This window comes from Agromyces fucosus, assembly GCF_004134865.1.
Classification (GTDB): domain Bacteria; phylum Actinomycetota; class Actinomycetes; order Actinomycetales; family Microbacteriaceae; genus Agromyces; species Agromyces fucosus.
The window spans coordinates 625148-740490 of sequence record NZ_SDPO01000001.1 but is presented as its reverse complement, the minus strand read 5'-3'; the positions used below and the strand labels follow the sequence as shown (position 1 = coordinate 740490).

Annotated in this window: 106 protein-coding genes, 2 tRNA genes and 1 riboswitch (2 of these 109 running past the window's edge); of the genes, 68 read left to right on the top strand and 40 right to left on the bottom strand. The window is 70.5% G+C overall.

Annotation, left to right across the window (positions count from 1 at the left end):
• The 6 genes in view from ESP57_RS03485 to ESP57_RS03460 are tightly spaced (at most 52 nt apart) and all read left to right on the top strand, a layout consistent with a single transcriptional unit that may run on beyond the window.
• Positions 1–726, top strand: partial view of an NAD(P)/FAD-dependent oxidoreductase gene (locus ESP57_RS03485; RefSeq protein WP_243648385.1) — the 3' portion only. The gene continues 441 nt to the left of window position 1, outside the view; 726 of the gene's 1167 nt are visible here — the last part of the coding sequence; its start codon lies off the left edge, out of view; the stop codon is at positions 724–726.
• Positions 723–965 (top strand): (2Fe-2S)-binding protein, encoded by a 243-nt coding sequence (locus ESP57_RS03480; RefSeq protein ID WP_056009648.1) that lies wholly within the window; start codon positions 723–725, stop codon positions 963–965. Before ESP57_RS03485 ends, ESP57_RS03480 begins: the two co-directional genes overlap by 4 nt.
• Complete coding sequence (locus ESP57_RS03475; protein ID WP_129230549.1) at positions 962–2380, top strand: NAD(P)/FAD-dependent oxidoreductase; 1419 nt, start codon at positions 962–964, stop codon at positions 2378–2380. The genes ESP57_RS03480 and ESP57_RS03475 overlap by 4 nt, the downstream gene beginning before the upstream one ends.
• Positions 2381–2432: 52 nt before the next feature.
• Positions 2433–3362, top strand: a complete 930-nt coding sequence (locus ESP57_RS03470) for a dihydrodipicolinate synthase family protein (protein WP_129230548.1) — start codon at positions 2433–2435, stop codon at positions 3360–3362.
• A complete protein-coding gene (locus ESP57_RS03465) occupies positions 3362–4363 on the top strand; it encodes a proline racemase family protein (protein WP_056009639.1) in 1002 nt (333 codons plus the stop codon). The genes ESP57_RS03470 and ESP57_RS03465 overlap by 1 nt, the downstream gene beginning before the upstream one ends.
• 38 nt (positions 4364–4401) lie before the next feature.
• Positions 4402–5895, top strand: a complete 1494-nt coding sequence (locus ESP57_RS03460) for an aldehyde dehydrogenase (NADP(+)) (RefSeq protein WP_129230547.1) — start codon at positions 4402–4404, stop codon at positions 5893–5895.
• A gap of 48 nt (positions 5896–5943) precedes the next feature.
• Here ESP57_RS03460 and ESP57_RS03455 read toward each other — a convergent pair whose 3' ends face one another.
• From ESP57_RS03455 to ESP57_RS03445, 3 genes are read right to left on the bottom strand one after another with little or no spacing between them, the layout of a single operon-like run.
• Positions 5944–6483, bottom strand: coding sequence for a putative immunity protein (locus ESP57_RS03455; protein ID WP_129230546.1), 540 nt, complete (start codon positions 6481–6483; stop codon positions 5944–5946).
• Between the two features lie 33 nt (positions 6484–6516).
• Entirely contained in the window at positions 6517–7500 is a 984-nt protein-coding gene (locus ESP57_RS03450; protein WP_056009630.1) for a proline racemase family protein, read from the bottom strand.
• An 18-nt stretch (positions 7501–7518) separates the two neighbouring features.
• The gene (locus ESP57_RS03445) at positions 7519–8457 is read right to left on the bottom strand and encodes an ornithine cyclodeaminase family protein (RefSeq protein ID WP_129230545.1); all 939 of its coding nucleotides are present in this window, start codon (positions 8455–8457) and stop codon (positions 7519–7521) included.
• Positions 8458–8633: 176 nt separating this feature from the next.
• Between ESP57_RS03445 and ESP57_RS03440 the strand changes: the two genes are divergently transcribed.
• From ESP57_RS03440 to ESP57_RS03375, 14 genes are all read left to right on the top strand, one after another.
• On the top strand, positions 8634–10397 hold the full coding sequence (locus tag ESP57_RS03440) for an ABC transporter substrate-binding protein (protein WP_129230544.1): 1764 nt from the start codon (positions 8634–8636) through the stop codon (positions 10395–10397).
• A 75-nt stretch (positions 10398–10472) separates the two neighbouring features.
• The gene (locus ESP57_RS03435) at positions 10473–12353 is read left to right on the top strand and encodes an ABC transporter ATP-binding protein (protein ID WP_129230543.1); all 1881 of its coding nucleotides are present in this window, start codon (positions 10473–10475) and stop codon (positions 12351–12353) included.
• A complete protein-coding gene (locus ESP57_RS03430; protein ID WP_056009624.1) occupies positions 12350–13297 on the top strand; it encodes an ABC transporter permease in 948 nt (315 codons plus the stop codon). Before ESP57_RS03435 ends, ESP57_RS03430 begins: the two co-directional genes overlap by 4 nt.
• Positions 13294–14259 (top strand): ABC transporter permease, encoded by a 966-nt coding sequence (locus tag ESP57_RS03425; protein ID WP_129230542.1) that lies wholly within the window; start codon positions 13294–13296, stop codon positions 14257–14259. Before ESP57_RS03430 ends, ESP57_RS03425 begins: the two co-directional genes overlap by 4 nt.
• Positions 14256–15587, top strand: coding sequence for an alpha/beta fold hydrolase (locus tag ESP57_RS03420; RefSeq protein WP_129230541.1), 1332 nt, complete (start codon positions 14256–14258; stop codon positions 15585–15587). Before ESP57_RS03425 ends, ESP57_RS03420 begins: the two co-directional genes overlap by 4 nt.
• An 11-nt stretch (positions 15588–15598) precedes the next feature.
• Entirely contained in the window at positions 15599–17128 is a 1530-nt protein-coding gene (locus tag ESP57_RS03415; RefSeq protein WP_243648384.1) for an aminopeptidase P family protein, read from the top strand.
• Between the two features lie 208 nt (positions 17129–17336).
• Entirely contained in the window at positions 17337–17744 is a 408-nt protein-coding gene (gene rpsP / locus ESP57_RS03410) for a 30S ribosomal protein S16 (protein ID WP_056009615.1), read from the top strand.
• A 3-nt stretch (positions 17745–17747) separates the two neighbouring features.
• Positions 17748–17984, top strand: a complete 237-nt coding sequence (locus ESP57_RS03405; protein ID WP_022891825.1) for an RNA-binding protein — start codon at positions 17748–17750, stop codon at positions 17982–17984.
• Between the two features lies 1 nt (position 17985).
• Positions 17986–18621: a ribosome maturation factor RimM gene (gene rimM, locus ESP57_RS03400; RefSeq protein WP_129230540.1), complete on the top strand. Its 636-nt coding sequence runs from the start codon at positions 17986–17988 to the stop codon at positions 18619–18621.
• A gap of 7 nt (positions 18622–18628) precedes the next feature.
• Positions 18629–19318, top strand: coding sequence for a tRNA (guanosine(37)-N1)-methyltransferase TrmD (gene trmD, locus ESP57_RS03395; protein WP_129230539.1), 690 nt, complete (start codon positions 18629–18631; stop codon positions 19316–19318).
• A gap of 139 nt (positions 19319–19457) precedes the next feature.
• On the top strand, positions 19458–20237 hold the full coding sequence (locus ESP57_RS03390; RefSeq protein WP_056009604.1) for a sirohydrochlorin chelatase: 780 nt from the start codon (positions 19458–19460) through the stop codon (positions 20235–20237).
• The gene (gene mobA / locus ESP57_RS03385) at positions 20234–20911 is read left to right on the top strand and encodes a molybdenum cofactor guanylyltransferase (protein ID WP_129230538.1); all 678 of its coding nucleotides are present in this window, start codon (positions 20234–20236) and stop codon (positions 20909–20911) included. Before ESP57_RS03390 ends, mobA begins: the two co-directional genes overlap by 4 nt.
• Positions 20895–21131, top strand: coding sequence for a DUF6457 domain-containing protein (locus ESP57_RS18560; protein ID WP_056009598.1), 237 nt, complete (start codon positions 20895–20897; stop codon positions 21129–21131). Before mobA ends, ESP57_RS18560 begins: the two co-directional genes overlap by 17 nt.
• Positions 21128–22288 (top strand): molybdopterin molybdotransferase MoeA, encoded by a 1161-nt coding sequence (locus tag ESP57_RS03375; RefSeq protein ID WP_129230537.1) that lies wholly within the window; start codon positions 21128–21130, stop codon positions 22286–22288. The genes ESP57_RS18560 and ESP57_RS03375 overlap by 4 nt, the downstream gene beginning before the upstream one ends.
• Positions 22289–22311: 23 nt before the next feature.
• Here ESP57_RS03375 and ESP57_RS03370 read toward each other — a convergent pair whose 3' ends face one another.
• The 6 genes from ESP57_RS03370 to nirB all read right to left on the bottom strand — a co-directional run bounded on the left by ESP57_RS03370 (position 22312) and on the right by nirB (position 32104).
• Positions 22312–23922 carry an FAD-dependent oxidoreductase gene (locus ESP57_RS03370; protein ID WP_129230536.1) on the bottom strand — a complete coding sequence of 537 codons (1611 nt, stop codon included), beginning with the start codon at positions 23920–23922 and terminating at the stop codon, positions 22312–22314.
• Positions 23919–26045 carry a molybdopterin oxidoreductase family protein gene (locus ESP57_RS03365; protein ID WP_129230535.1) on the bottom strand — a complete coding sequence of 709 codons (2127 nt, stop codon included), beginning with the start codon at positions 26043–26045 and terminating at the stop codon, positions 23919–23921. The genes ESP57_RS03370 and ESP57_RS03365 overlap by 4 nt, the downstream gene beginning before the upstream one ends.
• A 12-nt stretch (positions 26046–26057) precedes the next feature.
• Positions 26058–27458 carry an MFS transporter gene (locus ESP57_RS03360; RefSeq protein WP_129230534.1) on the bottom strand — a complete coding sequence of 467 codons (1401 nt, stop codon included), beginning with the start codon at positions 27456–27458 and terminating at the stop codon, positions 26058–26060.
• 136 nt (positions 27459–27594) lie between these two features.
• On the bottom strand, positions 27595–28725 hold the full coding sequence (locus ESP57_RS03355) for a uroporphyrinogen-III synthase (protein WP_129230533.1): 1131 nt from the start codon (positions 28723–28725) through the stop codon (positions 27595–27597).
• Entirely contained in the window at positions 28722–29534 is an 813-nt protein-coding gene (gene cobA / locus ESP57_RS03350; RefSeq protein ID WP_424219342.1) for a uroporphyrinogen-III C-methyltransferase, read from the bottom strand. Before cobA ends, ESP57_RS03355 begins: the two co-directional genes overlap by 4 nt.
• Positions 29495–32104 carry a nitrite reductase large subunit NirB gene (gene nirB, locus ESP57_RS03345; RefSeq protein ID WP_129230532.1) on the bottom strand — a complete coding sequence of 870 codons (2610 nt, stop codon included), beginning with the start codon at positions 32102–32104 and terminating at the stop codon, positions 29495–29497. The genes cobA and nirB overlap by 40 nt, the downstream gene beginning before the upstream one ends.
• Before the next feature lie 232 nt (positions 32105–32336).
• On the opposite strand from nirB, the gene nirD reads away from it, so the two are divergent.
• Positions 32337–32687 (top strand): nitrite reductase small subunit NirD, encoded by a 351-nt coding sequence (gene nirD / locus ESP57_RS03340; RefSeq protein ID WP_056009576.1) that lies wholly within the window; start codon positions 32337–32339, stop codon positions 32685–32687.
• 40 nt (positions 32688–32727) lie between these two features.
• On the opposite strand, the gene map is transcribed toward nirD, so the two are convergent.
• A complete protein-coding gene (gene map / locus ESP57_RS03335) occupies positions 32728–33495 on the bottom strand; it encodes a type I methionyl aminopeptidase (protein WP_056009573.1) in 768 nt (255 codons plus the stop codon).
• 73 nt (positions 33496–33568) lie between these two features.
• Here map and ESP57_RS03330 point away from each other — a divergent pair, with 73 nt between their 5' ends.
• The 9 genes from ESP57_RS03330 to ESP57_RS03290 all read left to right on the top strand — a co-directional run bounded on the left by ESP57_RS03330 (position 33569) and on the right by ESP57_RS03290 (position 40530).
• A complete protein-coding gene (locus tag ESP57_RS03330; RefSeq protein ID WP_129230531.1) occupies positions 33569–34108 on the top strand; it encodes a hypothetical protein in 540 nt (179 codons plus the stop codon).
• A gap of 204 nt (positions 34109–34312) precedes the next feature.
• Positions 34313–34660: a 50S ribosomal protein L19 gene (gene rplS / locus ESP57_RS03325; RefSeq protein ID WP_056009567.1), complete on the top strand. Its 348-nt coding sequence runs from the start codon at positions 34313–34315 to the stop codon at positions 34658–34660.
• A gap of 81 nt (positions 34661–34741) precedes the next feature.
• Positions 34742–35488 carry a signal peptidase I gene (gene lepB, locus ESP57_RS03320; RefSeq protein ID WP_056009565.1) on the top strand — a complete coding sequence of 249 codons (747 nt, stop codon included), beginning with the start codon at positions 34742–34744 and terminating at the stop codon, positions 35486–35488.
• A 1-nt stretch (position 35489) separates the two neighbouring features.
• Positions 35490–36170: a ribonuclease HII gene (locus ESP57_RS03315; RefSeq protein ID WP_056009563.1), complete on the top strand. Its 681-nt coding sequence runs from the start codon at positions 35490–35492 to the stop codon at positions 36168–36170.
• Between the two features lie 5 nt (positions 36171–36175).
• Complete coding sequence (locus ESP57_RS03310) at positions 36176–36499, top strand: DUF2469 family protein (protein WP_022891843.1); 324 nt, start codon at positions 36176–36178, stop codon at positions 36497–36499.
• 311 nt (positions 36500–36810) lie between these two features.
• Positions 36811–37167, top strand: a complete 357-nt coding sequence (locus ESP57_RS03305) for a YraN family protein (RefSeq protein WP_056009559.1) — start codon at positions 36811–36813, stop codon at positions 37165–37167.
• Positions 37167–38717 carry a YifB family Mg chelatase-like AAA ATPase gene (locus tag ESP57_RS03300; RefSeq protein ID WP_129230530.1) on the top strand — a complete coding sequence of 517 codons (1551 nt, stop codon included), beginning with the start codon at positions 37167–37169 and terminating at the stop codon, positions 38715–38717. The genes ESP57_RS03305 and ESP57_RS03300 overlap by 1 nt, the downstream gene beginning before the upstream one ends.
• Complete coding sequence (gene dprA / locus ESP57_RS03295) at positions 38714–39997, top strand: DNA-processing protein DprA (protein WP_243648383.1); 1284 nt, start codon at positions 38714–38716, stop codon at positions 39995–39997. Before ESP57_RS03300 ends, dprA begins: the two co-directional genes overlap by 4 nt.
• An 80-nt stretch (positions 39998–40077) precedes the next feature.
• On the top strand, positions 40078–40530 hold the full coding sequence (locus ESP57_RS03290) for a winged helix-turn-helix transcriptional regulator (protein WP_129230529.1): 453 nt from the start codon (positions 40078–40080) through the stop codon (positions 40528–40530).
• Between the two features lie 52 nt (positions 40531–40582).
• Here the strand turns inward: ESP57_RS03290 and ESP57_RS03285 are convergent, their stop codons facing one another.
• Positions 40583–41092 carry an SRPBCC family protein gene (locus ESP57_RS03285; protein ID WP_129230528.1) on the bottom strand — a complete coding sequence of 170 codons (510 nt, stop codon included), beginning with the start codon at positions 41090–41092 and terminating at the stop codon, positions 40583–40585.
• A 171-nt stretch (positions 41093–41263) separates the two neighbouring features.
• Here ESP57_RS03285 and ESP57_RS03280 point away from each other — a divergent pair, with 171 nt between their 5' ends.
• Positions 41264–42172 (top strand): metallophosphoesterase, encoded by a 909-nt coding sequence (locus ESP57_RS03280; RefSeq protein ID WP_056009549.1) that lies wholly within the window; start codon positions 41264–41266, stop codon positions 42170–42172.
• A 58-nt stretch (positions 42173–42230) separates the two neighbouring features.
• Positions 42231–43178, top strand: coding sequence for a tyrosine recombinase XerC (locus ESP57_RS03275; RefSeq protein WP_243648382.1), 948 nt, complete (start codon positions 42231–42233; stop codon positions 43176–43178).
• 1 nt (position 43179) lies between these two features.
• On the opposite strand, the gene ESP57_RS03270 is transcribed toward ESP57_RS03275, so the two are convergent.
• On the bottom strand, positions 43180–43590 hold the full coding sequence (locus ESP57_RS03270) for a peptidoglycan DD-metalloendopeptidase family protein (RefSeq protein ID WP_243648381.1): 411 nt from the start codon (positions 43588–43590) through the stop codon (positions 43180–43182).
• 457 nt (positions 43591–44047) lie between these two features.
• Between ESP57_RS03270 and rpsB the strand changes: the two genes are divergently transcribed.
• From rpsB to ESP57_RS03225, 9 genes are all read left to right on the top strand, one after another.
• Entirely contained in the window at positions 44048–44989 is a 942-nt protein-coding gene (rpsB, locus tag ESP57_RS03265; RefSeq protein WP_129230525.1) for a 30S ribosomal protein S2, read from the top strand.
• A gap of 28 nt (positions 44990–45017) precedes the next feature.
• Positions 45018–45848 carry a translation elongation factor Ts gene (gene tsf / locus ESP57_RS03260; protein ID WP_056009539.1) on the top strand — a complete coding sequence of 277 codons (831 nt, stop codon included), beginning with the start codon at positions 45018–45020 and terminating at the stop codon, positions 45846–45848.
• Positions 45849–46014: 166 nt separating this feature from the next.
• Positions 46015–46746: a UMP kinase gene (gene pyrH, locus ESP57_RS03255; protein WP_056009537.1), complete on the top strand. Its 732-nt coding sequence runs from the start codon at positions 46015–46017 to the stop codon at positions 46744–46746.
• Positions 46747–46779: 33 nt separating this feature from the next.
• The gene (gene frr / locus ESP57_RS03250) at positions 46780–47334 is read left to right on the top strand and encodes a ribosome recycling factor (RefSeq protein WP_056009535.1); all 555 of its coding nucleotides are present in this window, start codon (positions 46780–46782) and stop codon (positions 47332–47334) included.
• A gap of 86 nt (positions 47335–47420) precedes the next feature.
• A complete protein-coding gene (locus ESP57_RS03245) occupies positions 47421–48326 on the top strand; it encodes a phosphatidate cytidylyltransferase (RefSeq protein ID WP_243648380.1) in 906 nt (301 codons plus the stop codon).
• A 35-nt stretch (positions 48327–48361) separates the two neighbouring features.
• Positions 48362–48916: a DivIVA domain-containing protein gene (locus ESP57_RS03240; RefSeq protein WP_056009533.1), complete on the top strand. Its 555-nt coding sequence runs from the start codon at positions 48362–48364 to the stop codon at positions 48914–48916.
• Positions 48917–49125: 209 nt separating this feature from the next.
• Complete coding sequence (locus ESP57_RS03235; RefSeq protein ID WP_243648379.1) at positions 49126–49704, top strand: aggregation-promoting factor C-terminal-like domain-containing protein; 579 nt, start codon at positions 49126–49128, stop codon at positions 49702–49704.
• Between the two features lie 60 nt (positions 49705–49764).
• The gene (locus ESP57_RS03230; protein WP_056009531.1) at positions 49765–50073 is read left to right on the top strand and encodes a hypothetical protein; all 309 of its coding nucleotides are present in this window, start codon (positions 49765–49767) and stop codon (positions 50071–50073) included.
• The gene (locus ESP57_RS03225; RefSeq protein WP_115957650.1) at positions 50070–50804 is read left to right on the top strand and encodes an alpha/beta hydrolase; all 735 of its coding nucleotides are present in this window, start codon (positions 50070–50072) and stop codon (positions 50802–50804) included. Before ESP57_RS03230 ends, ESP57_RS03225 begins: the two co-directional genes overlap by 4 nt.
• A gap of 62 nt (positions 50805–50866) precedes the next feature.
• On the opposite strand, the gene ESP57_RS03220 is transcribed toward ESP57_RS03225, so the two are convergent.
• Both ESP57_RS03220 and ESP57_RS03215 read right to left on the bottom strand, forming a co-directional pair.
• Positions 50867–51931, bottom strand: coding sequence for an AI-2E family transporter (locus ESP57_RS03220; RefSeq protein WP_056009527.1), 1065 nt, complete (start codon positions 51929–51931; stop codon positions 50867–50869).
• Between the two features lie 26 nt (positions 51932–51957).
• Positions 51958–53571 carry a DivIVA domain-containing protein gene (locus ESP57_RS03215; protein WP_056009525.1) on the bottom strand — a complete coding sequence of 538 codons (1614 nt, stop codon included), beginning with the start codon at positions 53569–53571 and terminating at the stop codon, positions 51958–51960.
• Between the two features lie 188 nt (positions 53572–53759).
• Between ESP57_RS03215 and ESP57_RS03210 the strand changes: the two genes are divergently transcribed.
• Entirely contained in the window at positions 53760–55619 is a 1860-nt protein-coding gene (locus ESP57_RS03210; RefSeq protein ID WP_129230523.1) for a DUF8094 domain-containing protein, read from the top strand.
• Positions 55616–56575: a tetratricopeptide repeat protein gene (locus tag ESP57_RS03205; protein WP_056009520.1), complete on the top strand. Its 960-nt coding sequence runs from the start codon at positions 55616–55618 to the stop codon at positions 56573–56575. Before ESP57_RS03210 ends, ESP57_RS03205 begins: the two co-directional genes overlap by 4 nt.
• A 13-nt stretch (positions 56576–56588) precedes the next feature.
• Here the strand turns inward: ESP57_RS03205 and glgB are convergent, their stop codons facing one another.
• Both glgB and ESP57_RS03195 read right to left on the bottom strand, forming a co-directional pair.
• Positions 56589–58796 carry a 1,4-alpha-glucan branching protein GlgB gene (gene glgB / locus ESP57_RS03200; protein ID WP_129230522.1) on the bottom strand — a complete coding sequence of 736 codons (2208 nt, stop codon included), beginning with the start codon at positions 58794–58796 and terminating at the stop codon, positions 56589–56591.
• Positions 58789–60822, bottom strand: a complete 2034-nt coding sequence (locus ESP57_RS03195; protein ID WP_207904469.1) for an alpha-1,4-glucan--maltose-1-phosphate maltosyltransferase — start codon at positions 60820–60822, stop codon at positions 58789–58791. Before ESP57_RS03195 ends, glgB begins: the two co-directional genes overlap by 8 nt.
• 129 nt (positions 60823–60951) lie before the next feature.
• On the opposite strand from ESP57_RS03195, the gene ESP57_RS03190 reads away from it, so the two are divergent.
• Together ESP57_RS03190 and glgP are read left to right on the top strand one after the other, a co-directional pair.
• Positions 60952–62586 carry an FAD-dependent oxidoreductase gene (locus tag ESP57_RS03190; RefSeq protein WP_129230521.1) on the top strand — a complete coding sequence of 545 codons (1635 nt, stop codon included), beginning with the start codon at positions 60952–60954 and terminating at the stop codon, positions 62584–62586.
• 44 nt (positions 62587–62630) lie between these two features.
• Positions 62631–65195 (top strand): alpha-glucan family phosphorylase, encoded by a 2565-nt coding sequence (glgP, locus tag ESP57_RS03185; protein WP_129230520.1) that lies wholly within the window; start codon positions 62631–62633, stop codon positions 65193–65195.
• A gap of 3 nt (positions 65196–65198) precedes the next feature.
• Here the strand turns inward: glgP and ybaK are convergent, their stop codons facing one another.
• Positions 65199–65696, bottom strand: a complete 498-nt coding sequence (gene ybaK / locus ESP57_RS03180; protein ID WP_129230519.1) for a Cys-tRNA(Pro) deacylase — start codon at positions 65694–65696, stop codon at positions 65199–65201.
• Positions 65696–67774: a glycogen debranching protein GlgX gene (gene glgX, locus ESP57_RS03175; protein WP_129230518.1), complete on the bottom strand. Its 2079-nt coding sequence runs from the start codon at positions 67772–67774 to the stop codon at positions 65696–65698. Before glgX ends, ybaK begins: the two co-directional genes overlap by 1 nt.
• 89 nt (positions 67775–67863) lie before the next feature.
• Between glgX and ESP57_RS03170 the strand changes: the two genes are divergently transcribed.
• The 17 genes from ESP57_RS03170 (at position 67864) to ESP57_RS03090 (ending at position 87619) form a co-directional block, all read left to right on the top strand.
• Positions 67864–69126: a cysteine desulfurase family protein gene (locus ESP57_RS03170; RefSeq protein ID WP_129230517.1), complete on the top strand. Its 1263-nt coding sequence runs from the start codon at positions 67864–67866 to the stop codon at positions 69124–69126.
• A gap of 85 nt (positions 69127–69211) precedes the next feature.
• Positions 69212–70300: a tRNA 2-thiouridine(34) synthase MnmA gene (gene mnmA, locus ESP57_RS03165; protein WP_129230858.1), complete on the top strand. Its 1089-nt coding sequence runs from the start codon at positions 69212–69214 to the stop codon at positions 70298–70300.
• An 87-nt stretch (positions 70301–70387) separates the two neighbouring features.
• Complete coding sequence (locus ESP57_RS03160; RefSeq protein ID WP_129230516.1) at positions 70388–71098, top strand: hypothetical protein; 711 nt, start codon at positions 70388–70390, stop codon at positions 71096–71098.
• A gap of 66 nt (positions 71099–71164) precedes the next feature.
• The gene (gene ligA / locus ESP57_RS03155) at positions 71165–73525 is read left to right on the top strand and encodes an NAD-dependent DNA ligase LigA (protein ID WP_129230857.1); all 2361 of its coding nucleotides are present in this window, start codon (positions 71165–71167) and stop codon (positions 73523–73525) included.
• Positions 73526–73566: 41 nt separating this feature from the next.
• Complete coding sequence (locus tag ESP57_RS03150) at positions 73567–75339, top strand: alkaline phosphatase family protein (RefSeq protein ID WP_129230515.1); 1773 nt, start codon at positions 73567–73569, stop codon at positions 75337–75339.
• 36 nt (positions 75340–75375) lie between these two features.
• Positions 75376–75678 (top strand): Asp-tRNA(Asn)/Glu-tRNA(Gln) amidotransferase subunit GatC, encoded by a 303-nt coding sequence (gene gatC, locus ESP57_RS03145; RefSeq protein ID WP_056009497.1) that lies wholly within the window; start codon positions 75376–75378, stop codon positions 75676–75678.
• Positions 75675–77210 carry an Asp-tRNA(Asn)/Glu-tRNA(Gln) amidotransferase subunit GatA gene (gatA, locus tag ESP57_RS03140; RefSeq protein ID WP_129230514.1) on the top strand — a complete coding sequence of 512 codons (1536 nt, stop codon included), beginning with the start codon at positions 75675–75677 and terminating at the stop codon, positions 77208–77210. Before gatC ends, gatA begins: the two co-directional genes overlap by 4 nt.
• Entirely contained in the window at positions 77210–78730 is a 1521-nt protein-coding gene (gene gatB / locus ESP57_RS03135; RefSeq protein WP_129230513.1) for an Asp-tRNA(Asn)/Glu-tRNA(Gln) amidotransferase subunit GatB, read from the top strand. Before gatA ends, gatB begins: the two co-directional genes overlap by 1 nt.
• A gap of 107 nt (positions 78731–78837) precedes the next feature.
• The gene (locus tag ESP57_RS03130) at positions 78838–79461 is read left to right on the top strand and encodes a hypothetical protein (RefSeq protein ID WP_129230512.1); all 624 of its coding nucleotides are present in this window, start codon (positions 78838–78840) and stop codon (positions 79459–79461) included.
• 249 nt (positions 79462–79710) lie between these two features.
• The gene (locus tag ESP57_RS03125) at positions 79711–81807 is read left to right on the top strand and encodes an alpha-L-fucosidase (protein WP_207904468.1); all 2097 of its coding nucleotides are present in this window, start codon (positions 79711–79713) and stop codon (positions 81805–81807) included.
• A gap of 131 nt (positions 81808–81938) precedes the next feature.
• Complete coding sequence (locus tag ESP57_RS03120) at positions 81939–83204, top strand: DNA polymerase IV (RefSeq protein ID WP_129230510.1); 1266 nt, start codon at positions 81939–81941, stop codon at positions 83202–83204.
• Between the two features lie 63 nt (positions 83205–83267).
• Positions 83268–83600: a hypothetical protein gene (locus ESP57_RS03115; RefSeq protein WP_056009487.1), complete on the top strand. Its 333-nt coding sequence runs from the start codon at positions 83268–83270 to the stop codon at positions 83598–83600.
• A 62-nt stretch (positions 83601–83662) separates the two neighbouring features.
• Positions 83663–83772: riboswitch (TPP riboswitch) on the top strand.
• Between the two features lie 39 nt (positions 83773–83811).
• Positions 83812–84447, top strand: a complete 636-nt coding sequence (locus ESP57_RS03110; protein ID WP_056009485.1) for an ECF transporter S component — start codon at positions 83812–83814, stop codon at positions 84445–84447.
• 1 nt (position 84448) lies between these two features.
• On the top strand, positions 84449–85939 hold the full coding sequence (locus tag ESP57_RS03105) for an ABC transporter ATP-binding protein (protein ID WP_129230509.1): 1491 nt from the start codon (positions 84449–84451) through the stop codon (positions 85937–85939).
• Positions 85936–86709 carry an energy-coupling factor transporter transmembrane component T family protein gene (locus ESP57_RS03100; RefSeq protein ID WP_207904467.1) on the top strand — a complete coding sequence of 258 codons (774 nt, stop codon included), beginning with the start codon at positions 85936–85938 and terminating at the stop codon, positions 86707–86709. Before ESP57_RS03105 ends, ESP57_RS03100 begins: the two co-directional genes overlap by 4 nt.
• Positions 86706–87287: a nucleoside/nucleotide kinase family protein gene (locus ESP57_RS03095; RefSeq protein ID WP_243648378.1), complete on the top strand. Its 582-nt coding sequence runs from the start codon at positions 86706–86708 to the stop codon at positions 87285–87287. Before ESP57_RS03100 ends, ESP57_RS03095 begins: the two co-directional genes overlap by 4 nt.
• Before the next feature lie 77 nt (positions 87288–87364).
• Entirely contained in the window at positions 87365–87619 is a 255-nt protein-coding gene (locus tag ESP57_RS03090) for a hypothetical protein (protein WP_056009479.1), read from the top strand.
• Between the two features lie 20 nt (positions 87620–87639).
• Here ESP57_RS03090 and ESP57_RS03085 read toward each other — a convergent pair whose 3' ends face one another.
• The 6 genes from ESP57_RS03085 to ESP57_RS03060 form a co-directional block, all read right to left on the bottom strand.
• Positions 87640–88899 (bottom strand): serine hydrolase family protein, encoded by a 1260-nt coding sequence (locus ESP57_RS03085; RefSeq protein WP_129230508.1) that lies wholly within the window; start codon positions 88897–88899, stop codon positions 87640–87642.
• A 24-nt stretch (positions 88900–88923) separates the two neighbouring features.
• Positions 88924–89271 (bottom strand): metallopeptidase family protein, encoded by a 348-nt coding sequence (locus ESP57_RS03080; RefSeq protein ID WP_129230507.1) that lies wholly within the window; start codon positions 89269–89271, stop codon positions 88924–88926.
• A gap of 33 nt (positions 89272–89304) precedes the next feature.
• Positions 89305–89380 (bottom strand) — tRNA-His (locus tag ESP57_RS03075).
• Positions 89381–89423: 43 nt separating this feature from the next.
• Positions 89424–90044: an oligoribonuclease gene (gene orn / locus ESP57_RS03070; protein ID WP_056009473.1), complete on the bottom strand. Its 621-nt coding sequence runs from the start codon at positions 90042–90044 to the stop codon at positions 89424–89426.
• 578 nt (positions 90045–90622) lie between these two features.
• A tRNA-Arg gene (locus ESP57_RS03065) sits at positions 90623–90695 on the bottom strand.
• Between the two features lie 86 nt (positions 90696–90781).
• Complete coding sequence (locus ESP57_RS03060) at positions 90782–92002, bottom strand: cation:proton antiporter (protein WP_129230506.1); 1221 nt, start codon at positions 92000–92002, stop codon at positions 90782–90784.
• Positions 92003–92131: 129 nt separating this feature from the next.
• On the opposite strand from ESP57_RS03060, the gene nadE reads away from it, so the two are divergent.
• Positions 92132–92953 (top strand): ammonia-dependent NAD(+) synthetase, encoded by an 822-nt coding sequence (nadE, locus tag ESP57_RS03055; RefSeq protein ID WP_129230505.1) that lies wholly within the window; start codon positions 92132–92134, stop codon positions 92951–92953.
• A 100-nt stretch (positions 92954–93053) separates the two neighbouring features.
• Here the strand turns inward: nadE and ESP57_RS03050 are convergent, their stop codons facing one another.
• The 3 genes from ESP57_RS03050 to ESP57_RS03040 form a co-directional block, all read right to left on the bottom strand.
• Positions 93054–93713, bottom strand: coding sequence for a hypothetical protein (locus ESP57_RS03050; protein WP_129230504.1), 660 nt, complete (start codon positions 93711–93713; stop codon positions 93054–93056).
• 74 nt (positions 93714–93787) lie between these two features.
• On the bottom strand, positions 93788–94051 hold the full coding sequence (locus ESP57_RS03045; protein WP_129230503.1) for a hypothetical protein: 264 nt from the start codon (positions 94049–94051) through the stop codon (positions 93788–93790).
• A 168-nt stretch (positions 94052–94219) separates the two neighbouring features.
• Positions 94220–95227, bottom strand: a complete 1008-nt coding sequence (locus ESP57_RS03040) for an aldo/keto reductase (RefSeq protein ID WP_056009463.1) — start codon at positions 95225–95227, stop codon at positions 94220–94222.
• A 204-nt stretch (positions 95228–95431) separates the two neighbouring features.
• Here ESP57_RS03040 and ssb point away from each other — a divergent pair, with 204 nt between their 5' ends.
• The 4 genes from ssb to ESP57_RS03020 all read left to right on the top strand — a co-directional run bounded on the left by ssb (position 95432) and on the right by ESP57_RS03020 (position 98793).
• Positions 95432–96040 (top strand): single-stranded DNA-binding protein, encoded by a 609-nt coding sequence (ssb, locus tag ESP57_RS03035; RefSeq protein ID WP_129230502.1) that lies wholly within the window; start codon positions 95432–95434, stop codon positions 96038–96040.
• A 98-nt stretch (positions 96041–96138) separates the two neighbouring features.
• Positions 96139–96627: a DUF6993 domain-containing protein gene (locus ESP57_RS03030; protein WP_056009461.1), complete on the top strand. Its 489-nt coding sequence runs from the start codon at positions 96139–96141 to the stop codon at positions 96625–96627.
• A gap of 5 nt (positions 96628–96632) precedes the next feature.
• Positions 96633–98315, top strand: a complete 1683-nt coding sequence (gene ettA, locus ESP57_RS03025; protein WP_129230501.1) for an energy-dependent translational throttle protein EttA — start codon at positions 96633–96635, stop codon at positions 98313–98315.
• A 1-nt stretch (position 98316) separates the two neighbouring features.
• On the top strand, positions 98317–98793 hold the full coding sequence (locus ESP57_RS03020; RefSeq protein WP_129230500.1) for an acyl-CoA thioesterase: 477 nt from the start codon (positions 98317–98319) through the stop codon (positions 98791–98793).
• Between the two features lie 42 nt (positions 98794–98835).
• On the opposite strand, the gene ESP57_RS18350 is transcribed toward ESP57_RS03020, so the two are convergent.
• From ESP57_RS18350 to ESP57_RS03005, 3 genes are all read right to left on the bottom strand, one after another.
• Positions 98836–99369 (bottom strand): hypothetical protein, encoded by a 534-nt coding sequence (locus tag ESP57_RS18350; RefSeq protein ID WP_165877358.1) that lies wholly within the window; start codon positions 99367–99369, stop codon positions 98836–98838.
• Between the two features lie 2 nt (positions 99370–99371).
• Entirely contained in the window at positions 99372–99857 is a 486-nt protein-coding gene (locus ESP57_RS03010; protein ID WP_056009453.1) for a QcrA and Rieske domain-containing protein, read from the bottom strand.
• A gap of 96 nt (positions 99858–99953) precedes the next feature.
• Positions 99954–100847: an acyl-CoA thioesterase gene (locus ESP57_RS03005; RefSeq protein ID WP_056009451.1), complete on the bottom strand. Its 894-nt coding sequence runs from the start codon at positions 100845–100847 to the stop codon at positions 99954–99956.
• Positions 100848–100940: 93 nt separating this feature from the next.
• Between ESP57_RS03005 and ESP57_RS03000 the strand changes: the two genes are divergently transcribed.
• A complete protein-coding gene (locus ESP57_RS03000) occupies positions 100941–101621 on the top strand; it encodes a DUF8185 domain-containing protein (protein WP_056009449.1) in 681 nt (226 codons plus the stop codon).
• Positions 101622–101689: 68 nt separating this feature from the next.
• Here the strand turns inward: ESP57_RS03000 and ESP57_RS02995 are convergent, their stop codons facing one another.
• The 10 genes from ESP57_RS02995 to ESP57_RS02950 form a co-directional block, all read right to left on the bottom strand.
• A complete protein-coding gene (locus tag ESP57_RS02995; protein WP_129230499.1) occupies positions 101690–103375 on the bottom strand; it encodes an FAD-binding dehydrogenase in 1686 nt (561 codons plus the stop codon).
• Between the two features lie 79 nt (positions 103376–103454).
• Positions 103455–103919 (bottom strand): globin, encoded by a 465-nt coding sequence (locus tag ESP57_RS02990; protein ID WP_129230498.1) that lies wholly within the window; start codon positions 103917–103919, stop codon positions 103455–103457.
• Positions 103916–105022 carry a mechanosensitive ion channel family protein gene (locus ESP57_RS02985; RefSeq protein WP_082571321.1) on the bottom strand — a complete coding sequence of 369 codons (1107 nt, stop codon included), beginning with the start codon at positions 105020–105022 and terminating at the stop codon, positions 103916–103918. Before ESP57_RS02985 ends, ESP57_RS02990 begins: the two co-directional genes overlap by 4 nt.
• An 11-nt stretch (positions 105023–105033) precedes the next feature.
• Complete coding sequence (gene pepN, locus ESP57_RS02980) at positions 105034–107628, bottom strand: aminopeptidase N (RefSeq protein WP_129230497.1); 2595 nt, start codon at positions 107626–107628, stop codon at positions 105034–105036.
• Positions 107629–107672: 44 nt separating this feature from the next.
• Positions 107673–108356: a response regulator gene (locus ESP57_RS02975; protein ID WP_056009443.1), complete on the bottom strand. Its 684-nt coding sequence runs from the start codon at positions 108354–108356 to the stop codon at positions 107673–107675.
• Complete coding sequence (locus tag ESP57_RS02970; protein ID WP_129230496.1) at positions 108353–109690, bottom strand: sensor histidine kinase; 1338 nt, start codon at positions 109688–109690, stop codon at positions 108353–108355. Before ESP57_RS02970 ends, ESP57_RS02975 begins: the two co-directional genes overlap by 4 nt.
• Before the next feature lie 10 nt (positions 109691–109700).
• Positions 109701–110555: an ABC transporter permease gene (locus ESP57_RS02965; RefSeq protein WP_056009442.1), complete on the bottom strand. Its 855-nt coding sequence runs from the start codon at positions 110553–110555 to the stop codon at positions 109701–109703.
• Complete coding sequence (locus ESP57_RS02960) at positions 110552–111463, bottom strand: ABC transporter ATP-binding protein (RefSeq protein ID WP_129230495.1); 912 nt, start codon at positions 111461–111463, stop codon at positions 110552–110554. Before ESP57_RS02960 ends, ESP57_RS02965 begins: the two co-directional genes overlap by 4 nt.
• Positions 111464–111578: 115 nt before the next feature.
• Positions 111579–114146 (bottom strand): aminopeptidase N, encoded by a 2568-nt coding sequence (gene pepN / locus ESP57_RS02955; RefSeq protein ID WP_129230494.1) that lies wholly within the window; start codon positions 114144–114146, stop codon positions 111579–111581.
• Between the two features lie 129 nt (positions 114147–114275).
• A protein-coding gene (locus ESP57_RS02950; protein WP_129230493.1) for an SDR family oxidoreductase crosses the window boundary here: on the bottom strand, positions 114276–115343 show its 3' portion. 417 nt of this gene lie beyond the right edge of the window; the window shows 1068 of its 1485 coding nt (coding positions 418–1485); the start codon falls outside the window, past its right edge; its stop codon occupies positions 114276–114278.

The window sequence follows — 115343 nt, the reverse complement described above, 5'->3', positions numbered from 1 at the left end:
CAGATCCAGCCGTCGACGGCGACGCAGGCGCTGCTCGACACCGCGGTCCGCGCCGGCGCGCGGCTCGTGATCGGCGAGGTGACCGGCGCGCTCGGCCGGGCGGGTCGGCCCGGCCGTCTCTCCGGCGTGATGACGACTGCCGGGCCGATCGAGGCCGACGTGGTCGTGAACTGCGCCGGGCCGTGGGCCGGCGAGGTCGCGGCACGTCTCGGTGCCCGGCTCGACATCCGGCCGCGACGCGGAGTGATCCTCGTCACGACCCCGATGCCGCAGCGCGTCTTCCACAAGGTGTACGACAGCGACTACGTGGGTGCCGTGGGCTCCGGCGACGCCGCCCTGCAGACCTCCACGGTCGTCGAGTCGACCCCGGGCGGAACCGTCCTGATCGGGTCGAGCCGGGAGCGCGTCGGCTTCGACGATCGCCCCGGGGTCGCCCCGGCGGCGGCGATCGCGGCGAAGGCGGTGCGCCTGTTCCCGTTCCTCGAGGAGACGTTGCTGCTCCGGAGCTACTTCGGGTTCCGTCCATACGCGCCCGACCACCTGCCCGTCATCGGCGCCGACCCCGAGATCGTGGGGCTCGTGCACGCGACCGGGCACGAGGGGGCCGGCATCGGACTCGCACCCGCCACCGCCGAGCTCGTCGTGCACGCCGTGCTCGGCGCACCCACCGCCCTTGACCCGACCCCGTTCCTGCCGGGCCGGGCCAGTCTGCAGGAGACCGCATGATCCGCATCACCGTCGGCGACGAGGCGATCGAAGGGCGTGACGGGCAGACCATCGCCGGCGTGCTCATCGGCGCCGGCCGCACGGCCTGGCGCACCGCGCAGACCGGTGACCGCGGCGTGTTCTGCGGCATCGGCGTCTGCCACGACTGCCTCGTGACCGTGAACGACGTCGAAGGGGTGCGCGCCTGCCAGCGCGAGGCCGTCGACGGCGATCGGGTGGAGCGCGAGGTGCGAGCATGACGGCCGCGACCGGCACGGTCGGCACGACCGGCACGACGGGTGCGACGCGCGTCGCGATCCTCGGCGGCGGCCCCGCCGGGCTCGCCGCGGCGCAGGCCGCCCTCGCCGCCGGGGCCGCAGTCACGCTGCTCGACGAGGGCGGCCGGCTCGGCGGCCAGTACTGGCGGCATCACGAGGGCCTGACCGATCGCCGCCTCCAGCACGGGTGGGCGCGGTTCGAACGACTCAGGGGAGTGCTCGACCGCGCCGAGGTGCACACCGGTGCGAGCGTCTGGTCGGCCGAGGCATCCGACGGCGTCGTGCGCCTGCGGGCCGTCGTCGGCGCAGCGGATGCCGCGGGGCGCGTCGCGCTCGACATCGAGGCCGATGCCGTGGTCGTCGCGACGGGCGCCCACGATCTCGCCCTGCCCGTTCCCGGCTGGACGCTGCCGGGCGTCACGACCGCAGGTGCCGCCCAGGCGCTCGCGAAGCGCGACGGCGTCACGGTCGGCCGGCGCACGGTCGTGAGCGGCGCCGGACCCTTCCTGCTGCCGGTCGCGCAGTCGCTGTCCGTCGCGGGCTCCGAGGTGGTCGGCGTGCACGAGGCATCGCGGCTCGGCGGGCTCGCCGCGGGCTGGTTGCCGCGGCCGTGGCAGCTCGTCGGCAAGGCCGGCGAACTCGTCGAGTACGTGGGCGCGCTCGCCCGCCATCGCATCCCGTATCGGATCGGCAGCGGCGTGGTGCGGGTGCTCGGCACCGACCGGGTCGAGGGCGTCGTCATCGCCGCCCTCGACGCGGACTGGCGGCCGATTCCGGGGACCGAACGCGAGGTCGCGTGCGACTCCGTTGCGCTCGGGCACGGGTTCACCCCGCGGCTCGAGGTGGCGATCGCCCTCGGCGCGGTGATCGAGGGCGACCGCCGCGGGCGGTTCGTCGTCGTCGACGAGTCCCAACGCACAAGCGTCGACGGCGTCTTCGCGGCCGGCGAGGTCACGGGCATCGGCGGTGCGGATGCCGCGCTCGCCGAGGGAGCCGTGGCGGGCTTCATGGCCGCAGGCGGTGCGCTCGACGACGGCCGCATGCGCGGCCCGCTCGCGGTACGACGACGCATGCGCGCCTTCGCGGCACGGCTCGAGCGCGCCCACGGTATCCAGCCCGGCTGGACCTCGTGGCTCTCCGACGACACGGTCGTCTGCCGCTGCGAGAACGTCACGCGCCGCACGATCGCAGTTCGGGCAGATGCACCCCTGCGGGCGATGAAGCTCGCGACGCGGGCCGGGCTCGGCGCATGCCAGGGTCGGACGTGCGGGCGCGCGGTGGAGGCGATCGTCGCGGACGCCGGCGGTGCGCCCGAGGGATTCGACCGCCGACCGGTGCTCGCACCGGTGCGGCTCGGCGAGGTGGCAGCGGTTGCCACAGGGGGACCAGAGCAGTAATATGTCACATATTACCGATCCGTCGAAGACGGACCAGAGAACGGAAGATCAGATGACCAGCACCATGGACCTCGGCGGCGTCGTCGTCGCCACGACGCTCGCCTTCACCGAAGACGACTCGGCGCCCGCCGGGCTCGCGGTGGACTACGACAAGTTCGCCGAGCACGTCGACTTCCTGATGAGCAACGGATGCCGCGGCGTGGGCCCCAACGGCTCGCTCGGCGAATACTCCTCGCTCACCGACGAGGAGCGGCGCAAGGTGATCCAGGTCGCCGTCGAGGCCGTCGACGGCCGCGGCATCGTCATCGCCGGCGCCCACGGCGTCGGCAGCCACCAGGCTCGCAAGTGGGCCGAGTGGGCTCGCGAAGACGGCGCCGACGGCGTGCTGCTGCTGCCGCCCACGCTCTATCGCGCGAACGAGGGCGAGGTCATCGCGCACTACGAGGAGGTCGCCAAGGTCGGGCTGCCGATCATGGCGTACAACAACCCGTTCGACACGAAGGTCGACCTGGTGCCGTCCCTCGTCGCGAAACTGGCCGAGATACCCGAGGTCGTCGCGATCAAGGAGTTCTCGGGCGACGTGCGCCGGGTCTACGAGATCAAGGAGCTCTGCGACATCGACATCATCGCCGGTGCCGACGACGTGCTCTTCGAGCTCATGGTCAACGGCGCCGTCGGCTGGTTCGCCGGCTACCCCAACGCCTTCCCGAAGGAGGCCGTCGAGCTGTACAACCTGCTCGTCGAGGGCAAGTGGCTCGAGGCGCGAGAGCTCTACACGCAGCTGGTCGCCGTCTTCCGCTGGGACTCGCGCACCGAGTTCGTGCAGGCGATCAAGCTCTCCATGGACATCTGCGGCAATTCCTACGGCGGCCCGACCCGCCCGCCGCGCGGTGCGCTGAGCGACGAGCAGCGCTCCCAGGTCACCGCCGACACCGAGCGGGCACTCGCAGCGCTGGCGGCTCGGTCGGCGGCGGTCGACTGATGCGCGCGCGCCGGGTGCTCTCGGCCGTCGACTCGCACACCGAGGGCATGCCGACCCGCGTCGTCACCGGCGGCGTCGGCCGGATCCCCGGCGCCACCATGAACGACCGGCGCCTCTACGCGATGGAGCACCTCGACGGGCTGCGCGGACTCCTCATGAACGAGCCGCGCGGCCACGCCTCGATGTCCGGAGCGCTCCTGCAGCCGCCGGCGCGCGACGACGCCGACTGGGGCGTCGTCTTCATCGAGGCGAGCGGATTCCTGCCGATGTGCGGTCACGGCACGATCGGCGTCGCGACGGTGCTCGTCGAGACGGGCATGGTCGAGGTGACTGAGCCCGTGACCGAGATCCGCCTCGACGTGCCCGCCGGGCTCGTCATCGCGCGCGTCGCGGTCGAGGGCGGTCGCGCCGTGCACGTCACGATCGAGAACGTGCCGAGCTTCGTGGAGCGCCTGGATGCCTCGATCGAGGTGCCCGGCTACGGCGCCGTGCCCTACTCCGTCGCCTTCGGCGGCAACTTCTACGCGCTCGTCGAGCTCGACGACGTCGGGCTGCCGTTCGATCGCGCCAGGAAGGACGACATCGTCGCCGCAGGGCTCGCGATCATGGAGGCGATCAACACCGAGGCCCCGCCGCGGCATCCCGAGCTCGACGGCGCCAACCACGTGCATCACGTCGAGTTCATCGCTCCCGGCTCCGACGCCGTGCGCTCCCGGCACGCGATGGCGATCCATCCGGGGTGGTTCGACCGCTCGCCGTGCGGCACCGGCACCTCGGCGCGCATGGCCGAGCTGCACGCGCGCGGTCAGCTCGCCCTCGACACCGACTTCGTCAACGAGTCGTTCATCGGCACCGAGTTCACCGGGCGACTCCTCCGCGAGACCACCGTGGGCGGCGTGCCCGCCGTGGTTCCCACCATCACCGGGCGGGCATGGGTGACCGGGCTCGGCCAGTACTTCCTCGACGACGACGACCCGTTCCCCGAGGGCTTCGTCTTCTGACCACCGTGACCGACCCACAGCACAGAGCGGATCGACCCATGACGACCTCCACCGACCCCGACCTCGACCGCGTCGCCGAACGGGCCGCCGCGGTCGCGCGCGCCTTCGCCGCGACCGAACCTCGCGCTCGAGCTGCAGCGCTGGTCGCCGTGGCCGACGCCCTCGATCGCAACGCCGCCGAGCTCATCGCGATCGCGATGCGCGAGACCGGGCTCGCGGCGCCCCGCCTCATCGGGGAGGTGCGCCGCACCTCGAACCAGCTCCGGCTCTTCGCCGAGGCAATCGTCGACGGCGCCTACCTCGACGCGCGCATCGACGCCGCCGATGCCGAGTACGTCATCGGCCCGCGGCCCGACGTGCGGCGGGTGCTCGAGCCGGTCGGCCCCGTGCTGAACTTCGCGGCGTCGAACTTCCCGTTCGCCTTCTCGGTCGCGGGCGGCGACTCGGCCGCGGCGCTCGCCGCCGGCTGCCCGGTCGTCGTCAAGGCGCACTCGGGCCACCTCGAGCTCTCCCGGCGCACGGCAGAGGTCGTCGTTGAGGCGCTCGCCGGTGCGGGCATGCCCGACGGCGTCTTCCAGCTCATCGAGGGCCAGCAGAACGGCGTCGCCCTCCTGAAGGACGACCGCATCCGCGCGGGCGCCTTCACCGGATCGACGCACGTCGGCCGGCTGCTCGCCGACATCGCGGCGACCCGGCCGCGCCCGATCCCGTTCTTCGGCGAGCTCGGCAGCGTGAACCCCGTCTATGCGACGCCCGGAGCCGTCGCCGCCGAACCCGAGCTGCTCCAGGGGTTCCTCGCCTCCGTCGCGGGTTCGGCCGGCCAGCTCTGCACGAAGCCGGGCTTCCTCTTCGTGCCGGACGATGCCGAGCTCGGCGGCCTGGCCGAAGCCGCCGCCGCCGTCGGCGAACATCGGCTGCTGAACCCCGGCATCGGCCGGGCGTTCGAGGAGCGGCGCGGCGCCGTGCTCGGCGCCGACGGCGTCACCGTGCTCGCCGAGGGCGAGGTGCGAGTCGACCACGACGGGCAGCGGTTCGTGACGCCGACCGTCGTCGAGGTGTCGGTCGAGCAGCTCCGGGCGCAACCGGATGCGCTCCTCGAGGAGTCGTTCGGTCCGCTGTCGGTGATCGTGCGGTATTCGGATGCCGCTGCACTGCCCGCGCTCCATCGCGAGCTGTTCCCCGGCAACCTGACCTCGACCGTGCACGCCACGGATGCGGAGGCGGGGCAGCTCGGCGAGCTCGTCGACGCTCTCGCCGAGACGAGCGGCCGGGTGCTCTTCGGCGGTTGGCCGACCGGGGTCTCCGTGACCGCTGCGATGCAGCACGGCGGGCCGTTCCCGGCGACGACGACCGATGCCACGAGCGTCGGCACGGCGGCGATCTCGCGGTTCCTCCGCGGCGTCGCCTACCAGAATGCGCCGGAGGCCCTGCTGCCTGCTGCGCTGCGCGACGACAACCCCTGGGGCATCCCGCAGCGCCGCAGCGAGGCTGGCCGGTCGAACGGCTGGGGCGGCCTCACCGGCGAGTTCTGAGCGAGCGGATGTCGCGTGGCCGGTGAAGCCCCGGCCGCGCGACATCCATCAGCGAGCGCCGGCCAGCGCGGACTGGATGTCCCGGATGACCGACCCGAGCGTTCCCGATGCGAGCAGTCCCGGGCCGAGTGGTCCGGCGGAGTCCTCGCCGACCATCGGCAACTTCCGAAGGGCCGACCGCGTTCGTTCGTCCATCCGCCCGAGCTGCCAGGCGACCTCGTCGTCGAGGGCGTCGGGTCGGTCCGGAGCGGCGAGGCCGGCGGCCTTCGCGGCGTAGGCGGCGGCGCCGAGCGCGTGCGCACCCATGTGGGCGACGCCGGAGGCCTGTGCGGCGGCCCTGGCCGCGGCCACGGCCGCGGGCGACTCCGCCGACTTCGCAGCCCGTCCGGCGACGAACCGCCGGCGGATCTCGTCCGCGGTCTCGAGCTCGCCGCGGCCGAATGCCCGGGCTCGCGCGATCGCGTCTCGCGGTCGGTCGTCCGTCGGGGCCTCGGACTCGAAGAGGCCGAGCACCCGCTCAGCGCAGTCCGCCGCCCACAACGCGACGTGACGCCGGTCGGCTTCGCTCAGCGACTGCGGTGATTCCATCCCAGCAGTGTCGCACGGCGGTTCGCCGCGGCGTCAGCGCAGGCTGAAGCCCTCGGCGAGCGGGTCGGCCGGATCGAGCTCGAACTCGCACGAGCCCACGCGGTACGCCTGGCCGGTGACCTCGGGCACGACGGCGCCCTCCGTGCGCTCGGCGACCCGCGCGAGGAAGCGCGTGCCGATGATCGAGTCGTGCGTGAGCACCTCGCCGTCGGCGAGTTCGCCCGTGTGCGCGAGCAGCGCGACGCGGGCGGCGGTGCCCGAGCCGCAGGGGCTGCGGTCGACCTCGCCGTCGGCGAAGACGGTGACGTTGCGCTGCCACGGGCCGTCGGCGGTGCGGCCGAGGTCGTCGACGAGGATCGTGCCGTACACGCCCGACAGCCGGTCGTCGTCGAGCTGGGCGGCCGGGTGGTCGTTCAGCGCCCACTTGATCTCGCGGCCGAGACGGATGAGCTCGGTCGTGTCGGCGGGCGCCACGGTGAGGCCGAGGGAGGCCGCCGGCAGGGTCGCGTAGACGGCGCCGCCGAACACGAGGTCGACGAGGACGTCGCCCCGGCTCGTCGACAGCGGGATGCCCGTCGCGAGCACCCGGGACGGCACGTTGCGGAAGACGACGCCCGTCGTGACGCCGCCGCTGCGCTGCACGCGCGCCTGCACCCGTCCGCTCGGCACGTCGATCGTGACGATCGCCTCGCCGTCATCAGGTGCGGCGACGCGGCCCGTGCGCACGGCCCAGGCGCCGAGCGCCATGGTGCCGTGCCCGCACGCAGTCGAGAAGCCGTCCTTGTGCCAGAACAGCACGCCGAAGTCGGCGCCGTCGTCGTCGGGCGGCGTGATGAAACCGCCGTACATGTCGTCGTGTCCGCGCGGTTCGAGGCAGAGGAACCGGCGCACCGCGTCGGCCTCGCCGGTCATGGCCTCGACCCGGCGGGCGGCGACGGTGCCGCCCTCGGTCGGAACATCGAGCACGATGCGGAACGGTTCGCCCGCGGTGTGCCAGTCTTCGGTCTTCCAGTGCATGTGCGTTCCGTTCGTCGTTCAGTGGGCGTCGGGCGTCAGGGCGAGTTGCGCGACGGCGAGATCCTGCCAGCCCATGCCGCAGGTCTTGATCACGACGGGCCGAGCGGATGCCTCGGGCTCGTCGCCTCCGAACAGCCGCGCCATCGGGGTGAGCGAGTCGGGGGAGAGGTGCCCCTCGGCGATGGCGAGGATGACGTCGCCGGCCTCGGCGAGGGCGACCCGCTGCGACTCGACGATCACGCGGGCGCGCCCGAGGAGCTCGCCCGGCAGTTCGCGGGCGTCGCGTTCGTGCGAGCCGACGGCCACGACCGCGGCGCCGTCGCGGACGAGTGCGGCGTCGAAGAGCGGCTCGCGGGCGGTGGTGGCGCAGACGACGATGTCGGCGTCCGCGACATCCGCTGCACTGCCGACGGCCACGTCGAGACCGTTCGCGGTGACCGTGGCGACCGCCTGCTCGGCCCTCGCCCGGTCCCGACCGACGAATCGCACCCGTTCGATCGGGCGGATGGCGCGCATGGCCTCGACATGGCGCACGCCCTGTGGGCCGGTGCCGAAGACGACGAGCGATGCCGCATCGGGGGCGGCGACGACGTCGGCGACGGCGGCGGAGACGGCGGGCGTGCGCAGGCTCGTGAGCTCCGTGCCGTCGAGGAGGGCGACCGGCGCGAGCGTCTCCGCGTCGAGCACGATGTAGATCGCCTGGATGCGTTCGAGGCCGCGTGCCGGGTTCGCCGGCGCGACGGTCGCGAGCTTCTGGCCCGTGTACGCGCCGAGGTCCGACGGCATGAGCAGGAGCTGGCCGTGCCGAACGTCGACGATCGCGCGCGCCGGATCGTCATCGGGGTCGAATCCATCGGCGAGGGCCTGTTTGAGGGCGTCGATGGCCTGGCGCATGGTGATGCGCTCGGCGATGGCGGGGCCGTCGAGCAGGCGGAGCGAATCGAAGATGCCGGGCATGGACACATCGTACGGGTAATGCGTAATATGTCACATATTGCATAATGCTCGGGCTCCCAACCCGACGAGCTGCCCCCGGATCCGCCGCCACGAGCGCCGGAACCCGCGCAGCGCTCGAGCACGGCAATCCGCTTGTCGTCCGACGATGCGGACAGCGAATGATTCAAAGGTGACTCATGGCTCGATCCATTCCCCGCGTCGCGGCGGTGCTCGCCGTCTCGACGGCGCTCATGCTGACCGCGTGCACGACCACGCCCGGCAGCGACTCGGATGCCGGTGAACCGCAGTCCGGCGGCACGCTGAAGGTGCTCGCGAACGGCGACGTCGACCACCTCGACCCGCAGCTCGTCGCGTACGTCCCGACCTACAACGTCATGCGCTCGGTGTCGCGGTCCCTGCTGAGCTACGCGGCGAGCGACGATGCCGCCGAGCGCATCGTGCTCCAGCCCGACCTCGTCGAAGAGGTGCCGACCCCGAGCGCCGACGGCCTCACGTACACCGTGACGCTGCGCGACGGCGTCACCTGGGGTGCACCAGACGGTGCTCGCCCGATCGTCGCGAGCGATGTCTCCCGCGGCATCGAGCGTCTCTGCAATCCGCACATCTCGGGTGCCCTCGCGGGCTACTTCCAGGGCCTCATCGCCGGCATGGACGAGTTCTGCACCGGCTTCGCCGCGGTCGCACCCGAGGTCGGACCGATCAAGGAGTACATCGAGGGCAACGAGATCTCCGGCATCCGCACCCCCGACGACCGCACGATCGAGTTCACGCTCGTCGAGCCCGCGAGCGACTTCCCCTTCATGCTCTCGCTCGACGCGGCCGACCCCGCGCCGATCGAGGCGCTCGACGCGCTGCCCGACTCGCCCGAGTACCGTCGCGCCTTCGTGTCATCCGGTCCCTACCAAGTGGCCGAGTACACGCCCGACGCGAAGCTCGTGCTCGAGCGCAACCCGGCGTGGGACCCCGAGAGCGACCCGCTCCGCAAGGCCCACGTCGACGGCATCGAGATGACGATGGGCGTCGAGGGCGACGCCGCCATGCAGCAGCTGCAGGCCGGATCCGCCGACATGCTCTTCGACCTCACGCCGAGCCCCGCGAACATCCAGCAGCTCAAGGCGGCGAACGACGAGAAGTTCTCCACGATGGAGAACGGCGGCGTCGACCAGTTCATGTGGATGAACACGGCGTCGGCGAACAACGGCGGTGCGCTCACCAAGCTCGAGGTGCGCCAGGCGCTGCAGTACGCCGTCGACAAGGCGGCTGTCGTGCAGACGATGGGCGGCGCCGAGCTCGCGGGCGTCACGAACGGCATCTTCGGCCCCGGCATCCTCGGCTACGAGGAGTCCGATGAGTACGCGACCGACGGCGGCAAGGGCGACCCCGAGAAGGCGAAGGAGCTCCTCGCTGCGGCGGGCTACCCCGACGGCCTCACCCTGAAGATGCCCTACCGCAATGTCGGCACGCAGCCCGACATCGCCCAGACGGTGCAGGCGAGCCTCGAACGCGCCGGCATCACCGTCGAGCTCACGCCCGTGCCGCCGACCGACTACTACGCGAACTTCATGACCAACCCCGACAACGCGAGCTCGGGTGCGTGGGACATCGCCCTCGTCGGCTGGTCGCCCGACTGGCAGGGCGGCGCAGCGCGCAGCGTCTTCCAGCCGCAGTTCGTGTTCGACGGAACCCCGCAGACGTACAACTACGTCGACTTCAACAGCGACGCCGCGAACGAACTGGCCGCAGAGGCCCTCGCCGCGGCGACGCCCGACGAGGCGGCCGACCTCTGGCACCAGGTCGACCAGGCCGTCATGGCCGACGCGCCGATCGTCAGCATCGCCTACCGGCTGAAGCCGAACTACCACTCGGCCCGCGTCGGCGGCTTCGAGCCCTACGCCCAGAGCCAGAACGGCGACTGGACGAACGTCTGGCTCACGAAGTAGCAGCCCGAATCATTCGCAAACCCAGTACCCGGCGGCCGGTCACGGCCGGCCGCCGGGTCTGATCGAGGGAACCCAATGACGATCCTCCTCGACGTGCGCGACCTCGCCGTCGACATCCCGACCGAGGACGGCACGGTGCACGCGGTGCAGCATGTCTCCTTCTCCGTCAACGAGGGCGAGTTCTTCGGCGTCGTCGGCGAATCCGGCTCCGGCAAGTCCGTGATGGTGCAGTCGATCATGGGGCTCGTGCCCGGTGCACGCACCAGCGGCTCCGTGCTGTTCCGAGACCGCGACCTGCTCTCGCTCGCGCCCGAGCAGCTCCGTTCGGTGCGCGGGCGGGAGATCAGCATGATCTTCCAGGATCCGCTCTCGAGCCTGCACCCGCAGTACACCGTGGGCTGGCAGATCGTCGAGCAGATCCAGGCGCACGAGAGGGTCAGCGCGAAGGCGGCGAAGGCGCGCGCGGTCGATCTGCTCGACCGGGTCCGCATCCCGGATGCCGCGGCGCGCTTCGACGCCTACCCGCACCAGTTCTCGGGCGGAATGCGACAGCGCGTCATGATCGCGATGGGGCTCTCGCTCGGCCCGGCGCTCATCATCGCCGACGAACCGACCACCGCGCTCGACTCGACCGTGCAGGCGCAGATCCTCGACCTCCTCGGCGAGATGCGCAGCGAGTTCGGCACGACCGTGCTCATGATCAGCCATGACCTCGGCGTGCTCTCCCGCGTCGCCGACCGGGTCATGGTCATGTACGGCGGCCGTCGCATGGAACTCGGGGCGGCCGATGCCGTCCTCTGCGGCCCTGCCCACCCCTACACCGCGGGCCTCCTCCGCTCCTCGTCGTTCAACCGGGAGCCTGGAACGCCACTCGTGCCCATCGGCGGACGGCCGCCGAGCCTGCTCGCGCCGCCCGAAGGCTGCGCGTTCCGCGACCGGTGTCCCGATGCGATGTCGATCTGCACCACCAAGCCGCCCGTGCGCCACTACGACGACGGCACCGAGGTGGCCTGCTGGCTCGAGTCGACGCCGGTCGAACCGGAGCCGCCGGTGCTCCCGCCGCCGAGCCTCATCGCGACCGGCGACGACGCCATCGTGACCGTCGACGCGCTGCGTCTCGCCTTCCCGCAGCGGCGGGGCGAGCCGCGCGTCGTGCTCGACGACGTCTCGCTCGAGGTGCGACGCGGTGAGACGCTCGGCCTGGTCGGTGAGAGCGGCTGCGGCAAGACCACGCTCGCCCGCGCGATCGCCGGTCTCGTGGCACCGACCGCCGGCACCGTTGAGTTCGACGGCGCGCCCACCGCGAACCTCGACCGCGCGCAGTGGCGCGACCTCCGGCGCCGCGTGCAGCTCGTCTTCCAGGACCCGTTCGGCTCGCTGAACCCGAGGCGCCGCGTCGGGTCGATCATCGGCGACCCGTTCCGCATCCACCGGCTCGCGAGCGGCGCCGAGCGGCGGGCGAAGGTGCAGGACCTCATGGAGCTCGTCGGCCTGAACCCCGAGCACTACAACCGCTTCCCGTCGCAGTTCTCGGGCGGACAGCGTCAGCGCATCGGCATCGCGCGGGCGCTCGCCCTGAACCCCGAGCTCGTGATCCTCGACGAGCCGGTCTCCGCGCTCGACGTGTCGATCCAGGCGCAGGTGCTGAACCTGCTCGACGAGCTGCAGCGCAGGCTCGGCCTCACCTACCTGTTCATCTCGCACGACCTCGCGGTCGTGCGCCACGTCTGCGATCGGATCGCCGTCATGGAGGGCGGGCGCATCGTCGAGCTCGGAACCGCCGACCAGGTCTGGAACGATCCCCAGCAGCCCTTCACGCGGCGGCTGCTGGCCGCGGCGGCGCCCGAGATCCCGCGGGAGCCGCGCGAGCGGCGACTGCTGCCGCCGACCGGCTCCGCTGGCGCGCACGCCGATCGGCACCATGCCGAGCAGCTCGCCGTGGAGGTCGCCTCGTGAGCATCCTTCCCAAGACCCCTGCGGCGGCGGCGAGCGCCTCGACCGAGGTGCAGGCGCGCGGCTCCGGCCGGCTCACGCTCACCCGGCTGCTGCGCGACCCGGCGAGCATCGCCTCCCTGATCGCGATCCTCCTGATCATCGCGTTCGCGCTGTGCGCGCCGCTCATCGCGGCGTGGACCGGGCACGGCCCGACCGAGCAGTTCCGCGAGACCGGGCTCACGCCCGAGGGCATCCCGGTCGGCCCCAACCCCGAGTTCCTGCTCGGCACCGACCAGCTCGGCCGCGACGTGCTCGTGCGCCTCGCCTACGGCGCTCAGGTCTCGCTCCTCGTCGGCGTGCTCGCCTCGATCGTGGCGTCGGTGATCGGCATCGCGATCGGCACGATCTCGGGGTTCTCGGGCGGCATCGTCGACACCGTGCTCAGCCGCACGATGGACCTCGTGATGAGCGTGCCGTTCCTGCTCTGCGCGATCGCGCTCGTCTCGGTGCTCGGACCGAGCCTCAGCCTGTCGATCGCCGTGATCGTGTTCTTCAGCTGGACGGGGCTCGCCCGCGTCATCCGCGGCCAGGTGCTGGCCCTCCGCCACCGGGAGTTCGTCGAGGCGGCGCGTTCGCTCGGCGCCTCGCGCACCTCGATCATGTTCCGCGACATCCTGCCCAACCTGGTCGTGCCGATCATCGTCTACACGACCCTCATGATCCCGGCGGCGATCGTGTTCGAGGCGACGCTCTCGTTCCTCGGCCTCGGCATCGTGCCGCCGACGCCCAGCTGGGGCAACATGCTCGCGGATGCCGCGAACGGCTCGCTCTACCTCGTGGCGTGGTGGATGGTCGTCGTGCCTGGCGGCGCGCTGCTCGCCCTGACCCTCGCGTTCAACCTGCTCGGCGACGGGCTCCGCGACGCCCTCGACCCCGCCGCCGTCTCGAAGGGCAAGCGCGCATGACCCGATTCATCCTCTCCCGCATCGCCTTCGGCGTGCTCGTGCTGTTCCTGCTCAGCGTGTTCGTGTTCATGCTCTTCTACGTCTCGCCGTCCGACCCGGCCCGCATCATCGCGGGTGACAAGGCGACGGAGGAGCTCATGGCGCAGATCCGCTCGAACCTCGGGCTCGACCGGCCGATGACCGAGCAGTACGCGACCTTCGTCGGCAACCTGCTGCAGGGCGACCTCGGCTACTCGTACCGCTCGAGCATGCCGGTCTCCGAGCTCGTCGTCTCCCGCATCCCGGTGACGATGTCGCTCGTCTTCGGGGGCATGGTGTTCTGGCTCGCGATCGGCATCCCCATCGGCATCGCGTCGGCGAGGCATCCGGGTTCGGCACGCGACCGGTTCGGCCAGGGGTTCGCGATCGTCGGCATCAGCTTCCCGACCTTCGTGCTCGGCATGCTCGCGCTCTACCTGCTGTACTTCGTTCCGACGAAGCTCGGCTTCACGCTCTTCCCGCCGAGCGGCTACGTGCCGTTCGAGCAGAGTCCGCTCGAGTGGGCGTGGCATCTGCTGCTGCCGTGGCTCACGCTCGCGCTCGTCGTCGCGGCGGTGTACGCGCGGCTCACGCGCGGCCAGATGCTCGAGGTGCTCGGGCAGGACTACATCCGCACCGCTCGCGCGAAGGGCGTCGACGAGCGGCGCGTGACGTACGTGCACGCGTTCCGCAGCGCGATGCCGCCGCTCGTCACCCAGCTCGGCATCGACATCGGGCTCATGCTCGGCGGCGTCATCGTGATCGAGCAGGTCTTCGGCCTGCTCGGTGTCGGCAGCCTGGCGGTGACCGCGGTCGCCATGCAGGATCGACCCGTGGTGATCGCGATCGTGCTCCTCGGCGGCGTCTTCGTCGTCATCTCCAACCTCGTGGTCGACACGACCTACGCACTGCTCGACTCGCGGGTGCGGACGGCGGCCCGATGAGCGCGCACTGGTACCCCATCGGTCCGGATGTCGCGGCGCGCGAGCTGTGGCTCGACGTGCCGCTCGACTGGGCCGACCCCGACGGGCCGACGATCCGCGTCTTCGCGCGCGAGCTCGTCGACGCGGCCCGCCGTGAGGAGCATCTCCCGGTGCTCGTCTACCTGCAGGGCGGCCCGGGCGGCAAGTCGCCGAGGCCGCTCGGGCGCGACGGATTCCTCGCCGAGGCGCTCGCCCGGTTCCGGGTGGTGCTGCCCGACCAGCGGGGCACCGGACGCTCGACGCCGCTCGAGGGCCGGCAGCTCGAGGGGCTCGGCGCCGAGGCATCGGCCCGGATGCTCGAGCTGCACCGCGCCGATTCCATCGTGCGCGATCTCGAGGCGCTGCGGCGCGCGCACTACGGGGGAGTGCAGTGGTGGACGCTCGGCCAGAGCTACGGCGGGTTCCTCACGCTGCACTACCTCTCGGTGGCGCCCGAGGCGATCGCGGCTTCGGCCATCGCCGGCGGGCTGCCGAGCCTCGACCCGTCGGCCGACGCCGTGTACGCGCGCACCTTCCCTCGGGTGCGGGCGAAGAACCGGCGGTTCGCCGAGCGACTTCCGCACCTCGGGTCGCGCATCGCACGGGTCGCCGACCTGCTCGACGCCGGCGACGTGCGCCTGCCCGACGGCGACCGGCTGACCGTGCGGCGCCTGCAGACCCTCGGCTTCGACTTCGGCATGGCGCCGGGGTTCGACCGGGTGCACTGGGTGTTCGACGAGGCGTTCGCCGACGCCGACGAGAGCGTGCTCAGCGAGACGTTCCTGTCGAGCGTGGGCGCGCTCACGGGCTTCGATCGCAATCCGCTCTTCATCGCCCTGCAGGAGAGCATCTACGGCCCCGGCCCGACCGCCTGGGCGGCCGAGCGGGCCCGAGACGCGAATCCCGACTTCGCGCCCGACGCCCGTCCGCTGCTCTTCACGGGCGAGATGGTCTTCCCCTGGATGTTCGACGAGATGCGGGCGCTCCGCGGGTTCCGCGCTGGGGTCGAACGCCTCGCCGAGACGGCGAGGCCCATCGAGTTGTACGACCACGACCGGCTCGCCGCGAACGTCGTGCCGATCGAGGCGGTCGTCTACCTCGACGACATGTACGCCGACGCGGCGTTCTCGCTCGACACCGTCGACCGCGTCGGGGGTCTCGAGGCCTGGATCACCAACGAGTTCGAGCACGACGGACTGCACACCGGGAAGGTCGCCGGGCGCCTGTTCGACGCGCTCGACCGGCGCGTCGCCGGCTCTGCCCACGCCCCGCGCTCCCGACAGCGCCGAATGACGCGAGAGCGCCGATGAAAGGACCCGGAATGACCGGACACGCCCACACCCACACCGATTCCGCGAGCCGGCCCGCCGACGGGGGAGCCGCGGCATCCTCGATGCCCGCCCCCGACGAGCGCGACCCCCGGATGCCGCGGCTCGCGCAGTCGCCGGGGTTCAACGAGTCCATGCTGCGAGGCTGGGCCACGCCGGTGCGCACCCCCGTGATTCCGTCGGGTGCGGCGCTCGCGGCGCACCACCACCGGGCACGTCTCGCCGAGGCGCTGCCCGGCCGCACGATCGCCATCTCCGCCGGTCGTGCGCCGGTGCGGGCGAACGACACGAGCTTCGAGTTCCGTGCCGACAGCGACTTCCTCTGGCTCCTCGGGTGCGGCATCGAAGACGCGGTGCTCGTGATCGACTCGATCCCGGGCGGCCACGACGCCACGCTGTACCTGCCGGCGCCCTTCCGGCCGGGCGACGACGGCTTCCACGCCGACCCGCTCCGGGGCGAGCTCTGGGTCGGGCCGATGCCCGGCCTCGCGGAGTACGCCGAGGCGCTCGACGTGCGCACCCGCCGCATCGAGGAGCTCGTGCTGGGCGACGACGCCCTCGTCGCGGGCGCGCCGACCCCGGCCGGGCCGGCCGCCGCGGCGCTCGCGGCGACCCCGCGCTCGGCCGAGCTGCGGCGCGTGCTCGCCGAGCTCCGCATGATCAAGGACGAATGGGAGCTCGCCGAACTCGCGGCCGCCGTCGCCTCGACCGAGCAGGGCTTCGCGGCGATGGCGCGCGAGCTCTCCTCGGCCATCGAGTGGGGCGGGGAGCGGTGGCTGCAGGGCACCTTCGACCGCTACGCCCGCACGGTCGGCAACGGCCCGGGCTACGCCTCGATCGTCGGTTCCGGCGCCCACGCGCCGATCCTGCATTGGGTGCGTGCCGACGGCGACATCAACCCCGCCGAGGTCCTGCTCCTCGACGTCGGCGTCGAGCGCCGGTCGGGGTTCACAGCCGATGTCACCCGCACGATCCCGGCTGGTGGCACGTTCACCTCGGCGCAGCGCGCCGTGCACGACCTCGTCGAGGCCTCGCACCGTGCAGGTCTCGCCGCGGTCGGACCGGGCCGCCAATGGTCCGACTTCCATGCCGCGAGCATGGAGGTCATCGCGCGGGGGCTCCACGACTGGGGGATGCTGCCGGTCTCGGTCGACGAGGCGCTCGCCCCCGACGGGCAGCAGCACCGGCGCTACATCGTGTGCGGGGTCGGCCATCACCTCGGCATCGACGTGCACGACTGCGCCGGCTCGAGCTATGCCGCCTACCAGGGCGCCGTGATGCAGCCGGGCATGGCCCTCACGGTCGAGCCCGGGCTCTACTTCCACGCCTTCGACGAGACGGTTCCGCCCGAGCTCCGCGGGCTCGGCGTGCGCATCGAGGACGACCTCGTCGTGACGTCGACCGGGCATGAGGTGCTCTCGAGCGGGCTCCCCATCGATGCGGCGGGCCTCGAGACGTGGCTGGCTGCTGCCCGAGCGGGACAGCCCTCGCACGCGGCGCTCGACGCGTCATCCGCTCGCTGACGGACGCATCGGCAGCGGTCGCGAGCCGCTTCGGGACGCCCGGCACGGTCCGATTCTCGTTTCGGCGCGGAATCTGCAAGAATGATCAGTCGAGTTCTGTATCGCCCGACCCTCTATCAGGCGCGCAGAACCCCTTTGAGCTTCCGCCGAGTGTGCACCCCACGCTCACGGCTGTCAGTTCGCCAACTCACAACATTTCAGGAGAATTGTGGCTGTCAAGATTCGTCTCAAGCGTCTCGGCAAGATCCGTGCGCCGTACTACCGCATCGTCGTCGCCGACTCGCGCACCAAGCGCGACGGTCGCGTGATCGAGGAGATCGGCAAGTACCACCCCACCCAGAACCCCTCGTTCATCGAGGTCGACTCCGACCGTGCGCAGTACTGGCTCTCCGTCGGCGCGCAGCCGACCGAGCAGGTCGCTGCGATCCTCAAGCTCACGGGCGACTGGGGCAAGTTCAAGGGTGACAAGAACGCCGTCTCGACCGTTCAGGTCGCAGAGCCGAAGGCCGCCTTCGTCGCCGACGAGAAGAAGAAGCCGGTGCTGAAGCCGAAGGCCGAGAAGCCCGCGGCCAAGGTCGAAGAGGCTCCCGCCGAGACCGCGACGGACGAGGCGTAAGCCTTGCTCCAGTCCGCGCTCGAACACCTCGTCAAGGGGATCGTCGATCACCCTGACGAGGTGAAGGTCGTCTCCGCGTCGAGCGCACGTGGCGAGGTCCTCGAGGTTCATGTGAACCCCGAGGACCTCGGTCGCGTGATCGGCCGCGCAGGCCGCACCGCGAAGGCGCTCCGCACGCTCGTCACCGCTCTCGCCGACGGTCGCCGCGTTCGCGTCGACGTCGTCGACACCGACGACTGACGTGGCCGACACTTCAGGCACACAGCTTCGGGTCGGGCGCCTGCTGAAGGCGCACGGCCTGAAGGGCGCGATCAAGATCGAGCTCTACACCGACGACCCCGACCGGCGTTTCGTGCCGGGCGCGGAGTTCTCGCTGCAGGTGCCCGGCGACTCGCCCTGGCACGGCAAGAGCCTCACGCTCCGTGAGCTCCGCTGGTACAACGGGCATGCCGTCGGATTCTTCGAGGGCATCGACGATCGCACCGAGGCCGAGGGCCTCGCGAAGGCGATCCTCTGGGTCTCGCACGTCGAAGAAGAGGCGCCCGAAGACGACGCCTGGTACGACCACCAGCTCATCGGCCTCGCCGTCGTCCGCGACGGCGAGCGGGTGGGCGAGGTCTCGCACGTCGAGCACTTCCCGGCGCAAGACCTGCTGGTCGTCAAGACCGGCAACGGCGAGGTCATGGTGCCGTTCGTCTCGGCCATCGTGCCCGAGGTCGACCTCGCCGCCGGCACGGTCACCGTGACGCCGCCCCCGGGCCTCTTCGAGGAGCTTCCCGAGGTCGAGGCCGCGGCCCCGACCGCGCCGGCAGCCGACTCCGTCGAGACCGCCACGACGGATGCCGCGGCGCCCGTCGAGGCCGATCGCGACGAGTAGTCCGCCGATGCGCGTCGACATCGTCACGATCTTCCCCGAGTTCTTCTCGGTGCTCGACCTGTCGCTGCTCGGCAAGGCGCGGCAGTCGGGCCTCATCGAGGTGACCGCGCACGACCTGCGCGATGCCACGCACGACCGGCATCGCACGGTCGACGACACGCCGTACGGCGGGGGCGCCGGCATGGTGATGAAGCCCGAGCCGTGGGGCGAGGCGATCGACGGCATCGTGGGCGACGGGGCATCCGATGCCCTGCTCGTCGTGCCGTCGCCCGCCGGCGAGCCGTTCACGCAGCAGATCGCCCGCGAACTGGCTGCGGAGCAGCACCTCGTGTTCGCCTGCGGTCGCTACGAGGGCATCGACCAGCGCGTCGTCGACCACTACGCCACCCGCATGCGGGTGCGCCTCATCAGCCTCGGCGACTACGTGCTGAACGGCGGCGAGGTCGCCGTCATGGCGATGATCGAGGCGGCAGGCCGGCTCGTGCCCGGCGTCGTCGGCAACCCCGAGAGCCTCGTCGAGGAGTCGCACGAAGACGGCCTGCTCGAGTACCCGAGCTACACCAAGCCGGCGTCCTGGCGCGGGCTCGACGTGCCGCCCGTGCTGCTCTCCGGCAACCACGGTGCGATCGCCGCCTGGCGGCACGAGCAGCAGATCGAGCGCACGCGCCGCGTCCGCCCCGAACTGCTCGGCGAGTAGCGGGGCCGAGTACCTTCTGCGTACGGCGTGAGCCGTTCTTCACGTGCCGGAAACACGTGGGTGCGGTGCGTGAAACACGCTCTCCCTAGCGTCGAATCGGCGGCTGAGACGGGTTCCGCCGGAGAGCGCGGGTCAGCACATGGTCGGGTCCAGAGTCATCGGTGCCGCGGCCGAGCATGTCGAGGCCCCTCCGCTCCGGCTCGTCGCGGTCACGCATGGGGCGCCGTCGAGCGCGAATCGCGAGGCAGTGATCCGGCTCGTCGACGGCGTCGCCTCCGCGCGTCCCGATCTCGACGTCTCCATCAGTTTCGTCGACGCCAGCCGGTCGGATGTCGCGGCCGCCCTCGGCCCTGACGACGACGCCGGGGCGGTCATCGTGCCGCTCGTGCTCTCGGCGGGCTTCCACGTGCGCACCGGGCTCTCGCTCGGACTCGACCGGCGCGGCTCGGGCGTCGACGCACCCACCGGCTCGCGGCTCGCGGACGAACTCGGCCCCGACGATCGGATCGTCGAGGTGCTCGCCGAGCGGCTGGGCCGGCTCCGGCTCGCCGACACCGACGCCGTGGTGCTCGCCGCGGCCGGTTCCAACGATCCACGCGCGGTGCGCGAGTGCTTCGAGACCGCGCGCAGGCTCGGGCACCACCTCGGCCGTTCGGTGACCGTCGGGTTCATCGCCGCGGCGATCCCGCGCTTGCACGACGCCATCGAGATGATCCGCGAGGTGCACCCGGGGGTGCGCGTGATCGTCGGCAGCTACCTGCTGGCACCCGGCACCTTCTATGACACCGCCGCGTCTGCAGGAGCCGACGCGATCGCGGCGCCCCTGTTGCTTCCCGACGAGGTGGCGCCCCGCCAGCTGGTGGAACTCGTGCTCGATCGGTACGCCGACGTCGGTGCGCCCCGACTGGAACGGGCATGACGGCGGCGGCGCCGGCCGCGGCGCCCACCATCGCCGCGTACGACGCGATCGTGCTGGCCGGCGGCCGCGCCTCTCGGTTCGGCGGCATCGACAAGACGGCGCTCACGATCGACGGCACGAGTCTCGCCGCGCGCGCTGTCGCCGCGGTCGGCGGCGCTCGTGCGATCGCCTACGTCTCGAGTGCGCCGGCGCCCCGGTGGGTGCTCGCGGAGCGGCGCATCCGCGTCGCCGCCGAGGATCCGCCCTGGAGTGGCCCGGTCGCGGCCATTGCGGCGGGACTCGAGGGGCTCGCCGACCGTCCGCAGCGCTTCACGGTGGTGCTCGCGGGCGATCTGGTGGGGGCGGCACCTGCCGTGGCCCACCTGCTCGGCCGGGCCGTCCACGCGATCGACGGCGTGGTCGGGGTCGACCCCGATGGGTTCTCGCAGCCACTGCTCGCGGTCTACCGCACGGCGGCGCTTCGCGGCGCCGTCGCCGAGGTGCTCGCGGCGACGCGAAGCGCGTCGCCGGCCGGCGGCAAGGGTGCGTCGATGGGCGCGGTGCTCGCGCGCATGCAACTTCGCGGAGTCGCGCTCCGCAGCAGCTGGTGCGCCGACGTCGACACTCCAGCCGACGCCGCACGGCACGGCGTCGTGCTGCCGATGGGGGAGGTGCGCCGTGTCCGCGTCGCGTGACGTCGAGAGCTGGTCTCGCGAGCTCGTCGCCGAACTCGGCCTCGACATCGCGCCCGACGTCGCGGCGGTGCTCGACCTCGCACGCATCGCCGCACATGGCGTGGCCCGTCCGGCCGCGCCGCTGACGACTTATCTGGCGGGATACGCCTCGGCACGTGGCATCCCGCTCGACGTCGTCGTCGCCGCCGTCGAACGCCGACTCGGCGAGGACGCACCGTGAGCTCGACGACCTGGGAGTCGGCCAGGGACGTCGTCTGGCATGCCGGTCGCACCCGACCGCTCGCTGCCGAGCCGGTGCCGGTCGACCGGGCCGACGGTCGGACGCTGGCCGACGCCGTGCATGCGCGCGTCGACCTGCCTACGGTCGACGTCAGCGCGATGGACGGCTGGGCGGTGGCGGGCGCGGGTCCCTGGCGGCTCGACGGCACGGTCGTGATGGGTGCGCCGCCGTCACGGCCGATGCGGGTCGGCACCGCTCGGATCATCACGACCGGCGCGGCCGTGCCGCCCGGCGCGGTCGGGGTGCTGCGTGCCGAGCACGGAGACCTGCTTCCCGAAGCCCCCGGGTGGCTCCGGCCCACTGCTTCCACGCCGCTCGCGGGGCGCGACATCCGGCGCCGCGGTGAGGAACTGCGACGCGGCGAGCCGCTCATCCCGGCCGGCGCCCGGATGACGCCGCCGCGCCTCGCCCTCGCCGCGGCCGCAGGTCACGACACCCTCGAGGTGCTCGCCGCCCCGCGGGTCGAGCTGATCGTCACGGGCGACGAGCTCGTCGCGGCCGGCCGGCCCGCGCCCGGCGCGGTGCGCGATGCCTTCGGCCCATCCCTTCCCGCGTTGTTCGAGCGACTCGGCGCACGGGCGTCGACGCGGCGCGTCCCCGACCGACTCGACCCGTTCATCGAGCTCCTGGCCGAGGCCCGCCCCGACCTCCTCGTCACGACGGGGGGAACCGCCGGCGGCCACGGCGACCTGCTGCGTCGGGCGATCGTCGCCGAGGGCGGCACGATCGACGTCGCCGGCGTCGGGATGCGTCCGGGGCACCCCGTGCTGTTCGCCCGCACGAGCGCGGGGGTGCCGGTGCTCGGCCTGCCGGGCAATCCGCTCGCCGCCTTCACCTGCCTCCTCAGCTTCTTCCCGCCGTGGCTCGACGGTGCATCGTGCCGGCCGATCACCGCACTCGACGAGGTGGCGGCCCACGACCTCCCCGCCACCGGGCTGCAGCGCCGCCTCGCGCCGTTCAGCTGGCGAGCCGGGCGCGCGATGGTGAGTCCCTGGGCGGGGTCGGCGATGCTCCGAGGGCTCGCCGGCGCCGACGGGCTGCTGGTCTCACCGGTCGCCGACGGCGAACCCGCCTGCGTCCTCCCGCTGCCCTGGTGATCCCGCTGCCCTGGTGATCCCGCTCAGGCCGTGACGCTCGGCGTCTCGTCGGTCTCGGCCGCACGGGCGAGGATCTCGGCGACGCGTCCCTTGCAACCGCCGCAACCGGTGCCCGCACGGGTCTCCCGACCCACCCCCTCGACCGTGGTGGCACCGCAGACGGCCGCTTCCTCGATGCGGCCCACCGTGACCCCGTTGCACCAGCACACCGTCGAGCCCGGCGCGAAGGCGTCCGCATCGGCACTCGGGTCGTAGTCGGGGCCGTCGAAGCGCAGCAGCACCGAGCGATCGGCCGGCAGCTCGCCGCGCCGCTCGAACAGGAGCGTCAGCTCGGCGGCGGTGCGCGGCATCCCGACGCTCACGAATCCCGTGAGCGCACCGTCCTCCGTCACCATCTTCACGTACCGCAGGTGCTCGGGGTCCGCCCACTGCGAGACCCGTCGTCGCGGGTGCACGGCGTCATCGTCCCACGGATCCGCCGAGATGTCGCCGACCGCGACGACGTCGATGTGCTCCGCCTTGAGCATCACGATCGCGTCGCGTTCCGCGGGCGCCGCGGCATCCGTCGAGCCGTGGTCCGTCACCGACGCGATGAAGTGCGCTGCCAGCCACTCCGCCTGCCGCCACCCCGGTCCGATCAGCCCCGAGGGAGCCCCCGGGAGCACGCGCTGCCCGGCGAGCTCCTCGGTGCGCGGCACGACCTGGGCGCAATCGCCGATCGCGAACACGTGGGGATCCGTCCAGCTCGCGAGCCCCGCGCCGACGACGACGCCGACGGCCGTGCGCAGGCCCGCGAGCGTCGCGAGCTCGTTGCGGGGGCTCACTCCGCAGGAGAGCACGAGCAGGTCGCCGCGCAACTGCTTGCCGTCGGCGGTGACGACCATGTCGAAGCGACGGCTGCCGTCGTCGTCGGTGCGGAACGCCACGGCCTCCGCGCGGCTGTGGGCGACCACCGTGACACCCGATCGGCGCAGGGCCGCACGGAGCACGAGGCCGCCGCCCCGGTCGAGGTTGCGCGGCATCGGGTGCGGGCCGTGGTGCACGACGCAGACCTGCGCGCCGGCGTGGGCGGCGGCGAGTGCGAGTTCGAGGCCGAGCACGCCGGCGCCGAGCACGATGATGCGCTTGCGCGACTGCACGGCCGCGAGCACGCGCTCGGCGTCGGCGAGATCGCGAAGGGCGGTGATGCCCGCGGGCAGGGCGTCGTCGCGCGCGACGAGCTGCGTGGCGTACTTCCGGAGCGAGTCGGCGTCGCGGCGGTGCCGCTCGACCCCGTCGAGGGTCGGCACGTTCGCCCGGGACCCGGTCGCGAACACGACCCGGTCGTATTCGAGCTCCTCACCGGAGTCGAGCTGCACGATCCGTGCCGATCGATCGATCGAGGTGGCGGCGACGCCGAGCAGCACGCGCGCACCGGCGGCCTCTGCGGCTGCCCGGTCGCCGACGAGCATGGCGCCCAGTTCGGTGTTGCCGACGGCGTACTCGGCGACGAGCACCCGGTTGTACGCCTCGACGTCCTCACCCGCGACGACGGTGAGCGCGATGGAGCCGTCCTCGACGGCCGGCAGCACCTCCTCGACGAAGCGCGCGCCGACGGGGCCGTAGCCGATGAGGACGATCCTGAGCTGGCTCATGCCGGCACCTCGATCTCGATGAGGCGTGCGAGTCGCACGAGGTTGGTCTTGAACTCGGGCATCGCCGAGACGGGGTCGACCGCGTCCGACGTGAGCAGGTTCGCCGCCTGCTCGTCGCCGTAGTGGAACGGCAGGAAGACGGCGTCGGGGCGGATGTCGGTCGTGAGCCGCGCGCGGCAGCGCACGGTTCCCCGGTCGTTCGAGAGCTCGACGAGTTCGCCGTCGGCCACGCCCAGGCGTTCAGCCGTCGACGGATGCAGCGCCGCCCGTGCCTCGGGCTGGGCGTCGGCCAGCTCGGGCACGCGCCGCGTCTGCGCGCCGCTCTGGTAGTGCTCGAGCAGACGGCCCGTCACGAGCGTGAGCTCGCCGGGGCGCGGAGCGGGGTGGGCGGACGACCGCACCGAGACGGCGACGAGTCGTGCGAGCCCGTCGGGGTGGGCGAAGCGATCGGCGAAGAGCCGCGGGGTGCCCGTGCCGCCGCGCGGGTAGGGCCAGTACACGGCCTCGCCCCGGTCGAGCATGGCGTAGTCGATGCCCGAGTAGTCGGCGATGCCGCCCTCTGAGGCGAGGCGCAGCTCCTCGAAGACGAGCTCCGGCTCGGTGTCGAACGTCGCGGTGCACTCGAGCCGCCGAGCGAGCTCGGCGAGGATCCAGAGCTCGTCGCGCACGCCGGCAGGAGGTGAGATGGCACGACGGCGACGGATGACGCGGCCCTCGAGCGAGGTCATCGTGCCCTCCTCCTCGGCCCACTGCGTGATCGGCAGAACCACGTCGGCGAGGGCGGCCGTCTCGGAGAGGAAGAAGTCGCAGACCACGAGGAGGTCGAGCGCGGCGATGCGCTCGCGCACGTTGGCGATGTTCGGGGAGGAGACGACGAGGTTCGATCCGTGCACGAGGAGCGCACGCACGCCGCCGGGCTCGCCGAGTGACCGCAGGAGTTCGACGGCCGGCACGCCGGGACCGGGGATCGCGCTCGGCGACACTCCCCACACCCGTGCGACGTGCGCCCGTGCCTCGGGGTCGGTGATCTTGCGATAGCCGGGCAGCTGGTCGCACTTCTGGCCGTGCTCCCGCCCGCCCTGCCCGTTGCCCTGCCCAGTGAGCGTGCCGTAGCCGCTGCCGACGCGCCCGGGCAGGCCGAGGAGCAGTGCCAGGTTGATCGCCGCAGTCGCCGTGTCGGTGCCGTCGACGTGCTGCTCGACGCCGCGGCCGGTCAGGATGTACACGTTGCCGCCCGCGGCCAGGCGCCGCGCGAGCCGGCGGAGCGTCAGTGCCGGCACGCCGGTCGTGGACTGCACGCGTTCGGGCCACCACGACGCCACGCTGCGGCGGATCGCCTCGTATCCGACGGTGCGGGCGGCGACGTAGTCGAGGTCGACGAGTCGCTCGGCGATGACGATGTGGATCAGGCCGAGCAGGAGGGCGAGGTCGGTGCCGGGCATCGGCTGCAGGTGCAGCCCCTTGCCGTCGGCGGTGAGTCGGGCGGTCGCGGTGCGTCGCGGGTCGACCACGACGAGGCCCCCGGCAGCCTGGGCGCCCGCCAGGTGGCCGATGAAGGGCGGCATCGTCTCGGCGACGTTCGTGCCGAGCAGCAGGATGGTGTCTGCGTCGTCGAGGTCCTCGAGCGGGAACGGCAGTCCGCGGTCGACGCCGAAGGCGCGGTTGCCGGCGGCCGCGGCCGACGACATGCAGTACCGGCCGTTGTAGTCGATGCGGCTCGTGCCGAGCGCGAGCCGCGCGAACTTGCCGAGCAGGTACGCCTTCTCGTTCGTGAGGCCGCCGCCCCCGAAGACGCCCACGGCGTCGGCGCCGTGCTCCGAGCGGATGCCGCGGAGCGACGCCGCGACGCGGTCGAGCGCGTCCTCCCAGCTCGCCTCGTGCAGCACGCCGTCGGCGCCCCGCACGAGCGGGGCGCCGAGGCGGGACGGGGCCCGGAGGAGTTCCGCCGACGTCCAGCCCTTCTTGCAGAGGCCGCCCCGATTGGTCGGGAAGTCGCGGCCCGCGACGGTCACCGGCGTGGCCGCGGCATCCGCTGCGGCGTCTGCCGCGACATCCGTCGGGGTGAGGGTCATCGCGCACTGCAGCGCGCAGTACGGGCAGTGGGTGTCGGCGGAACGGGTCAAGCTGGCCTCGATTCAGATCTTGTGGGCGCTGAGCTTGCCCGACCGCACGTACACGGCCCAGGTCAGCACGAGCAGCAGCACGTATGCCGCGATGAAGCCGGCGAACGCGGCGCCGTACCCGCCGGTCGACTGGAACGAGAGGTTCAGCGCCTGCGGGATGAGGAAGCCGCCGTAGGCGCCGATGGCCGAGATGAGGCCGAGCGCGGCCGCGGCCTTGCGCTGGGTCGAGACGTCGCCCGTGCCGCCGCCGCGAACCGCGAACACGACGGGCACCATCCGGTAGGTGGAGCCGTTGCCGATGCCCGCCGAGGCGAAGAGGAGGAGGAACAGGCCGAGGAAGAGCCAGAAGTTGCCGAGCGGCAGCGTCAGGAGCACCGCGACCGTGACGAGGGCCATCGACGCGAAGGCGACCATCGTGATGCGCGCCCCGCCGAACCGGTCGGAGAGTCGGCCGCCGTAGGGGCGGGCGAGTGAGCCCACGAGCGCGCCGAGGAACGCGAGGGAGACGGAGGCGCCGCCGACGGCGATGCCCGAGAACTCCGGGAACTGGTCGGCGATCAGCTTCGGGAAGACGCTCGCGAAGCCGATGAACGAGCCGAAGGTACCGATGTAGAGCAGCGAGAGCAGCCACAGGTGCGGCTCCTTGAGCGCGGCCGCCGATCCGCTGAGGTCCGCCTTCGCGTTCGAGAGGTTGTCCATGTAGCGGGCGGCGCCGAACATCGCGACGAGGATGAACGGGATCCAGATCCAGCCGGCGACCGGCAGGTTCAGGGTCGCAGCGGCGCCGATCGTGACCGCGATCGGCACGACGAACTGGGCGACCGCAGCGCCCAGGTTGCCGCCCGCTGCGTTCAATCCGAGGGCCCATCCCTTCTCGCGCTGCGGGTAGAAGAACGTGATGTTCGACATGGAGCTGGCGAAGTTGCCGCCGCCGAAGCCCGCGAGTGCGGCCGCGCCGAGCAGCACCGGGAACGGCGTCTCGGGGTTCGAAACGCAGACGACCATCGCGATGACCGGTGCGAGCAGCAGCCCGGCGGAGATGATGGTCCAGTTGCGTCCGCCGAACCTCGGCACGAGGAACGAGTACGGGATCCGCAGGGTCGCGCCGACGAGGCTCGGGATCGAGATGAGCCAGAAGATCTCGCTCGTGGTCAGCTCGAAGCCCGCCTTCGGGAGCATGACGGCGACGATCGACCAGAGCTGCCAGACGACGAACCCGAGGAACTCGGCGAAGATCGACCAGTTCAGGTTCCGCCGGGCGATGGCACGGCCCTGCGACTGCCATTGCTCGGTGTTCTCGGCGTCCCAGCCGTCGATCCAGCGCCCGCGGCGCATGCTCAGCTCGGGTGCTGCGGCCGTCGTCTCAGGTGCTGCGGATGTCGCGGGGGGAGCGGTGCTCACGGTCTGGGTCATCGGGGCCTCCGGGGTTCGATCACGAGTGGATCCTTCGACTCGAAGCTATTGACGTCGTGTTTCTGCGGATCGGTCCGGTCGTAAACCTTGCGTCTCCACCTGCTCACCGGTGACGGCGGCCGGTGTGAGGCGACGCTCACACGTCGATGCGGTACCCCCGCTTCACGACGGTGGCGATGAGGCCGGGCACGGCGAGTGTCTGGCGCAGGCGGCTCAGGGCGACCTCGAGGGCGTGCTCGTCGTCGGTGCCCGGCAGCGCGGACGTGAGCCGGTCGCGCGCCACGACGGAACCCCGCGCCTGCACGAGCGCTCGGAGGATCATGAGGGCGACGGGTGCGAGCGCCACTCGGCGCTCGCCGACGTCGACCACGGAGCCGCGGAGTTCGAGCGGGCCGTGACGCGTGTCGAGGCGCAGCACCCGTTCCGATTCGAGGTGTTCGCAGACGAGCCTGATGAGTGCGCCCATGCGGAAGCGCTCGGGCTGGATCGGCTCGATGCCCGCCGAGATGAGCGGCGCCGCCGTGACCGGGCCGACGGCCGCCGCGACGACCGGACCGCACATCGCGTCGGTCAGGTCCTCGAGCCGACCGCGCGCTTCCGCCGCGGCGAACAGCGCGTGCACCGCGGGGGCGCTCGTGAAGGTGATGCAGTCGAGCCCGCCGCTGCAGGCCGACTCGATGAGGCGGTCGACCCGTTCGTCGGTCTCGTCGGGTTCGATCCAGCGGTAGGGCTCGACGGTCAGCACCCGGTCGTGGGCGTCGCGCAAGCGGTCGAGCTGCGACGGGTTCAGGAACCCGTGCAGCTGCACGGCGACGGTGAGCCCCGATGGCCGGGTGGCGAGCACCTCGTCGATGAGGGACTCGGTGGTCTCCTCGGCGCTCATGCCCACGTCGTTCAGTCCGGCAGCACGGATGCCGCCGCGTGCCTTCGGCCCGCGGACCAGGATCGCCGTCTCGGCGAGCGCGTCGACGAGCTCCTCGCCGAGCCCCGCGGCATCCGCGACCTCGAACCAGCGGCGCACCCCGTAGGCGGTCGTGGCGAGCAGTACGTCGGGCCGCGCCTCGATGATCGCGCGGGTGTCGGCGATGACGGGATCGTCGCTGACGGCGTTCGCCATGCGAAGCGTCGGGGCATGGATCACGGTCGCGCCGCGGCGGGCGAGGGCGTCGATGAGGTCGGCCGAGCGCCGGTCGCTCGTCACGCCGATGCGGAATCCCGCGAGCTGGTCGGCGCGGAACCCTGGTGCGCACTCGAGGAGGTCGCTCACCGGGCCACCGCCGTGAAGCCGGCCGCGCGCTCCATGAGCTCGGCGGCGCCGGCATCGCCGTCGTGCGCGAGGCGTACGACCTCGCCGACCACGACGACCGCGGGGGAGGCGACGCGGGCTCGTCCCGCGGAGACGACGATGTCGGCCAGGTCGCCGATCGTCGTGCGCTGGTCGGGCCGGAAGCCCCGCTCGATGATCGCGACGGGCATCTGCGCGGGCATGCCGTACCGGGCGAGGCCGGCTGTCAGGGAAGGCAGCGAGTTCACGCCCATGAGCACGACGATCGTGCCGCCGAGCCCCGCGAGGTGCTCCAGCTCGGTCTCGGTCAGCGGCGCATGGCCGGAGACCACCGTGAAGAGGTGGCTGACGCCCCGGTGCGTGAGCGGGATTCCCGCGGCACCGGGCACGGCGACGGCGCTCGTGACGCCCGGGATCACCTCGACCGGCACTCCCGCGGCGTGGCAGGCGAGCACCTCCTCGCTGCCGCGCCCGAGCACGTAGGGATCGCCGCCCTTCAGCCGCACGACGTGGCGCCCCGCGAGCGCGTGCTCCACCAGGAGCGCCTCGATCTCGTGCTGCGGCACGGCGTGGTGGCCGGGCCGCTTGCCGACGTCGACGAGCTCGGCGCCCGGCGCGAGCTCGTGCAGCCGCTCGTGCGGTGCGAGCCGGTCGAAGAGCACGACGTCGGCGTCGGCGAGCGCACGCGCACCGGCGAGCGTCAGCAGGTCCTCTCGGCCGGGGCCGCCGCCGACGAGGGTCACGCGGCCGGTCATGCGTCCACCTTTCGAACCGGGATCGACGCGCCGGATATGAGCACCGCTTCGCCGCGCTCGCGTTCCTCAGGCGTCGCCGGACGCATCTGACCGCGTCCGTCGGGCACCTGGGCGATCGAGGGGTCGGGCAGGTCGGGTGCGTTCACGAAGGAGCGGAAGCGCCGCAGGCGCTCGGGATCCGCGAGCGTCGCGGCCCACTCGTCCTCGTAGGAGCCCACATGAGCGTCGACGGCGGCCTCGAGCTCCGCCGCGAGACCGAGCGAGTCGTTCACGACGACGTCGCGCACGTGGTCGAGTCCGCCCTCGATGTCCTCGATCCAGCGAGCCGTGCGTTGCAGGCGGTCGGCCGTGCGCACGTAGTACATGATGTAGCGGTCGATGTACTTCAGCAGCGTCTCGTCGTCGAGATCGCTCGCGAGCAGTTGGGCGTGCGCCGGCTGGAAGCCGCCGTTTCCGCCGACGTACATGTTCCAGCCCTGGTCGGTGGCGATCACGCCGACGTCCTTGCCACGGGCCTCCGCGCATTCGCGGGCGCACCCCGAGACGCCGAACTTGAGCTTGTGCGGTGATCGAAGGCCGCGATAGCGAAGCTCGAGCTGCACGGCCATCGCGACGGAGTCCTGCACGCCGAAGCGGCACCAGGTCGAGCCGACGCAGCTCTTCACGTTGCGCAGCGCCTTGCCGTACGCCTGTCCCGACTCGAAGCCGGCGTCCACCAGCCGCTTCCAGATGTCGGGCAGCTGGTCGAGTCGGGCGCCGAACAGGTCGATGCGCTGACCACCGGTGATCTTCGTGTAGAGCCCGAAGTCGGTGGCGACCTGGGCGATGACCAACAGCTTGTCCGGCGTGATCTCGCCCGCAGGGATACGGGGCACCACCGAGTAGGTGCCGTCCTTCTGCATGTTCGCCATTGCACGGTCGTTGGTGTCCTGGAGCCCGCCGCGACCGCCGTCGAGGATGTACGACCCGTGCTGCGTCGCCAGGATGGAGCCGACGACCGGCTTGCACACGTCGCATCCGCGGCCGGTGCCGAGCCGCGCGACGATCTCGTCGAACGAGGTGAGCTCGAGCACGCGGATCGACTCGAAGAGTTCCTGGCGCGAGAGCTCGAAGTGCTCGCACAGCGCCCGCGACGGGGTGATGCCCGCCTTGGTGAGCTCGGTCTCCATGAGCTTCTTCACGAGCGGCACGCAAGACCCGCACTGCGTTCCTGCACGCGTGCAGGACTTCAACGCACCGAGCTCGGTGCACCCCGCGGTGTGCTCGTCGCCGTTCACCGCGTCGCGGATCGTGCCCGCTGCGACGTTGTTGCAAGCGCAGACGAGAGCGGATGCCGGCAGTTCGTCACCCGCGGGCGCCTCCATGCCGGATGCCGAGAGGTAGGCGGCGGGCTCCGACGAGAGCTGCATGCCGAGCATCGGGCGCAGCGACGCGTAAGGCGATGCGTCACCGACGAAGATGCCGCCGAGCAGCGTCTTCGCGTCGTCGGTCATGACGAGCTTCTGGTAGAGGCCGCGAGCCGGGTCGGCGTAGACGATCTCGAGCGCCTGCTCGGTGCGCGCGAGTGCGTCGCCGAAGCTCGCGACATCGACGCCCGAGAGCTTCAGTTTCGTCGCGTCGTCGACGCTCGTGAACTCCGCTGCGCCGCCGAGCAGCCGGTCGGCCACGACCTCGGCCATCGCGTTGGCGGGGGCGACGAGCCCGGTGCAGCGCCCTTCGAAGCTCGCCACCTCGCCGATCGCCCAGATCCGGGCAGCGGATGCCGCGCACGCGGTGCTGATCGCGATGCCGCCGCGCGGCCCGAGCTCGAGTCCGAGGTCGCGCGCGAGTTCGTCGCGAGGACTGATGCCGATCGCGAAGACGACGAGGTCGGCGTCGATGCGGCGCCCGTTGGTCAGTTCGACCCCGACGACGGCGTCGGCCTCGATGAGCACCGCTGCCGGGCGGGTGCCGAGGTGCAGGCCGATGCCCTGCCCCGAGATGATGCGGCCGAGCGCGCGCCCGGCGCCTTCGTCGAGCTGCGCCGACATGAGCCAGCCGCCCGAGTGCACGACCGCGGCGTGCGCGCCGAGCTTGGCGAGGCCGCCTGCCGCCTCGAGACCGAGGAGGCCGCCGCCGGCGACGACGACCCGCGCGGGGCGCCCGTGCCGATCAGCGAGCTCCCGGGTCTCGGCCACGAGGGCGTCGACGTCGTCGATCGTGCGGTAGACGCGGGCGTGGTCGCGGCCGGGGAGTTCGGGCACCGGTGCACTCGAGCCGGTGGCGAAGACGAGTTCGTCCCAGTGCAGGGCTCGCCCGCTCGACGTCGTGGCCGTCTGCGCCTCTCGATCGATCGCGACGACGCGCTCGCCGGTGACGAGCCTGATGTGGTCGTCGTCCCACATCGACGAGGGCTGCAGGGTCAGGTCGGCCGCGCCATCCGCGAGTCGCGTGCTGAGTGCGACGCGGTCGTACGGATGGTGCAGCTCCTCACCGACGACCGTGACGCGCATTGCGCGGCCGGAGTCGCGGGCGTGCAGGCTGTCGGCGAGCCGGTGCGCCGCGGGTCCTCCGCCGATGATGACGACGTCCCGCACGCCCGAATGCTCTTGGGTGCTCTCGATCATGGCTGCCTCCCGGGCTCGATGGAGGCGAGCTCATGGCTGCCTCCGGGGTCCGAATGAGGCGAGCGTACGACCGGCCGGTTTCGGCCCTGTTTCGGGGCGGTAACCGAAGGGGTCGTCCGACGCACGAGCGGCGGTGGGCGATGTGAGCACGGTTTCACGTCGGTGAAACATGCGGATGCCGCCGAGGAAACACCCGGAACCTAGCCTCGGAGGCAGGCAGAGAGGAGCCGGCATGTCGCTGACGATGGAGACGACCACCACGTGGGTGCCGACCTGCGAGGTCGCGGACCTCGAGCCCGGGTGGGGCGAGGTCGCACTGCTCGGGCGCACGCAGGTCGCCCTGCTCCGCCTCGACGAGGAAGAGGTGTACGCCGTGGACCACCACGACCCGCACACGGGCGCACCCGTGATGGCCAGGGGCATCCTCGGCTCGCGAGGCGACCGCCCGACGATCGCGTCCCCGCTGCACAAGGAGGTCTACGACCTCGGAACGGGGGAGTGCTTCACCGACAGCGCACTGGCGCTGCGGACCTACCGCACCCGCATCGTCGGCGGCATGATCGAGGTCGAACTCGAGCGCTGAGCGCGAGCGCCCCGGCGGATGCCGTCAACCGGCCCCGTCGTCAGGAACGCTGCGTGAGCACGATCGGGTCGCCGTCGGTGATCGCGATCGTGTGCTCCGAGTGCGAGCCCCGCGAACCGTCGGCGCTGCGAAGGGTCCAGCCGTCGGGATCGGTGAAGATGCGATCCGTCGTCTCGAGAAACCACGGCTCGATCGCGATGACGAGTCCGGGCTTCAGCGGCAGGCCTCGACCCGGTCGCCCGTTGTTCGGGATGTGCGGATCGCCGTGCATCGTGCGGCCGACGCCGTGACCACCGAAGTCGGTGTTGATCGAGTAGCCCTCGGCCTTCGCGACATCCGCGATCGCCCGGGAGATGTCGCCGATGCGATTGCCGGTGCGGGCGGCGGCGATGCCGGCATCGAGCGCCCGCCGAGTCGTGTCGATGAGGCGCAGGTCTTCCTCGCGCGGTGTGCCGACGACGAGGGAGATCGCCGAGTCGGCGACCCATCCGTTCACCGACGCCGCGAAGTCGAGGCTCAGCAGGTCGCCGTCGCGCAGCGTGTAGTCGTGGGGGAGTCCGTGCAGCACCGCGTCGTTGACCGAGGTGCAGATGACCTTTCCGAAGGGGCTCGCGCCGAACGACGGGTGGTAGTCGATGTAGCAGCTCTCGGCGCCGGCCTTCCGGATCATCTCGTGCGCGAGGGCGTCGAGTTCGAGCAGGTTCACACCCACCGCGGCAGCGGCCGAGGTGGCCTCCAGCACGCTCGCCACGAAGCGGCCGGCGGGCCGCATCTCCTCGATCTCTGCAGGGGTCCGAAGTTCAATCACAAGTCCATTCTGGCGGCTCCGCCCTGAGTGAACACCCGGCGCGCGCGCAGCTGCGTCGGATTACTCTGAAAACATGCTCCTCCGGCGTGCGCTCTACAGATGGCAGATGGTCGCGGTCGTCGTGCTGCCGATCTGGCTCGCCGTGGGTTGGGCGATCTTCGGCGGGGGCGGCTGGGGCACGCTCGGCCTCGTGCTCGTCGTGCCGATCGCCTTCGTCGTGCTCGGCATCGTCGCGCTGCTCACGAACGTGCGGCCGACCGTGCGTCACGAGCGCGCGCTCTCGTGGATCGACGTCGGCGTGCTGACCGCCTGGCAGCTCTCGATCATCGCCACGGGGTTCTACGGCGCGTCGGCAACGGGCTTCGGCGTGCTCGCGATCCTGCTCGGCATCGCCGCATTCTGGGTCGCCGTGTGGCAGCTCGTCACCGACGGCGCCAATCGCATGAAGGCCTCCATGGCGGAGTTCGAGCGGCTCGCCGGGGAACAGCCGGGTTCGTCCAACGGCGGCTCGACGGGCGGTGCCCAGGGCACCGCGGGCCCGGGTCCCGGGCGTCCGCCCTTCGACGACGGCAGCGACGACGTGATCATCATCCACGAGGTCCGCGAAGACTGATCGGCGTTCGGGCAGACGCGCGAGCGGGGCATCCGAGCCCGCTTTTGGCCTGTGGCCCGTCAGCGTGGCACAATAGAGGATTGTGCCGCCGCAGGTCTCTGCCTCCGGGGAGCACGCACGCACGATTCCTCGTGCGAGGCGGCACCAGAACTTCCATCCAATGATCCGCGTTCGACCGGTTGCGGGCGCAGAGAGCGAACCAACATGCATATCCTCGACCACGTCGACGCCGCGAGCCTGAGGTCGGATGTCCCCGACTTCCGCCCCGGCGACACCGTCAAGGTGCACGTCAACATCATCGAAGGCACGCGCGCCCGCATCCAGGTCTTCCAGGGCGTCGTCATCGGCCGCCAGGGCGAAGGCGTGCGCGAGACCTTCACGGTCCGCAAGGTCAGCTTCCAGGTCGGCGTCGAGCGCAAGTTCCCGGTGCACTCGCCCGTGATCGATCACATCGAGGTCGTCACCCGCGGTGACGTGCGTCGCGCGAAGCTGTACTACCTGCGCAAGCTCCGCGGCAAGAAGGCGAAGATCAAGGAGAAGCGCGACGCCTGATCCGCTTCGCGGATCGCGCTCCACGCGAACTCCTCCCCGAGCTCCCCACCCCTAGACTGGGTGGGGAGCTCGGGCGGTTAAATGACAGAAGAAGACACAGGAACGCGAACAGATCGCGTGGATTCGGCGACGCCGAGTAGACGACGCGGCGTTCTGCTGTTCCTCCGAGACCTGCTCGTCATCTTCGTGGTGGCCGTGCTCGTCTCGTTCCTCATCAAGACGTTCCTCATCAGGTCGTTCTTCATCCCATCGCAGTCGATGGAGGAGACGCTCGTGAAAGACGATCGCATCATCGTGAACCAACTGGTTCCCGAGGTGACGCCGCTCGAACGCGGCGACGTCGTCGTGTTCCGCGATCCCGGCGGATGGCTGCCGGCGCGCACCGAGGTCGAACAGCCGCCCCTCGTGGCCGCCGTCGACTGGTTCCTGGCGTTCGTGGGGCTCGCCGCCCCCGACTCCAACGACCACCTCGTCAAGCGCCTCATCGGGCTGCCCGGCGACCACGTGGTCTGCTGCAACGCCCTCGGGCAGATGAGCGTCAACGACGTTCCGCTCGACGAGCCGTATGTGGCGCTGCCGCCCGGTGACACCAAGGTCTCCGCCGACGACTTCGACGTCGTCGTTCCCGAGGGCTCGCTCTGGGTGATGGGCGACAACCGCTACAACTCCAAGGACTCGCGGTACAACCGGGAGACGCCGCTCAAGGGCTTCGTGCCGATCGACAACGTCGTGGGCCGGGCGTTCGTCGTGAGCTGGCCCGTCGATCACTGGGCGTGGCTCGGCAACTACCCCGAGGTCTTCGACGGCGTCGACGAGGCCGGTGACTGAGATGGCACCCGCAGCAGTGCCGACGCTCCGCGTCGAGCGAGAGTTCTTCGCCGAATCGCCCATGATGCTCGCGTGCGACGAGGTCGGCCGCGGTGCCCTCGCCGGGCCCGTCACGATCGGCCTCGTGCTCATCGACTCCGGCGTCCGCCGGATGCCGGCCGGGCTCCGTGATTCGAAGCTGCTGAGCGAACCCCGCCGTGAGGCGATGGCCCCTCGGGCCACCGCCTGGGTGCGGGCATCCGCCGTCGGCGAGGCCACTGCAGCCGAGATCGACGAACTCGGCATCATGGCCTGCCTCGGGCTCGCCGGGGCCCGTGCGTTCGCCGAGCTGTCGGCGGCCAACGAACTCATCGCCGACGTGCCGCTCCTCCTCGACGGCAACCACGACTGGCTGAGCGCCTCGATCGAGCGTCGGGCCCGTGTCGTCACGCGGATCAAGGCCGACCGCGACTGCGCGTCGGTCGCCGCGGCATCCGTCATCGCGAAGGTGCACCGCGATCGCTTCATGCGACGCGCGCACGACGAGCGCCCGCTCTACTCGTGGGACGAGAACAAGGGATATTCGAGTCGCGCGCACTTCGCCGCGATCGCCGAGCACGGTCCGAGCGAGCTCCACCGCACCACGTGGCTGCACGAGCAGTCGCAACCCGCGCCGACGCTCTTCGACCTCAGCGTAGGATGAGTGCGATGGATGAGGACGAGTTCGAAGACTACGACCGCGAGGTCGAGCTGGCCCTGTATCGGGAGTACCGCGACATCGTGTCGCAGTTCAAGTACGTGGTCGAGACCGAGCGACGGTTCTACCTCGCGAACGAGGTCGAACTCGTGCGCCGGGACACCGAGCACGATTTCTACTTCGAGCTGACGATGAAAGACGTCTGGGTGTGGGACGTCTACCGTGCCGACCGTTTCGTGAAGTCCGTGCGTGTTCTCACGTTCAAGGACGTCAACGTCGAAGAGCTCGCGACGCGCGAGTTCGAGTTGCCGAAAGAGCTCGCGCTCGACGAGTAGTCGACTGCCTGGTCGAGGCTCGGCCGAGGCCGGCTCAGCTGAGGCGGCGTTCGGGGTGCACCGGCTCGGTGTCACCGAGGTCCTTGCCGAGTTTCTCGCGGAGCTTCGCGCCCGGCGGGAGCAACTGACCGCACGTCGCGGTGACCATCGCGCCGACCTTGCACCGCGCCGCGCCGTCGCGCGAATGCTCGCCCCGCGGGCCCGGTCACTCGGTCTCCCCAGTCGCGGACTCCCGGAGTTCCCCACTGCCTCGCAGCGGGCGAGCCTGCCGCCCCGTTCGGCCCGCGACGCTGGACGCGGAGGTGGTGCGGATGTCGCACAATGCAGAACTCGGCCGACGCGGCGAACAACTTGCGGTCGAGCATCTCGAGGCTCGCGGAATGCAGGTGCTCGAGCGCAACTGGCGGTGCCGCATCGGCGAGATCGACATCGTCGCGCGTGACGGCCACGACACGGTGTTCGTCGAGGTCAAGACGCGCACCTCGGGCGACTACGGACATCCCTTCGAGGCGATCACTCCGTTGAAGCTCGCGCGCATGCGGCGCCTCGCGATCGCCTGGTGCGAGGCGACGGATGCCCCGGTGTCCCGCATCCGCATCGACGCGGTCGCCGTCCTCGCGCCGATCGAGGCGCCGGCGCTCATCGAGCACCTCGAGGGCATCAACTGATGCCGGTCGCTCGCACGCGATCCGTCGCCCTCCTCGGCCTGAGCGGCTCGGTCGTCGAGGTCGAGGCCGATCTCTCCTCGCAGCTGCCGGCCTTCGTGATCATCGGCCTGCCGGATGCCGCCCTCGGCGAGGCGCGTGATCGGGTGCGGGCCGCGGCGGTGAACGCCGGCTGCCCGCTCCCGCAGCGGCGGCTCACCGTCAACCTCTCGCCGGCAGCACTGCCCAAGCACGGCTCGGGGTTCGACCTCGCGATCGCCGTCGCCTGCCTCGCGGCGGCCGGCGAGATCTCCGCGGAGTCGATCGAGCGGGTCGTGCACCTCGGCGAACTCGGTCTCGACGGCAGGCTCCGGCCGATCGACGGCATCCTCCCTGCCGTACTCGCCGCCGTGCGGGCCGGCTACGACACCGTCATGGTTCCCGCTGCCAACAGCGACGAGGCACGGCTCGTGCCCGGGGTGAGCGTCATCGGCGTGGCGTCGCTGCTCGATGCAGCGGTGCATCACGGGGGCGTCTACGACGAGCGGGAGTTCGATGCAGTACCGGCACCCGATCGCCCTGATCCCACCGCATCGGTCGACGAGCCGCACGGCGACCTCGCGGACGTCTCGGGCAACGACGATGCCGTGCAGGCGCTGCTCGCGGCGGCAGCGGGCGGACACCACGTCTTCCTGCTCGGTCCACCGGGCGCGGGAAAGACGATGCTGGCATCGCGCCTGCCGGGCATCCTGCCCGATCTCGAGGCCGATGAGGCGCTCGAGGTCGCGTCGCTCCGCTCGCTGTCCGGCCGCCCGCCCATCTCGGGGCTCTCTCGTCGCCCGCCGTTCGAAGCGCCGCACCACACGGCCACCGCTGCGGCGATGGTCGGCGGCGGCAGCCGACTCATCCGACCCGGTGCGGCGGCGCGCGCCTCCCATGGCGTGCTGTTCCTCGACGAGGCGCCCGAGTTCCCGTCCGCGGTGCTCGACGTGTTGCGTCAACCGCTCGAGTCGGGCTCGATCGCCATCCAGCGGGCCAATGCCGTCGCGTCGTTCCCGGCCCGCTTCCAACTCGTGCTCGCCGCCAACCCATGCCCCTGCGGCAATCACGGCTCGAAGGGCGCGGAGTGCACCTGCCCGCCGAACGCACGCCGACGCTACCTGGCCCGCATCTCGGGCCCGCTCCTCGACCGCATCGACGTGCAACTCCGGGTGCCGCGCATCACCGCGGCCGGCCTCCGCATCGCAGCCGAGCGCCCGGGCATGTCCACCGAGGTCGCACGCGGCCGGGTGGTCGAGGCCCGAGCCCGCGCCGCCCGTCGGCTACGCGGCACGCCGTGGCGCACGAACGCCCAGATGCCCGGTCCGTGGATGCGCGGTGCCGGCGGGCTCCACCCCGGTGGTCGCGCGACCGCCGACCTCGACCGTGCGCTCGAACTCGGGGGCGTGACCATGCGCGGCTACGACCGCATCCTGAAAGTCGCGTGGACCCTCGCAGACCTCGACGGCGCCGATATCCCCCTGCTCGATCACGTCGGCCGAGCACTCTTCCTCAGAAAGGGACTCCCGCTGTGAACGCCGTCCATCGTGGTGCGACCGAGCTGCGTGCCGCACTCTCGTCGGTGCGATCCGTACCGATCGCCGACGCCGATGCGCTCGACGAGATCTACGCTCGAGCACTGCTCGGCTCCGTCGCCGAGCCCGGCGACGGCTTCCTCGGCCGCGCGATCGACGTGATCGGTGCGGTCGGCGCCGCAACGTTGCTCCTCGAGTCGGCGAGTCCCGTCGACCTCGTCGAGGCGCTGACGAATGCGGGTGGTTCTGCCGACCTGCGCGAGGCGGAGTCGGGCCTCGGGCGATGGTCGCCGCGCCTCGACCTCGGTGCATTCGGCAGGGCGCTCGAGCAGGCGGCTCGGGTCGGGGCCCGCCTCATCCTTCCGAACGATGCGGCGTGGCCGGCCGGGGTCGACGAGCTCGGCATCCACGCCCCGCTCGGCTTGTGGATCCGAGGTCGTGAGCACGCCCTCGACGGGTCGTCGGCGTCGATCTCGCTCGTCGGTGCGCGCGCCGCGACCGGCTACGGCGAGCACGTCACCATGGAGGCATCCGCCGGGCTCGTCGATCGGGGCTTCACGGTCGTGAGCGGTGGCGCATACGGCATCGACGGCATGGCCCACCGCTCGGCGCTCGCGAGCGGGGGCACCACCGTCGCCTTCCTCGCCGGGGGCGTCGACCGGTTCTACCCCATGGGCCACGAGGGCCTGCTCTCGCGAATCGCCGAGACCGGAGCGGTCGTCTCCGAGCTCCCATGCGGAGCAGCGCCCACCAAGTGGAGGTTCCTCCAACGCAACAGGCTGATCGCAGCGGCGAGCGAGGCGACGGTCGTGCTCGAGGCCGGGTACCGCTCCGGATCGCTCAATACGGCCGGCCATGCCGCTGCCCTCGGCAGACCGCTCGGCGCCGTACCCGGACCCGTGACGAGTCCCGCCTCCGCCGGATGCCATCGGCTCCTGCGCGAGTACGACGCCATCTGCGTCACGGATGCCGAGCAGATGGCGGAACTCGTCGGGGGAGGACCGCGCAGCGCCGCCTCCGAGCGGCGGTCGCCAGGATCGGTGTCGGAGTCGGCCGACCGCGGCGACCGCGGCGACCGCGGGGCCCGCGGCGCTGCGGCCTCACCTGAGACGGTGCGTGTGCTCGACGCGTTGAGCACTCGCAGTCCTCGTGAGCTGTCCGACATCGCACGTCGGTGCGGCATGACGCCATCCGCGGTGATGGGCGTGCTCGGCGGCCTCGAGGCGGTGGGCCATGTCAAGCGACATCCGTTCGGGTGGCTGCGGGTCGCTCGGAGCTGACGCTTCGCAACCGCCTGCACCGAGGGCTAGCGTGATGCAGGCGGCTGCTGAGGGGCCCGCGGATGTCAGGAGGGTGCGCCGTGCTGGGAAGAACCTACGAGCGGGAGAACTGCTCTGCTGCCCGCGCACTCGAGGTGGTGGGCGAACGATGGAGCCTGCTCATCATCAGGGACGCGATGTTCGGGGGTGCTCGCCGGTTCACGGACTTCGAGCGATCGCTCGGAATCGCCTCGAACGTGCTGGCGGCGCGACTCGAGCTGTTCACCGAGAACGGCCTCATGGAGAGCAGGCGCGCAGCCGACGGCGCCGAAGTCCGTGAGTACCTGCTGACGGCGCGAGGCCGCGATCTCGAACCGGTCATTCTCGCGCTGAGCGCGTGGGGCGACACGTGGGCCGCACCGAACGGCGCCCCGATCGTCTACCGGCACCGCCGCTGCGAGAGCCCGGTGCACCTGGACCTGCGGTGCGACACGTGCGGCGACTCGCTTGCTCCAGGGGAGACAGCGGCCGTGCCCGGCCCTGGCATGCAGTGATGAACGACCCGGCCGCCAGACCAGGATCGATGGGGCGGCCGGCGACGACCGGTCACGCAGGAGCAGCACCTTCGGCGAGGGCCTCCGCCGCGGCTCGCGCTCGCGCAGCGGGTGCCGCCCTCCCGGCCGACGACTCGGGCATGCCCTTCCCGTCCTCGGCCAGCCGACGCAGGCTGTCCCTCACGAAGAAGACCCACGCATTCGAGCACACGTCGTAGCACTCGAGGCCCGGCACCAATCCCCGTTGCGTGAACGTCAGGCGGGTTCCATCGCCATCCGGTACGACGTCGAACTCGATCAGGTCGCCGACCCACTCGCTCTGGTCCTCGACGAAGGCGAAGAAGTTGTCGACGACGAGCCAGGTGATGCGTCGGTCGGGCTCGACGTCCGTGATCCGCATCCGCGTGCGGTGGAGCCCGGCGACCTCGAAGCCGAACTCGTCGCCCACCGCCGAGGTCGGGCCCTCGATCGCCTCATTCCACCACCCCCGAGCGTCGAGGACAGCGCGGAAGACGTCCTCGGGCGGGCGCTTGATGGTGATGGAGGTGGTGAAGTCGTTCATTCCCGGAAGCCTCTCGTCGGTGGTGCTTGCATGATGCAAGCAACGCTAGCCAGCCCGTCCGATTAGTGCAACCAATTTGTTGCACTTTCTCGCGTCGGCTGCCGCGCTGCATCCGCGTCCTCCGCTCGGCGTCGGCGGCACGTCCTAGGCTGGCGGCGAAAGGAGGGCGCGATGCAGCACCCGCAACTCGGTCGGTACCCCGCAGCCCGACACGTGATCGCCCAGGTGAGCGATACGCACCTCCTGCGCGGCGGCGCGCCGCTCGGCGGTGTCGCCGACACGGTCCTGGCGCTTGCGCAGGTCTCCGCGCAGCTCGAGCGGCTCGGCGGCAGGGTCGATGCGATCGTCGTCACCGGCGATGTCGCCGACCTGGGGGAGCCCGATGCGTACCGTCTCGCGCGTTCCGCGCTCGAGCCCCTCGCCGACCGCATGGGCTCCCGACTCGTCTGGGTGATGGGCAATCACGACGAGCGCGCCGCGTTCCGCAGCGAGTTGCTCGGCGAGCCCGCGAGCGACGCGCCGGTGCACCGCGTCGTCGAGGTCGACGGCCTCCGCATCATCGCGCTCGACTCCACGGTGCCCGACTACCATCACGGCGAACTCGACGACGCCGCGCTCGACTGGCTCGCGGCGGCCCTCGATGAGCCCGCCGAGCACGGCACCGTCATCGCGCTGCACCACGCACCCATCGCCACGCCGCTCGCGCTCATGGACGTGCTCGAACTCCGCGGGCAGGACCGCCTCGCCGACGTCGTGCGCGGCCGCGACGTTCGGGTCATCCTCGGCGGGCACCTGCACTATGCGACCAACGGCACCTTCGCCGGGATCCCCGTCTCCGTCGCCGGAGCAACCGCATACACGATGGATCTCTCGGCGTCGCCGCGCGATCTCGTCGGTGTCGACGGCGGCCGCAGCTTCTCGCTCGTGCACCTCTACCCCGACGGCGTCGTGACGTCGGTCGTGCCGGTCGGGCCGTACCCGCCGGTCACGACGCTCGATGAGGCCTTCCTCGACGAGATCGAGTCGTTGTCGCCCGACGCGCGACTCGAGCGCTTCTCGCGCAAGCTCGGCACGGTGTGACCCGCGACTGCGGGCGCGCCGTGTGCCGCGCCGGCCGTTCCGGGCGCAAGCTGGAGTCGTGAACCTCGACCAGCTGCTCGACGACTACCTGTCGCATGTGGCGATCGAGCGCGGCTACTCGCCGTACACCGTCGCCGCCTATCGGAGCGACCTCGTCGAGCTCATCGCCTTCACCGAGGCACGTGGTTCGACGGATGCCGCGTCGATCGACCTGCCGCTCCTGCGCGACTGGCTCTGGACGGCCACCGAGCGCGGCCTCGCCAGGACGAGCATCGCGCGGCGCGCAGCATCCGCTCGGGGATTCACCGCCTGGTTGACCCGCCGCGGTCTGCTCGGCGCCGATCCCGGCATGCGCCTCAAGGCGCCGCGGGCTCAGCGCACCCTGCCCCGCGTCGTCACCGAGCAGGCGGTCACCGACGCGTTCGCGGCGCTGTCGGCCCGGGCCGCCGGAGGTTCGCCCACTGAAGTGAGGGACCTCGCGATCATCGAGCTGCTCTATGCCTCGGCCCTCCGCGTCTCGGAGCTCGTGGGCCTCGATCTCGGCGACGTCGACCGGCGCCGACGCATCGTGCGCGTGCTCGGCAAGGGGTCCAAGGAGCGGATGGTTCCCTACGGGGCTCCTGCGGCCCGTGCGATCGACCGGTATCTCGACGAATCACGCCCGAAGATCATTGCGAACGCGAGCGAGAAAGTCGTGAGCTCGGACGTCGCGAGCGCACCAACTGCTACGAATGCAGTCTTCCTCGGCGCTCGAGGAGGTCGCATGGGGGTGCGCAGCGTCTACGGGCTCGTGGCTGCCATCCTCGCCGAGATCCCGGGCACGGGCCCGAGCGGCCCGCACGCCTTCCGTCACACCGCGGCGACGCACCTGCTCGACGGCGGCGCCGACCTGCGCGCGGTTCAGGAGTTCTTGGGGCACGCGAGCCTCGGCACCACGCAGATCTACACCCACGTCTCATCGGAGCGTCTGAAGCAGAGCTACCGCACGGCGCATCCGCGCGCCTGACTCATGCCGGCGGCAGCAGCACCGCCCGCGGCAGGCCGCCGAGGAAGAGGAACGGCGACACGTACTCGCCGTCGACCCGCACGCCGAAGTGCACGCAGCCCGAATCGCAGTGGCCACCGGTCGCGACGGAGCCGATGGCGTCGCCGGCCGTCACCGGGGTGCCGGCCTCGACGACCCCCGCGACCGGCTCGACCGCGCTGACGACGCCGTTGCCGTGGTCGATCGCGACGACCGGGCGTCCGGCGACCATGCCGCTGAAGCTGACCACCCCTGGAGCGGGTGCCACCACGGGTGCGCCGGCCGCCGCAGCGACGTCGATACCACGATGACCGGCCGTGTACGGCGTCGGCGGGGCGCGGAAGGGTGCCAGGATGCGGATCGGCGCGGCCACCGGCCACCGCCACGGTTCCACCGGCGGTTTCGATGCATCGCGGCGAGATGAGACGTCGAGCCTCCCGGTCTCGGACATCGCGACCGACGATGGCTCCTCGGCTGCAGATGCCGCCGAGGCCGTCGCAACGAGCGCGAGCACGACGATCACGGGTATGGACGAGGCGAGACGAGCCGCGCGTCGGCGTCGTGCTGTTCGAGCGTTCATGATCCGATGATCGGCTCGTACGAGGCATCCGCTCGCACCGAGGCCCGTGTGCGTGCACGCACCAGCGTCGACCGTGGTTGGGGAGGGGGAGTGCCGATGGTAGAGTACTGGGAGCACCCCGGTCTTCCGGGGTGACTACGCGCGCCATTTCGGCCAACGACTCCACTCAGTCCAGTTCTCTGCCTCACCGCAGAAACCGGCGGAGCCGTGCCGGGCGCCAGGGCTCCAGCCGCCGGCCGGAGCGACAACTGAGAACAAAGGAGTACGGCTCATGGCCGTCGTCACCATTCGCCAGCTGCTCGACAGCGGCGTTCACTTCGGGCACCAGACCCGCCGTTGGAACCCGAAGATGAAGCGCTTCATCCTCACGGAGCGTTCGGGCAGCTACATCATCGACCTGCAGCAGTCGCTCGCCTACATCGACAAGACGTACGACTTCGTGCGCGAGACGGTCGCCCACGGCGGCACCATCCTCTTCGTCGGCACCAAGAAGCAGGCGCAGAACGCGATCGCCGAGCAGGCGACCCGCGTCGGCCAGCCCTACGTGAACCAGCGCTGGCTCGGTGGCCTCCTCACCAACTTCCAGACGGTCTCCAAGCGCCTCGCGCGCATGAAGGAGCTCGAGGAGCTCGACTTCGAAGGCACCACGAGTGGCTTCACGAAGAAGGAACTCCTCATCAAGAAGCGCGAGCTCGACAAGCTGCACAAGTCGCTCGGCGGTATCCGCAACCTGACGAAGACGCCGTCGGCGCTCTGGGTTGTCGACACCAAGAAGGAGCACCTCGCGATCGACGAGGCCAAGAAGCTCGGCATCCCCGTCATCGGCATCCTCGACACCAACTGCGACCCCGACGAGGTCCAGTACCCGATTCCGGGCAACGACGACGCGATCCGTTCCGTGAGCCTCCTCACCCGCATCGTCGCCGACGCTGCTGCCGAGGGCCTCATCGAGCGCCACCAGAAGCCCGAGGCCGAAGGCAACGTCTCCGCCGTCGAGCCGCTCGCCGAGTGGGAGCAGGAGCTCCTCCAGGCCGGCTCCGAGACCACCCCGGAGCAGGCTTCGGCCGAGACCGAGGCCGTCGCCGAGACCGTCGAAGAGGCCAAGGCCGAAGCGGCTGAGGTCGTCGACGAAGCCGCGACCGAGGTCGCCGCGACCGAGACCGCTGCAGACGTCGAAGGCGCGGAGGCTGCTGAAGCCGCCGAGTCCAAGTAAGACCACGAGTTCAGGAGACTTACGAGATATGGCCAACTTCACTCTCGAAGACGTCAAGAACCTGCGCGAGCGCCTCGGCACCGGCATGGTCGACACCAAGAACGCCCTCGTCGAAGCCGATGGCGACATGGAGAAGGCGGTCGAGATCCTCCGCCTGAAGGGCGCGAAGGGCAATGCCAAGCGCGCCGACCGCTCCACCTCCGAGGGCCTCGTGGCTGCCGTCGACAACGGCGACGGCACCGCGACCATCATCGAGCTCGCCTGCGAGACCGACTTCGTCGCCAAGGGCGACAAGTTCGTCGGCCTCGCCGACCGCGTGCTCGCTGCAGTCGCAGCTGCCCGCGCCGAGGACCTCGACGCCGCACTCGCCGCTCCGGCCGACGGCAAGACCGTCGCGACCGTGATCGACGAAGAGGCTGCGATCCTCGGCGAGAAGGTGGAGCTTCGTCGCGTCCGCCTCGTCAAGGGCGAGCAGTTCTCGATCTACCTGCACAAGACGTCGAAGGACCTCCCGCCGCAGGTCGGCGTCGTGCTCGGCTACGCCGGCGCCGACGCTGAGACCGCCCGCTCGGTCGCTCAGCACATCTCGTTCGCCGCTCCCGAGTACCTCACTCGTGAAGACGTGCCCGCCGAGGCGGTCGACAAGGAGCGCGCGATCGTCGAGCAGATCACCCGCGAGGAGGGCAAGCCCGAGGCCGCCCTCCCGAAGATCGTCGAGGGTCGCATCGGCGCCTTCTTCAAGCAGGTCGCACTGCTCGAGCAGGACTACGCGAAGGACAACAAGCTGTCCGTCGCGAAGGTGCTCTCGGACGCAGGCCTCACGGTGAGCGACTTCGCTCGCTTCAAGGTCGGCGCGTAAGTGCCACGAAGGAGTCCGGATCGTTCGCGATCCGGACTCCTTTGCTGTGTCCGGATCGATTCCGGATGCCTGGCGGGTCGCGCCCGTCGAACACGCCCGAGTCCCGGCACTGCGCCGGGCTCGGCGAACCAGTAGCTTTGACCCCAGAGGGGAAGGATCGGTCGGGATGACGGAACGCAAGCGCAGGGTTCTGCTGAAACTCTCGGGGGAGGCGTTCGGCGCCGGTGCCCTCGGGGTGAACCCCGATGTGATCAGCGCGCTCGCACGCGAGATCGCCGACGCCGCTCGAACGGTCGAGATCGCGATCGTCGTCGGCGGCGGCAACTTCTTCCGCGGCGCCGAGCTCTCCCAGCGCGGCATGGACCGCGGCCGGGCCGACTACATGGGCATGCTCGGCACCGTGATGAACGCCCTCGCCCTCCAGGACTTCCTCGAGCAGGCGGGCGCCGAGACGCGCGTGCAGTCCGCGATCTCGATGACGCAGGTCGCGGAGCCGTACATCCCGCGTCGTGCCGAGCGGCACCTCGAGAAGGGCCGGGTCGTCATCTTCGGCGCCGGCGCCGGTCTGCCCTACTTCTCGACCGACACGGTCGCCGCGCAGCGCGCGCTCGAGATCGACGCCGAGGTCGTGCTCGTCGCGAAGAACGGGGTCGACGGCGTCTACTCCGACGATCCGCGTACCAATCCCGACGCGCACAAGATCGACCGCATCAGCTACCAGGAGGCCCTGCAGCGCGGGCTCAAGGTCGTCGACTCGACGGCGTTCAGCCTCTGCATGGACAACGGCATGCCCATGCAGGTCTTCGGCATGTCGCCGCACGGCAACGTCACCGCGGCGATCCTCGGCGCCGAACTCGGCACGATCGTCAGCAACGGCGAGCCCGCCACCAGTCGATAGACTGTCCCGAGTAGCGAACCAGAAGGAGCCCCCGTGATCGCGGACGTACTTTCCGATGCCACCACACGCATGCAGAAGGCCGTGGAGGTCGCCAAAGACGACTTCTCGAGCGTTCGCACCGGGCGGGCGAACCCCCAGCTCTTCCAGAAGATCATGGTGAGCTACTACGGCACCCCGACGCCGCTCGCGCAGCTCGCATCGATGCAGAACCCCGAAGCGCGAACCCTCGTGGTCACGCCCTACGACAAGGGTGCGCTGAAGGACATCGAGCAGGCCATCCGCGACACGCCGAACCTCGGGGCGAATCCCTCGAACGACGGCAACATCATCCGCGTCACGCTGCCCGAGCTCACTGAGGAGCGTCGCCGCGAGTTCGTCAAGATCGTGCGCGGCAAGGCCGAAGACGCGCGCGTGTCGGTGCGCAACATCCGCCGCAAGGCGAAGGACGACCTCGACGCGCTCAAGGGCGACGTCGGAGACGACGAGGTTTCGCGCGCGGAGAAGGAACTCGAGCAGATCACCAAGTCCAACGTGGACGCGATCGACGACGCCCTGAAGCGCAAGGAAGCCGAACTCCTCGAGGTCTGAGGCACACGATGTCGGGCGTCCCAGAAGAGGATCAGTCGGACGCCGGGGGAGCAGAACGAACCTCGCGCGAGGAGTTCCGAGCGCAAGTGCACGCCCGGAAGGCCGACCTGGAACGGCAGTTCGAGGTCGGCAGGGCCCAGTTCGATCAGGCCCAGGAGAAGATCAAGGCTCGCACGGGCCGCAACCTGATCCTCGCGACGCTCATCGGGCTCGGGTTCGGCGCCGTGCTGCTCCTCAGCCTCCTCGTCATCAAAGAGCTGTTCATGCTCTTCGCGGTGGTCATCGCCGCGTTCGCGAGCTACGAACTCGCGCAGGCCCTCCGCAAGGGCGGCTATCACGTTCCGCGCATCCCGACCGTCGTCGTCGCGGTGGCGGCCGTGCCGCTCGCGTACTACGGGGGCGCCGGCGGGCAGCTGATCGCGGTGCTCGGCGGCATCCTCATCGTCTCGCTCTGGCGACTCGGCGAGCAGGCCGTGCCGACACTGCGCCGCTCGGGTCGCGAACTCGGCCGCGATCTCGCGGCAGGCGCCTTCGTGCAGGGCTACGTGACTTTCCTCGCGACGTTCGCGGTCGTGCTGACCGCGGCAGAGGGCGGCGAGCTCTGGACGCTCGCGTTCATCGCAGTGGCCGTCGCGGCCGATACCGGTGCCTACGCGTTCGGCCTCATGCTCGGCAAGCACAAGATGGCGCCGATCATCAGCCCGAAGAAGACCTGGGAGGGCTTCGCAGGCGGGGCCGGGGTCAGCCTGGTCGCGGGTGTGCTGCTCTCGACGCTCATGCTCGGCAACACCTGGTGGTTCGGTCTGATCTTCGGGGCGGCGATCTTCCTCACGGCGACCCTCGGCGATCTCGTCGAGTCCCTGATCAAGCGTGACATCGGCATCAAGGACATGAGCTCGTGGCTCCCGGGGCACGGTGGCTTCCTCGATCGCCTCGACTCGATCCTTCCCTCCGCGGCCGTCGCGTTCGTGGCATTCCGGATCTTCGGGTGACCGTTTCCGCGCCGACCCTCGGTGATAATGGAGCGGTGGACTCCACCTTCCCTCGCGCTCGCAAGCCCAAGCTCGGATACAACACGGCTCAGGTCGAATCGTTCCTGCAGGTGGCGCGGCGTGCGTACGACGGCACCGCTCGCCCCGACGACGAGCCGCTGACTTCGGATCGCATCCGGTTGACGGCCTTCGCGATGCAGAAGGGCGGCTACTCCACGACCCATGTCGATCAGGCCCTCGAGCGGCTGGAAGACGCCTTCGCCGCCCAGGAGCGCCAGGTGGCCGCTCGCCTGCACGGCGGGGAGGCGTGGCTCACCGAGGCGCGCGCGACGGCACAAGTCGTCTCCAACCGCCTGGCGCGCCCCGAGGGCCACCGGTTCGATCGCGTCGCGCCGCTCGTGCGCGGGTACAGTACTCGCGACGTCGACCGCTTCGCGGACAAGCTCACGAGGTACTTCAGCGACGGCTGGCCGATCTCGATCGACGACGTGCGCGGCGTCGTCTTCAAGACCCAGCGCGGCGGCTATCGCGAGGCCCAGGTCGACCTGCTGCTCGACGCGGTCGTCGACGTGATGCTCGCGGTTCGCTGACGTGCGCGTCGAGTTGGAATCTCTGCTCGCTCTTTCGATACACTCGTCGAATCGTGGGTAGACATGCGGGAAGTGACGAGGCCGGGCAGCCGCGTCCTGAGACGATCGCAACCCCGTCGCCCGTCGATTCCTCGCCGTTCGTCCGACCGGCGCCGACGGTCGGAGCGGCGGCCGCCAGAGCCCCTCGCGTCGGCCGCGTCAAGCAGGCCGTGACCGTCGTGTTCGCTTTCGCGGCATCCGTCAGCTTCCTCCTCGTGAACATCGTCGACCCGTTCTCGGGGGCGATCGCATCGTCGAATCTCGCGAGCGCCGGCGCAGACGACCGATTCGGCGGTGAGGCGGTGCAGGCGATCGAGGTCGCCGGCGAGTACTCGATCGACGTCGGCCACGAGAGCTACGACGTCGAGAAGAAGCCCGAGGTCAAACTCGCCCCCGCTTCGACGAGCCAGGGCAGCGGATGGGCTCCTCCCGCGGTGACGCCAGACCCCGGTTCGGCTCAGGCGTATGCCGCCGGCGCCGTCGCGGCACGCGGATGGCCGTCGAGCGAGTTCGACTGCCTCGTGGCCCTCTGGAGCAAGGAATCCGGATGGCGCGTGAACGCGTACAACGCCGGAAGCGGCGCGTACGGCATTCCGCAGGCACTGCCCGGCTCGAAGATGGCGACCGCCGGTGCCGATTGGGAGACCAATGCGGCGACCCAGATCGAGTGGGGGCTCGGCTACGTCTCCGGGCGCTACGGCACGCCCTGCGGCGCGTGGGCGCACTCGCAGGACGTCGGCTGGTACTGATCAGTCCCGGGTCGCGGTGGGGAGCGGATCCCGCGCCGCGCGCAGCTTAGACTGGATTCCATGGCGCGTTCGAACCGATCCCGGAGTCGGGCGGCTCGAGCCCGCGAGGAGCATCCCGAGCTCGATGTCGAACGACTCACCTCGGGATGGCGACGCACCGAGGTGCGCGGCGGTCGCGAGTGGAACGTCCAGCCCGTCTCGGAGGCGCAGGCCGCGAAGGCGTATCTCTGCCCGGGCTGCGGGCAGGATGTCGCGCCGGGCGTGGCGCATCTCGTGGCCTGGCGCGCCGACGGCGTCCTCGGCGACGCGGCCGACCTGGCCTCGCGCCGTCATTGGCACACCCACTGCTGGAGGATTGGCGCAGCATGAGCGACACGTCCATCGAGATCCGCGCGAGCGTCGAGCTGCCCGCTCGTCGCGAGGAGATCGAACTGCACACGGCCGACGGCCTGACCCTCGTCGGCGAACTCGCGACGCCGCTCGATCGGCCGCCCGTCGCGACGCTCGTCACGCTGCATCCGCTGCCGACCGCCGGCGGCTTCATGGACTCGCACATCATCAGGAAGGCAGCGGCCCGGCTGCCGGCGCTCGCCGATCTCGCGGTACTGCGCTTCAACACGCGCGGCACGGTCTCGCCACGCGGCACGAGTGAGGGCTCCTTCGGCGAGGGCGTGGCAGAGCGAGCGGATGTCGCGGCGGCGATGTCGTTCGTGACGGAGCGCGCACTGCCGCACCCGTGGCTCGTCGGCTGGTCCTTCGGCACGGAGCTCGCGCTGAAGTACGGACTCGACCACGGCATCGACGGGGCGATCCTGCTCTCGCCGCCGCTGCACCGCACAAGTGCTGCGGAGCTCGCCCGGTGGCAGCACGCCGCGCCCGAACTGGTCGCACTGATTCCGGAGTTCGACGACTACCTGCGACCGGCCGAGGCCGCCGAGCGGTTCGCGAGCGTGCCGAAGGTCACGCGCATCGACGTGACGGGCGGCAAGCACCTGTGGGTGGGGGAGTCCCAGACCCGCCGGGTGCTCGACGAGATCGTCGGAGTGGTCAACCCCGCAGCCCTGCCGCTGCCGACGGTGTGGCCCGCAGACGCGAGCTGAACCGAGCGGACTGAAGAGCGGATCGAGCTGCTCCGGCGCCCGACGGACGCATTGCGCCCGGCTCAGCGCTCGTTCTGATGCGGGACGACGACCTGCTTGATGATGAGCAGGATGGCCGCGGCGACCGGGATCGCGACGAGTGCGCCGAGCACGCCGCCGAGCGATCCGCCCGCGAGCGCCGCGATGACCACGAGCGCGCCGGGCACCTTCACGGCGCGGTTCATGATGCGCGGGCTCAGCACGTATGCCTCGACCTGCATGTAGATCACGTAGTAGATCGCTGCCACGAAGGCCGTCAGCGGCGAACCGAGGCCGGGGATCAGGCAGACGAGCACGATGAGCACCGAGCCGCTCAGCGTTCCGACGAGCGGCACGAGCGAGAACAGGAAGGCGAGGAAGGCGAGCACCGCCGGGAACGGGGCCTGGATGATCGAGAGGAAGACGAAGCTCGCGACACCGTTGACCGCGGCGAGCGAGACCTGGCCGAGCACGTAGCGGCCGACCGACTGGGTGATCTGCTCGGTCAGGTCGGCGAAGCGCTCGCGCTTCGAGGCCGGCACGAGCTGGTAGGTGGCGCGCTTCATGGTGTTCAGGGACGACACGAAGTAGAGCGTCAGGATGAAGACGATGACGACGCCGAACACGCCGGCGCCGATCGCCACGGCGACCTGCAGCACTCCGCCGGCGAGCTCGCTGAGCTTGTCGGGATTGGTGAAGAAGTCGGTGAGGCCGGTCGTGACCTGATCGCTGATCTCGTCGACCGGAACCTGCGGGAACTGCTCTTCGAGGTACTCGATCCAGTCCTGGGAGCTCGACTGGTCGATGATCCGCGGGATCTCCTCGACGAGCTGGCTCACCTGGTCGACGATGATCGGCACGACGGCGACCACGAGGGCGGCGACGAGCAGTCCAACGCCGCTCATGACGATCAGGATCGCCGCCCAACGAGGAAGCCCTCGGCGCTCGAGCCAGCTGGTTGCCGGATCGAGGCCGAGGGCCAGGAACAGTGCGATGCCGACGTAGGCGATGATCGTCGACAGCGTCGCGATGGAGCTGAGGATGAGCAGGCCGACACCCACGCCGAGGGTGCCGACCAGCCCGATGCGGAACGCGTTCTGGATCTTCATGGAACGGTCCGCCGCCTCTGCTCGAACTACTTGGTCTTCGCCGCGATCTGCTCCGCCTGCGTGAGCACGCCGCGGAGGCTCTCGAAGTAACCGGCGACGGCGTCGCGCTCGATCTTGATCTGCGAGAGGCGGTCCTCGGCGTCGGCGACGAGCGCGCGGGTGCGCTCCTCGGCGTCGGCGATGAGCTTGCGGGCCTGCTCGTGCGCGGCCGCGATGCGGTCGCGCGCCTCGTCGTCGGCCTTGTCGCGAACGACCGCGATGTCGGACCGGACCTCGGTCTCGAGACGGTCGGCCTCTGCGCGGCTCTCGGCCGTGCGTGCGACGGCCTCGGCGAGCTCGGCGTTGGCGTCCTCGAGGAACTTCTGGGTCTGCGCGACCGCCTCCTGGTGGGCGGCGAGCAGTTCCTGCTCCGCTTCGTCGCGCTTCGTCGACAACTCGGATTCGAGGTCGAGGTGCGCCTTCTCGATCTCGCGACGCATGCGGTTGACCTCGTGCGTGGTCTTCTTGCGCATGGCGGTGAGCTGGTTGTCGAGGTCGATGCGGCCCTGCTCGGACTCCGCGTCGAAGTCGGCGCGCGCCTGCTCCTGCTCGAGGGCGAGGTCGGCTCGCATCTGCTCGAGATCGGCGGCGTGCTTGGCCCGGATGCGCTCGAGTTCGTGCTGGAGCTTGAGGCGAGCCGCCTCGGCTTCGCGCTCGAGGTCGACCTTCGCCTGCTCGCGCTGCTGGACCAGTTCGACCCGGCTGCCTTCGAGCTCGCGGTCGAGGTCGCTGCGAGCCTGCTCGAGCTCGTGCACGAGTGCTGCGCGGCGCTCGGCGATCTCGGCGTCGATGGCGGCGCGAGCCTCGGCGGATTCGCGCTCGAGGTCGAGGCGCGACTGCTCGGTCTCGGCGGCGAGGTCGATGCGGGCCTGCTCGCTCTCGCGAGCGAGTTCGGCGCGGGCACGGTCGAGCTCGATGGCGACCTCTGCGCGAGTCTGCTCGGTCTCCTGAGTGAGGCCGGCAGCGGTGGCGCGAGCTTCGGTGGCCTCCGCGTTGGCCGCCAGGAGGATCTCGGCGGACTTGCGCTCGGCGGACGCGATCATCGCCGCGGATTCGCGCTTGGCGCTCGTGCGGATCTCCGCGGTCTCGGTGGCGACCGCGCCACGGATCGCTGCCGCGTCGCGCGCAGCATCCTGACGGAGCTGTTCGCTGGCCTCGTGGGAGCGCGAGACCATGTCGTCGGCCTCGGAACGCGCGTTCTCGAGGATGCGGTTGGCCTGTGCGCGAGCCTCGGTGAGCGTGCGCTCGGCGAGTTCGTGCGCGTCGGAGCGCATGAGGTGCGCCTCGTCTTCAGCCGCGCGACGGAGCTTCTCCGCGTCGATGTCGGCCTGGGCGATGAGGCGAGTGGACTGCTCCTCCGCGACGCGGAGGGTGTTCTCGAGCTTGGTGCCGAGACCGGAGAACGTGGGGCTGCCGACCTCTTCGAGTTCGGCCGTCAGCTCCTCGATGCGAGCGAGGAGGCGCTTGTTCTCCTTGACGCTGTCGGTGCTCTGGTTGTTCGCGGCGATGATGTCGCGACGCAGGCCGTTGATCGCCTTGTCGACCTCGTCCTTGTCATATCCGCGGAACACTTGCGTGAACTCGGTCTCTTCGACGGCCATTCTTCCTCCGGGCTCTGTCCCGCGTTCGTGGGGGCGCATGCGGGATGGTGTGTCCGATTGTACGGGGTTGCGCGAGGCGCCCGGAGACACCGGACTTGCAGCCATCGGTTAGCGATCTCCCAGAAATCGTCGGTAGTCTGGAATGTCTGTGTCAGAGGCCGCCCAGGGCGGCAATGGAGGTTCCGTTCGTGCGCTTCGTCTTCGCAATCGTGGCGTTCATCGCCGCGGCCGTGATGATCGGGCTCGGCATCGCCCAGCGCACGGTCTTCCTCGAGCCCGACCGTGTCTCGATGTCCGCCGAGCTCTCGGGCGGCGAGGCCGACTTCATCGTCGTCGAGCCCGAGGCGCTGGCCGCACATCCGGGCAAGCAGACGATCACGGTGTCGGGATCCCCGAAGGCGTTCCTCTCCTACGGGCGCAGCTCCGATGTGGAGGCCTGGCTGGGCGACACTCCGTATGTCTCGGTCGGATACGACGAGGGAGCCGACGAGCTGACGAACGAGATCGTCGTCCCGAAGCCGGTCGACGATTCGACTCCCGTGGCCCCGACGACGCCGCCGACGACCGGGACCGAGGCCGACGCCGTCGCCCCCGAAGAGCCGTCACCCTCCGGTTCCGACCTCTGGCTCGACGAGTTCACCGACGACCTCGTGCTCACCACGACGATCGACGTCCCCGACGACATCGCCCTGCTGGTCAGTGCTGACGGCGGCGACGAGTTGCCCTCGCGCGTGAAGATCGACTGGCCGCTCGACAATGCGACGCCGTGGGCCGGCCCCCTGATCGTCGGCGGCGCGCTGGTGTTCCTCGTCGGCATCGCACTCGTGATCGCCGGGTTCATGAACCACCGGCGCATGCGCGGCCCCCGCCGGAACCTGCCGAAGGGCCCGCGCGGCAAGCTGCCGAGCGCTCCGAAGCCGGGTCGCACCCAGATCGGCGGCGGACGTCGCTCCATCGGCCGGGCGAAGCGCGTCGCCATCGTCCCGTTGCTCGTCATCCCGGCGCTGGCGCTCTCCGCATGCTCGGCCGACTACTGGCCGAACTTCGACCAGCAGGCGGCACCCGAGACCACGGCTCCGGCGACGGCTCCGGCAACGCCCGTGCCGACCGATGAGCCCGAAGAAGACACCCCCGTGACCCAGCCCGCGGTGACCGTGCCCCAGATGGAGCGCATCATGCGCCGCGTCGCGGTCTTCGCCACCGACGTCGACGCGTCACGCGATGCCACGGTCGCCGCCGAGCGCTTCACCGGCCCGGCACTCGAGGCGCGCACGGCCAACTACGCCATCCGCGGTTCCCTCGCCGAGCACCCGCTTCCGACGCCGATCCCGGCTTCGCCGCTCACCCTGACGCTGCCGCAGCAGGCCACGGGCTGGCCCCGCACGGTGCTCACGATCGCCAAGAACTCGGATGACCCGACGATCGCTCCGAGCGCCCTCACGCTCGTACAGCAGTCGCCGCGTGAGAACTACAAGATCCTCTACGCCATCTCCCTCGCACCCGACGCCGAGGTGCCCGAGGTCGCTCCCGCGTCGATCGGCGCGGCGCCGATCTCGCCCGAGTTCAAGGGGCTCGTGATGCCGACCGGTCAGGTGGCCGCTGCGTATGCCGACGTGCTGCTGAAGGGCGAGGCATCCGAGTTCTACCCGATGTTCGACGCCGAGGGCGACACCCTCATGCAGCAGCTCGGGCCGGCCGGGCAGAAGGCCATCAACGACGGCCTCCCGGCGACCGTCGACGCGAGCTACTCGAACGCGGTGGGTGACAGCCCCACGATCGCCCTCGCCACGAACGACGCCGGCGCGCTCGTGTCGGTCTCGATCGAGCAGACCGAGAACGTCGTCCCCAACGACGGCGGTACGATCGGATTCCAGCCGGGTCCCGCTGCGGCGCTCTCCGGGTTCACCGGCAAGAGCGCGAAGGGCGTGCAGCGCGTCATCGGCATCCAACTGCTGTTCTACGTTCCGGGCGTCGGCAACGAATCTGAGGACCAGATCCGTCTGCTCGGCTGGTCGGAGAGTCTCATCGGAGCTTCGGAGGTACCGTGACCAACCCGATTCCCCCTTCCGGCGCAGCGCTTCGCGGTGCCGTCGACCTCTCGGCGCTCGTGCAGCGTCAGGCGCAGAGCCCCGCGGGCGCACAGGGTGCGCACGCGGCATCCGGCCCGAGCGATCAGATCGTCTTCGAGACGGATGACGCAGCCTTCGGCTCCACGCTCGAACTCTCGCGCACGGTCCCGGTCATCGTGGCGCTGTGGGCGACCTGGAGCGAGCCGTCCAAGGCCCTCCTCGCGACGCTCGAACGCCTCGTGCGTGCTCGCGCGGGTCGACTCGTGCTCGCGGCGGCCGACGCCGATCGCAGCCCGCAGCTCGTGCAGGCCTTCCAGGCCCAGGCCATCCCGACGATCGTCGCCGTGGTCGCCGGTCAGCCCGTGCCGCTGTTCACGGGCGAGCAGCCCGACGAGGTTATCGACCAGGTGTTCGACCAACTGCTCGAGCTCGCCGGCCAGCACGGCGTGACCGGCAGCATCGAGACCGGTGAGCCAGGTGCCGCCGAAGACGGTGCTCCGGCGGAACCCGTCGAGCCGCCGCTGCCGCCGCTGCACCAAGAGGCGTACGACGCGATCGAGCGGGGCGACTTCGCCGCCGCGTCATCCGCGTACCGCACGGCGATCGCGCAGGACCCGCGTGATTCGCTCGCCGTCGCCGGTCTCGCCCAGGCGAACCTGCTCGGACGGCTGCACGGCAAGACGCTGGATGAGATCCGCAACGCCGCCGCTGCCGCCCCGAAGGATCTCGACGCGCAGCTCGACGTCGCCGATCTCGACCTCTCGGGCGGCCACGTCGACGACGCGTTCGATCGACTGCTGACGATGTTCCCCGAGCTCGACGCCGACGGCAAGAAGCTCGTGCGCGAGCGCATCGTCGAGCTCTTCGAGGTCGTCGGCACCGACGACCCGCGGGTCGCCGTGGCACGGCGACGCCTCACGACGCTGCTGTACTGACGCGCCCGACCGGTCAGTCGGTCGTCTCGAGCGCGAACCAGACCGCCCCGAGCGGCGGCAGCGTGAACGACGCCGATGCCGGCCGCCCCGCCCACGGCGCCTCGATCGCATCGACCCCGCCGAGGTTGCCGACCCCTGAGCCGCCGAACTCCGCGGCATCCGAGTTCATGACCTCGCGCCAGCGCCCGGCGCTCGGCATGCCGAGGCGGAAGCCCTCGTGCGGCACCCCCGAGAAGTTCACGACGCAGAGGAGCGGTCGTCGCTCGCGGTCGTACCTGAGGAACGCGATGACGTTCTCGGCGGCCGCGCCGCCCTCGATCCATTCGAACCCGGCCGCATCGTCGTCGAGCTGCCAGAGTGCCGGCGTCGCCCGGTAGCCGCGATTCAGTGCGCCGACGAACTCGGCGAGCTGCCGGTGGCTCGGCTGGTCGAGGATCCACCAGTCGAGGCCGCGCTCCTCGCTCCATTCGGAGAGCTGGCCGAACTCCTGCCCCATGAAGAGCAGCTGCTTGCCGGGGTGCGCCCACATGAAGGCGAGGTAGGCGCGCACGTTCGCGAGCTGCTGCCAGTGATCGCCCGGCATCTTGCGCACGAGCGAGCCCTTGCCGTGCACGACCTCGTCGTGGCTGATCGGCAGCACGAAGTGCTCGCTGAACGCGTAGAGGAACGAGAACGTGAGGTCGTGGTGGTGGTGCGAGCGGTACATCGGGTCGTTCTGGATGTACTGCAGCGAGTCGTGCATCCAGCCCATGTTCCACTTGTAGCCGAACCCCAGGCCGCCGCTCTCGGTGGGGGCGGTGACGCCCGGCCAGCTCGTGGACTCCTCGGCGATCATGACGATGCCGGGATTGCGCTTGTAGGCGGTCGCGGTCGTCTCCTGCAGGAAGGCGATCGCCTCGAGGTTCTCACGGCCGCCGTGCACGTTCGGCAGCCATTCGCCCTCGGCCCGCGAGTAGTCGAGGTAGAGCATCGAGGCGACCGCGTCGACCCGCAGCCCGTCGACGTGCATCTCCTCGAACCAGAAGAGGGCGTTGGCGACGAGGAAGTTGCGCACCCGCGGGTTGCCGTAGTCGAAGACGTAGGTGCCCCAGTCGAGCTGCTCGCCGCGGCGCGGATCGGCGTGCTCGTAGAGCGGCTGCCCGTCGAAGCGGGCGAGTGCCCATTCGTCTTTCGGGAAGTGCCCGGGCACCCAGTCCATGATCACGCCGATGCCCGCCTGGTGCAGCCGGTCGATGAGGTACTTCAGGTCATCGGGGGAGCCGAACCGCGAGGTGGCGGCGTAGTAGCCCGTCACCTGGTAGCCCCATGAGCCGCCGAACGGATGCTCCGCGAGCGGCATGAACTCGACGTGCGTGTAGCCCAGCCACTCGAGGTATTCGATGAGCTCGTCGGCGACGTCGCGGTAGCCCTTGCCGGGGCGCCACGAGCCGAGGTGCAGCTCGTAGATGCTCATGGGCAGCGCGTGCAGGTCGGCGGCGGCACGGCGGGACATCCATTCGCCGTCGGCCCAGCCGTGCGTGCTCACGGAGACCACCGATCCGGTGGCGGGGGCGATCTCGGCCTGCCGGGCCATCGGGTCGGACTTCATGATCCAGTCGCCGGCGGCCGTGAGGAGCTCGAACTTGTAGACCGCGCCGGGCTCGACGTCGGGGATGAAGAGCTCCCAGACGCCGGTCGGGCCCATGCTGCGCATCGCGTGCCCCGTGCCGTCCCAGCGGTTGAACGCTCCCACCACGCGGGCTGCGGACGCGCGCGGCGCCCACACGGTGAACGCGGTGCCGCTCACGCTGCCGGAGACGCCCCAGTGCTCGCGGTAGTGTGCGCCGAGCACGCGCCAGAGCTCCTCGTGCCGGCCCTCGCCGATGAGGTGCAGGTCGAGCTCGCCGATCGTCGGCGCGAAGCGATACGGGTCGTCGCTCGTCCACTCCGAACGGTCGGCGTAGCGGGCGCGCACCCGGTAGTCGCGCGGGCCGAACATGCCGGCCCCCGCCCAGATGCCGTGACCGATGTGCTCGAGCGCGATCTCGCCTCCGTCGGCGAACACCGCGGCGACCGACTCGGCGAGTGGCCGTCGCGTGCGGATCGCCGTGAGCGGCCCTTCGAGGTGCGGCTCCTCGAAGCCGTGCTGGCCGAGCACCGAGTGCGGGTCGTGGTGGCGCCCCTCGGCGACGGCGGCGAGCACCTCGTCGGCGATGACGGGAGCGGCGAGCGGTTCAGGCATCCGTGACCCTTCTCACGTGCAGGATGTGCGCGGGCCGCGTGAAGGCGTCGAGCCGCACGTAGTTGTCGGCGCCCCACTCCCACCGTTCACCGGTGACGAGTTCGTCGACCTCGAAGCGGGCTCCGGGCGGGAGGCCGAGCGCCTCGAGGTCGAGGTGCACGGTCGTCTCCCGCACCGAGTGCGGGTCGACGTTCGCGACCACGATGATCGTGTCGTCGGCGCCGTGTCCGTTGCCACTGCCGGTGAAGCGGCCCTCGAGGTGCTTCGAGTAGACGAGCACCGAGTCGTCGTCGCTCGCGTGGAAGCGGATGTTGCGGAGCTGGCCGAGCGCCGGGTGCTCGGCGCGGATGCGGTTGAGGATGCCGAGGTAGAGCGCGAGTGAACGCCCCTCGCGCTCGGCGGCTGCGAAGTCGCGAGGCTTGTACTCGTACTTCTCGTTGTCGATCGCCTCTTCGGCGCCGGGGCGGGCGACCGACTCGAAGTGCTCGAAGCCCGCGTACACGCCCCACAGCGGCGCGGCCGTCGCGGCGATGGTCGCGCGCACGGTGAACGCGGCCGGGCCGCCGAACTGGAGGTACTCGGTGAGGATGTCGGGGGTGTTGACGAAGAGGTTCGGCCGCATGAAGTCGGCGGTCTCCTGCGACACGCTCGTCAGGAACTCCTCGAGCTCGGTCTTCGTGTTCCGCCAGGTGAAGTACGAATACGACTGCTGGAAGCCGACCATCGCCAGCGCCTGCATCATCGCCGGGCGGGTGAAGGCCTCGGCGAGGAACACGACGCCCGGGTCGTCCGCGTTCACCGCCGCGATCAGCCGCTCCCAGAACGCGAGGGGCTTCGTGTGCGGGTTGTCGACGCGGAAGATGCGCACGCCCTGCTTCATCCAGTGCCGGACGACCCGCAGCACCTCGGCGAAGATGCCCTCGGGGTCGTCGTCGAAGTTCACCGGATAGATGTCCTGGTACTTCTTCGGCGGGTTCTCGGCGTAGCGGATCGTGCCGTCGGGCAACTGCGTGAACCAGTCGGGATGCTCCGCCACCCACGGGTGATCGGGCGCGGCCTGCAGGGCGAGATCGAGCGCGACCTCGATGCCGAGGGCGGCGGCACGTCGCACGAAGGCGCGGAAGTCGGCGAGCGTGCCGAGGTCGGGGTGCACGGCATCGTGGCCGCCCGGCGTGCCGTCGGCGAGCGGTCCGCCGATCGCCCAGGGGGAGCCGGGGTCATGTGGGCCCGGGTCGAGCGTGTTGTTGCGCCCCTTGCGGTTCGTTACCCCGATCGGGTGGATCGGCGGCAGGTAGACGACGTCGAAGCCCATCGCGGCGACGCCGTCGAGGCGCTTCGCCGCGCTGCGGAAGGTGCCCGACTTCCACGAGCCGTCTTTCAGCTGCTTCGCCCCTTCGGATCGCGGGAAGAACTCGTACCAGGCGCCGACGCCCGCGTGCCGGCGTTCGACGAGGATCGTGTGCTCGGGGGAGTCCGTCGAGAGCCGCGCGAGGGGCCGCACGTCGAACTCGGCGAGGGCCGGGTCGTCGATGAGCGGGCGGCGAGCGGCGACGGATGCCGCGTCATCGCGCAGCCCGGCGGCGAGCGTCGACAGCCGTTTGCGTGCCGCGAGCGGCCGGGCCTTCTCGGCGACGGCCCGGTCGAGCAGGCGGGCGCCGAGCTCGAACATGAGCTCGGCGTCGACCCCTGCGTCGACCTTGAGCGCGGCGTCGTGCCGCCACGTCGCGACCTCGTCGTCGAACCCCGTCACGTGCCAGTGCCACTCGCCGACCTGGTCGAGGAGTACCTCGACCTCCCACCGATCGGTGCCGGCCGCCAGCGGAGACATCCGCTCGTGTCGCACCTGCCCTGACGGGCTCGTGATGACGAGCATCGCGCCCACCTGATCGTGCCCCTCGCGGAACACGGTCGCGCGGAACGGCACCACCTCGCCCTCGAACGCCTTGGGGCGCCAACGCGCATCGGGCACAGCGGGAGTCAGCCGGGTCACTGGGATCCGGCCGGCGAGCACGGGGGCGGTCGTCACGTTTCGACCGTAGCGCGTCTCAACCGGATCGCACTCGCGAACGCGGCCGGAACGTCATGGCCGGGCCGGATCTGTTGACGGCAGGTCTCGGCGTGGATACCGTCAGCGCATGGTGCCAGGGCGAGACCGATGATCACCGCCGAGACGCTCCGCGGCATCCCGATCTTCGCGCCGGTGCCCGAGGCGACGCTCGACGAACTCGCGCGGGCGGTCGAGGACATCCGCCTCGTGCCCGGAGAGTACTTCGCGCACGAGGGCGACGAGCGGGCGCTCTTCATCGTCGTCGAGGGCGGCGTCGAGATCACGAAGGTGATCAACGGCGAGGAACGGGTGATCGGCCGCCGGAAGCCGGGGCAGTTCTTCGGCGAGGTGCCCATGACGCTGAGCACGCCGTTCCCCGCGAGTGGTCGGGCAGCGGATGCCGCGGAGGGCGCGCGCATCATCAAGCTCGACGTCACGGTCTACTACAAGCTCGCAGCGGCGGCGCCGTCGATCCCCGCCCGCGTCGCAGGCCTCGCTCGTCGCTACCTCGATTCGCTGCAGGAGATGGCGGCCGAGCGGCTCGAGACCGACGTGCGGGTCATCGGGCCCCGATCGGATGCCCGAACCCATGAGGTCACCGGCTTCCTCATCCGCAATCAGGTCGCGTTCGAGCGCACGACCCTCGACGATCCGGTGCCCGGGGAGCGGTACCCGATCCTCGAACACGGCGGAGCGCGTTCGGTCGACCCGTCGCTCCGCGAGGTCGCGACGGCGGTCGGGCTCGACGTCGTGCCCGCGGCATCCGACTACGACGTCGTCATCCTCGGTGCCGGGCCCGCGGGGCTCACCGCTGCCGTCAACGGCGCCGCGGAGGGACTGCGCACGGTCGTGATCGAGTCCGTCGCTCCGGGCGGGCAGGCCGGCACCTCGACGCGTATCGAGAACTACACCGGGTTCCCGTTCGGCATCTCGGGCGACGATCTCGCGAGCCGCGCCTTGAAGCAGGCGAAGCGGCTCGGCGCCGAGATCGTGGTGACCCGCACGGTGGAGTCGATCGTGCCGAGCGCCGGAGCCGCAGGGGTCGAGATCGTGCTCGACGGCGGCGACGTGCTGCGGGCGCCCGTGGTCATCATCGCGACCGGCGTGGCGTGGCGCTCGCTGCCGGTGCCGGGTATCGACCGGTTCCGCGGCAACGGCGTCTACTACGGCGCTGCCCGTAGCGACGCCTCGATCGCGCAGGGCGCCGATGTCTGCATCGTCGGCGCCGGCAACTCGGCCGGCCAGGCCGCGCTCTTCTTCGCACGTCATGCGCGATCGGTCACGATGCTCGTGCGCGGCGAATCGCTCGAGGCCAGCATGTCGCGCTACCTCATCGACCAGATCGCCGCCAACGACGGCGTGCGGGTGCAGACCCGCAGCGAGATCGTCGCACTGCACGGCGGATCGAGCCTCGAGGCCATCGACGTCGCCGAGCGAACCAGCGGGGAGACCGTGCGAACCGAGGCGGGCGTCGTGTTCGTCATGATCGGCGCCGACGCGGTGACCGAGTGGATGCCTGACGGCGTCGCCCGTGACGCGCACGGGTTCATCCTCACCGGGGCAGACGCGGCAGCGAGCCCGCAGTGGGGTCTCGAACGCCGGCCGTTCGCGCTCGAGACGAGTACTCCGGGCGTGTTCGCGATCGGCGACGTGCGCTCGGGCTCGGTGAAGCGGGTTGCGGCTGGCGTCGGTGAGGGCGGCATGGCGGTCGCGTTCGTGCACCAGTACCTCGCGCTCGCGTAGGCGGCGTTCACGCAACCGACATCTGCGGCTCCTAGGGTGGAGCCGTGAAGCCGATTCGCAAGTTCACGGTCCGCGCGGTCATCCCTGCCGAGCTCGGTGCGCTCGAAGAGCTCGCCGCGAACCTCCGCTGGGCGTGGCACGAACCGACCCGCCGGTTGTTCCAGCACGTCGATCCAGAGCTCTGGCAGGCCTCCGATCACGACCCGGTCGCGTTCCTCGGTGAGGTCGCGCCTGCGAGACTCGCCGAGCTCGCGAGCGACGGCGGCTACGTCGAGTGGGCCGAGCATGAGCGAGCGGCGCTGCGCGAATACCTCGCCGAGCCCCGTTGGTTCCAGTCGCTCGGCGCCGAGACGCCGCGCACCATCGCGTACTTCTCGCCCGAGTTCGGCATCACCGCCGCGCTGCCGCAGTACTCCGGCGGGCTCGGCATCCTCGCGGGCGATCACCTGAAGGCGGCATCCGACCTCGGCGTGCCGATCGTGGGCGTCGGGCTCTTCTACAAGGCCGGGTACTTCTCGCAGTCGATCTCGCCCGACGGCTGGCAGCAGGAGCGCTACCCGGTGCTCGACCCCGACGGCCTGCCGCTCACGCTGCTGCGCGCACCCGACGGGGCCCCGGTGCAGGTGACGCTCGCCCTGCCCGACGACCGTTCGCTGCACGCGCGGGTGTGGAAGGCCGCGGTCGGCCGCATTCCGCTGCTGCTGCTCGATACCGACATCCCCACGAATTCCGACGAACTGCGCTCGGTCACCGACCGCCTCTACGGGGGCGGCGGTGAGCACCGTCTGCTGCAGGAGCTGCTGCTCGGCATCGGCGGCGCCCGTGCGATTCGCGCGTGGACGGAACTGAGCGGATGCCCCGCCCCCGACGTCTTCCACATGAACGAGGGTCACGCCGGCTTCCTCGGCCTCGAGCGCATCGCGACGTACATCGGTGAGGGCCTCACGTTCGCCGCTGCGCTGCAGCTCGTGCGCGCCGGCACCGTCTTCACGACGCACACTCCGGTGCCCGCCGGCATCGACCGCTTCGACCGCGCCCTCGTCGAGCGGTACCTGTCGGGTTCGCTGCTGCCCGGCGTCGATCCGGCCGACGCGCTCGCCCTCGGCGTCGAGCCCGGAGCCGACCCCGCGACGAGCGCGTTCAACATGGCGGTCATGGGCCTGCGGCTCGCCCAGCACGCGAACGGCGTCTCGAAGCTGCACGGCGAGGTGAGCCGTCGCATGTTCGGCGACCTGTGGCCGGGCTTCGACGCCGAGGAGGTACCGATCACCTCGATCACGAACGGCGTGCACGCTCCCACCTGGACGGACCCCGCCCTGCTCGGCCTCGCCGAGACACGACTCGGCACCGGAGACACCGAGCACGCCGACTGGCGCAGCCTCGCGCTCGCCGACGGCGAGTTCTGGTCGGTCAAACGCGCCATGCGCCAGCAGCTCGTCGACGACGCCCGGCGCCGGCTCGCGGCATCCTGGCGCGAACAGCACTCGGGCGCCGAACCGCCGAAGTGGGTGTCGCAGGTGCTCGACCCCGACACGCTCACGGTCGGGTTCGCCCGCCGGGTGCCGACCTATAAGCGGCTCACGCTCATGCTGCAGGATCCCGAGCGGCTGAAGGCGATCCTCACGAATACCGAGCGACCGGTGCAGTTCGTCATCGCGGGCAAGTCGCACCCCGCCGACGACGAGGGCAAGCGACTGATCCAGCAGCTCGTGCAGTTCGCCCAGCAGCCCGAGCTGCGGGAGCGCATCGTCTTCCTGCCCGACTACGACATGAGCATGGCCGAGAAGCTCTACCCCGGCTGCGACGTGTGGCTGAACAACCCCCTGCGCCCGCTGGAGGCGTGCGGCACCTCGGGCATGAAGGCGGCGATGAACGGCGCCCTGAACCTCTCGATCCTCGACGGCTGGTGGGCGGAGTTCGCGGGCGACGACTTCGGATGGGTCATCCCCTCCGCCGATGCCGCGGGTGACGCGGGGGAGCGCGACGCTCTCGAGGCGGCCGCCCTCTACGACCTGCTCGAGCACCGGGTCGCGACGCGTTACTACGAGCGCGACGGTGACGGCGTTCCGGTCGAGTGGGTGCGCCGCGTGCGTGAGACCCTCGCGGTGCTCGCGCCCGACCTCGGCGCCGATCGAATGGTGCGCGAGTACGTCGAGCGCCTGTACCGTCCGGCGGCCGAGCACTTCGCCACTGTCGCGGCCGAGAGCGCGCGGGGAGCCCGCGAACTCTCGAGCTGGGGTGGCCGGGTGCGTGCGGCATGGCCCGGCGTGCAGGTCGCACATGTCGAGTCGGGCGGCATCGACGCACCGCACGTCGGCGACGAGCTGCAGCTTCGCGCGGTCGTGCGGCTCGGCGAGCTGTCGCCCGACGACGTGCGGGTCGAGGTCGTCTACGGGCGCAGCCGTGCCGACGAGACGATCGACGCCGCCCAGCACGCCGAGCTCGAGGTCGCGGATGCCGCGGCGCAGCTCTCCGCGGGCGAGCACCTCTACACGGGGTCCCTCGTGCTGGATCGCGCGGGCGCGTTCGGCTACACGGTGCGCGTGGTGCCGCGGCATCCGCTGCTGTTGTCGACGGCGGAGCTGGGGCTCGTCGCCGTCGCCGACTGAGCGTCAGCGCGTGCGGGCGATCGGCGCGTAGCGACCCGCGGTGACGGCGAGCAGGTCGTCGGGAGCGAGCTCGAGGTCGAGGCCGCGTCGCCCGCCCGAGACGTAGATCGTCTCGTGCAGGATCGCCGACTCGTCGAGCACCGTCGGCAGCGCCGTCTTCTGGCCGATCGGGCTGATGCCGCCGACGACGTAGCCCGTCTTGCGCTCCGCCACGGCGGGGTCGGCCATCTCGGCGCGCTTGCCGCCGAGCGCGGCGGCGAGCGACTTCAGGTCGAGCTGCATCGCCACGGGCACGATGCCGACCGCCAGCGCGCCGTCGACGCTCGCGAGCAGCGTCTTGAAGACGCGGTCAGGGTCGAGGCCGAGCTTCTCGGCGGCTTCGAGGCCGTAGGCGGCGGCGCGCGGGTCGTGGTCGTAGCCGAGGGCGGTGAAGGCGATGCCCGCCCGGCTGAGGGCGACGGTCGCGGGCGTGCCCGCGGAGGCATCCGCTCGCTTGGCCATCAGGCCGCGCTCTCTGCACGGAACAGTCGCATCGCCTGGGCGCCGACGGTGATCGTGGCCCCGGGTGCGAGCGGAGCAGCGGCAGGCGCCGACGGCGCCTCGTCGGCGGAATCCCAGAGCAGGGTGTAGCCGCTCACCTCGTCATGCCGCGGCAACACGACCTCGGTGTCGGCCTCATGGGCGTGCACGACGAGGAGGATGCGGTTCGGCGCCTCGGTCTCGGGGGTCGACGCGGCGAGGAACTGCAGGGTGCGCTCGGCGGGGGAGTTCCAGTCGTCGATGCCCATCGTCTCGCCCTCGGCGTTGAACCAGTCCATCTGCGAGGCACTCGGCACCGTCTCGCCGAGGCGCCCGAAGCGGATGGGGCGCAGCGCCGGGTTCTCGGCGCGCAGTCGCATCAGGTGGCGGGCGGTCTCGAGCAGCGCGGGAGCGAAGCGGGGACGGTCGGACGCCTCCCACGCGAGCCAGGTGAGCGGGGAGTCGTGGCAGTACGCGTTGTTGTTGCCGCGCTGGCTGCGGCCGAACTCGTCGCCCGCCGTGATCATGGGCACGCCCGCCGAGAGCAGCAGCGTGCCGAGCAGGTTCCGGATGCTCCGGCGCCGCGCAGCCCGCACGACCGGGTCGGCCGCCTCGCCCTCGACGCCGTGGTTGTACGAGTTGTTGGAGTCGGTGCCGTCGCGATTCTGCTCGCCGTTGCCCTGGTTGTGCTTGACGTCGTAGGCGGTCAGGTCGGCGAGCGTGAACCCGTCGTGGGCTGTCACGAAGTTGAGGCTCGCGAGGGGCCCGCGCTCGCCGGAGAAGGTGTTCGACGAGCCCGCGAGGCGCGTGGCGAACCGGCCGATGCCGCTGCCGGCCGACCCGGTCTCGCGCTCGCGCCGCAGGTCGCCGAGCCAGAAGTCCCGCATGCGGTCGCGGTAGCGGTCGTTCCACTCGGTGAAGCCGTTCGGGAAGTTCCCGGTCTGCCAGCCGCCGGGACCGACGTCCCACGGCTCGGCGATGAGCTTCGACGCGCCGATCACGGGGTCGTCGAGCATGGCGCGCAGCAGCGGATGATCGGGCGTGAACGTCTCGCGCTCGTCGCGGCCGAGCGTGGCGGCGAGGTCGAGGCGGAACCCGTCGACCTGCAGCTCGTCGGCGAAGTAGCGCATCGAGTCGAGCACGAGTCGCTGCGGCGCCTCGCCCGCGAAGTCGAGGCTGTTGCCGCAGCCGGTGGTGTCGACGTAGCGGCCGTGCGCGTCGTGCCGGTAGTACGACGCGTTGTCGATGCCGCGGAACGACGAGGTCGGCCCTTCCCGGCCCTCTTCGGCGGTGTGGTTGTAGACGACGTCGAGCACGACCTCGAGGCCGGCCTCGTGCAGGCGCCGCACCATGCCGGCGAACTCGCGTCGCACGGCGGCGGCCCCCTCGGCGCGAGCCGCCGCGCTCGCGTACGGCGAGTGGGCGGCGAAGAACGCGAGCGTGTTGTACCCCCAGTAGTTGATCTTGCCCTGGCGCACGAGGCGATCCTCCGACACGAAGGCGTGCACGGGCAGCAGTTCGACGGTCGTGATGCCGAGGTTCACGAGGTACTCGAGCGAGGCGTCGTGCGCGAGGCCCGCGTAGGTGCCGCGCAGGGGCTCGGGCACGGCAGGGTTCAGCTTCGAGAAGCCGCGCACATGCGTCTCGTAGACGACCGTGCGGTCGAGCGGCACGCGGGGCTTGGCCGAATCGCCCCACTCGAAGCCCGTCGCGGTGAGCGACTCGAGGGCGATGCCGCGCCACGAGCCGTCGTCGGCGCGCACGAGACCGCGGGCGTAGGGGTCGAGCAGGGTGTGCACGGGATTGAACGCGTGCTCGACGCCCGCGGGGCCGTCGACGCGCAGGCCGTAGTGGGCGCCGGGGCGGAGCTCGGCCGACGCGCCCTGCCACACGCCGTGCTCATCGCGCACGAGGGGCGTGCGCGCGATCGCCCAGTCGAGGTCGTCGGCGTCGAACACGACGAGGTCGACGGATGTCGCGTGCTGCGACCAGACCCGGGCGACACCGCCGTCGGCGCCGGCGCGCACACCGAGGTCGTGCAGGGGATCGCGCTCAGGCATGCGATCTACAGTAGTTCGTGGAGGCGAGACGCCTGCAAGCGCGTGCACGTCCGTGTCGCGCACACACTCGGTCATCATCCGGAGGTCACATGGTCTACCTCGACCACGCCGCGACCACGCCGATGCTGCCCGAGGCCATCGACGCGCTCACCGCCGCGCTCGCCGTGGTGGGCAACCCCTCGTCGATCCACAGCGCGGGCCAGCAGGCCAAGCGCCTGCTCGAGGAATCCCGCGAGCGTGTCGCCGCGACCCTCGGCGCCGACGGCATCGAGGTCGTCTTCACGGGCAACGGCACCGAGGCCGTGAACCTCGCGATCAAGGGGTTGTGGTGGCAGCGGCGCACGGCTGCGGCGAGTGCCGCCGAGCCCGCCGACGGATCGTCGCCTGCGCGTCGCCGCATCCTCATGCCGGCGGGGGAGCACCACGCCACGATCGACACCGTCGAGTGGCTCGTCGCGCACGAGGGCGCTGAAGTCGTCGAGCTGCCGCTCGACGAGGTCGGGCGCCTCCGCCTCGACGTGCTCGCCGACGAGCTCGAGCGGGGCGCTGAGTCCATCGCCCTCGTCACGATGCTCTGGGCCAACAACGAGGTCGGCACGATCGAGCCCGTCGAGGAGGTCGCGCGCCTGACCGCGCGAGCCGGCGTGCCGCTGCACGTCGACGCGATCGCCGCCTACGGACAGCTGCCGATCGACTTCCACGGCATCCGGCGTGCCACGGATGCCCCGCGCGGCTCCGGTCTCGTCGCCCTCAGCGTCTCCGCGCACAAGATCGGCGGGCCCGCCGGCATCGGCGCGCTCGTGCTCGACCGCTCGGCGGCCGTCGAGCCGCTCATCCACGGCGGCGGGCAGCAGCGCAAGGTGCGCTCGGGCACGCAGGATGTCGCCGCTGCGGCGTCGTTCGCGGCCGCTGCCGAGATCGTGGCCGACCGGCTCGACGCCGACACCGCCCGCATGGCGGCGCTGCGCGACCGGCTCATCGCGGGCGTCGCCGATGCGGTGCCCGAGGCGCGCCTCTCGGGCGACGCGGGCGCCGGGGCATCCGTTCGCCTGCCCGGCAACGCCCACTTCTCCTTCCCCGGGTGCGAGGGCGACTCGCTGCTCTTCCTGCTCGACGCGGCCGGCGTCGCCGTGTCGACGGGCTCGGCCTGCCAGGCCGGGGTGCCCGAGCCCTCGCACGTGCTCATGGCGATGGGCCGGTCGGAGGCGGATGCCCGCGGGGCGCTCCGCATCACGATCGGCCACGGGTCGACCGACGCCGACGTGGACGCGTTCCTCGCGGCGCTGCCCGCCGCGCACGCACAAGCGGCCCGCGCCGGGCTCGCCGCCCGTGCCACCTCGTTCGATCGCTGACCCGGTGACGGGCCCGGGCAGCCCGGGCACGGGGCATCCGCTCAGGAGGCCTGCCTACACTGGAGGGGTGAAGGTTCTTGCAGCGATGAGCGGCGGCGTCGACAGCGCCGTCGCGGCCGCGCGCGCCGTCGAGGCGGGTCACGAGGTCGTCGGCGTGCACCTGGCGCTCAGCCGCAACGCCGGCACCCTGCGCACCGGCAGTCGCGGCTGCTGCACCATCGAAGACTCCATGGACGCGCAGCGGGCCGCCAACGTGCTCGGCATCCCGTACTACGTGTGGGACTTCTCCGCACGGTTCAAGGCCGATGTCGTCGACGACTTCATCGCCGAGTACTCGGCCGGGCGCACCCCGAACCCCTGCATGCGCTGCAACGAGCGCATCAAGTTCGCCGCCCTGCTCGAGAAGGCGATCGCCCTCGGCTTCGACGCCGTCGCCACGGGCCACTACGCCAAGATCGTGACGGATGACGCGGGCAACCGCGAACTCCACCGCGCGAGCGCCGAGGCGAAAGACCAGAGCTACGTGCTCGGTGTGCTGACGGCCGAACAGCTCGCCCACGCCTACTTCCCGCTCGGTGACACGCCCTCGAAGACGCTCGTGCGCGCCGAGGCCGCCGAGCGCGGGCTCTCCGTCGCGCAGAAGCCCGACTCCTACGACATCTGCTTCATCCCCGACGGCGACACGAGGGGCTGGCTCGCCGACAAGGTGGGCACCGAGACGGGCGACATCGTCGACCGCACGGGCGCCGTGGTCGGTTCGCACGAGGGAGCGCACTCGTTCACCGTGGGCCAGCGTCGCGGCATGCGGCTCGGCACGCCCGCCGCCGACGGCAAACCGCGATTCGTGCTCGAGGTGCGCCCGAAGGAGAACACCGTCGTCGTCGGTCCGAAGGAGGCGCTCGCGATCGGCGTCATCGCCGGGTCGCGCTTCTCGTGGGCCGGGCTCGCGCCCGAGCAGCCCGAGACGGCGTTCGGCTGCGAGGTGCAGATCCGCGCCCACGCCGACCCCGTGCCGGCTGTCGCGCAGCTCGTCGACGGCGAGCTCGTCGTCACGCCGGGGCATCCGCTCGATGGTGTCGCGCCCGGTCAGACCGCCGTCATCTACGTCGGCACGCGCGTGCTCGGACAGTTCACGATCGACCGCACGGTCAGCGCGGTTCCGGTCGACGCGTAGGGCACGGAGGCTCGCCTCGACGACGTGCATCGCGTAGATTCGCGCTGGCGCTACCCCCCGGCGCCGCGTGAATGACGAGGAGTCGTTGTGTCCTACCCACAAATTCCCGCCGATCCGAACCGCGACCCGGCCGAGCCGTTCCGAAACCTCGATCCGGCACCCACCACCGGCCGCATCACGATCGTCGCGCCGCCCGCCGACGAATGGGAACCGATCGTCGAGGTCGCTCCCATCACCGCCGATGAGGTCGTCGAGCGTCAACGACAGGCATTCGGCGGCATGAAGATCGGCTCGGCCCTCTTCGGGTGGATCACCGTCGCCGGCCTCACGTCCATCCTCACCGGCGTGCTCGTGGCAGCCGGTGTCGCTCTCGGCCTCGCGCCGGTGCGAGAGGCGGGCACTTCGAAGAGCGACGCACTGCTCGGTGCCGATGCCGTCGGCTGGATCGGCGTCAGCACGTTGCTCGCCATCGCCCTGGTCGCGTTCTACAGCGGCGGCTACGTCGCCGGGCGGATGGCGCGATTCAGCGGCGTGCTGCAGGGTCTCGCAGTCTGGCTCTGGGCGGTGCTCATCGCCATCGTGGTCGCGGTGACCAGCATGCTGCTCGGCGTTCAGGGCGACCTGCTGGGTGCCCTGAACACCTTCCCGCGGATCTCGGTGCCCGAGAGCGCCCTCACGATCGCGGGCATCACGATCGCGGTCGTGGCGGCGCTCGTGACCGTCGGCGGGGCGCTCCTCGGCGGCGTCGTCGGCGTGCGCTACCACCGCCGCATCGATCTCGTCGGGTTCGATCGATAGCGCGAAAGGCGCCTCGAGCGCCGGGTGGGCGTCGGTGCCGCCTCGTACTATGGGCGTGTGAGCGACATCTCCGGTGACAGCGGCGGCCTTCCGACCGATTTCGATGCGGCACGTGCGGAGGCGACGGCGCTCGCCGATCGCATCGAGGGTGCGCGGCTCGCATACTACGGCGACGGGGACTCGACCCTCTCCGACGCCGAGTACGACGAGGCGTTCCACCGGCTCGAGGCCCTGGAGCGCGCGTTCCCCGAGCTCGCGGGCCAAGACAGCCCGACGCAGCAGGTCGGCGCAGCGATCGTCTCCGCCGGATTCCCAGAACACGAGCACGCCGAGCGCATGCTCAGCCTCGACAACGTCTTCTCGATCGATGAGTTCCGCGACTGGGCGACGAAGACCGTGGCCGCCGCCGGTCGAGCCGTGCACTGGCTCTCCGAGCTGAAGATCGACGGGCTCGCGATCAGCCTCGCCTACCGCGACGGCGTGCTCGAGACGGCGACGACCCGCGGCACCGGCGTCGTCGGTGAGAACATCACCGAGAACGTCGACCTGATCCCGGCGATTCCGCAGCGACTCGAGGGCGAGGGCTATCCGGCCTTCTTCGAGGTGCGGGGCGAGGTGTTCCTGCGCACGGCCGACTTCGAGGCACTCAACGAACGGCAGCACGAGCTGCAGGCCGCGTTCGAGGCCGAGCAGCTCGCGAAGGGCCGTGCGCTCGAAGACATCCCCACGAAGTACCCCGAGTTCGCCAACGCCCGCAACACCGCCGCGGGCAGCATCCGCCAGCGCCGTGAGAAGAAGAACGCCCTCGAGCTGACCCTCATGCGCGAGCGGCTGGGCCGCCTCGAGTTGTACCTGCACGGCATCGGCGCGTGGCGCAGTGCCGCATCCTTCGGGCCAGAGGTTCGGAACCAGTCGGAGATCTATGCGCTGCTCGCGAGCTGGGGCCTGCCGGTCTCGCCGCATTCGCGCGTGTTCGACTCGGTCGACGAGGTCGCCGGCTACATCGCCGAGCGCGGCGAGCACCGCCACGACGTCGAGCACGAGATCGACGGCATCGTCGTCAAGGTCGACGAGCTCGCCCTGCACGACGAGCTCGGCGCCACGAGCCGCGCCCCTCGCTGGGCGATCGCCTACAAGTACCCGCCCGAAGAGGTGCACACGAAGCTCCTCGACATCGTCGTCGGCGTGGGCCGCACGGGCCGGGCGACCCCCTACGCGGTGATGCAGCCCGTCAAGGTCGCCGGTTCGACCGTGCGCCAGGCGACGCTGCACAACCAGCAGGTCGTCAAGGCCAAGGGCGTCCGCATCGGCGACACCGTGGTGCTCCGCAAGGCGGGCGACGTCATCCCCGAGATCCTCGGGGCGGTCGAGCAGTTGCGCGACGGCACCGAGGTCGAATGGCACATGCCCGAACTCTGCCCCGAGTGCGGCACCCCGCTCCGTGCCATGAAAGAGGGCGACATCGACCTGCGCTGCCCGAACGCGAAGTCGTGCCCCGCACAGGTGCGCGGCCGCGTCGAGCACATCGGGTCGCGCGGCGGCCTCGACATCGAGGCGCTCGGCGAAGTCACCGCCGCGGCGCTCACCCAGCCGTCGGTGCCCGAAGATCCGCCCCTCGCGACCGAGGCCCGACTCTTCGACCTCACTCTCGACGAGCTCGTTCCGATCGAGGTCGTCGTGCGCGACTCCGAGACGGGCGAACCCAAGGTCGACGAGGAGACCGGCGTGCCGATCCGGCGCGCCCCATTCCAGAAGCTCAGCGCCGCGAGCTATCCGCCCGGCACCGAGACGATGACTCCGACCGAGCGGCGTGCCGCCGGGGTCAAGAAGGACTTCCGGGTCGTCGGGCCCTCCGAGGCCGCGACGAAGCTGCTGTCCGAACTCGAGAAGGCCAAGACGAAGCCGCTGTGGCGTCTGCTCGTCTCGCTCAACATCCGCCACGTCGGGCCGGTCGCCGCTCGTGCGCTCGCAGACTGGTTCGGCTCGCTCGACGCGATCCGCGCCGCCACCCGGGAACAGCTCGCCGAGGTCGAGGGCGTGGGCGGCATCATCGCGGACTCGCTCATCGAATGGTTCGGCGTCGACTGGCACCTCGACATCGTCGACCGCTGGACTGCGGCGGGCGTGCAGTTCGCGACCCCGGGTCATCCGGGGCCGGGCGCCGCCGCCGAGGCCGGGGGAGTGCTCTCGGGCCTCACCGTCGTCGCCACCGGCTCGCTCGACGGCTTCAGCCGTGAGGGCGCGCAGGAGGCGATCATCGCCGCAGGCGGCAAGGCGGCGTCGAGCGTCTCGAAGAAGACCGACTTCGTCGCCGCAGGGCCGGGCGCCGGTTCGAAGCTCGCGAAAGCCGAAGAACTCGGCATTCGGGTGCTCGACGCAGCGCAATTCGCGCTGCTCGTGAGTGAGGGGCCGGCCGCACTCGACTGATCGCAGTCGCGGCGCGGCACCGAGGCGATGTTGGAGGGGACATGGCAGGTGACGAAACCGTGCACGGGGAGCCCGAGGGCAGGGCGAACGGCCCCGGTGGGTCGAGTCGCCGCGACTTCCTGAAGCTCGGCGGGGCCGCGGCCGCGGGCGCGGTCGTGGGCGGCGGGGTCGGAGCCGCGATCGGCGCGACGATCGGGCACGCCCTCGGCTACGAGGCCGGCGCCGATGACTTCGCAGCCTTCAGTCCGCGCGAGAAGGCCGGATTCGACCACCTCGTCGTCGTCATGGGGGAGAACCGCTCCTTCGACAACCTGCTCGGGTGGTTGTACTCGCCCGACGACCTCCCCGACGGGCAGCAGTTCGACGGACTCTCGTTCGGGGACTACTCGAACACGGCACCCGACGGTACGAGCATCGCCGCGCACATCTACGAGGGGCCGACCGACCAGATCATGGGGCGACCGAATCCCGATCCGGGCGAGGAGTTCCCGCACGTCAACACGCAGATCTTCAACACGATCGACCCGCCGGGCAACCGCGAGCTCTTCGTGGAGCAGATGGAGGCGCCGTACAACGCGCCCGCGTCGAACGCGAAGGCGGCGATGAGCGGCTTCGTGACCGACTACCTCGTCAACTACGAGCGGCTCAAGAAGGGCACGGCACCCGACCCCGGAGAGCTCGCGCAGATCATGGGGTCGTTCTCCACCCAGATGCTGCCCGTGCTGTCGACGCTCGCGAAGAACTTCGCGGTCTTCGACGCGTGGCATGCCGGGGTGCCGTCGCAGACGTTCTGCAACCGGTCCTTCTTCCACGCCTCCTCCTCGCACGGCTTCGTGACCAACAAGCACGGCGGCGGGTACACGAAATGGCTCGACGCACCTGCGACGCCCACGATCTTCAACCGACTCGAAGACGCCGGCATCTCGTGGCGCATCTATTTCGACGAGCTCCAGCTCGTCTCCTTCACCGGAGTGCTCCACGCGCCGGTCCTCGAGAAGTACTGGCGCACCGAGCGTTTCGCGACGATGTCGCAGTTCCACGACGACGTGAAGGGCGGCAAGCTGCCCGCCTACGCGTTCATCGAGCCGCGCATGATCTACAACCACAACGACTTCCACCCGCCGTTCGGCAAGTTGCGCGAGAGTGACGTCGACGGCACCGAGGTCGTCGACAGCGCGATCTCCGACGTCAGGGCCGGCGAGGCGCTGATCCACGAGATCTATTCGTCGATCAAGGCGAGCGATTCATCCGACGGGTCGAACGCGCTCAACACGATGCTCCTGATCACCTTCGACGAGCACGGCGGATGCTACGACCACGTGCCGCCGCCCGCTGCGACGCCGCCCGAGGTCGACGAGCCCACGGGCGAGATGGGCTTCCGCTTCGATCGGCTCGGATGCCGCGTGCCGGCGATCGCCGTCTCGGCCTACACCCGGGCGGGCAGCGTGATCAACGACGAGATGCACCACGGAGCCGTCATCGCGACCCTCGCGAAGCTGCACGGGTTGAAGCCGCTGACCCGCCGTGACGCCGAGGCGAACGACATGTTCACCGCGGTGAACCTCGACTCGCCGAGGCATCCGCTGACCTGGCCGTCGACCACCCCGCAGTACATCCCGCCGAACCCGCAGGCGGAGTCGCCGCATCCGGGGCACGCGCACAAGGACAAGCCCTTGAGTCCGCCGGCGCGAGGCCTGCTCGGGCTCCTGCTCGCGAAGTTCGGGCGCCCCGACGACGAGGAGCCCGAGACGTACGCCGACGCGTACGAGCTGCTGCAGAAGTACGGCGACGGGCTCTTCGGCGCGCCCCGATAGAATCGATGCATCCCCATCCCGAGACGACGGAGCAGCATGTCCGAAATCACTGCGGAGCAGGTCGCGCATCTCGCGAACCTCGCCCGCATCGCGCTCACCGATGAAGAGATCGAGCACCTCACCACGGAGCTCGGCCAGATCATGCACGCGGTCGAGCAGGTGAGCGAGGTCGCCACACCCGACGTGCCGCCGACGAGCCACCCGATCCCGATGCAGAACGTCTTCCGCGACGACGTCGTGGGCACGACCGTGCTCACCGCAGACGAGGCGCTCGCGGGGGCCCCCGAGTCCGACGACTCGCGTTTCAAGGTCTCGGCGATCCTGGGAGAAGAGCAGTGAGCGACGAACTGATCCGGCTGTCCGCCGCGGCACTCGGCGCGAAGCTCGCGTCCGGCGAGGTCTCCTCGGTCGAGGCGACCCGTGCCCACCTCGACCGCATCGCGGCCGTCGACGGCGCCGTGCACGCCTTCCTCCATGTCGAGGGCGAGCGTGCCATCGAGACGGCCGCCGAGATCGACCGCCAGCGCGCGGCAGGCGCGCCTCTCGGCCCGCTCGCGGGCGTGCCGATCGCGATCAAAGACGTCCTGGTCACGAAGGGCATGCCCTCGACCTCCGGTTCGCGCATCCTCGAGGGCTGGATCCCGCCCTACGACGCGACCCCGGTCACGAAGGTGCGCGAGGCGGGCATGATCCCGCTCGGCAAGACCAACATGGACGAGTTCGCCATGGGCTCGTCGACCGAGCACTCGGCCTACGGCCCGACCCACAATCCGTGGGACCTCGACCGCATCCCCGGCGGCTCAGGCGGCGGCTCCGCGGCATCCGTCGCAGCGTTCGAGGCCCCGCTCGCGCTGGGCTCCGACACCGGCGGCTCGATCCGCCAGCCGGCGCACGTCACCGGCACCGTCGGTGTGAAGCCGACGTACGGCGCGGTCAGCCGTTACGGCTCGATCGCCCTGGCCTCCTCGCTCGACCAGATCGGCCCGGTCACGCGCAACGTGCTCGACGCCGCCCTCCTCCACGACGTGATCGCCGGGCACGACCCGCTCGACTCGACGTCGATCCCTGAGAAGTGGCCGTCGATGGCCGACGCGGTGCGCCGAGCGGATGTCTCCGGCCTCCGCATCGGCGTCATCAAGGAGCTCGACGGCGAGGGCTTCCAGGCCGGCGTGCGCCAGCGGTTCCACGAGTCGCTCGAGCTGCTCGAGAAGCAGGGCGCCGAGATCGTCGAGGTCTCCGCACCCCACTTCGAGTACGCCATCGCGGCGTACTACCTGATCCTCCCGGCGGAGGCGTCGTCGAACCTCGCGAAGTTCGACTCCGTGCGCTTCGGCCTCCGGGTCACGCCCGAGGGCGGCGGCACGGTCGAGCAGGTCATGTCCGCCACGCGCGAGGCCGGCTTCGGCCCCGAGGTGAAGCGACGCATCATCCTCGGTACCTACGCGCTCTCGGCGGGCTACTACGACGCGTACTACGGCTCAGCGCAGAAGGTGCGCACGCTCGTGCAGCGCGACTTCGACGCGGCGTTCGCGAACGTCGACGTGCTCGCCTCGCCGACCGCACCGACGACCGCCTTCAAGTTCGGCGAGAAGATGGCCGACCCCGTGTCGATGTACCTCAACGACATCGCGACGATTCCCGCCAACCTGGCCGGCGTGCCCGGCATCTCCCTGCCGTCGGGGCTCGCTCCCGAAGACGGCCTGCCCGTCGGCATCCAGTTCCTGGCACCCGCGCGTGAAGACGCTCGTCTCTACAACGTCGGCGCCGCGCTCGAACAGCTGCTCGAAGCGCGCTGGGGCGGCCCGCTGCTCGCACAGGCACCCGATCTCTCGTCTCATGAGCTCACCGCGACCGAGGAAGGCGCACTCTGATGGCCCGCGCTGAACTGATGGACTTCGACAAGGCCCTCGAGCTCTTCGAGCCGGTCATCGGCCTCGAGGTGCACGTCGAGCTGAACACCACGACGAAGATGTTCTCGTCGGCTCCGAACCCCGCGAACTCGCAGTTCCACGTCGCAGACCCGAACACGCTGATCACGCCCGTGTGCCTCGGCCTGCCCGGTTCGCTGCCCGTCGTCAACGGCGAGGCCGTGAAGTACTCGATCAGCCTCGGCCTCGCGCTCGGCTGCGAGATCGCTCCGTCGAGCCGGTTCGCCCGCAAGAACTACTTCTATCCCGACCTCGCGAAGAACTATCAGATCTCGCAGTACGACGAGCCGATCGCGTTCGACGGCCAGGTCGAGGTCGAACTCGAGAACGGCCGGGTCTTCACGGTGCCGATCGAGCGCGCGCACATGGAGGAGGACGCGGGCAAGCTGACGCACGTGGGCGGCTCGACCGGCCGCATCCAGGGAGCCGAGTACTCGCTCGTCGACTACAACCGCGCCGGCGTTCCGCTCGTCGAGATCGTCACGCGACCGATCTTCGGCGGCGAGGCCGACACTCCCGCGCTCGCGAAGGCGTACGTCGCCACCATCCGCGACATCGTGCTCTCGCTCGGCATCTCCGAGGCCCGCATGGAGCGCGGCAACCTGCGGTGCGACGCGAACGTGTCGCTCCGGCCCCGTGGCCAGGAGAAGCTCGGCACGCGCACCGAGACGAAGAACGTCAACTCGATGCGCTCGGTCGAGCGGGCCGTGCGGTACGAGATCCAGCGTCAGGCTGCGATCCTCGCCGGCGGCGGCACGATCATCCAAGAGACGCGTCACTGGCATGAGGACACCGGTGCCACGAGCGCGGGTCGTCCGAAGTCCGACGCCGACGACTACCGGTACTTCCCCGAGCCCGACCTGCTCCCGGTCGTGCCCTCGAAGGAGCTCGTCGACGAGCTGCGCGCCGCACTTCCGGAGCCGCCGGCCGTGCGCCGTCGCCGACTCAAGTCCGAGTGGGGCTTCACCGACCTCGAGTTCCAGGATGTCGCGAACTCGGGCCTCCTCATCGAGCTCGAGGCGACCGTGAAGGCCGGCGCGACGCCCGCCGCCGCCCGCAAGTGGTGGACCGGCGAGATCGCCCGCCTCGCGAACGCCGCCGCCGTCGACGCCTCGGGCCTCGTGTCGCCCGAGCATGTCGCCGAGCTCGCGCAGCTCGTCGACTCGGGTACGCTCACCGACCGCCTGGCCCGCCAGGTGCTCGAGGGCGTCATCGCGGGCGAGGGTTCGCCGCAGCAGGTCGTCGACGCTCGCGGTCTCGCGGTCGTCTCCGACGACGGTGCACTGATCGCCGCCATCGATGAGGCGCTCGCTTCGCAGCCCGACGTGCTCGCGAAGATCCGCGACGGCAAGGTCCAGGCCGCTGGCGCGGTCATCGGCGCCGTCATGAAGGCGATGCAAGGCAAGGCCGACGCCGCCCGCGTGCGCGAGCTCGTGCTCGAACGCGCCGCGCAGACCGCGTAACCCGACACTGCGCACGAGGGCCGAGCGGAGACATCCGCTCGGCTCTCAGCATGTTCAATGCTCGCGACCGTACAGTGGTCGTCCCCTGAACGATTGACGAGGACAACATGGGATTCCTTGACCGTCTCTTCGGAGCAGTTCCCGCCGAACCGCAGCGCCCGCAGGCTCCGCCCGCCCGCCGGCTGAGCGACGACGAGCTCGCGGTCGAGCGCTACCGGTACCTTCTGCGCACCGCTCCGCCCGAGTCCGTCGAGGCGGTGCACGCCGAGGCGTTCGCGAAGCTCACGCCGCAGCAGCGCCAGGCCGTCTTCGCCTCGCTCAGTGCCGACGCGCCCGCCGGTGAGCGCCTCGTCTCCGATGAGCCGAGCGCGCTGGCCCGCGCCGCGACCCGCGCCGAGCTCCGATCACCCGGCAGCGTCGAGCGCGCCTTCAACCGAGCGGATGCCTCGGGCGGTCGGCCCCAGCAAGGCGGCCCGTCGTTCGGCGGCATGTTCGCGGGCTCGCTGCTCGGCTCCGTCGCCGGCGTGGTCGTCGGCTCGGCGATCGCGCAGGCGTTCCTTCCCGACCCCTCGGCGTTCGAGGCGGGCGGCGATGGCGGCGACACGGGTGCTCAAGACGCCGGCGGCGACGCTGCGGCGTCCGACGGCTACGACGGGTCCGGCGGCGACTCGGGCGGCGGTTTCGGCGACTTCGGCGGCGGAGATTTCGGCGGGGGAGACTTCGGTTTCTGACCCGCTGAGGTCGTCACGAGCGAGGAACGATTCGGCGAAGGAGTCGGGCCGAATGGCGGCAGACCAAGTTTCCATCGTTTCCTATAGGAAATAGACTCGATGTGCCCAGCTCGATATGGTGCCAAGTGAACGCACCATTTCGAGAAGGGGACAGTGTTGTCTGTTGAAACGAGAAGGACCGTCCGAGGTCGCCGATCGACGCGATTGCTGGTGACGGGTGCCGCCGTCGCTGCGCTCGTGTTGCCACCGGTGACCACCGCATTCGCCGCAGAGCCGGTGATCAGCTCAGCGCGCGCCGCCGTCGATCCCGGAACGCAGGAGCTCCGCAACCTCCTTGCTGCGGCGCGCACCTCCCAGAGTTCGACGCAGGGCGATCGCATCGCCGAGTACGCGCAGGACGGCGACACCGACGGTGGCAGCGTCGCGCTGACCGGTGACGATGAGAACGCGTGGTGGGGCGCAGACCTCGGTGCCGTCAAGCTGATCGAACGCCTCGACATCTCTCAGGGCTCCGGAGCGTCTCAACAGCTCGACGACTTCTACGTGCTGACGTCGACGATGCCGTTCGCGTCGGAGGACCTGGCTGCCACACTGTCGCAGCCGGGCGTGAGTGCCGAGCACGTCACGGCGCCGGCCGCGGGCCCGATCTCAGTGGAGCTGGGCGAACAGGCGCGTCACATGCGCATCCAATCGGCCGGTACCGGCCCGCTCGCCCTGGCAGAGGTCCAGGCATTCGGCGACGAGACGCTCGCGCCGAGCGACGGAACCGCGGAGGGCGCGGAGTTCGTCGCCGAGAACCAGTTCGGCATGTTCCTGCACTACGGCATGGGCACGATGACGAACGTGCAGTGGGCGGATCCCAACACCCCCGCGAGCGCATTCAACCCGGGCGCCGATGTCGACCCGGCGGTGTGGACCGATGCCATGACCTCGGCCGGAATGGACTTCGGCGTGCTGACCGCCAAGCACCACGACGGTCACGCGCTCTGGCCCACGCGCTACTCGGACTACTCCATCGCGAACAGCCCGTACCAGGGCGGTGAGGGCGATCTCGTCGGCGACTACGTGCAGGCGATGCGCGACGCCGATCTCAGCGTCGGGCTCTACTTCTCCATCTGGGATCGCCACAACGGCGAACCCGTCTCGCTCATCAAGAACCAGCTCCGGGAGATCCTCACCCGGTACGGCACCATCGACTACCTCTGGTTCGACGGCTGGGGGTGGCACATCCCGTACTCACAGGTGGAGTACGCGGGCCTGCGCGAGTTCATCCACCAGGTCTCGCCCGAGACCGTCGTGGCGAACAACGATCACTTCTCCGACCTCGCCACGACCGATGTCCTGGTCTGGGAGGTTCCGGTGCAGGGGTTCCCTCCGGCTGACGACCCCCGGCCCAAGGACGCCTCGGACACGCTCGACGCGAACTCGACCTGGTTCCACACGACGAGCACCGGCGCGCCGAAGAGCGCGCGAGCGATCGTGAGTTCGCTGAACCGCCTGAACGCAGGCAACTCGCTCTACCTGTTGAACGTCGGTCCCGACAAGGACGGCAGCATCCCGGCATCGCACCTGGCGCGACTCGCCGAGATCGGCGAGATGCGCCAGAATCCGCCGGGTGAGAACATCGCCGTCGGCAAGCCCGCGACTCAGTCGAGCACCTACACGGATGCCGGGACGGCCCTCTCGGCGTCGAGAGGCGTCGACGGCAACTTCTCGACGTTCGCGCACACGAACTCCGAGAAGAACGCCTGGTGGCAGCTCGACCTGGGGGCGGTGACCGGGCTCTCGGGCGTCGAGCTCTACAACCGGACGGACTGCTGCACCGCGCGGAACACCGACTACTACCTGTTCATCTCGAAGGAACCGTTCGACACGTCGCTGACGCCCGAGCAGCAGGCGGCCGTGCCGGGTGTGTGGTCGCACCACGACACCGGGCAGATGGCCGTTCCGACCTCGGTCGCGACGCCGGTCGACGGACGCTACGTGATGGTGCAGCTCGCGGGCACCAACTACCTGGCTCTGCCGGAAGTCGCCGTCTACCCGACGACGCGCACCCTCGACGTCTCCGTCGAGGCGACGGCACGTTGCTTGGGCGGCAAGGCGTTCGTGACCGTGCGCGCTCGGAACAACGAGGACGTGCCGGCGGCCGTGACCTTCGAGTCGCCGTTCGGCACGAAGTCGTTCGCCGCGGTCGCACCGGACGCGAGTGCCGTGCATTCGTTCACGACCCGCGCGGTCACCGTCGCCGCAGGCGCCGTCTCGGTCGAAGCGACGGCCACCGTCGGCGGTGCCCCGGTGACGACGACAACGGATGCCGCGTACGCCTCGAAGACCTGCGGCGGATGACGCCCGGCTAGCCTGATGCCGCGAGCGAGTTGCGGCAGCGGAGGCCCTCTTCCGAAGTGATTCGCTTCGCGAGCGGGGGCCTCCGCGGCTTCGTGGCCGGCGATGACGGCGGCAACGGATAGGGTCGCACCATGAGCAAGCAGGACGGCTCGTCGCGCCAAGTGACCACCGGTCCGGTCGACGATTCGGCGACACCGATCCTGCACGTCGACATGGATGCGTTCTTCGTCTCCGTCGAACTGCTGAAACGGCCCGATCTGCGCGGCAAGCCGGTGCTCGTCGGGGGAACGGCAGGCCGCGGTGTCGTGTCGGCGGCCAGCTACGAGGCGCGACGATACGGCGTGAACTCGGCCATGCCCATGTCGCTCGCGCTGCAACGCTGTCCGAACGCAGTCGTGCTGCGCGGCGACTACGCGAGCTACACCGAGTATTCGCGCCGGGTGATGAATATCTTCGAAGAGGTGACGCCGCTCGTCGAGAAGCTCTCGATCGACGAGGCGTTCCTCGACGTCTCGGGTGCCCGCCGGCTCCACGGCAGCCCTGCCGAGATCGCGTGGCGCCTGCGTCGGCGCGTGCACGACGAGACCGGCCTCACCTGCTCGGTGGGTGTCGCGGCCACGAAGTTCGTCGCGAAGGTGGCCTCGAGCCGTGCCAAGCCCGACGGCATGCTCGTCGTTCCGGCCGACCGCACACTCGAGTTCCTGCACCCGCTGCCGGTCTCCGCGCTCTGGGGCGTCGGCAAGGTCACCGAGGAATCGCTCACCCGCATCGGGCTCCGCACGGTCGGCGATGTGGCCGCCATGCCGGGCGACGCGCTGCAGCGGGCTCTCGGGCCCGCACTCGCCGCGAAGCTGGCCCACCTGTCGATGGGCATCGACGCCCGCGACGTCGTCACCGGGCGTGAGGAGAAGAGCATCGGGCACGAGGTCACGTTCGGGTACGACCTCACCGATCTCGAGCAGTTGCGGCGCGAGTTGCTGCGGCTCTCCGACGACGTCGCGGTGCGGCTCCGACGTGCGGGTGTCGTGGGCCGCACGGTCGTGCTGAAGCTTCGGTACGGCGACTTCCGAACCGTCACGCGGTCGCGCACCCTGGGGGAGCCGACCGACGTCGCGAGGCGCATCTACGACGAGGCATCCGCTGCGCTCGGCGAGCTCGCCGGCGATGGTGCCCGCATCCGTCTGATCGGGGTGCGGGCCGAGCAGCTACGGCCCTCGGGGAGCGGCGCCATGCTGTGGGACCCCGACGAGGAATGGCGCGAGGCCGAACGCACGATCGATGAGGTGACCGCACGGTTCGGTCGCGGGGCAGTGCGCCCGGCGTCGCTCGTGAGCCGTGCGGCAGAACGAGTCGAGTCGTCGCGTCGCAAGGATCCCGACCGCGGCGACGTCCGCTGAACACGCTACCGGCGATTCCCGCAAGGGGTGGTTCGCGGAGGGGCGCGCGGGTAGCGTGGACCCATGGCTGAACTCGTTCTGGACCTTGCCGAGACCGTCGCCGGCGTCGGCGTGAAGACCTCGTACGGCGATGCCGTCGACATCGACGGCACGACGGTCGTGCCCGTCGCGCTCGGATACTACGGCTTCGGCGCGGGGAGCGGCTCCGACGGAGCTGGCGACCAGGCGGGCGGTGGCGGCGGTGGCGGACTCTCCATTCCGCTCGGCGCATACGTCGGACGCTCGGGCGATGTGCGCTTCGAACCGAACCTCATCGGTCTCCTGCTCGTCGCCACGCCCCTCGTCTGGGTCACCGGCAAGGCGCTGCGAATGGTCATCCGCGCGCTCAAGCGCTGAGGCCGTCCTGCGGTCGCGCGAGGGGTCGTGGCCGTCGTCGCTCGGGCCATCGGCGTATACTCGTGCTCGAACACGGGAGTCCGGTGAGCCGGGCTGAGAGGAAGGTTCTCAACCTTCGACCGTCGAACCTGATCTGGGTCATGCCAGCGCAGGGAGGCCAACCACATCTCAATTTCCCGTGCCTCTTTCCACGAATCGAAAGGGCACGACAGTGCACACTGCAGCATCAGAAACCAGCAGCCCCTCCACCCCCCGCACGTCACGCGACCTGCGCTGGCGGGTCGTCGACATCGTCGTCGCCAGCGTCATCGGCGTCGCGACCGGGCTCCTGTTCCTGTTCTGGAACAACGTCGGCTACGCATGGTTCAGCGCGGCCGATGCCCTCACGCCCGGGCTCGGCGGCGTCGCCGTCGGCATCTGGCTCATCGGCGGCGTGCTCGGCGGGCTGATCATCCGCAAGCCGGGTGCGGCGCTCTTCGTCGAACTCCTCGCGGCGATCGTCTCGGCGCTCGTCGGCAACCAGTGGGGCATCGAGACGATCTACTCGGGCCTGGCACAGGGTCTCGGCGCCGAACTGGTGTTCGCGATCTTCGCCTACCGCCGCTTCGGCCTCGTGCCCGCGATGCTCGCGGGTGCGGCCGCCGGCGCAGCGGCGTGGACGCTCGAGCTCTTCGTCTCGGGCAACCTCGCGAAGTCGGCCGAGTTCCTCGGGCTCTACTTCACGACCGTCGTCATCTCGGGTGCCGTGCTCGCAGGGCTCCTCGGCTGGCTCATCGTGCGCGGTCTCGCTGCGACGGGTGCTCTCAGTCGCTTCGCCGCCGGTCAAGACGTGGCGCAACGAGTCTGACGTGGGGCGCGTTTCCGAAACCACCCGACCCGCGCGCGTGGAGGCGCGCGGGTGGGGGTGGCGGCATGCCGGTCGCAAGCGAACCGCGCTCGACCGCATCGACCTCGTCGTCTCGCCGGGGGAGCGGGTCCTGCTGCTCGGGCCATCCGGGTCGGGCAAGTCGACCCTCCTGCACGCGCTCGCCGGAGTTCACGGCGGGGCCGAGGAGGGTGAGGAGTTCGGCTCCCTCCTCATCGACGGCGAGTGGCCCGGCGCCGTACGCGGTCGGGCGAGCCTCGTTCTGCAGGATCCCGACTCGCAGGTGATCCTCGCGAGGGTCGGCGACGACGTGGCGTTCGGGTGCGAGAACCTCGGCATTCCGCGCGACGAGATCTGGCCGCGCGCGCGTCGAGCCCTCGACGAGGTCGGTCTCGACCTCCCACTCGACCACTCGACGAGTGCACTCTCCGGTGGTCAGAAGCAGCGGCTCGCCCTCGCCGGTGCGCTCGCGATGGGCCCGGGCCTGCTGCTCCTCGACGAGCCGACGGCCAACCTCGATCCTGCAGGCGTCCACGAGGTGCGGCAGGCCGTTGCTCGCACGCTCGATCGCACGGGCGCGACGTTCGTCGTGGTCGAGCACCGCGTCGACGTCTGGATCGATCTCGTCACCCGGGTCGTGGTGCTCGGCCGTGATGGGCGTCTCATCGCCGACGGCGAGCCGCAGGAGGTCATCTCGACGCAGCGGGACACGCTGCTCGCAGCCGGCGTCTGGGTTCCGGGCGTGCCACCGGCGGTGTCGGCCGCACGGCCCGTGCCCGCGGCATCCGTCGTCGACCTCGAGGGCATCGGTCTCGCCATCGGGCGACGGAGCGACGCCGTCGTGCGCAGCGATCTCTCGCTCGCGCTGCCGCGGGCGGCGTCTACGGTGCTCACCGGTCCGAACGGTGCGGGCAAGTCGACGCTCGCGCTCACGATGGGCGGCCTGCTGCCACCGCTCGGCGGTCGCGTGCGCGCCTCGGAGGCATTGGCACGCGGCCTCAAGACGGACCCCATCCGATGGCGATCGCGCGAGCTCCTCTCGCGGATCGGCACCGTCTTCCAGGAGCCCGAGCACCAATTCGTCGCGTCGACCGTGCATCGCGAACTCGAGGTGGCACCTCGCGCACTCGGACTCGATGCCGCGACGACCGCTCGGCGCACCCGTGAGGTGCTCGAGCGACTGGGCCTCGATCGCCTCGCCGAGGCGAACCCCTTCACGCTGTCGGGCGGCGAGCAGCGGCGGCTCACCGTCGGATGCGCGCTCGTCTCGCAGCCCGGCGTGGTGATCCTCGACGAGCCGACGTTCGGGCAGGACCGATTGACCTGGATCGAACTCGTGACGCTGCTGAGGGGTCTCGTCGACGAGGGCACGACGCTGCTCTCGGTGAGCCATGACGCCGCCTACCTCGATGCGCTCGGCGACCAGCACCTCGACCTCGGGAGCGACGCCCTGCGCATGGAGGCTGCGGCATGATCGCGACCCAGCGACTGCACCTCGTCGACCGGGTGAACCCCGTGAGCCGGCTCGCCGCGGCGATGCTGCTCACCACTCCGCTGCTGCTTACCGTCGACTGGGTGAGTGCCGCCGTCGCACTCGGCGTGCAGCTCGTGCTCTTCGCGATGGCCGGCGTGACCCCGAGGGTGCTCATCGCACGGGGATGGCCGATCCTCATCGCCGCACCGATCGCCGGGTTGAGCATGCTGCTCTACGGCCAGCCGGAGGGGACCGAGTACTGGTCGTTCTGGCTCGCCCGCATCACCGATGGATCGATCGAGCTCGCGGTCGCGGTGACCGTGCGCGTGCTCGCCATCGGGCTGCCCGCAGTGCTCCTCTTCATGAACGTCGATCCGACCGAACTCGCCGACGGGCTCGCGCAGATCGCGAAGCTCCCGAGTCGCTTCGTGCTCGGTGCGCTCGCTGGAGCGCGACTCGTGGGGCTCTTCATGGAGGACTGGCGGGCGATGGCGCTGTCGCGCCGCGCACGCGGCATCGGCGATCACGGCGTGGTCCGCAGGTTCGCCACGATGGCCTTCGCCTTGCTCGTGCTCGCGATCAGGCGCGGCAGCAAGCTCGCCACTGCGATGGAGGCTCGAGGGTTCGGTTCCGACCACCCGCGGACGTGGGCGCGGGAGTCGCGAGTCGGCTGGCCGGATGCCCTGCTGCTCTGCATCGCCGTGGCCATCGCGGTCCTCGCGATCAGCTGCGCAGTCTGGGCGGGAACCTTCCACGCGGTGTGGGCGTGAGCGCGAGCGATCCGCGCGGTGCCGCCGCGGCGGGCGCCGCGGCATCCGCAGTACGCGTCGTGCTCGAACGGTGCCGGACTGCGGGCGCCCGGGTCGTGGCGATCGATGGACCGAGCGGTTCGGGCAAGAGCACGCTTGCCGACGCGCTCCTTCGGGCGTGGCCGGGCCCTGCTCCCGAGCTCGTGCGTCTCGACGACGTCTATCCCGGCTGGAACGGCCTCGAGCCGGCCGGCGCCGCGGTGGCGCACGAGCTCGTCGCGCGTCACGCACGCGGCGCGGTCGGGCGATGGGGCCGGTGGGACTGGGCGGCCGAACGCGTCGCCTCGATCGAACGGAGTCGGCCGGGTCGGGTGCTGATCGTCGAAGGCTGCGGCGCCTTCGCGGCGACTGCTCCGGTCGAAACGCTCGCGGTGTGGGTAGAGGCATCACCGCGTGTGCGCAAGCGCCGGGCGCTCGAACGGGATGCCGGTGCGTTCGACCCGTACTGGGACCTGTGGGAGCGCCAGTGGCGCCGCTACGTCGCCCGAACCGCACCCGCCCGCCGAGCCGACGTGCGGGTGCGTGTCGCCGACGACTGAGGCGGGAGGTCGGCGACACGATCCGTGACCGCGCGCGCGACCTGCCGCTTCGTCATCGCGAGGGCTACGGTAGTGACATGAGCACAGATACGGGAGCCCAGTACGTCGCGGAGTTCCTCGACGGCCCGCTCGAGGGGGAATTCGAGCACCGCATCCTCGTGGGCGGCAAGCCCGAACAGCGAGTCGGCATGGTCGCCGCTGTCGACGGTCTCGAGTCCCTGTTCTGGTACGACGCGGTCGACGAGCGCGAGGTCAACGGCCAGGTGCGCGTGCAGTTCCGCTTCGACGCCGACGACTCCGATCCGGTCGAGTCCGACGACGAGAACGACTGAGCCTCGGACCCGTCGGCCGGTCAGCCCTGCTGATCGTCGATGAACGCGCCGATGAGCGCCGCAGGGTGTGTGAGGCGCCAGATCGGCCCTGGGTCACGGATGGCGCTCGTCAACTCGAGCGGTGAGGCGACCTCGCCGCCCGCGGTCGTGAAGCTGACGCGGCCGACATCGCTGCCCGAAGACGCGGTCGTGAAGGGCTCGACGGTGACGGATGCCTCGGCGCCCCCGTCGCCCCACGAGGCATCCGTTCTGCTGACCGAGGCGATGAGCTCGGCCCGGTCGCCCCATGCGGCCTCGACGCTCGCGTAGGGCGTGCCGGCGGTGATGACCTCAACCGGCGTCGCCGATGCGGCGGCGGTCGTCACGGCGGTGCTCACTCCCGCGTCGAGTGCCTCGTAGTCGGGCATGAGGGTCGTCGCGCCCACGAGGCGGTACGGCGGCTGGTCGGCGAGTCCCGGCACGGTGGTCGTGTACACGAAGCTCACGCCCGCCTGGTCGGTGTAGCTCCGTGCGAGGGCACGAACACCGGCGTCGCCCGCGCGCGCGACGTTGTCGGGGATGTCCCGCTCGCCGGCGACCGCGGGGGCGTCGCCGACGCCGAACATCGCTGCCAGGGCTGGATCGGCGAACACGAGGGCGGCGAGCCGGGTGAGTTCCTCGGGGGTGCCGACGTTGTCGCCCGAGAGTCCGGTGGCATCGGCGACTCTCGTGGCGGTGAACCCGTTCTCGGCGAGCCAGGCGTTGGCCGCCTCGACGTAGGCGTCGGTGCTGCCGAACGCCCACCGCACGAGCGTGTCGGCGTGGTTGTTGCTCGAGGCGAGCAGCGTGGCCCGCACGACGTCGCGTTCGGTCCACTTCTGGCCCGGAAGCACCGGCAGCGTGCGGGTGTCCTCGGCGACGTACCGAAGGTAGTCGGTGTAGTCGGCCGGCCCGATCGTGAGGTCGGGGCCGCCGCCGTCGCTCGGAATGGGCAGGGAATCGAGGGTGGCGAGCACGGTGACGAGCTTCACGGCGCCGCCGATCGGCACGGCATCGGTGTCGCCCGCGACCGCGAGCGTCGTCGCAGCGCCGTCGTCGCCGAGCACCGCCATCGCGCTGGCGCCGTCGGCGGGGAGTGTCACGGTCGCCGCGCTCTCGTCGGGTGCCTCGTCGCTCTCGGCCATGGTGACGGACACCGACGGAAGTGGGCCGAGGAGCATCGCCGGGCCGTAGACGCCGATGCCGAGGATCGCGATCGCTCCGACGGCGATGCCGACGATGCGGCCGGGGGTCATGCTCATGGAATCAGCGTAACCCGGTGCGGATCATGCCCAGCCCAGCTCGTGGAGCCGGTCGTCGTCGATGCCGTAGAAGTGCGCGATCTCGTGCACGAGCGTGACGTGGATCTCCTCGCGGAGTTCGTCTTCGTCGGCGCAGATCGCCAGCAGCGGCTCGCGGTAGAGGATGATGCGGTCGGGCATCTCGCCGAATCCGTATCGATCGCGTTCGGTCAGTGCGAAGCCGTCGTAGAGGCCGAGCAGGTCGAGCGAACCGTCTTCTGGGCGGTCCTCGACGACGAACACGACATTCTCGAGGCCGTCGACCATGTCGTCGGGCAACTGATCGAGCTCATCGACGACGATCGTTTCGAACGCTTCGGCGTCGAGTTCCACGAGCGGCTCCGATCGGAGGCGGTGAAGAAGTATTGGGGTGAGTAACGGGGCTTGAACCCGCGACCTCCTGGACCACAACCAGGCGCTCTACCAACTGAGCTATACCCACCATGTGTCGACCGCCGGGGCGATCTGGCAACTCGACGAGCTTACTACACCTTGGAGGCGAACTCGTTCACCACGGACGTCGAGAGGCTCTGGAGCTCCGCCGTCGAGGGGCCGGGCTCGGCCACGAAGACCGCACGACGGTAGTAGTGCAGCTCGCGGATCGACTCGAGGATGTCGGCGAGAGCACGGTGCCCGCCGTTCTTCGGCGGCGAGTTGAAGTAGGCACGGGGAAACCAGCGCTTGGCCAGCTCCTTGATCGAGGAGACGTCGACGCTGCGATAGTGCAGGTGCGCGTCAAGGCGCGGCATGTACTTCGCGAGGAACGCGCGGTCGGTGCCGATGGAGTTGCCCGCGATCGGTGCCTTCTGCTCTTCGGGGATGTGCTGCAGCACGTACTCGAGCACCTGGTACTCGGCATCGGCGACGCTCACGCCGTTGGGGATCTCCTCGATCAGCCCAGACGTCGTGTGCATGCCGCGGACGAAGTCGCCCATGTTCTCGAGTGCGCTGGCGTCGGGCTTGATGACGATGCTCAGTCCGGCGTCGACGGGATTGAGGTCGTAGTCGGTGATGACGACGGCGATCTCGACGAGCTCGTCGACCGCGAGGTCGAGTCCGGTCATCTCGCAGTCGATCCAGACCAGGCGGTCGCTCGAAGAAGGCATGCCGAGAGTCTATCCGGGTGCTCCGACGTCGCTGATCGGGGTTTGTCGCAGGATCAACGAGGCGAGACCGGGCCAGGATTCACGCGGCGCTACCGGACAGTCGTCCGCGCGTCAGTGCTCAGCGGTAGGTTCGCGACATGAAGAGGTGTTTCCGGTGCAAGGTCGAGCTTCCGCGCACCAGCTTCAACGGGTCCCCGAAAAATCGAGACGGCCTCCATTCGTACTGCCGCGAGTGCCAGAAGGCCCACTACCGGGAGAACGCTGCCCGACACGCGGCGAACGTGCGTGCGACCAGCGCGCGACGTCTCAACGAGGCGAGACGGGTCGTCATCGCCCGCCTCGCATCCGGTTGCGTCGACTGCGGCAATCTCGATCTGCGAGTGCTCGAGTTCGATCACGTTCGAGGCGAGAAGGTCGACTCGGTCGCGAACCTCGTACGCCGCGGGCGGAGCCTCGATGTGATCGAGGAGGAGATGCGGAAGTGCGACGTGAGGTGTCGGAACTGCCACGCGATCGTGACCATCGCTCGACGAGGTCGTTCGTGGCACCATGAGCTACTGGACGAACGCGGAAGGGCGTCCCCCCGGAGAGATTCGAACTCCCGACCAAGTGGGTAGAAACCACCTGCTCTGTCCACTGAGCTACGGGGGGCCGACTGGAACGCCGCCATGCAAGCATAGCCATCGACGGCCGATCGGCGGGTCCTCCCACCAGCGTGCCCCGGGTATGCCGCCGGCTCAGCCCTCGATGGGCGCGAAGGGGTCGTCCGCCGAGGCGCGAGCCGGGTCATCCGATCGCCCCTTGCGGATCGCCAGCGCGATGAGCGGGAACAGCAGCACCGAGAGCATGCCGGCGCCGACCAGCGCGGCCGCGGTGCCGCTCGGCAGATCGCCGTTGTCGACGCCGATCGCGGTGACGGCGACGATGATCGGCAGTCCGGTCGCCCCGAACAGCGCCGTCGCCACGAGATCGCGCCGACTCGATCCCTTGGGGGCGGCGAGCAGCGACGGCAGGCCGCGTACGACGAGCAGGAGCACCAGGAAGATCGGCAGGAGCACCGTCGTGCGCACATCCGCGAACAGGGACTCGAGGTCGAACGCGACGCCGGTGTTGATGAAGAAGACGGGCACCAGGAAGCCGTAGCCGACGGCCTCGAGCTTGGTCTCGACCACCTCGACGTCGCGTTCCGGGGCGCCGGAGAGCAGCAGTCGGTACAGCACGCCGGCGGTGAAGGCCCCGAGCAGCATGTCGAGGTCGAGCACGATGCTGAGCGCCACGAGCGCGAGCAGCACGAAGATGACGAGCCGCACGGCGAACTGCCCGCTCGTGTGCAGCGTCGCCGTGATGACCCGGTGCATGCGCTTGCCGACGCCCTTCGCGGCGAGCCAGATGGCGATGCCGGCGATCACGGCGAACGAGAGGAGCACGACGGCGGCCAGCAGCGGGCTGCGGCCGCTCAGGAACAGGGAGATCGCGAGCAGAGGTCCGAACTCGCCGATCGCACCGAGGGCGATGACCGCGATCCCGAACGGGGTGCCCAGATCGCCGGAGTCGCGCAGCACCGGCATGATCGTGCCGAGTGCCGTCGAGGTCAGCGCGATGCCGATGAACGCCGCCGCGGGAAGATCGGCCGCCAGGAGCGTCGCGAGGCCGATGCCCGCTGCGAGTGAGATGATCCAGCCGATCGCCGCGCGGCTGAGCGGTCGACCGCGGATGGCCCGGAAGTCGATCTCGTTGCCCGCGAGGAAGAAGAGCATGGCTAGGCCGAAGTCGGCGAGGAGGGTCATGAAGTCGTCGGGGACGATCCACCCGAGCAGTGCCGGCCCGAGGAGGAGCCCGAGGACGATCTCGAAGACGACAAGGGGAATGGCCACCCACTTGCCGATGGCTCGCACGAGGAGCGGCGCCGCGACGGCGATCGCCGGCACGAGCACCATGGTTCCGATCGAGATCTCCACGAGGGGCACTCCGTTCCAGGGCGGCAGGTGTGCCCGTCGTGATGCTAGCGGAGGCAGCGGGCGGTGCCGTGGCGCCGGACCGTGGCATCCGGTTGTCTGCTGGAAACATGACGGCGGTATCGTCGTGGCATGCGAGAGCTGCAGTCGCGAATCATCGCCGAACTCAATGTCACCCCGGTCATCGATCCCGCCGAGGAGGTGCGGGCGCGCATCGACTTCCTGAAGGCCTACCTTCGTGCCACCGGCGCCAAGGGCCTCGTCCTCGGCATCAGCGGCGGGCAGGACTCCACCCTCGCGGGCCGATTGTGCCGGCTCGCAGTCGCGGAGCTCGAAGCCGAAGGCGCTGCATCGCGGTTCATCGCCGTGCGCTTGCCCTATGGCGTGCAGCGCGACGAGGACGATGCGCAGCTGGCCCTCGACTTCATCGAGCCGCAGGAGACCGTGGTCTTCAACGTCAAGGGCGGCGTCGACGGGCTCACCCAGGACTTCGCTGCGGCGACCGGGGTGCCGCTCAGCGACTTCGGCAAGGGCAACGTCAAGGCGCGCATGCGGATGGTGGCGCAGTACGCCCTCGCTGGAGAGGGCGGGCTGCTCGTCGTCGGCACCGACCACGCCGCCGAGGCCGTCACGGGATTCTTCACCAAGTACGGCGATGGGGGAGCCGACGTGCTTCCCCTCACGGGTCTCACGAAGCGGCAGGGGCGCGCGCTGCTCGAACACCTCGATGCGCCCGAGCGCCTGCATCTCAAGGTGCCGACGGCGGATCTGCTCGATGCGAACCCGGGGCAGTCCGACGAGGCGAACCTCGGCCTGAGCTACGCCGACCTCGACGCCTACCTCGAGGGCGAGGAGATCGACGAGGCGGTCGCCGAGCGCATCGAAGCCCGCTTCCTGCAGACACGGCACAAGCGCACGGTTCCCGTGTCGATGTTCGACGACTGGTGGCGCTGATCGTCACACCCCGCTGCTGAGGGCCGCACGCTGCGCTCAGCAGCGCGGCCCTCGGCGGCCTGCGTGGTCCAGGACGCTCAGCGGATTCGAGCGAGCCGCCTCAGCGTTGCTGCTCGCCCTGCAGCGTGGCCGTCGGCGCGGTGTTGACGGTCATCGTCGAGTCGGCGCTCTCGTCGGCGATGGTGACGCTGCCCTGATAGCGCTGCTGGTGCTGATCTGCGACCCAGCTGTCCTGCTGGTCGATGGCCGTCTGCTCGGGCTCCTGGCGCTGGGTGCGCCAGCGCGTGAGGTCGTTCTGGAACTGGCGGCGCGTACGGCCAGGGCGGCGCTGCCACTCGAGGAGTCGATCGCGGAACTCCACGACAGCCGGGTCGAGCTGGTACCCGAACGTCGCCGATGCGCGCTTGAGTTCGTGCAGCTGGTGAGCGGCCCAGTTCGCCGCGACGTCGGACCCGCGGATCGGCAGCAGCCGTGCGACGATGTCGGCCTGGCCGACGGCACGATCGGCGAGCACCTGCTCCTGCGGCGTCAGCGAGTTCCACACGGATGCCTCAGTGGCGGCATCGACGAGCGCGGCGATCGCTGCGGCCTTCGACTCACGATCGCGCTGCGCCACGAGCCGCTTGATCGCAAGACTGGCGATCCACGCGGCGAGGAGGCCGGCAGCGAGCACCGCGAAGAACAGCACGACGGCCGAGAAGACCGTGGGCTGCGAGGCGCTCGAATCGAGCCATGAGATGAGATCGTTCCACCACTGCATGGCCGCAGATTACCCCCGGCTCGCGTCGCGGTCGGAGAGCGACGGCGGCGTGCCCGATTACGCGTGGGGCGAGCTCAGCGGAAGACCTCGGCGGCGGCGCGCGACGACCAGAACTCGCCGAGTTCGATCGAGCGGATGCCACCCGCGACGAGTCGTTTCGAACCGAAGCGGACCTCGTTGCCGAACCCGCGCTGCTCGATGTGTCCGAGCACGGCGCCCTGCGGGCGGGTGACCCGCCACAGGCCGGGTGCTGCGGGCGAGATCTGCAGGCCGGGCACGTCGTCGGGGAACGGTTCGCGAGTTCGCGTTGCGAACGCGTCGGTGGCGATGGCGGACATTTCGCTCCTCTCGTGGTGCAGCCGGCCCTGCGGTGTGTCACGAGAGTACGGCCGGCCGCCGACATCCGCTCGGCACTCGATGGCAACCGCGGTCGGTGGCCGTTGCCGGTGGTCGCCGGCATGCAGTGCCCGGCCGAACCCGGCTGGGCACTGCATGGCCCGCCGAGCTCAGCCGAGCACGGTGCCGTGCGCGGCGAACGGCTCGATGCGTTCGATCTCCGCCTCGGTGAGCGGTGCCGCGTCGAGCGCGGCGATGTTCTGCTCGAGCTGCGCGACGCTCGAGGCGCCGATCAGCGCGCTCGACACGAGCGGCTGGCGCAGCACCCAGGTGAGGGCGAGCTGGGCGAGCGTCTGGCCGCGATCCTTCGCGATCGCGTCGAGCGCACGGGCGCGCTCGAGGTACTCGCCGCTGATGCGGTCGGGGGAGAGGAACCGGCTCGTCGCCGCCCGCGAGTCCGCGGGCACGTCGCCGCCGAGGTAGCGATCGGTCAGGAGGCCCTGCGCGAGCGGCGAGAACACGATGCTCGCAGCGCCGACCTCTTCGAGCGCCGGGAACAGGCCGTCTTCGATGTGACGGTCGAACATCGAGTAGCGCGGCTGGTGGATGAGGAGCGGCACGCCCTCGGCCTCGAGCGCCGCTGCTGCTGCCCGCGTCTGGTCGGGGTCGTAGTTCGAGATGCCGACGTAGAGCGCCTTGCCCTGTCGCACGGCACTCGCGAGGGCGCCCATCGTCTCCTCGATGGGCGTCTCGGGGTCGGGCCGGTGCGAGTAGAAGATGTCGACGTAGTCGAGGCCGAGGCGACCAAGGCTCTGGTCGAGGGAGGACAGCAGGTACTTGCGCGAACCGAAGTCGCCGTACGGGCCGGGCCACATGTCGTAGCCCGCCTTCGACGAGACGATGATCTCGTCGCGGTAGGCGGCGAGGTCGTCGGCGAGGATGCGGCCGAAGTTCACCTCCGCACTACCGGGAGGCGGTCCGTAGTTGTTCGCGAGGTCGAAGTGCGTGACCCCGAGGTCGAAGGCGCGACGCACGATCGCGCGCTGGGTGTCATAGGTGCGTTCGTGCCCGAAGTTGTGCCAGAGGCCGAGCGAGAGAGCCGGGAGCTTCAGGCCGCTGCGGCCCACCCGGTTGTACTGCATGCGGTCGTAGCGTTCGGGGAGGGCGGCGTAGCTCATGGAGCAACTCTAGGTCGCCCGACTCGTCCTCCACACTCGCGTGACGGCCGGCTTCTGCACGACTACTGTCGGCGACCACCGGATGCCTCGGGGCCGACGCGATGCTGTTCGGAACGCGGCTCCGGGGTGACGATCCGGCACGAGCGCCTTCCCGGGGCCGCGTGCCGTCGACTCGCGGCGGCATCCGACCGAGGAGTGCAGCACATGACCGACATCATCACCGTGACGGGAGTCGTGGGAACCGATCCCAAGCACCACGTCACCAACGGCGGACTCGCCATCACCACCTTCCGACTCGCCTCGACGAGGCGCGTGTTCGATCGCGAGAAGGCGACGTGGGAAGACGGGGAGACCAACTGGTATACCGTCTCCGCGTTCCGTCAGCTCGCCACGAATGCGAGCCTCTCCATCCGCAAGGGCGAGCGGCTCATCATCCGGGGCCGGCTCCGGCTGCGCGCCTGGGAGACCGGCGAACGGTCCGGCACGGCCGTCGAGATCGAGGCCGACTCCATCGGCCACGACCTCGCATGGTGCGTGAGCACCTACGCCAAGGTCCGGCCGACGCGTCCAGCGGATGCCGCGGAGGCGGGGTCGCCGCAGGGCGACGCGTTCGGCGGCGCCGAGGTGCCGGCGGCGGGCTCCGGAGCGGCGTTCGACGGCGGCTCCTCCACGTGGCCCGGCACCTCCTCGGCGCTGCGACCCCTCGGGCTCGACGCCGACACCGATGACGACGCGGACACCGCCCCCGGCGACGACGACGATGCCGAGGGCGGCGTCGAGCTTCCCGAACTCGAGGCGACGTTCGCCCGCTGAGCAGGTGCTCGAGGCCACGCACGGCCCGCCCGAGCCTCGATCGAAGGCGTACCGCCTAGAATCGGCTCGGGCGGTCGCCACCGCCGGTGAGGGGAACGATGAGACGGCGATTCGGTACCAGCGCGGGCCTTGCGATCGCGGGGGTCGCGTTGCTCGTCGGGCTCACAGCGTGCACGTTCGACGACCCCCAGCCGACAGCACCCGCGACCGCGCGACCGACGCCGTCGACACCCGGTACCGCGGCGCCGACCGCACCCGAGTTCCGTCCCGAACTCTCCGCGTCCGAGAACCTGCCGTATTTCGACTGGGTCAACGCGGGCGTCGTCGCCGCGAACGCCTCTGCGGGCGGGCGCGACTTCATCGACGCGCTCGTGGCCGCGGGCTTCGACAAGGCCCAGATGCAGGTCACCGCCGACCGCACCACCGTCGACCTGGCAGCCGATTCCGTGCAGTTCTCCGTGCTCTTCCAAGGGGAATGCCTGGTCGGCCAGTACGGTCCCGCCTCCGGTGGATACCACGGCGCGGTCCGGCCGCCGCTCGGCACCGGCACCTGTCTCGTGGGGCAGACCCGCCCCATAGACTGGTAGGCGACATGGCTGATTACATTTACTCGATGGTTCGCGCCCGCAAGGCGGTCGGCGACAAGGTCATCCTCGATGACGTGACGATGGCATTCCTCCCCGGAGCGAAGATCGGCGTGGTCGGCCCGAACGGCGCCGGCAAGTCGACGATCCTCAAGATCATGGCCGGCCTCGACCAGCCCTCCAACGGCGAGGCGCGGCTGAGCCCCGGCTACTCCGTGGGCATCCTCATGCAGGAGCCCGTGCTCGACGAGACCAAGACGGTGCTCGAGAACGTTCAAGAGGGTGTCGGGCCGATCAAGGCGAAGCTCGACCGCTTCAACGAGATCTCGCTGGCGATGGCCGAGCCCGACGCCGACTTCGACGCGCTCCTCGCCGAGATGGGCGTGCTGCAGGAGGCCATCGACGCCGCAGACGCGTGGGACCTCGACTCCCAGCTCGAGCAGGCGATGGACGCACTGCGCTGCCCGCCGGGCGACGAGCAGGTCTCCGTGCTCTCGGGCGGTGAGAAGCGCCGTGTCGCGCTCTGCAAGCTCCTGCTGCAGAAGCCCGACCTGCTGCTCCTCGACGAGCCCACCAACCACCTCGACGCCGAGAGCGTGCTCTGGCTCGAGCAGCACCTCGCCAAGTACCCCGGCGCCGTGCTCGCCGTCACGCACGACCGGTACTTCCTCGACCATGTCGCCGAATGGATCTGCGAGGTCGACCGCGGTCGCCTCTACCCCTACGAGGGCAACTATTCGACCTACCTCGAGAAGAAGCAGGAACGCCTGCAGGTGCAGGGCAAGAAGGACCAGAAGCTCGCCAAGCGCCTCTCTGAAGAGCTCGAGTGGGTCCGTTCCAACGCGAAGGGGCGCCAGGCGAAGTCCAAGGCGCGACTGGCGCGCTACGAGGAGATGGCGACCGAGGCCGAGCGCACGCGCAAGCTCGACTTCGAGGAGATCGTGATCCCCGTCGGCCCGCGCCTCGGCGCGCAGGTGATCGAGGCCAAGAAGCTCCGCAAGGGCTTCGGCGAACGCATCCTCATCGACGACCTGAGCTTCAGCCTGCCGCGCAACGGCATCGTCGGCATCATCGGCCCCAACGGCGTCGGCAAGACGACGCTGTTCAAGACCATCGTGGGGCTCGAACCCCTCGACGGCGGCGACCTCAAGATCGGCGAGACGGTCGACATCTCGTACGTCGACCAGAGCCGCGGCGGCATCGACCCGAACAAGAACCTGTGGGAGGTCGTCTCCGACGGCCTCGACTACATCATCGTCGGCAAGACCGAGATCCCGTCGCGTGCCTACGTCTCGCAATTCGGCTTCAAGGGACCCGACCAGCAGAAGAAGGCCGGCGTGCTCTCGGGTGGTGAGCGCAACCGCTTGAACCTCGCGCTCACGCTGAAGCAGGGCGGCAACCTGCTGCTGCTCGACGAACCGACCAACGACCTCGACGTCGAGACGCTGTCGAGCCTCGAGAACGCACTGCTCGAGTTTCCCGGTTGTGCCGTGGTCATCACCCACGACCGGTGGTTCCTCGACCGCATCGCGACGCACATCCTCGCCTACGAGGGCACCGAGGAGGACCCCGCGAACTGGTACTGGTTCGAGGGCAACTTCGAGTCGTACGAGCAGAACAAGGTCGAGCGGCTCGGCCCCGACGCGGCGAAGCCGCACCGTTCGGCCTACCGCAAGTTGACCAGGGACTGACATGCGCCTGCACGTGCCCACTCCGCTGCGGTGGAGCGACCTCGACGCCTACGGGCACGTGAACAACGCCCGGATGCTGAGCCTCCTCGAAGAGGCTCGCATCCAGGCGTTCTGGGTGAACGACGACACGTCCGAGCACGCCGCGGGGGCGTCGACCGCGGTGCTCGACGCCACACCCGGCGCGACCACGATCACCCTGATCGCGCGCCAGGAGGTCGAGTACCTCGCGCCGATCCCGTACCAGCGGCAACCGGTCGACATCGAGCTCTGGATCGGGCACATGGGCGGGGCGAGCCTCGACGTCTGCTACGAGGTCTACTCGCCGGTCGGTGTCGAGCCGCGCGTGCTCTACACGCGTGCGGTCACGACGATCGTGCTCGTCGACGCAGAGACCGAGCGGCCGCGCCGCATCGGTGACACCGAACGCGCCGCGTGGGAGCCCTACCTCGGCGAACCCGTCACCTTCCGTCGGCGTTGACCACAGCCGGTCGATCACCCGGCGTCACCGCGACCGGTCGGGTCAGCCCTCGAGCGGCTCGTCGCTGAACGAGCCCTCCCAGACGGCGCGGCTGCCCGCCTCTGCGATCTGCACGAGCGTCCACATCGAGCCTGCCGCGACGACGAGGGCCGCGACGGTGAGCACGACTCCTACGATGACACGGGTGCCGCGGCTCGGCGCCCCGCCTCGCGGATCCCCGTTCCCGGGGGAGCTGCGCCGACGTGCCGCGCGCTCGACGAGCGCCCAACCGGCGATCGCGAGCGCCACGACGAGCAACGCGATGAGCCATGGCACGAGGTCTTCGCCCTGCGCGGTGTGCACCTGGATGAGCGGTGCCGGAGGCACCCGCTGTTCGAGCCACTTGCCGGCTTCGATCGTGACGAGCCCGAGCGGCAGGAGCAGTGCCGCCGCGATGAGCGCGGGAACCCACAGCACTCGGCGCGCGGCGGGCCACGCCGCGAGGACGATGAGGAGCAGCGCCAGCAGCGGCGTCAGCACCACGACGGCGTGCACGAGCAGCACGTGCAGGGGGAGCCCTGCGAACGTGTATTCCATCGTCAGGAGGCAGCGACGATGCGATCGCCGGAGACCGCGACGGCGATCGGCGTCAGCGGCTCGAGTGCCGGGCCCTGGATGACGTCGCCGGTGGCGGCGTCGAACATCGATCCGTGGCACGGGCAATGGAACTCGTCGCCGGCAGCGGCCACGACGCACTGCTGGTGCGTGCAGATCGCGCTGAACGCGACGACCTGGCCGGCGGTCGGCTGCGCCACCAGCGCAGGCTCGCCGTCGATCGTGGCGTCGATGCTGCCGCCCACCGGAACGTCGGCCAGGGCCGCGACATCGCCGCCGAGAGCGGGCGCGTCGGGGGCTGCAGTCGGACCGGTCGAGGTCGGCGGATCTTCGACGAGGCTCGGTGGCGCTTCAGTGGCGGAGGTGCTCGGGCTCGGGGCATCCGCTGCGCACCCTGCGAGCGCCAAGGCTCCGCCGATGGCGCCGGCGGAACCCATCGTGAGGATGGTGCGTCGGGTGGGATCGGTCATCGCCAGAACTCCTTCGTCCGCGTCGCTCGCGACTCGCGAGCGCCCATGGCACCATTCTGGGTCACCATCCATGGGGGACGGTGGATTCCACAGGATCTATTCAGTCGTCTCCGACGAACGCGCCGATTCGGGTACCCGCACCATGCCTTCTTGGGCAACGCTCGCAATCAGCACGCCGTCGCGAGTGTAGATGCGCCCGAGCGAGAGGCCGCGGCCACCGCTGGCCGACGGGGAGTCTTGCGTGTAGAGCAGCCACTCGTCGACGCGGGCGTCGCGGTGCCACCACATCGCATGGTCGAGGCTCGCGACCTTCAAGCCGGGGGTCGCCCAGGCGACGCCGTGTGCGCGGAGGACGGGTTCGAGGATCGAGTAGTCGCTTGCGTATGCGAGCGCGGCCCGGTGCATGTTGAGGTCGTCGGGCAGGCGACCGAACGCCTTCATCCACACCGCCTGGCGCGGCACTCGCTCGCCATCGACGGTGAGGTAGATGGGCGAGGGGATGTGCCGCACGTCGAAGGCGCGCTCGTTCGACCAGTACCGGGCGATGTCGTGGTCGAAGGAACCGAGCACGTCGGCCGTCGACGGCAGCGTCTCGGGATCGGGCAGGTCGGTCGGCATCTCGACCTGGTGCGAGACGCCAGCGTCTTCGGTCTGGAACGAGGCGATGAGCGAGAGGATCGGCACGCCGTTCTGGAACGCGTGCGTGCGCCGCGTCGAGAACGATCGGCCGTCGTGCAGCCGGTCGACGCTGAACGTGATCGGGTGCGCCACGTCACCAGGGCGCAGGAAGTAGCCGTGCATCGAGTGGATGGTGCGGTCGTCGGCCACGGTGCGCATCGCGGCGATGAGGGATTGGGCGAGCACCTGCCCGCCGAAGACACGCCCGAGCGGCATCCACTGCGACGGCCCGGTGAAGATGTCTTCAGTCGTGCGAGCACCGGTGTCGGTGAGGTGCAGGGTGCTCAGCAGGCCGTCGATCGGACCGTTCATCGTTCCTCCGTGTCGGTGGTCGGTGACCGCTCGTGACCCTCTGAGCGTGTGACCGCCGGGGCGGCGGCGCTCTCTTGGTAGTTTAGACAGCAGATGGCTCAACAACTCACGCTCGCCGACAGCCTGTCGCTCGGAGATCTGCACACCTACCTGCAGCGCGCAGGACGCGTCGAAGACGGTTCCGTGCGCCTCATCGCGGGCTCCGGCATCCTCGCCGTGTACACCGCGATCCTCTATCCGCGGGGCATCCTCGACGAGAGTCCCACCGTGCTCGGTCTTCGGACTTTCGCCCTGGCCGACGACGAGGAGTTCGACTCGGTCGTGCCGATGCGCTCCCTCGTCGAGCGCATCGTGCGTGCGCGGGGCGAGCTCGGCGAAGACGACGACTCGCGCCCCGTGTCGATGTCGCGGCCGCCCGAGGTCAACACCGTCACGTGGGCCGGCATCTCGCCCCCGCGCGGCGGTTGGCGCCCGCTCGGCACGACGGATGCCGCGACGCTCGAGGCGGCCGCCCGTGCGGGCATCGACGAGGTCGCCGAGGCGATCCCCGCGGGCACGGGAGAGCAGCTCGTGCAGCGCGTCCGCTCCGAGGTGTGGGGGCGCGGGGTCGAAGGGGCCGAGTACATCCCGACCGGCGCTGCATTCGCGGCGTACAGCCTCGGGTTCCTCGGCGACGACGAGGTCAAGCTCTTCGAGACGGGCCCGTGGACCCGGCTCTCCTCGCGCCGCGGGCACGTGCTCGTGCGGCGCAAGCCCTGGACCCTGAAGGCCTGACTTCTGCCGGTTGAGCCTGTCGAAACCCTGCAGCGCCGGTTTCGACAAGCTCAACCTACGAGATCGGGTCAGAGCTTCGCGATCGCCCGTCCGGCCGCGCGGCCGGTGAAGAGGCATCCGCCCAAGAAGGTTCCTTCAAGCGCCCGGTAGCCGTGCACGCCGCCGCCGCCGAATCCGGATGCCTCGCCGACGGCGTAGAGCCCGGGAACCGGCGACCCGTCGGCACCGAGCGCACGCGAGTCGAGGTCGGTCTGGATGCCGCCGAGGCTCTTGCGCGTGAGGATGTGCAGCTTGACTGCGATCAGCGGGCCGGCCTTCGGGTCGAGGATCCGGTGGGGGGTCGCGACGCGGATGAGCTTGTCACCGCGGTAGTTGCGGGCTCCGCGCACGGCGGTGAGCTGCAGGTCCTTGGTGAACTCGTTGTCGACCTCGCGGTCGCGGGCGACGATCTCGCGCTCGATGTTCGCCGTGTCGAGCTCGGTCTCGGGCGAGAGGGCGCGCATGCCGTCGAGGAGTTCGTCGAGCGTGTCGGCGACCACGAAGTCGACGCCGTGCTCCTTGAAGGCCTCGACGGGGCCGGGCGCGCCCGAGCCGAGCCGCTGGGCGAGGAGCTTCAGGTCCTTGCCGGTGAGGTCGGGGTTCTGCTCGCTGCCCGAGAGGGCGAACTCCTTCTCGATGATCTTCTGCGTGAGCACGAACCACGAGTGGTCGTGGCCCGTCGCGGCGATGTGCTCCAGCGTGCCGAGCGTGTCGAAGCCGGGGAAGAGCGGCACGGGCAGTCGCTTGCCGGTCGCGTCGAACCAGAGCGATGACGGGCCGGGCAGGATTCGGATGCCGTGCAACGGCCAGATCGGGTCCCAGTTCGTGATGCCCTCGGTGTAGTGCCACATGCGATCGCCGTTGACGAGGCGGGCGCCGGCGCGCTCGGTGATCGGCAGCATGCGGCCGTCGACGTGCGCGGGCACGCCGGAGAGCATCGACTTCGGCGGTGTGCCCATGCGCTTCGGCCAGAACTGGCGTACGAGGTCGTGGTTGCCGCCGATGCCGCCTGAAGCGACGACGACGGCGGGCGCGCGCAGCTCGAAGTCGCCGACCTCGTCGCGGTTCGAGGGCTCGCCGCGGCCTGCGCCGTCGGGTGCCAGCACGGCACCGCGGATGCCGACGACCGCGCCCTCCTCGACGACGAGTTCGTCGACGCGGTGGCGGTGGCGGAACTCCACGAGTCCGGCGGCCTCGCCGGCCTTCACCTTGGCGATGAACGGCGCGAGCACCCCGGGGCCGGTGCCCCAGGTGATGTGGAATCGCGGCACCGAGTTGCCGTGCCCGATGGCGTTGTACCCGCCGCGCTCGGCCCAGCCGACGATCGGGAAGAAGCGCACACCCTTCTCGTGCAGCCAGGCGCGCTTCTCGCTCGCGGCGAACTCGACGTAGGCCTCGGCCCAGCGCCGCCCCCACTCGTCCTCGTCGCGATCGAACCCGGCGGTGCCGTCCCAGTCCTGCTTCGCGAGCTCGAGCGAGTCCTTCACGCCCATGCGGCGCTGTTCGGGGGAGTCGACGAGGAACAGTCCGCCGAACGACCAGTGCGCTTGGCCGCCGAGGCTGGCTTCCGGCTCCTGGTCGACGATCAGGACGCGCTTGCCCGCATCGACGAGCTCGGCTGCGGCGACGAGGCCGGAGAGGCCTGCGCCGACGACGATGGCGTCGACGGGCTTCTGCGTGCGTTCGGTCGCGGCGGGTGCGGGGGAGGCGGCCACAAGGACTCCTTCGTCTCGGGTGGTGCGGGGGTGTTCGGGTGGATCGTGCTGGTGTTCGGGTGGGGCCGGTCGGGTGCTGCTACTCGTCGAACGTGTTGACCATCGCGTAGGCGGCCCGTTGGAGATAATCCCACAGGGTCTCCTCCGCGAGCGGAGGCAGTTCGAGCGAGTCGACCGCGTTCCGCATGTGCAGGAGCCATCGGTCACGGGCGTCGGGGTTCACCTTGAAGGGCTGGTGCCGCATGCGCAGCCGGGGGTGCCCGCGTTGTTCGCTGTAGGTGCCCGGTCCGCCCCAGTACTGCTCGAGGAACATCGTGAGTCGCTCAGCCGCCGGGCCGAGGTCTTCCTCTGGATACATCGGCTTCAGCACGGGGTCGTCGGCGACGCCGCGGTAGAACTCCGCGACGAGCCGCTCGAACGTCGGGCGACCGCCGACGGTCTCGTAGAACGAGGGTCCGAGCGCCGAGCCGTGCTCGGTGCCGCGCAGCGGCACGTTCGCAGGTCGAGGGGGGCCGGATGCCTCGGCGGGCAGCTGCTCGCTCATGATGCTCCTCCAGCCGGCGGTGCCGGCGGCTTCGGTGCGCGCGGCGCACGCGGCTTCTTGACCGCTGCACGAGCCGCCGCGGCCCCCGTGTCACCCGCGGCGACGACGGCGTTCGGGGTCGTCTTCGGCGGCTTCGCACCCTTGACCCGCGTGGCACCCTCGAAGCCGGCGAGCACGACGCTGTTGAGGCTCGGGAGCTTCACGCCCAGCTCGTCGAGCGCGTGCTTGAGTCGCATGCGGAGCTCCCGCGCCACGTCGTCCTTCGCCGAGGAGCGCACCTTCATGACCACGCGGATGACGAGGGCTTCCGCCGTGATCGACTCCAGACCCCACACCTCGGGCTTCTCCAGCACGCGCGAGCGCCACTTGGGGGAGTGCGCCATCTCGGTGGCGGTGCGCAGGAGCGTCGCCTCGACCTCGTCGACGTCGACGTCGTAGGGCACGGCGAGATCGACGATGACGCGCGCCCAGCCCTGCGACATGTTGCCGACCCGCAGCACCTCGCCGTTGCGCACGAACCAGAGGGTGCCGTTCACGTCGCGGATCTTCGTGACGCGGATGCGGACCTCCTCGACGATGCCCGTCGCCGGCCCGAGGTCGACGACATCGCCGACGCCGAGTTGGTCCTCGACGACCATGAAGATGCCGTTCAGCGCGTCTTTCACGATGTTCTGGGCGCCGAAGCCGAGCCCCGCACCGAGAGCTGCGGTGAGCAGCGCGAACGAACTCAGGATCGTCGGATTGATCGTGTTGACGATGAGCAATACGACCACGATGAACAACGTGACGTTGACGATGTTCGTCAGTACGGAGCCGAGCGTGCGAGTGCGCTGCACGAGGCGCACGGCGGCGAGCGGCGATGCCTGGAGCGCTTGCGTGTCGGTGACGTCCTGCTTCTTCTTGACGCCGGTGACGACCTGCTTGACGATCCGTTCGATGACGAAATGCAGGACCCACCGGATCAGGAGGGCGAAGACGACGATGAAGATGATCGAGATGAGGTTCCCGAGCACGACGTCCCAGTTGCCGACCCAGTAGTCGACGATGCCCGCCCAGAAGTCGCCGCTGACCGGCGTGGGATCTGGATCTTCAAAACCGAACATGGTGTGAAAGTCTACTGAGCCCCGCCCGAGAGCTCGCTGGCATCGCGCGCCTGCGCGGCGAGTGCCCGCTCGAGCTCGTCGAGCTGCTCGGAGACGAGCCGGTGCAGCGGCGCAGGCGTCGGATTCGCCTCGAGCCAGGCACGGGTCATCACCGCGAGTTCCGGCGAGACGAGCGGCGCCGGGTACAGGCGCTTCACGACGAGGGAGGCCATCGTGAAGCTCCGGCTCGCCCAGACGCCCTGCAGCATCGCGACGTACTCGGTCGCGGTCGTCGCGAGCAGCTCGGGCTGCGCGGTGCGCTGCCAGCCGTCGGCGATCGCGCGCGCGAGGTCGTTCGACAGCGAGGCATCCGTCGCGACGCGTCGCCACGCGGCATCCTTCACCGCCTGGTCGGGTCGGGCGGCCCTGGCGGTCTCGGCGAGGAGGCGCCCCTTGGCGGTGTCGTCTCGCGCGAGGGCCGCGTCGATCTCGTCGTCGGACGCCGCGCCGAGCGTCGCCCGTGCGACTACGAGCTCCCAGTGCAGGTCGAGGTCGATGTCGAGCCCAGCGAGTTTGATCGAGCCGTCGAGGAGGCTCCCGACCACGTCGGCGTGCGCCGCGGTCGACGCGATGCGGGTGAATCCCTTGACGAACTGCAGTTGGGTGTCGGATCCCGGCGCGGCGAGCTCGGCGAGCGCCCAGACGGCGTCGCCTGCCTCGGCGGCGACCTGCGTGCGGTGCTCTTCGGCGAGGTAGCGGCTGATCGCGAGCTCGAGGCGGGCGAGGGCGAGCCCGCGGGCCGCCGACTGCGTCTCGTGCCCGATGCTGCCGATGACGAGTCGCACGAAGTCGATCGTCGGCACTTCGGCGTCGCGCAGCGCGTCCCACGCCGAGCCGAGCACGACGGCCCGTGAGACCGGGTCGGACAGCTCGGGGAGGTGGTCGATCGCGACGCGGAGCGAGTCGGGATCGAGCCGCACCTTCGCGTAGGTGAGGTCGTCGTCGTTCACGAGCAGCAGGTCGGGACGCCGGAGGCCGACGAGCTCGGGCACCTCGGTGACGGCGCCGTCGATGTCGAGCTCGATGCGGTTCGTGCGCGCGAGGCCGTCGTCGCCGAGCTCGTAGCAGCCGAGGGCGAGGCGATGCGGGCGCAGCGTCGGATGCCCCGGAGCGGCGCTCTGCTCGATGCGCGCGGCGGTGATCGTGCCCGACTCATCTGCCTCGATCGCGGCCCGCAGCGTGTTGACGCCCGCGGTCTCGAGCCACAGCGCCGACCAGCGCGTGAGGTCGCGGCCGCTCGCGGTCTCGAGCTCGTCGAGCAGGTCGCGGAGCGTGGCATTGCCGCCCGCGTGGGCGGTGAGGTACGCGCCGACGCCGCGCTGGAACGCGTCGAGTCCGACCCACGCGACGAGCTGCTTCAGCACCGAGGCGCCCTTGTCGTAGGTGATCGCGTCGAAGTTGACCTCGACGTCGGCGAGGTTCGCGATCTCGGCGACGATCGGGTGGGTCGAGGGCAATTGGTCTTGCTCGGCGGCGTGGGTCTTCTCATCGCTCGCGAACGTCGCCCAGACACCGGTGAACTCGGTGACGGCAGCGGTCGCGAGGGTCGAGGCCCACGTCGCGAACGACTCGTTCAACCAGAGGTCGTTCCACCACTTCATCGTGACGGAGTTGCCGAACCACATGTGCGAGAGCTCGTGCAGCACGACGATGGCCCGCTGCTCGCGCCGCGCGTCGGAGACGCGGGAGCGGAACAGGTAGGACTCGTTGAAGGTGACCGCGCCGACGTTCTCCATGGCGCCCCAGTTGTACTCGGGCACGAAGATCTGGTCGTACTTGCCGTACGGATAGGGCACGCCGAACGCGGTCTCGTAGAACGCGAGGCCCGCCTGCACGAGTTCGAACATGACCTCGGGCTCGGCGTACTGCGCGAGTGAGGCGCGGGTCAGCACGCCGAGCGGGATGTCGCGGCCGTCGACGCTGCGCGCGCTGCCGTGCCATGCGGCGTAGGGCCCGGCGATGATCGCGACGATGTAGCTCGAGATGACGGGACCGGGCTCGAACGACCAGGTCGAGACGGCGACGGTCGCCGCGGCCGCTGCACCGGTGACGAGCTTGCCCGGCGCCGGCTCGGGCGTCGCAGCATTGCTCAGCACGGTCCATGCGGCCGGAGCCGTGATCGTGAACGTGAACGACGCCTTCAGGTCGGGCTGGTCGAAGACCGCGAAGACCCGGTTCGCCTCGGCGACGGCGAACTCGGTGTACAGGTACGTCGCCCCATCGACGGGGTCGACGAAGCGGTGCAGGCCCTCACCGGTGTTCGTGTACGCCGCGGTCGAGACGACGCGCAGCTCGTTCGCGGCCGCGAGACCGTCGAGGCGGATGCGCGTGCCGTCACTGGCCGCGGCTGCGTCGAGCGGGCGGCCGTTCAGGGAGATCTCGTGCACCTCGGTCGTGCACGCCTCGATGAAGGTCGATGCACCCGGCTCGGCGTCGAACGAGACGAGCGTCTCGCTGCGGAAGGTGTCTCCGGACCCCGACAGGTCGAGGCGGATCTCGTAGCGCGGCGAGCGCACGACCTGCGCGCGCTGTTCGGCTTCGACTCGGGTCAGATCGGCAGCGGGCATGCAGGGGCCTCCGTGGGGTTCGTTTGCCCCGTCAGCCTACTGACTCAGGATGAGCCGGGCATGGGAAGCAGCCCGTGCTCGTAGGCGTAGATCACGAGCTGCACGCGGTCGCGCGCGTCGAGCTTCTGCAGCACGCGGCCGACGTGGGTCTTCACTGTCGATTCCGAGAGGAAGAACTGCTCGGCGAGCTCGGGGTTGCTCCGCCCCTCGGCGATGCCGATGAGGATCTCGCGTTCGCGGGGCGTGAGCGAGTCGAGGCCGGGGGCCTCGATCGGAGCCTCGGTGCCGGGCAGCTCGCCTGCGAACAGCTCGATCATCCGCCGCGTGACCCGCGGGGAGAGCGCGGCCTCTCCGGCATGCACGGTGCGGATCGCGCCGACCAGGTCGGCGGGTCGGGAATCCTTCAGCAGGAACCCGCTCGCGCCCGCCCGGATGGCGGCGAACGCGTACTCGTCGAGGTCGAAGGTCGTGAGCACGAGGATCCGGGTCGGTCGCCCACCTGCGACGATCGACTCGGTCGCGGCGATGCCGTCGAGATCCGGCATGCGAACGTCCATCAGCATGACGTCGATCTCGAGCGACTCGACGAGCGCGATCGCGCCACGCCCGTCGGCGGCCTCGCCGACGACCTCGAGGTCGGGCTCGGACTCGAGCACCATGCGGAGCCCGATGCGCACGAGCGACTGGTCGTCGGCGATCGCGACGCGGATCGGTCGGTCGGTGGTCATGCGTCCTCCTCCGGGTCATCGGGGTTCGTGGCGGGGGCGTCGGATTGCGGCCTGCTGCGCTCTTCGTCGCGGAGTTCGGCGTGCACCCGCCATCCCCGCTGCGGCCCCGGACCGGCTTCGAGGGTGCCGCCGTAGAGGGCGACGCGTTCGCGCATGCCGACGAGGCCCTTGCCGCCGCTCGTGAGTTCGGACGTCGACGCGACGGCGGCGTCATCGATGACGTCGACCCGCACGACGCCGTCGGCGTGCTCGACCGTGACGTCGACGCGGTGAGCCGTCGCGGCGTACCGCAGCGCGTTCGTGAGCGCCTCCTGCACGATGCGGTAGACGGTCAGCTGCAGGTTCGAGTCGAGGATCGGCGGCCCGACCGTCGTCAGCTGCACCGGCAGCCCGGCGGCGCGGAATCGCTCCACGAGCACCGGCAGCGCCGCCGTGCCCGGTTGCGGTGCGAGCTCCTCGGGGTGGCCAGCGGCCGCGGCGGGCTCGGCGAGCACCCCGAGCATGCGGCGCATGTCGGCGAGTGCGGCACGGCCGGTGTCGGCCACGTGCTGCATGGCATCGGCGGCGCGCTCCGGATCACGCGCGGCGGTCGCCGCCGACCCGTCGGCGAGCGTCACCATGACGGTGAGGCTGTGCGAGACGATGTCGTGCATCTCGCGGGCGATGCGCGAGCGCTCGACGGCGGTGGCGAGCTGCGCCTGCTGGTCGCGTTCACGCGCGAGGTCGTGGGCGCGGGAGATGAGGGCGTTCAGGTACCGGCGTTGGTTGCCGACGGTCACTCCGATGAGGGTGGCGATCAGCAGCAGCACGGTGAACTGCGAAGCGGATGCCGGTGCGTCGGCGCCGAACGGCGCCACCGTGCCGCCGGCATGCGCCCAGACGGCGATGTACGAGGAGGCCGTCGTCACGACGACCGATCCGGCGAACCCGATCCAGGCCGCGCGCGTCGAGCCGTACACCGCGAGGGCGTAGAGGGCGAGCAGCAACGGGAACACATCGGTGGACCCGAACGGGTACACGACGAGGCAGACGAGCCAGGCGATGGCGACGAGCAGCCAGGGCTCCCTGCGGCGCAGGAGCAGGATCGCGGCGGCGGCCACGGCAATGGCGACCAGTTGGGCGACGGCGATCCATGCGGGAGGCGGATCAGAGCCGAACAGGAGTGCGATCGTCCCCGCGAAGGTCGGCACGAAGTACAGCGCCGTGATCAGCGAGTCGGTGAGCCACGGATGCCGCGCCCAGAACTGCCGGATCACGCCCGGCGGCTTCGGCAGACGAAGTTCTCCCCCGACTACCGAAGCCGGGTAGCCGGGGGAGATGGGTGCTTCCGTCATGGACTGGACTCTACGCGTCCCGTCGCTTGAGGAGCACCGCGGCGCCGGCGATGGATGCCCCCACCCACGCCAGCACGACCAGGAGGCTCAGCCAGGCGCCGAGCGCGTCGGCGGTGGGTTCCGCCGTGGCCGAGGTGAAGATGCCGAGGCCTGCGCTCGAGAGCAGGTACGGGATGAGGTCGTGCGCCCACTCGGCCGGGATCATCTGCAGCACCGTCGGCAGGAGCAGCATGACGCCGAGCACGGCGGCGATGCCACCGGCGCTCGATCGCAGCATCGTGCCCACGCCGAGGGCGAAGACCGAGACCAGCGCGAGGTAGAGCGCACCGCCGAGGATCGGCAGGAACACCGCCGGCTCGACCAGGCTCGCCGAGACGTCGACGCCGGCGAAGACCACCGACGAGACGACGAAGGCGCCGAGGTTGGCGACGAGGCCCACGAGGAAGGTGGTGACGAACAGCACGATCGCCTTGGCCGCGAGTGCCGGCAGGCGCTTCGGCACCGCGGTGAGCGTCGACCGGATCATGCCCGTCGTGTACTCGCCGCTGATGATGAGCACGCCCAGCACGCCGGCGACGAGCTGACCGAAGAAGACGCCGAACACCGACGACTGCACGATGAGCGAGACCTGACCGTCGGCGGGCATGCCCGAGGCATCCGCACCGCCGTTCATGTCGCTCGCCATGCTGAGCGACATGATGAGCGCCATGCCGAGCGAGATCGCGATGACGATCAGGTACGACCAGGTGGTCGAGCGGAGGCTCCGGAGCTTGATCCATTCGGAACGGAGCACGCCGCCGAAGGAGAGCGAGGTGGAGTGCGCGCGCTGCGAGGGGTGCGCCAACTGCGGGGTGGTCGTGGTCATCGGACTGCCTCCGTGCGGTATTCGACGGCGTCGGCGGTCAAGGCCATGTAGGCATCTTCGAGCGACGCGCTGAGCGGGGTGAGTTCGTGGATGGCGAGCCCGTTCTGGGCTGCGAGGTCGCCGATTCCGGATGCCGGGACTCCCGTCACCTCGAGGACGCCCGCCTCGGAGCGGATCACCGCGACATCGGGGGCGGCGAGCAGGTCGGCCAGCTGCGAGGCGTGCGGCGAACGCACGAGCACTCGGGGGCGCGTGCCACCGGCGATGATGTCGGCGACCGGTGCGTCGGCGATGATCTCGCCGCGGCCGAGCACGATGAGGTGGTCGGCCGTGAGGGCCATCTCGCTCATGAGGTGCGAGGAGAGGAAGATCGTGCGGCCCTCGGACGCGAGGTGCCGAACGAACTGCCGCACCCACAGCACGCCTTCGGGGTCGAGGCCGTTGACGGGCTCGTCGAGGATGAGCGTCGACGGGTCTCCGAGCATCGCAGCGGCGATGCCGAGTCGCTGGCCCATGCCGAGCGAGAATCCGCCGACGCGCTTGCGCGCCACCGACTCGAGGCCCGTCATCTCGATGACCTCGCGCACGCGGCTCGCGCCGATGCCGTGCGTGGCGGCCATCGCGAGCAGGTGGTTGTAGGCGGTGCGGCCCGTGTGCACGGCCTTGGCGTCGAGGAGGGCGCCGACCTCGTGCAGCGGCGCGCGGTGCGCCGCGTACGGCTTGCCGTTGACCGTGACGCTGCCGCCGGTCGGGCGGTCGAGCCCGACGATCATGCGCATCGTGGTCGACTTGCCTGCGCCGTTCGGTCCGAGGAACCCGGTGACCTGCCCGGGGCGGACAGTGAAGCTGATGTCGTTGACGGCGGTCTTCGCGCCGTAGCGCTTGACGAGCCCTTCTGCCGTGATCATGCTTCAACGCTACGGATCGGGTGCGCCCGGGACATCCGTCTGGAGAATGGTTCAGGGCGGGCCGGCGTGGTACCGAAGTACCATGCCGACCCGCCCTGAGTGGTCGTGCCGGGTGCTACTGCGCGTCGCGCGCCTGCGCGGCGAGTGCGCGCTCGACGCCGGCGACGTTCTCGACCACGAGACGGCGCAGCGCGGGTGCCGCGTCGGCGTTCGCCGCGAGCCAGGCGTGACTGGCGTCGACGAGGGCGCGGTTCGCGAGCGGCGCCGGGTACAACAGGTCGACGAGCTTCTCGGCGATCGCGTAGCTGCGGCTCTTCCAGATGCCGTCGAGCATGCCGAAGTACCGTTCGATGAACGGGGTCAGCAGCGACTGGTCGTCGGCGCGCACGAAGCCGGTCGCGGTCGTGCGCACGACCGAGTTCGTCGCCGTGTCGACGTCGATGACCGACGCCCAGGCGCGCTGCTTGCCCTCGGCGGTCGGCGTCGCCGCACGTGCGTGCGCGGCCGATTCCTGGCCCGTGGCGGTCTTGTCGGACTCCAGACGGGCGTCGATCTCGGCGTCGCCGGCGCGGCCCGCGGCGACGAGTGCGATGAGCAGCTCCCAGCCGAGGTCGGTGTCGACGTCGAGGCCGTCGAGCGTGATCGACCCGTCGAACAGGCCGGCGAGGTCGTCGACGTGCGAGCCGGCCTCGGCGATCGATGCGAAGGCCTTCACGAACTGGAACTGGGCGTCGCTGCCGGCCGCGGCCTCGCGCGCGAGCTGCCAGAACCCGTCGGCGAGGGTGCGGCGTGCGTCGCTCCGGTGTTCGGGGGTGACGTACGAGCTCGCGGCGAGCTGCGCGTTCGCGAGGATGATGCGCAGCGTCGTCGACTCGGTCTCGCTCGCGATGTTGCCGAGCACGAGGTCGAGGTAGTCGCTCGCGCTCGTCTCGGCGTCGCGCACGGCGTCCCAGATGGAGCTCCAGACGAGGGCGCGGGCGAGCGGGTCCTCGATCTTCGACAGGTTCCCGAGCGCGACCTGCTGCGACGCCTCGTCGAGACGGATCTTCGCGTAGGCGAGGTCGTCGTCGTTGAGGAGCACGAGGTCGGGGCGTGCGAGACCGACGAGTTCAGCGACATCCGTGCGCTCGCCGTCGATGTCGAGCTCGACGCGGTGCTCGCGCACGAGCGCGCCGTCGACGAGGTTGTAGAAGCCGATCGCGGCGCGGTGCGGCCGGATCGTCGGGTAGTCGGGGTGCGCCGACTGCAGCACGGTGAAGGCAGTGATCGTGCCCGCGTCATCCGTCGCGATCTCGGGGCGCAGGGTGTTGACGCCCGCGGTCTCGAGCCAGAGCTTCGACCAGGCCGACAGGTCGCGGCCGCTCGCGACCTCGAGCTCGCCGAGCAGGTCGGCGAGGGTCGTGTTGCCCCACGCGTGCTTCTTGAAGTACGCCGAGACGCCCGTGAAGAACGCCTCGATGCCGACCCAGGCTGCCAGCTGCTTCAGCACCGAACCGCCCTTGGCGTAGGTGATGCCGTCGAAGTTGACGAGCACGTCTTCGAGGTCGCGGATCTCGGCGACGATCGGGTGCGTCGACGGCAGCTGGTCCTGGCGGTAGGCCCAGCTCTTCTCCATCGAGTTGAAGGTCGTCCACGCGTGGTGCCACTCGGTGGCCTCGGCGGTGGCGATCGTCGACGCCCACTCGGCGAACGACTCGTTCAGCCACAGGTCGTTCCACCACTTCATGGTGACGAGGTCGCCGAACCACATGTGCGCGAGCTCGTGCAGGATCGTGACGACCCGGCGCTCCTTGATCGCGTCGGTGACCTTCGAGCGGAACACGTAGACCTCGGTGAAGGTCACCGCGCCCGCGTTCTCCATCGCGCCGGCGTTGTACTCGGGCACGAAGAGCTGGTCGTACTTCGCGAACGGGTAGGGCACGTCGAACTTCGCCTCGAAGTACTCGAAGCCCTGCTTCGTCTTCTCGAAGATGTAGTCGGCGTCGAGGTACTGCGAGAGGCTCTTGCGGCTGAACACGCCGAGGGGGATGACCCGCCCGTCGGAGCTCGTCAGCTCGTCCCGCACGACGTCGTACGGGCCCGCGATGAGCGCGGTGATGTAGCTCGACATGCGCGGCGTCGGCTCGAACGCCCACGTGGCCGTGGAGACGTCGTCGGCGCGGCGACCCGAGGGGTGCAGCTCGGGCTCGGGCGTCGGCTGGTTCGAGATGACCTGCCAGTGCGACGGCGCGGTGACGGTGAACTTGAACTCGGCCTTCAGGTCGGGCTGCTCGAACACGGCGAACATGCGGCGCGAGTCGGGCACCTCGAACTGGGTGTAGAGGTAGACCTCGCCGTCGGCGGGGTCGACGAAGCGGTGCAGTCCCTCGCCGGTGTTCATGTATCGGCCGTCGGCGACGACGACGAGCTCGTTCTCGGCGGCGAGGTTCGGCAGCTGGATGCGAACGCCGTCGCTCACCTCTGCGGGGTCGAGTGGGGCGCCGTTCAGGGTGACCGAGTGCACGGCCGCCGTGATGGCGTCGATGAACGTCGACGCACCCGCGGTGGCCGTGAACCGCACGGTCGTCTGGCTGCGGAACACCTCCGGACCGGTGGTGACATCGAGCACGACGTCGTAGTCGCGCACCGAGACGAGCGCAGCACGCTCCTCGGCTTCGATTCGGGTGAGGTTCTCTCCGGGCACGTCTGCTCCTTCGGCAGTCATCGACGCGGCTCGTGGCCGCAGGCAACGTGCATCAGCCTAGCTCTCGGGCGGCCCGCGGTCACGGACGCACGGCCATCGCGGCGCAGCGGATGCGACGCCGCAGGCTCCTCACCAGTCGGCGCGCGAGTAGTCCTTCAGGAACACGCCGGTCACGTCTTCGCCTGCTTCGCCGCGCACGATGGGGTCGTAGACACGAGCGGCACCGTCGACGAGGTCGAGCGGCGCGTGGAAGCCCTCCTCGGCGAGCCGCACCTTCGTGGGGTGCGGGCGCTCGTCGGTGATCCAGCCCGTGTCGACGCTCGTCATGAGGATGCCGTCGTCGAGCATCTCCTTCGCGCTCGTGCGCGTCAGCATGTTCATGGCGGCCTTCGCCATGTTGGTGTGCGGATGCCCCGGGCCCTTGTAGCCGCGACCGAACTGGCCCTCCATCGCCGAGACGTTCACGATGTACGTGCGACGAGCGGTCGACGCGGCGAGCGATGCGCGCAGACGGCTCACGAGGATGAACGGCGCCGTCGTGTTGCAGAGCTGCACCTCGAGCATCTCGAGGGGGTCGACGTCTTGCACGACAGCGCTCCAGCTGTTCTCGTGGTGCAGGTCGGGCACGAGGCCGCCGGCGTCGATCGCGGTGCGGTCGGCGAGCTTCGCGAGCGAGCTCGATCCGGGTGCGAGTGCGAGCGCCGTGAGGTCGTCGGCCGTCATCGTGCCCGCGAAGAGACCCGAGGTGAGCACCGGGTGGCTCGATACCGAGTCGGCGAGCGCGAGCGGGTGCGCGTCGTTCGTGTGGCCGAAGCTCACGAGCTCGGGCATCGGGCCGTCGGGCAGCGGCGACGACTCGGCCTCGACGAGCGGCGAGTACGAACCGGGGGAGCGGCGCACGGTCTGGGCTGCGTTGTTGATGAGGATGTCGAGCGAGCCCTGGGCGGCGACGTCGTCGGCGAGGGCGATGACCTGGGCGGGGTCGCGCAGGTCGATGCCGACGATCCTCAGGCGGTGCAGCCAGTCGCCCGCGTCGGGCATGGCGGCGAACCGGCGGGCGGCGTCGCGCGGGAACCGGGTCGTGATCGTGGTGTGCGCGCCGTCGCGCAGCAGCCGCAGCGCGATGTACATGCCGATCTTCGCGCGGCCGCCGGTGAGGAGGGCCCGCTTGCCGGTGAGGTCGGTGCGGGCATCGCG

Excerpts from the sequence above, each read along its gene's own strand:
- lepB (WP_056009565.1), top strand. The coding sequence starts at position 34,742 with ATGACAGAAGAAGACACAGGAACGCGAACAGATCGCGTGGATTCGGCG.
- pepN (WP_129230497.1), bottom strand. The coding sequence starts at position 107,628 with ATGCCCGCTGCCGATCTGACCCGAGTCGAAGCCGAACAGCGCGCGCAG.
- ESP57_RS03300 (WP_129230530.1), top strand. The coding sequence starts at position 37,167 with ATGCCGGTCGCTCGCACGCGATCCGTCGCCCTCCTCGGCCTGAGCGGC.
- ESP57_RS03480 (WP_056009648.1), top strand. The coding sequence starts at position 723 with ATGATCCGCATCACCGTCGGCGACGAGGCGATCGAAGGGCGTGACGGG.
- ESP57_RS03220 (WP_056009527.1), bottom strand. The coding sequence starts at position 51,931 with ATGAAGATCCAGAACGCGTTCCGCATCGGGCTGGTCGGCACCCTCGGC.
- ESP57_RS03330 (WP_129230531.1), top strand. The coding sequence starts at position 33,569 with ATGCTCCTCCGGCGTGCGCTCTACAGATGGCAGATGGTCGCGGTCGTC.
- ESP57_RS03000 (WP_056009449.1), top strand. The coding sequence starts at position 100,941 with ATGGCTCAACAACTCACGCTCGCCGACAGCCTGTCGCTCGGAGATCTG.
- ESP57_RS03150 (WP_129230515.1), top strand. The coding sequence starts at position 73,567 with ATGGCAGGTGACGAAACCGTGCACGGGGAGCCCGAGGGCAGGGCGAAC.
- ESP57_RS03390 (WP_056009604.1), top strand. The coding sequence starts at position 19,458 with ATGGTCGGGTCCAGAGTCATCGGTGCCGCGGCCGAGCATGTCGAGGCC.
- ESP57_RS03215 (WP_056009525.1), bottom strand. The coding sequence starts at position 53,571 with ATGGCCGTCGAAGAGACCGAGTTCACGCAAGTGTTCCGCGGATATGAC.
- ESP57_RS03445 (WP_129230545.1), bottom strand. The coding sequence starts at position 8,457 with ATGCCCGGCATCTTCGATTCGCTCCGCCTGCTCGACGGCCCCGCCATC.
- ESP57_RS03225 (WP_115957650.1), top strand. The coding sequence starts at position 50,070 with ATGAGCGACACGTCCATCGAGATCCGCGCGAGCGTCGAGCTGCCCGCT.
- ESP57_RS02965 (WP_056009442.1), bottom strand. The coding sequence starts at position 110,555 with ATGACCACGACCACCCCGCAGTTGGCGCACCCCTCGCAGCGCGCGCAC.
- rplS (WP_056009567.1), top strand. The coding sequence starts at position 34,313 with ATGCATATCCTCGACCACGTCGACGCCGCGAGCCTGAGGTCGGATGTC.
- ESP57_RS03130 (WP_129230512.1), top strand. The coding sequence starts at position 78,838 with ATGGGATTCCTTGACCGTCTCTTCGGAGCAGTTCCCGCCGAACCGCAG.
- ESP57_RS03440 (WP_129230544.1), top strand. The coding sequence starts at position 8,634 with ATGGCTCGATCCATTCCCCGCGTCGCGGCGGTGCTCGCCGTCTCGACG.
- gatC (WP_056009497.1), top strand. The coding sequence starts at position 75,376 with ATGTCCGAAATCACTGCGGAGCAGGTCGCGCATCTCGCGAACCTCGCC.
- ESP57_RS03420 (WP_129230541.1), top strand. The coding sequence starts at position 14,256 with ATGAGCGCGCACTGGTACCCCATCGGTCCGGATGTCGCGGCGCGCGAG.
- ESP57_RS03370 (WP_129230536.1), bottom strand. The coding sequence starts at position 23,922 with ATGAGCCAGCTCAGGATCGTCCTCATCGGCTACGGCCCCGTCGGCGCG.
- ESP57_RS03450 (WP_056009630.1), bottom strand. The coding sequence starts at position 7,500 with ATGCACTGGAAGACCGAAGACTGGCACACCGCGGGCGAACCGTTCCGC.
- nirD (WP_056009576.1), top strand. The coding sequence starts at position 32,337 with ATGTCGCTGACGATGGAGACGACCACCACGTGGGTGCCGACCTGCGAG.
- ESP57_RS03360 (WP_129230534.1), bottom strand. The coding sequence starts at position 27,458 with ATGACCCAGACCGTGAGCACCGCTCCCCCCGCGACATCCGCAGCACCT.
- ESP57_RS03190 (WP_129230521.1), top strand. The coding sequence starts at position 60,952 with ATGATCACCGCCGAGACGCTCCGCGGCATCCCGATCTTCGCGCCGGTG.
- ESP57_RS03040 (WP_056009463.1), bottom strand. The coding sequence starts at position 95,227 with ATGAGCTACGCCGCCCTCCCCGAACGCTACGACCGCATGCAGTACAAC.
- ESP57_RS03030 (WP_056009461.1), top strand. The coding sequence starts at position 96,139 with ATGAGACGGCGATTCGGTACCAGCGCGGGCCTTGCGATCGCGGGGGTC.
- ESP57_RS03280 (WP_056009549.1), top strand. The coding sequence starts at position 41,264 with ATGCAGCACCCGCAACTCGGTCGGTACCCCGCAGCCCGACACGTGATC.
- ESP57_RS02960 (WP_129230495.1), bottom strand. The coding sequence starts at position 111,463 with ATGATCACGGCAGAAGGGCTCGTCAAGCGCTACGGCGCGAAGACCGCC.
- ESP57_RS03435 (WP_129230543.1), top strand. The coding sequence starts at position 10,473 with ATGACGATCCTCCTCGACGTGCGCGACCTCGCCGTCGACATCCCGACC.
- ettA (WP_129230501.1), top strand. The coding sequence starts at position 96,633 with ATGGCTGATTACATTTACTCGATGGTTCGCGCCCGCAAGGCGGTCGGC.
- mnmA (WP_129230858.1), top strand. The coding sequence starts at position 69,212 with ATGAGCGGCGGCGTCGACAGCGCCGTCGCGGCCGCGCGCGCCGTCGAG.
- ESP57_RS03100 (WP_207904467.1), top strand. The coding sequence starts at position 85,936 with ATGATCGCGACCCAGCGACTGCACCTCGTCGACCGGGTGAACCCCGTG.
- ESP57_RS03230 (WP_056009531.1), top strand. The coding sequence starts at position 49,765 with ATGGCGCGTTCGAACCGATCCCGGAGTCGGGCGGCTCGAGCCCGCGAG.
- ESP57_RS03010 (WP_056009453.1), bottom strand. The coding sequence starts at position 99,857 with ATGACCGATCCCACCCGACGCACCATCCTCACGATGGGTTCCGCCGGC.
- gatB (WP_129230513.1), top strand. The coding sequence starts at position 77,210 with ATGGCCCGCGCTGAACTGATGGACTTCGACAAGGCCCTCGAGCTCTTC.
- ESP57_RS03120 (WP_129230510.1), top strand. The coding sequence starts at position 81,939 with ATGAGCAAGCAGGACGGCTCGTCGCGCCAAGTGACCACCGGTCCGGTC.
- ESP57_RS03305 (WP_056009559.1), top strand. The coding sequence starts at position 36,811 with ATGTCGCACAATGCAGAACTCGGCCGACGCGGCGAACAACTTGCGGTC.
- ESP57_RS02970 (WP_129230496.1), bottom strand. The coding sequence starts at position 109,690 with ATGACGGAAGCACCCATCTCCCCCGGCTACCCGGCTTCGGTAGTCGGG.
- ESP57_RS03170 (WP_129230517.1), top strand. The coding sequence starts at position 67,864 with ATGGTCTACCTCGACCACGCCGCGACCACGCCGATGCTGCCCGAGGCC.
- ESP57_RS03045 (WP_129230503.1), bottom strand. The coding sequence starts at position 94,051 with ATGTCCGCCATCGCCACCGACGCGTTCGCAACGCGAACTCGCGAACCG.
- ESP57_RS03020 (WP_129230500.1), top strand. The coding sequence starts at position 98,317 with ATGCGCCTGCACGTGCCCACTCCGCTGCGGTGGAGCGACCTCGACGCC.
- ESP57_RS02990 (WP_129230498.1), bottom strand. The coding sequence starts at position 103,919 with ATGAGCGAGCAGCTGCCCGCCGAGGCATCCGGCCCCCCTCGACCTGCG.
- ESP57_RS03460 (WP_129230547.1), top strand. The coding sequence starts at position 4,402 with ATGACGACCTCCACCGACCCCGACCTCGACCGCGTCGCCGAACGGGCC.
- ybaK (WP_129230519.1), bottom strand. The coding sequence starts at position 65,696 with ATGGCCAAGCGAGCGGATGCCTCCGCGGGCACGCCCGCGACCGTCGCC.
- ESP57_RS03315 (WP_056009563.1), top strand. The coding sequence starts at position 35,490 with ATGGCACCCGCAGCAGTGCCGACGCTCCGCGTCGAGCGAGAGTTCTTC.
- mobA (WP_129230538.1), top strand. The coding sequence starts at position 20,234 with ATGACGGCGGCGGCGCCGGCCGCGGCGCCCACCATCGCCGCGTACGAC.
- ESP57_RS02975 (WP_056009443.1), bottom strand. The coding sequence starts at position 108,356 with ATGACCACCGACCGACCGATCCGCGTCGCGATCGCCGACGACCAGTCG.
- glgX (WP_129230518.1), bottom strand. The coding sequence starts at position 67,774 with ATGCCTGAGCGCGATCCCCTGCACGACCTCGGTGTGCGCGCCGGCGCC.
- ESP57_RS03090 (WP_056009479.1), top strand. The coding sequence starts at position 87,365 with ATGAGCACAGATACGGGAGCCCAGTACGTCGCGGAGTTCCTCGACGGC.
- ESP57_RS03115 (WP_056009487.1), top strand. The coding sequence starts at position 83,268 with ATGGCTGAACTCGTTCTGGACCTTGCCGAGACCGTCGCCGGCGTCGGC.
- nirB (WP_129230532.1), bottom strand. The coding sequence starts at position 32,104 with ATGATCGAGAGCACCCAAGAGCATTCGGGCGTGCGGGACGTCGTCATC.
- ESP57_RS03470 (WP_129230548.1), top strand. The coding sequence starts at position 2,433 with ATGACCAGCACCATGGACCTCGGCGGCGTCGTCGTCGCCACGACGCTC.
- tsf (WP_056009539.1), top strand. The coding sequence starts at position 45,018 with ATGGCCAACTTCACTCTCGAAGACGTCAAGAACCTGCGCGAGCGCCTC.
- pyrH (WP_056009537.1), top strand. The coding sequence starts at position 46,015 with ATGACGGAACGCAAGCGCAGGGTTCTGCTGAAACTCTCGGGGGAGGCG.
- nadE (WP_129230505.1), top strand. The coding sequence starts at position 92,132 with ATGCGAGAGCTGCAGTCGCGAATCATCGCCGAACTCAATGTCACCCCG.
- ESP57_RS03050 (WP_129230504.1), bottom strand. The coding sequence starts at position 93,713 with ATGCAGTGGTGGAACGATCTCATCTCATGGCTCGATTCGAGCGCCTCG.
- orn (WP_056009473.1), bottom strand. The coding sequence starts at position 90,044 with ATGCCTTCTTCGAGCGACCGCCTGGTCTGGATCGACTGCGAGATGACC.
- ssb (WP_129230502.1), top strand. The coding sequence starts at position 95,432 with ATGACCGACATCATCACCGTGACGGGAGTCGTGGGAACCGATCCCAAG.
- ESP57_RS03085 (WP_129230508.1), bottom strand. The coding sequence starts at position 88,899 with ATGAGCATGACCCCCGGCCGCATCGTCGGCATCGCCGTCGGAGCGATC.
- ESP57_RS03425 (WP_129230542.1), top strand. The coding sequence starts at position 13,294 with ATGACCCGATTCATCCTCTCCCGCATCGCCTTCGGCGTGCTCGTGCTG.
- ESP57_RS03285 (WP_129230528.1), bottom strand. The coding sequence starts at position 41,092 with ATGAACGACTTCACCACCTCCATCACCATCAAGCGCCCGCCCGAGGAC.
- ESP57_RS02985 (WP_082571321.1), bottom strand. The coding sequence starts at position 105,022 with ATGTTCGGTTTTGAAGATCCAGATCCCACGCCGGTCAGCGGCGACTTC.
- ESP57_RS03465 (WP_056009639.1), top strand. The coding sequence starts at position 3,362 with ATGCGCGCGCGCCGGGTGCTCTCGGCCGTCGACTCGCACACCGAGGGC.
- trmD (WP_129230539.1), top strand. The coding sequence starts at position 18,629 with ATGCGCGTCGACATCGTCACGATCTTCCCCGAGTTCTTCTCGGTGCTC.
- ESP57_RS18350 (WP_165877358.1), bottom strand. The coding sequence starts at position 99,369 with ATGGAATACACGTTCGCAGGGCTCCCCCTGCACGTGCTGCTCGTGCAC.
- ESP57_RS03310 (WP_022891843.1), top strand. The coding sequence starts at position 36,176 with ATGGATGAGGACGAGTTCGAAGACTACGACCGCGAGGTCGAGCTGGCC.
- ESP57_RS03415 (WP_243648384.1), top strand. The coding sequence starts at position 15,599 with ATGACCGGACACGCCCACACCCACACCGATTCCGCGAGCCGGCCCGCC.
- rpsB (WP_129230525.1), top strand. The coding sequence starts at position 44,048 with ATGGCCGTCGTCACCATTCGCCAGCTGCTCGACAGCGGCGTTCACTTC.
- glgB (WP_129230522.1), bottom strand. The coding sequence starts at position 58,796 with ATGCCTGAACCGCTCGCCGCTCCCGTCATCGCCGACGAGGTGCTCGCC.
- ESP57_RS03475 (WP_129230549.1), top strand. The coding sequence starts at position 962 with ATGACGGCCGCGACCGGCACGGTCGGCACGACCGGCACGACGGGTGCG.
- ESP57_RS03005 (WP_056009451.1), bottom strand. The coding sequence starts at position 100,847 with ATGAACGGTCCGATCGACGGCCTGCTGAGCACCCTGCACCTCACCGAC.
- ESP57_RS03455 (WP_129230546.1), bottom strand. The coding sequence starts at position 6,483 with ATGGAATCACCGCAGTCGCTGAGCGAAGCCGACCGGCGTCACGTCGCG.